Source organism: Pseudoalteromonas sp. SR41-7 (assembly GCF_014163935.1).
Lineage (GTDB): Bacteria > Pseudomonadota > Gammaproteobacteria > Enterobacterales > Alteromonadaceae > Pseudoalteromonas > Pseudoalteromonas distincta.
This window is the reverse complement of sequence record NZ_JACJEF010000005.1, coordinates 288,358-375,253: the sequence shown is the minus strand read 5'-3', so window position 1 is coordinate 375,253 and position 86,896 is coordinate 288,358. Positions and strand designations below refer to the sequence as shown.

At 38.0% G+C, this 86,896-nt stretch carries 77 protein-coding genes and 1 rRNA gene (1 of these 78 cut by a window edge); 59 read left to right on the top strand and 19 right to left on the bottom strand.

The window, feature by feature from the left end; all coding sequences use genetic code 11:
- Positions 1-112, top strand: a 5S ribosomal RNA gene (gene rrf / locus H5092_RS09635); the annotation flags it as partial.
- 707 nt (positions 113-819) lie between these two features.
- Positions 820-1,455 carry an isoprenylcysteine carboxylmethyltransferase family protein gene (locus H5092_RS09630; protein ID WP_182733417.1) on the top strand — a complete coding sequence of 212 codons (636 nt, stop codon included), beginning with the start codon at positions 820-822 and terminating at the stop codon, positions 1,453-1,455.
- A gap of 92 nt (positions 1,456-1,547) precedes the next feature.
- Here the strand turns inward: H5092_RS09630 and H5092_RS09625 are convergent, their stop codons facing one another.
- From H5092_RS09625 to H5092_RS09615, 3 genes are read right to left on the bottom strand one after another with little or no spacing between them, the layout of a single operon-like run.
- Complete coding sequence (locus H5092_RS09625) at positions 1,548-3,566, bottom strand: bifunctional diguanylate cyclase/phosphodiesterase (protein WP_182733416.1); 2,019 nt, start codon at positions 3,564-3,566, stop codon at positions 1,548-1,550.
- 4 nt (positions 3,567-3,570) lie between these two features.
- A complete protein-coding gene (locus H5092_RS09620) occupies positions 3,571-4,098 on the bottom strand; it encodes a YfiR family protein (RefSeq protein WP_182733415.1) in 528 nt (175 codons plus the stop codon).
- A gap of 9 nt (positions 4,099-4,107) precedes the next feature.
- Positions 4,108-6,168 (bottom strand): TonB-dependent receptor domain-containing protein, encoded by a 2,061-nt coding sequence (locus tag H5092_RS09615; RefSeq protein ID WP_182733414.1) that lies wholly within the window; start codon positions 6,166-6,168, stop codon positions 4,108-4,110.
- A gap of 480 nt (positions 6,169-6,648) precedes the next feature.
- On the opposite strand from H5092_RS09615, the gene H5092_RS09610 reads away from it, so the two are divergent.
- The 4 genes from H5092_RS09610 (at position 6,649) to H5092_RS09595 (ending at position 10,616) form a co-directional block, all read left to right on the top strand.
- Entirely contained in the window at positions 6,649-7,524 is an 876-nt protein-coding gene (locus tag H5092_RS09610) for a sensor domain-containing diguanylate cyclase (RefSeq protein ID WP_182733413.1), read from the top strand.
- Positions 7,525-7,967: 443 nt separating this feature from the next.
- Complete coding sequence (locus H5092_RS09605) at positions 7,968-8,984, top strand: kelch repeat-containing protein (RefSeq protein WP_182733412.1); 1,017 nt, start codon at positions 7,968-7,970, stop codon at positions 8,982-8,984.
- On the top strand, positions 8,981-9,697 hold the full coding sequence (locus H5092_RS09600) for a Sir2 family NAD-dependent protein deacetylase (RefSeq protein ID WP_024597449.1): 717 nt from the start codon (positions 8,981-8,983) through the stop codon (positions 9,695-9,697). Before H5092_RS09605 ends, H5092_RS09600 begins: the two co-directional genes overlap by 4 nt.
- Positions 9,698-9,818: 121 nt before the next feature.
- Positions 9,819-10,616, top strand: a complete 798-nt coding sequence (locus tag H5092_RS09595; protein WP_004334468.1) for a response regulator — start codon at positions 9,819-9,821, stop codon at positions 10,614-10,616.
- A 64-nt stretch (positions 10,617-10,680) separates the two neighbouring features.
- Here the strand turns inward: H5092_RS09595 and H5092_RS09590 are convergent, their stop codons facing one another.
- Positions 10,681-11,994, bottom strand: coding sequence for a M20/M25/M40 family metallo-hydrolase (locus H5092_RS09590; RefSeq protein ID WP_182733411.1), 1,314 nt, complete (start codon positions 11,992-11,994; stop codon positions 10,681-10,683).
- 639 nt (positions 11,995-12,633) lie between these two features.
- Here H5092_RS09590 and H5092_RS09585 point away from each other — a divergent pair.
- From H5092_RS09585 to H5092_RS09575, 3 genes are all read left to right on the top strand, one after another.
- On the top strand, positions 12,634-13,077 hold the full coding sequence (locus tag H5092_RS09585) for a hypothetical protein (RefSeq protein WP_182733410.1): 444 nt from the start codon (positions 12,634-12,636) through the stop codon (positions 13,075-13,077).
- A gap of 93 nt (positions 13,078-13,170) precedes the next feature.
- Positions 13,171-13,629, top strand: coding sequence for a hypothetical protein (locus H5092_RS09580; RefSeq protein WP_182733409.1), 459 nt, complete (start codon positions 13,171-13,173; stop codon positions 13,627-13,629).
- Between the two features lie 419 nt (positions 13,630-14,048).
- Positions 14,049-14,429 (top strand): VOC family protein, encoded by a 381-nt coding sequence (locus tag H5092_RS09575; protein ID WP_182733408.1) that lies wholly within the window; start codon positions 14,049-14,051, stop codon positions 14,427-14,429.
- A 129-nt stretch (positions 14,430-14,558) separates the two neighbouring features.
- Here H5092_RS09575 and H5092_RS09570 read toward each other — a convergent pair whose 3' ends face one another.
- Together H5092_RS09570 and H5092_RS09565 are read right to left on the bottom strand one after the other, a co-directional pair.
- Positions 14,559-15,239 (bottom strand): SDR family oxidoreductase, encoded by a 681-nt coding sequence (locus tag H5092_RS09570; protein WP_024597443.1) that lies wholly within the window; start codon positions 15,237-15,239, stop codon positions 14,559-14,561.
- Between the two features lie 48 nt (positions 15,240-15,287).
- Positions 15,288-15,968: an SDR family oxidoreductase gene (locus H5092_RS09565; RefSeq protein ID WP_024597442.1), complete on the bottom strand. Its 681-nt coding sequence runs from the start codon at positions 15,966-15,968 to the stop codon at positions 15,288-15,290.
- 275 nt (positions 15,969-16,243) lie between these two features.
- Between H5092_RS09565 and H5092_RS09560 the strand changes: the two genes are divergently transcribed.
- The gene (locus H5092_RS09560) at positions 16,244-17,098 is read left to right on the top strand and encodes a mechanosensitive ion channel family protein (protein WP_182733407.1); all 855 of its coding nucleotides are present in this window, start codon (positions 16,244-16,246) and stop codon (positions 17,096-17,098) included.
- Positions 17,099-17,185: 87 nt separating this feature from the next.
- Here the strand turns inward: H5092_RS09560 and astB are convergent, their stop codons facing one another.
- The 3 genes from astB to H5092_RS09545 all read right to left on the bottom strand — a co-directional run bounded on the left by astB (position 17,186) and on the right by H5092_RS09545 (position 20,757).
- Complete coding sequence (astB, locus tag H5092_RS09555; protein ID WP_182719995.1) at positions 17,186-18,532, bottom strand: N-succinylarginine dihydrolase; 1,347 nt, start codon at positions 18,530-18,532, stop codon at positions 17,186-17,188.
- A gap of 638 nt (positions 18,533-19,170) precedes the next feature.
- Positions 19,171-20,277, bottom strand: a complete 1,107-nt coding sequence (locus H5092_RS09550) for an L-dopachrome tautomerase-related protein (RefSeq protein WP_182733406.1) — start codon at positions 20,275-20,277, stop codon at positions 19,171-19,173.
- A gap of 45 nt (positions 20,278-20,322) precedes the next feature.
- Positions 20,323-20,757: a MarR family winged helix-turn-helix transcriptional regulator gene (locus H5092_RS09545; protein WP_182733405.1), complete on the bottom strand. Its 435-nt coding sequence runs from the start codon at positions 20,755-20,757 to the stop codon at positions 20,323-20,325.
- A 129-nt stretch (positions 20,758-20,886) separates the two neighbouring features.
- Between H5092_RS09545 and H5092_RS09540 the strand changes: the two genes are divergently transcribed.
- From H5092_RS09540 to H5092_RS09520, 5 genes are all read left to right on the top strand, one after another.
- Positions 20,887-21,315: an organic hydroperoxide resistance protein gene (locus H5092_RS09540; protein ID WP_024595412.1), complete on the top strand. Its 429-nt coding sequence runs from the start codon at positions 20,887-20,889 to the stop codon at positions 21,313-21,315.
- Positions 21,316-21,491: 176 nt separating this feature from the next.
- A complete protein-coding gene (locus tag H5092_RS09535; RefSeq protein WP_182733404.1) occupies positions 21,492-21,848 on the top strand; it encodes a metalloregulator ArsR/SmtB family transcription factor in 357 nt (118 codons plus the stop codon).
- Positions 21,849-21,868: 20 nt separating this feature from the next.
- Positions 21,869-22,879 (top strand): ArsJ-associated glyceraldehyde-3-phosphate dehydrogenase, encoded by a 1,011-nt coding sequence (locus H5092_RS09530; RefSeq protein WP_182733403.1) that lies wholly within the window; start codon positions 21,869-21,871, stop codon positions 22,877-22,879.
- A 24-nt stretch (positions 22,880-22,903) separates the two neighbouring features.
- On the top strand, positions 22,904-24,121 hold the full coding sequence (gene arsJ / locus H5092_RS09525; protein WP_182692577.1) for an organoarsenical effux MFS transporter ArsJ: 1,218 nt from the start codon (positions 22,904-22,906) through the stop codon (positions 24,119-24,121).
- A 107-nt stretch (positions 24,122-24,228) separates the two neighbouring features.
- Positions 24,229-26,349, top strand: coding sequence for a methyl-accepting chemotaxis protein (locus H5092_RS09520; protein WP_182719990.1), 2,121 nt, complete (start codon positions 24,229-24,231; stop codon positions 26,347-26,349).
- Positions 26,350-26,453: 104 nt separating this feature from the next.
- On the opposite strand, the gene H5092_RS09515 is transcribed toward H5092_RS09520, so the two are convergent.
- Positions 26,454-27,041, bottom strand: a complete 588-nt coding sequence (locus H5092_RS09515; protein WP_182716270.1) for a TetR/AcrR family transcriptional regulator — start codon at positions 27,039-27,041, stop codon at positions 26,454-26,456.
- A gap of 112 nt (positions 27,042-27,153) precedes the next feature.
- Here H5092_RS09515 and H5092_RS09510 point away from each other — a divergent pair, with 112 nt between their 5' ends.
- Positions 27,154-27,696 carry a carboxymuconolactone decarboxylase family protein gene (locus tag H5092_RS09510; protein ID WP_182733402.1) on the top strand — a complete coding sequence of 181 codons (543 nt, stop codon included), beginning with the start codon at positions 27,154-27,156 and terminating at the stop codon, positions 27,694-27,696.
- A gap of 61 nt (positions 27,697-27,757) precedes the next feature.
- Here H5092_RS09510 and H5092_RS09505 read toward each other — a convergent pair whose 3' ends face one another.
- Positions 27,758-28,288, bottom strand: coding sequence for a hypothetical protein (locus tag H5092_RS09505; protein WP_182711784.1), 531 nt, complete (start codon positions 28,286-28,288; stop codon positions 27,758-27,760).
- 51 nt (positions 28,289-28,339) lie between these two features.
- Here H5092_RS09505 and H5092_RS09500 point away from each other — a divergent pair, with 51 nt between their 5' ends.
- On the top strand, positions 28,340-28,711 hold the full coding sequence (locus tag H5092_RS09500; protein ID WP_024595404.1) for a DUF1294 domain-containing protein: 372 nt from the start codon (positions 28,340-28,342) through the stop codon (positions 28,709-28,711).
- A gap of 64 nt (positions 28,712-28,775) precedes the next feature.
- Here the strand turns inward: H5092_RS09500 and H5092_RS09495 are convergent, their stop codons facing one another.
- Both H5092_RS09495 and H5092_RS09490 read right to left on the bottom strand, forming a co-directional pair.
- Positions 28,776-29,132: a PEGA domain-containing protein gene (locus tag H5092_RS09495; protein ID WP_024595403.1), complete on the bottom strand. Its 357-nt coding sequence runs from the start codon at positions 29,130-29,132 to the stop codon at positions 28,776-28,778.
- A gap of 169 nt (positions 29,133-29,301) precedes the next feature.
- Entirely contained in the window at positions 29,302-31,275 is a 1,974-nt protein-coding gene (locus tag H5092_RS09490; protein WP_024595402.1) for a serine/threonine-protein kinase, read from the bottom strand.
- Positions 31,276-31,769: 494 nt separating this feature from the next.
- Here H5092_RS09490 and tagH point away from each other — a divergent pair, with 494 nt between their 5' ends.
- The 32 genes from tagH (at position 31,770) to H5092_RS09330 (ending at position 69,843) form a co-directional block, all read left to right on the top strand.
- Complete coding sequence (gene tagH, locus H5092_RS09485; RefSeq protein WP_182733401.1) at positions 31,770-33,080, top strand: type VI secretion system-associated FHA domain protein TagH; 1,311 nt, start codon at positions 31,770-31,772, stop codon at positions 33,078-33,080.
- Positions 33,081-33,095: 15 nt separating this feature from the next.
- Complete coding sequence (gene tssJ, locus H5092_RS09480; protein WP_182671924.1) at positions 33,096-33,560, top strand: type VI secretion system lipoprotein TssJ; 465 nt, start codon at positions 33,096-33,098, stop codon at positions 33,558-33,560.
- A gap of 15 nt (positions 33,561-33,575) precedes the next feature.
- A complete protein-coding gene (tssK, locus tag H5092_RS09475) occupies positions 33,576-34,904 on the top strand; it encodes a type VI secretion system baseplate subunit TssK (protein WP_182733400.1) in 1,329 nt (442 codons plus the stop codon).
- Between the two features lie 21 nt (positions 34,905-34,925).
- On the top strand, positions 34,926-36,206 hold the full coding sequence (tssL, locus tag H5092_RS09470; protein WP_024603626.1) for a type VI secretion system protein TssL, long form: 1,281 nt from the start codon (positions 34,926-34,928) through the stop codon (positions 36,204-36,206).
- 9 nt (positions 36,207-36,215) lie between these two features.
- The gene (gene tssM, locus H5092_RS09465) at positions 36,216-39,728 is read left to right on the top strand and encodes a type VI secretion system membrane subunit TssM (protein WP_182733399.1); all 3,513 of its coding nucleotides are present in this window, start codon (positions 36,216-36,218) and stop codon (positions 39,726-39,728) included.
- Positions 39,710-40,438, top strand: a complete 729-nt coding sequence (gene tagF, locus H5092_RS09460) for a type VI secretion system-associated protein TagF (protein WP_182671928.1) — start codon at positions 39,710-39,712, stop codon at positions 40,436-40,438. Before tssM ends, tagF begins: the two co-directional genes overlap by 19 nt.
- On the top strand, positions 40,431-41,228 hold the full coding sequence (locus H5092_RS09455; RefSeq protein ID WP_024595081.1) for a PP2C family serine/threonine-protein phosphatase: 798 nt from the start codon (positions 40,431-40,433) through the stop codon (positions 41,226-41,228). The genes tagF and H5092_RS09455 overlap by 8 nt, the downstream gene beginning before the upstream one ends.
- Positions 41,229-41,448: 220 nt before the next feature.
- Positions 41,449-42,564: a type VI secretion system protein TssA gene (gene tssA / locus H5092_RS09450; RefSeq protein ID WP_182733398.1), complete on the top strand. Its 1,116-nt coding sequence runs from the start codon at positions 41,449-41,451 to the stop codon at positions 42,562-42,564.
- Between the two features lie 16 nt (positions 42,565-42,580).
- On the top strand, positions 42,581-43,084 hold the full coding sequence (gene tssB, locus H5092_RS09445; RefSeq protein ID WP_024594566.1) for a type VI secretion system contractile sheath small subunit: 504 nt from the start codon (positions 42,581-42,583) through the stop codon (positions 43,082-43,084).
- Positions 43,081-44,571, top strand: a complete 1,491-nt coding sequence (gene tssC, locus H5092_RS09440) for a type VI secretion system contractile sheath large subunit (protein ID WP_182711778.1) — start codon at positions 43,081-43,083, stop codon at positions 44,569-44,571. Before tssB ends, tssC (H5092_RS09440) begins: the two co-directional genes overlap by 4 nt.
- 36 nt (positions 44,572-44,607) lie before the next feature.
- Entirely contained in the window at positions 44,608-46,134 is a 1,527-nt protein-coding gene (gene tssC, locus H5092_RS09435) for a type VI secretion system contractile sheath large subunit (RefSeq protein ID WP_182711777.1), read from the top strand.
- A gap of 2 nt (positions 46,135-46,136) precedes the next feature.
- Complete coding sequence (locus tag H5092_RS09430) at positions 46,137-46,904, top strand: type VI secretion system accessory protein TagJ (protein WP_182716266.1); 768 nt, start codon at positions 46,137-46,139, stop codon at positions 46,902-46,904.
- A gap of 17 nt (positions 46,905-46,921) precedes the next feature.
- Positions 46,922-47,407, top strand: coding sequence for a type VI secretion system baseplate subunit TssE (gene tssE, locus H5092_RS09425; RefSeq protein ID WP_024594570.1), 486 nt, complete (start codon positions 46,922-46,924; stop codon positions 47,405-47,407).
- Positions 47,404-49,230 (top strand): type VI secretion system baseplate subunit TssF, encoded by a 1,827-nt coding sequence (gene tssF / locus H5092_RS09420; RefSeq protein ID WP_182733397.1) that lies wholly within the window; start codon positions 47,404-47,406, stop codon positions 49,228-49,230. Before tssE ends, tssF begins: the two co-directional genes overlap by 4 nt.
- Positions 49,227-50,216 carry a type VI secretion system baseplate subunit TssG gene (tssG, locus tag H5092_RS09415; protein WP_024594572.1) on the top strand — a complete coding sequence of 330 codons (990 nt, stop codon included), beginning with the start codon at positions 49,227-49,229 and terminating at the stop codon, positions 50,214-50,216. Before tssF ends, tssG begins: the two co-directional genes overlap by 4 nt.
- 22 nt (positions 50,217-50,238) lie before the next feature.
- A complete protein-coding gene (tssH, locus tag H5092_RS09410) occupies positions 50,239-52,842 on the top strand; it encodes a type VI secretion system ATPase TssH (RefSeq protein ID WP_182716264.1) in 2,604 nt (867 codons plus the stop codon).
- 250 nt (positions 52,843-53,092) lie between these two features.
- Positions 53,093-53,572, top strand: coding sequence for a type VI secretion system tube protein Hcp (locus H5092_RS09405; RefSeq protein WP_024594574.1), 480 nt, complete (start codon positions 53,093-53,095; stop codon positions 53,570-53,572).
- Between the two features lie 73 nt (positions 53,573-53,645).
- A complete protein-coding gene (locus H5092_RS09400) occupies positions 53,646-55,523 on the top strand; it encodes a type VI secretion system Vgr family protein (RefSeq protein ID WP_182733396.1) in 1,878 nt (625 codons plus the stop codon).
- 7 nt (positions 55,524-55,530) lie between these two features.
- The gene (locus H5092_RS09395; RefSeq protein WP_182671935.1) at positions 55,531-55,887 is read left to right on the top strand and encodes a hypothetical protein; all 357 of its coding nucleotides are present in this window, start codon (positions 55,531-55,533) and stop codon (positions 55,885-55,887) included.
- Between the two features lie 35 nt (positions 55,888-55,922).
- Entirely contained in the window at positions 55,923-56,213 is a 291-nt protein-coding gene (locus tag H5092_RS09390; protein ID WP_024595244.1) for a PAAR domain-containing protein, read from the top strand.
- Between the two features lie 2 nt (positions 56,214-56,215).
- A complete protein-coding gene (locus H5092_RS09385) occupies positions 56,216-57,244 on the top strand; it encodes a hypothetical protein (protein WP_024595243.1) in 1,029 nt (342 codons plus the stop codon).
- Positions 57,241-58,092, top strand: coding sequence for a hypothetical protein (locus H5092_RS09380; protein WP_182733395.1), 852 nt, complete (start codon positions 57,241-57,243; stop codon positions 58,090-58,092). Before H5092_RS09385 ends, H5092_RS09380 begins: the two co-directional genes overlap by 4 nt.
- Positions 58,092-62,609 (top strand): RHS repeat-associated core domain-containing protein, encoded by a 4,518-nt coding sequence (locus tag H5092_RS09375; RefSeq protein ID WP_182716261.1) that lies wholly within the window; start codon positions 58,092-58,094, stop codon positions 62,607-62,609. Before H5092_RS09380 ends, H5092_RS09375 begins: the two co-directional genes overlap by 1 nt.
- Positions 62,606-63,580: an ankyrin repeat domain-containing protein gene (locus H5092_RS09370; protein ID WP_182716260.1), complete on the top strand. Its 975-nt coding sequence runs from the start codon at positions 62,606-62,608 to the stop codon at positions 63,578-63,580. Before H5092_RS09375 ends, H5092_RS09370 begins: the two co-directional genes overlap by 4 nt.
- A gap of 55 nt (positions 63,581-63,635) precedes the next feature.
- Entirely contained in the window at positions 63,636-64,133 is a 498-nt protein-coding gene (locus H5092_RS09365) for a DUF6795 domain-containing protein (protein ID WP_182716259.1), read from the top strand.
- Positions 64,134-64,147: 14 nt separating this feature from the next.
- Positions 64,148-65,320 carry a lipase family protein gene (locus tag H5092_RS09360; RefSeq protein ID WP_182716258.1) on the top strand — a complete coding sequence of 391 codons (1,173 nt, stop codon included), beginning with the start codon at positions 64,148-64,150 and terminating at the stop codon, positions 65,318-65,320.
- 117 nt (positions 65,321-65,437) lie between these two features.
- Positions 65,438-66,211 (top strand): ChaN family lipoprotein, encoded by a 774-nt coding sequence (locus H5092_RS09355; protein WP_182716257.1) that lies wholly within the window; start codon positions 65,438-65,440, stop codon positions 66,209-66,211.
- Positions 66,205-66,783 carry a hypothetical protein gene (locus H5092_RS09350; RefSeq protein ID WP_182716256.1) on the top strand — a complete coding sequence of 193 codons (579 nt, stop codon included), beginning with the start codon at positions 66,205-66,207 and terminating at the stop codon, positions 66,781-66,783. Before H5092_RS09355 ends, H5092_RS09350 begins: the two co-directional genes overlap by 7 nt.
- Positions 66,784-66,854: 71 nt before the next feature.
- Positions 66,855-67,121, top strand: a complete 267-nt coding sequence (locus H5092_RS09345; protein ID WP_058547829.1) for a hypothetical protein — start codon at positions 66,855-66,857, stop codon at positions 67,119-67,121.
- Between the two features lie 82 nt (positions 67,122-67,203).
- On the top strand, positions 67,204-67,983 hold the full coding sequence (locus tag H5092_RS09340; RefSeq protein ID WP_182733394.1) for a hypothetical protein: 780 nt from the start codon (positions 67,204-67,206) through the stop codon (positions 67,981-67,983).
- 238 nt (positions 67,984-68,221) lie between these two features.
- A complete protein-coding gene (locus tag H5092_RS09335; protein ID WP_259398380.1) occupies positions 68,222-68,653 on the top strand; it encodes a DUF6795 domain-containing protein in 432 nt (143 codons plus the stop codon).
- A 23-nt stretch (positions 68,654-68,676) separates the two neighbouring features.
- Positions 68,677-69,843, top strand: coding sequence for a lipase family protein (locus H5092_RS09330; RefSeq protein ID WP_064387120.1), 1,167 nt, complete (start codon positions 68,677-68,679; stop codon positions 69,841-69,843).
- Positions 69,844-69,857: 14 nt separating this feature from the next.
- Here H5092_RS09330 and soxR read toward each other — a convergent pair whose 3' ends face one another.
- The gene (gene soxR, locus H5092_RS09325) at positions 69,858-70,319 is read right to left on the bottom strand and encodes a redox-sensitive transcriptional activator SoxR (RefSeq protein WP_182733393.1); all 462 of its coding nucleotides are present in this window, start codon (positions 70,317-70,319) and stop codon (positions 69,858-69,860) included.
- A gap of 77 nt (positions 70,320-70,396) precedes the next feature.
- Here soxR and H5092_RS09320 point away from each other — a divergent pair, with 77 nt between their 5' ends.
- The 5 genes from H5092_RS09320 to H5092_RS09300 all read left to right on the top strand — a co-directional run bounded on the left by H5092_RS09320 (position 70,397) and on the right by H5092_RS09300 (position 74,287).
- Positions 70,397-70,870 carry a flavodoxin family protein gene (locus H5092_RS09320; RefSeq protein ID WP_182716254.1) on the top strand — a complete coding sequence of 158 codons (474 nt, stop codon included), beginning with the start codon at positions 70,397-70,399 and terminating at the stop codon, positions 70,868-70,870.
- 65 nt (positions 70,871-70,935) lie between these two features.
- On the top strand, positions 70,936-71,448 hold the full coding sequence (locus H5092_RS09315; RefSeq protein ID WP_182716253.1) for a DsrE family protein: 513 nt from the start codon (positions 70,936-70,938) through the stop codon (positions 71,446-71,448).
- A gap of 8 nt (positions 71,449-71,456) precedes the next feature.
- A complete protein-coding gene (locus tag H5092_RS09310) occupies positions 71,457-72,092 on the top strand; it encodes an SGNH/GDSL hydrolase family protein (protein WP_182716287.1) in 636 nt (211 codons plus the stop codon).
- Positions 72,093-72,170: 78 nt separating this feature from the next.
- A complete protein-coding gene (locus tag H5092_RS09305; protein WP_182719969.1) occupies positions 72,171-73,709 on the top strand; it encodes an EAL domain-containing protein in 1,539 nt (512 codons plus the stop codon).
- Between the two features lie 56 nt (positions 73,710-73,765).
- Entirely contained in the window at positions 73,766-74,287 is a 522-nt protein-coding gene (locus H5092_RS09300; RefSeq protein ID WP_182733392.1) for a hypothetical protein, read from the top strand.
- Positions 74,288-74,367: 80 nt separating this feature from the next.
- Here the strand turns inward: H5092_RS09300 and H5092_RS09295 are convergent, their stop codons facing one another.
- Positions 74,368-76,620, bottom strand: a complete 2,253-nt coding sequence (locus H5092_RS09295; RefSeq protein WP_182733391.1) for a TonB-dependent receptor — start codon at positions 76,618-76,620, stop codon at positions 74,368-74,370.
- A gap of 285 nt (positions 76,621-76,905) precedes the next feature.
- Here H5092_RS09295 and H5092_RS09290 point away from each other — a divergent pair, with 285 nt between their 5' ends.
- The 4 genes from H5092_RS09290 to H5092_RS09275 all read left to right on the top strand — a co-directional run bounded on the left by H5092_RS09290 (position 76,906) and on the right by H5092_RS09275 (position 81,718).
- Positions 76,906-77,913, top strand: coding sequence for a LacI family DNA-binding transcriptional regulator (locus tag H5092_RS09290; RefSeq protein ID WP_182693045.1), 1,008 nt, complete (start codon positions 76,906-76,908; stop codon positions 77,911-77,913).
- 175 nt (positions 77,914-78,088) lie between these two features.
- Positions 78,089-79,327 (top strand): sugar MFS transporter, encoded by a 1,239-nt coding sequence (locus H5092_RS09285; RefSeq protein WP_182693046.1) that lies wholly within the window; start codon positions 78,089-78,091, stop codon positions 79,325-79,327.
- Between the two features lie 14 nt (positions 79,328-79,341).
- A complete protein-coding gene (locus H5092_RS09280) occupies positions 79,342-80,844 on the top strand; it encodes a trehalase family glycosidase (protein ID WP_182733390.1) in 1,503 nt (500 codons plus the stop codon).
- 184 nt (positions 80,845-81,028) lie between these two features.
- Positions 81,029-81,718, top strand: a complete 690-nt coding sequence (locus H5092_RS09275; protein ID WP_182733389.1) for a LuxR C-terminal-related transcriptional regulator — start codon at positions 81,029-81,031, stop codon at positions 81,716-81,718.
- A gap of 81 nt (positions 81,719-81,799) precedes the next feature.
- On the opposite strand, the gene H5092_RS09270 is transcribed toward H5092_RS09275, so the two are convergent.
- From H5092_RS09270 to H5092_RS09255, 4 genes are read right to left on the bottom strand one after another with little or no spacing between them, the layout of a single operon-like run.
- Positions 81,800-82,573 carry a CsgG/HfaB family protein gene (locus H5092_RS09270; protein ID WP_182197166.1) on the bottom strand — a complete coding sequence of 258 codons (774 nt, stop codon included), beginning with the start codon at positions 82,571-82,573 and terminating at the stop codon, positions 81,800-81,802.
- Entirely contained in the window at positions 82,573-82,998 is a 426-nt protein-coding gene (locus H5092_RS09265) for a curli assembly protein CsgF (RefSeq protein WP_024595597.1), read from the bottom strand. Before H5092_RS09265 ends, H5092_RS09270 begins: the two co-directional genes overlap by 1 nt.
- Positions 82,988-83,386: a curli production assembly/transport protein CsgE gene (locus tag H5092_RS09260; protein WP_024595596.1), complete on the bottom strand. Its 399-nt coding sequence runs from the start codon at positions 83,384-83,386 to the stop codon at positions 82,988-82,990. The genes H5092_RS09265 and H5092_RS09260 overlap by 11 nt, the downstream gene beginning before the upstream one ends.
- 41 nt (positions 83,387-83,427) lie before the next feature.
- Entirely contained in the window at positions 83,428-84,930 is a 1,503-nt protein-coding gene (locus tag H5092_RS09255) for a curlin (protein ID WP_024595595.1), read from the bottom strand.
- 585 nt (positions 84,931-85,515) lie between these two features.
- On the opposite strand from H5092_RS09255, the gene H5092_RS09250 reads away from it, so the two are divergent.
- On the top strand, positions 85,516-86,896 hold the 5' portion of the coding sequence (locus H5092_RS09250; RefSeq protein ID WP_154902977.1) for a S8 family serine peptidase. 1,121 nt of this gene lie beyond the right edge of the window; 1,381 of the gene's 2,502 nt are visible here — the first part of the coding sequence; it begins with the start codon at positions 85,516-85,518; its stop codon lies off the right edge, out of view.

Genomic DNA, 86,896 nt, shown 5'->3' with positions numbered 1-86,896 from the left:
GGTGACAATAGCGTTTTGGACCCACCTGACTCCATGCCGAACTCAGTAGTGAAACGAAACAGCGCCGATGATAGTGTAGCATTTGCTATGTGAAAGTAGGACATTACCAGGCTTCAAATTGTAGAAAGCCCGAATCTAACGATTCGGGCTTTTTTACGTCTGCAGAAAAGTAAAGTGCGCGCAATTAACACACACATCAACACCCATCACGTAGTAGGGCGTAGCGACTCTCTACGTGACTCTCCACCGCTGTGGGCACCGCGATGTTCTATTTCGTAGCCGCTGACTTAGCATTGTAGAAAGCCCGAATCTAACGAACCGGGCCTTTTTATGTCCTTAGAAAAGTGATTTAGGTATTCCTCTATAGCGAAGCATCTCTATAGCACAGCGCCTCTTAGTAAATAATTCACTTAATTTAACGTATTAAAGTGCTCGCTGATGCGAGAGTAGCATTTCACTGTTGTCTTTTACGGTTGTGTATAATAGCTTCTATTGCGTAGCGCACCGACTTCACATTGTAGAAAGTCCGTATCTAACAATTTGGGCTTTTTTGCGCCTATAGAAAGGAAAATATGAGTGAATAATATCGATATAAAATATATAAGCAGATTGGTATTACATAAAAAGTATGAGATCCTCATAAATTAAAGTTATTTTTAAATTAATGGTATGAGTTAATGACTAGCCATTAACAAACTACTGACTTAACTTGTTTATAAAGGCAATGAATACTAATATAATTTCATGACTATATAACTAGAATTTTTTGAGTTAGTTGTTTTAAAATTACCACCAATAATGATTGTGAGCTGTAACTAAATGCACTATGAAACATTTTTAGATGACTCTACTTCGCTAGTTGAATTTACACGTATTTACTTAGCTATTTTTTATACTTTTGTTGCGGGGTTTTATACATTTAGAATTATTTATAAAAATAGAAACACACCATCTGGCGTTGTTTATCCAGGAGATAAATTTTGTTCTAGTTGGTGGAACCATATGGTTTTTAAGTTTTTCAGAGCTGCTATTTGGTTTGTATGTGTAGTGAGAGTGTTTGTACCTGAGTTAGATAGTTATTTGGGTCTGTTTTCGATATTTAATGGCTGGCCAGGAGTATTGTTTGGCGATATTTTATTAAGTGTGGGTTTTATTTTGACGATGTTTGTACATTTCCATATGTCTGAGCTTTGGCGATCAGGAATTGATCCTAAAGGACCGCATGAGCTTAAAACCTCTGGGTTATATGAATATTCTAGAAATCCGATGTATTTAGGTATCGTAGCAGCACAAGTAGGTTTCTTTTTAGCCTTACCTAGTATATTTAGTTTGATCTGCTTAGTGGTTGGTTTAATTGCTATATATAGACAAACCTTAGTTGAGGAAACTCATTTGACCCATCGTTTTTCTACACAATATAAAGAGTATAAATTACTTGTCCCTCGCTGGTTATAGCTTGAGGTAAGGCTATAAGTATATTGAATGTAAATTAAGAGTTATGGGGTTTTCTATGTTGAATTGTAAAAGGTTCACACGATAGACAAAAATTAGATCACTTCTTTTTGTTCTATGTATTTTCCCATAAACTCTTTTTTAGAAATAGCCTTTGAAAAGAAGTAGCCCTGAATATAATCACAAGCAAGATGCTTTAATAGGTTGTATTGTTTTTGTGTCTCAACGCCTTCAGCAACAACCATAACATCTAGGTTGTGCGCCATGGTAATAATAGCTTTAACTAGAGCAATACTATTATCATTTGATTCAATATCTTTAATGAATGAACGATCTATTTTTAATATATCTATGTCTAAGCGCTGTAAATATGCAAGCGAAGAGTATCCAACACCAAAGTCGTCAATGGCTATGTCTATATTAATTGTGCTTAAGCGTTTTAACTGTTGTTGTATTGAGGAGTCTGGGTCCATTAATGTATTTTCTGTAACTTCAATTAAAATAGTATTTGCGGGAAGTTGGTATTTTTTGCTTGCGGTAATCCAATCATCCACCCAGCAACCAGCACGATCAATTTCAAGAGGTGATGTGTTCACACTTATTTGAATCGTTTTCTCACTCAAAATATTAAATTGGACGGTATCTTGAATTGCTTGAGATTTAACCCATTGCCCTATTCCGTTTATTAATTCATTTTTTTCTGCTACAGGTATAAACTCATTTGGTCCTATTAGACCTCGCGTAGGGTGATTCCAACGTATAAGGGCTTCAGCTTTTGGTACTGATTTTCCATCAATTGAAAAAATAGGTTGGTAATATAATTCAAATTGATTTTGAATGATTGCAATACGTATCTCTTCTATTAAACGACGCTTTTCTGTAGCTTTTTCTTCAATAGCATAAGAAAAGAACTCATAGCGATTACGCCCTTTATTCTTAGACAAGTACATTGCTTGATCAGCACGTTTAACGAGCTCTTCTACTGTTAAGCCATCAGCAGGGAAAAACGTTAAACCTATACTTGCTGTAACATACACTGTTTCTTTTTTTATTTTTATACTTTGCATTAAGCTGTTTTTTACAACTTCGGCAATTTTTGATGCCTCATCTGAACTACTTACGCCCTCTAAAATCAACGTAAATTCGTCTCCGCCTAAACGAGCTACTGTATCTTTACTTGTTATACAGCTTTGAAGTCTGGTTCCTACTTGGTGTAATAGTAAATCGCCGTAGTCATGGCCAAGGCTATCGTTTACCTCTTTAAAACCATCTAAATCGATAAATATAAGGGCGAATTTCATTCCTTCAACGCTTACTAAGCCTTGTAGTTTCTCGTAAAAATACCGTCTATTTGGCAAATCGGTTAATCCGTCCTGGTAGGCATATTGTTGCAACTGAATATTTGCACTTTCAAGTTCGTTAGTGCGGAGCCTTACTTGATTTTCTAATGAGTTTTCTCTTTTTTCGATGTTATATAACATATCGTTAAAACAAGATGTTAACTGTCCGACTTCATCTTGTGATAGTTGTTCTGCGCGTAAACTATAGTCATGTGATGTTGTTATTTTACTGGCTGTTTGTGCTAAATATAAAATTGGGTTTAAAAATTTACGTCTTAGTAAAAGCGACAAAATAAGGCTAATCGCAAAGGTAAATGCCATCAGAATCATTATAAACTTGGTATAAAAAGTGATTCTTTCTTTAATGTAGCTGTCGTTAGCACGTATCTTTAATACACCATAATTATACATATCAAGTTGAAGCAAAGTATGAACTTCAATGCTTTGTTCTTTTTGTGTATCTTCGGAGTGTGCAATAGCTAGTTGTTCACCAGTCGTACTCATTACCATTATACTAATGACATCTGCACGCATCAGAATTGGGTTTATAAGTTCTTGTACTGCGTCTATATCGTCAAACATAAGTGCAGTAGTTATATTGGGTGAAAGCATTTTTGACAGAGAACCTAAGCTTTCTATTTGCTCCTCTTTAGCGCTACTGATCTCATAAGCACTAAATACAATCGTCACTATTGCGGTAGATACGAGCGCTACACTCATTAAGATGAATAATAATTTTTTACTTATTGTATTGAGTGAAAATAGTTTTTTCATTACATTACCTTTCTACAACGCGGGCTAGGCGTAGTACTTTTGAACTCATAGTAATGCCTGCATCTTTAAGTTGCTTTGGTGCAATTTCAAAGCGAATTTTTCCACTCGAAAGAAAGAATTTGATATGGCCGCCATTTTCAATAAATAAGTCTGTTTCACCGATGACCATAATGTTTTTTAGCTCTAAGGGCATCATTTTTTGCCACTGGATAAATGTATCCGAGGTAATAAATAGCATGTTACACGCAGAAATTGAGACTTCATCAAGAGTAATTAATTTGTTGTATAGAGGTAAGTTTTTTATCGTACGATTTTTTAAAGCGGTATTAGCCACATTAATAAAGTATTTATCAGAGCTACAAATAGTAAATTCATTAAGGGATTCTAACTGATAATCCCAGTGTCCAAAACGTGCAAAGTTATATAAGAAGCCTGCTTTTAACATGTATTCTTTTTCAACAGCGCTAACGCTGGCACTAAAAAGTGTCAATGTTATTAAGCTACTGTGAATTAGACTTCTTAACTTAGTCATCTAATTAACTTAGAAATTTGCTGAAATAGTGAATGTAATACACTCATCAATATAGTTCGGTAATGTATAGGTTTCGCGCGTATTGTTGTACTCAATATGTGAACCTGCAAATAGGTTTTTACCTGAAATTGCAGTAGACCACACAGGAGTAGCTTGCCAATTCCAACTAATATCTAACGTTGTGTAATTATCGGTGTTATATGCATTTGAGTTTACTGCTCGTAAAGTCGCAAATACACTATGGTCAGCTAAGAATGTATAATCGGTTTTTACAAATAGCTGCCTGTTTTTAGAGTCATAGCCAATAGCAGGTTCTACTCTTGGAGGTAAATCGTAATTATAGTCAGTGTAGCTATAACCAAACTCAGTATTGAGATTATCACCTAGTTGCCATGATACAACTAGGTCGAACCCTTTAGTAGTTGTGTCTGCTACAGATGCAAAGTCTAAATCTAAGCGAGTCATTGTTAGTGCTTGAAAGACTTCTGGAATTCTCCCTGCTAGAAATAAATCGAGTATGGGAGTGAATTGCTCAGCATGAGTATTCATATCAATAACCGCTACATTTTTAGCATCAGTATAATAAGACGATAAATCTAACGACCAGTCTTTAGTTGTAAATCGGTAGCCTAATTCATACGATAGATAGTTTTCTGACTTAACATTGTCATTACCATTTAGGTATGTTGGAATTCTATAGTTGTCTATTTGTTCAAAGCCTGAGCTTATACCGGCTAGGTTTATTACTTTTGTACCATTAACTTTAAAGTTATCGTTAAACTCAATTAGAGTAGGGGTTCGAACACTTCGTGATACAGCGCCCCATACAACGTTGCTGTCGGCTGGCTTATAAATAAGTCTTGCTGATGGTTGATTTTCCCACCCGGTTAGATCGTTATGGTCAAGTTTAGTACCAATAATAAAGTCAAGGGTATCAGGAATCACATTGTACTGAGCTTGGACAAGTGCGCCATATTGTGTGAGGTTATCGAAGTCTTTATCACTATCTAAAAATACGCTTTTAGCGAAAGATATAGAATTGTATCGGTAGTTTAAGCCCCAATCTAGTTGTAGAGATTGATATATAAAGTTCATCTGATAATCAATATCTATCGATTTAAAGTCTTCTTTAATGTAATTTTGAGAGCCATTTTGTTTAAGCCAAGAAACTTGTAGCATCTGGTTTGCATCTGGCGACATTCTATTTTCTAGCCTTGCCATTATGCGTGAGTCTGTTCGTTTTAAATCATCCGAAAATGCAATGTTTGCGTTGGTTTCATCTATAACGCCTCGATAGTTTTGGCCAAGTTTTGAGTGAGTTATATCGCCTTGAAGTAGTGCTGACCACTCATCACTAGGGGTAAAGTCAGCCCTAAAACCTAAAGAGTGTTGTTTGGAAGTATCGTTTGGAGTGAGTGAAATTCCTTTTTTTGACTCATTGGCATCTTTTAAGTGGCCGTAAACTCGGTAACTTCCTTTGTTACTTATATCACCACCATAGCGAAGGTTTGCATCAGCATTTATTTGGTTACCTGTGGTTATATTTGCGTATCCACCGCGAGTATCAATACTATTTTTAGTGATAATATTAATAACGCCATTATTTGCATTACTACCCCAAAGTAGTCCGCCTTGCCCGCGTATTACTTCAATGCGTTCAATATCGTATAAAGGAACATTTAGCGTTTCCCAATAGACTGCGGCAAATTTAGGTGTATATAAACTTTGCCCGTCAATCATTACTAACAGTTTGCTTGAAAAACGAGAAGCAATACCTCTTGAAGAAATAGCCCATTGATTGTTATCAAGCTGACGTACAATTAAACCAGGTACCATTTTAAGGGCTTCGGGAACTGAGGTTGCTCCAGACTTTGTTATTTGCTCTTTGCTAAGCACATAAATTGATGAGGCTGTATCGAAAGCTGACTGTGCTCTTTTCATCGCGGAAGTTACTTGCACATCCATACCCATTAAGGCATCAAGATCGAGATCTTCATCTTCAAACGGCTCAGCCGTTACAAGAGGGCACACAAAAAGTAATGGCCAAAATAAACGTTGTGATATTTTCACCCGAAAGTCTCCTGCGCAATCAAAAAATCAAAAACAATGACTGTTTTTGTAATACATGTGATATCACACAATATTAACATACATTAACAGTGTAAAAGCATAAATGAGATTAAATCAAGGTAGCTAATTTTGTAGTAGTTAAAAGGTCTAATTTCGCCCAATTGAACTGTAAAAATATAGTTAAATGAACTTTATAAGTATATTTATTAAAGAGTCAGTAAAATGTAAATAGCTGATAGTTATATGTTTATATACGACTTAAAATTTAGTCTATTTCAGAATAACTTCAAAGTATTTATGGTTATTAAATATTTAATCTTAACTTTTTCGTGTCATGCTTCTCAAAGCAATATTAATTATATGGGCACAATTTATACCTAGCCCTGTGTTATCTGCGATTGTGGTTTAATTATCTTTGCTTTTGTTAAAGCTATATAGAATACTTAAATTTGCTTGGTTTTGCTTTAAAGGCACCAAAGTATGATAAAAAATGAATTAATTAAAGTAGAAGAAGTACTCGATTTAATGCTTGATGCCGTTTGTGTGGTAGATAAACAAGGCACATTTGTTTTTGTAAGCGCAGCATTTGAGCAAATTTTTGGTTATACGGCCGACGAAGTTGTAGGCAAAAAGATGATTAACTATGTTTACGAAGGTGATCATTACAAAACGCATAACGCCGTAACTTCGCTATTGTCTGGCGAAACGGTAAACCCTCGCTTTGAAAACCGCTGGATGAGAAAAGATGGTCAATTAGTCCATATATTATGGTCTGTTCGTTGGTCAGAGCAACATCAAGTAAGAATTGCAGTAGCGCACGATATAACTGAGCGAAAAGTAATGGAAGAGCAGCTCCATTACATGGCTCGGCACGATGTGTTAACTGGTTTGCCTAATCGCTCTTTATTGATGGAGCGATTAGAAAAAGTAATTATTAGTGCAACTACAAACAACACATTTTTTTCTTTACTGTTTATAGACATAAATGGCTTTAAAGCAGTAAACGACACCCACGGACACGAAACTGGCGATAAGCTTTTATGTGCTATAGCAAAAAGGCTTTCAGCGTCGGTTAGGCATTACGACACAGTAGGGCGTTTAGGTGGAGACGAATTTTTAATTATTTTAGATAATTTAAGTTCTAGCCACGAAACCGTCAGAATAAAAAATAAAGTCCTCACTGAGTTTAAAGCTGTCTTTAAGTTAGATGACGTACTACTAAATATTTCCCCCAGTATTGGCTTTGCAAACTACCCAGAGCACGGCCAAACAGATCACGAACTTATAAAATATGCTGATCAAGCTATGTACAAAAATAAACAACAAGGCTTAGATAACGTAACCTATTTACCTTAAAAAATTATGCTGAACTACCACCTTAGACAGCTCATCTTCACAACGCCCTTAACTACAATACATTACTTAGCGCCACATTTTTAATAGCGGTTTTCCAGCGCTGCGTTAAAAATCTATAAATGCTCTTACAGCAGTTTGTAGGTAGTTCCTTGATAAATAAACTGCACAAGTAATGTCTGGGTGATAATGAAGGCAATTACCGTATAGGCAGTAATACATTTTTTACTAATGATGCAGGCGAAAGCAAAGTTTCGGTCACTGATTACGCAACAGCAATGGTTGATGAAGCGCAAAAAGGAGTGTACGTAAATCAGCATATTAGTATTGCCTACTAATATGATTACTAATCAAAAACGTTTGATTATTTTGATATAACAATACTGGCTCACAAGGCTAAAATAATTTAATCTGAGCGTATTAATTCTTATTAAATTATTTGCCTTATGAGCCTTCTTTTTTCTCTTGCGTTAGCAAGCCTTCCCGCTTTACCTGAGCCTGTTGCAAATAATGCTGTGGCTAAAGTTATTGTAAAAAACCAGCCCTACTTTTTAAGCTTTATGGGGCTGGGGCGCGATAAACAATACTCGTCAGTGCATAACAAAGTGTGGACGCTTAAAGTTGGCGATTCACAGTGGCAATCTAAAACTGGTGTGCCTTCAAGCTTGCCATTAAAAGGGCGCTTAGCAAGCACCGCAGTCGGCTTAGGCGAGTACGCTTATGTGTTTGGCGGTTATACGGTAGCAGAGGATCATACTGAAGTTTCAAGCCCCGACGTATATAGGTACGACGTAATAAAAGATACCTACACTCACCTTGCTAGCATGCCAGTACCCGTAGACGATAGCGTAGCGCTGAGCTACAAAGCGCGTTACATTTATCTAATTAGCGGTTGGCATAACGACGGCAACGTAAACTTAGTACAAGTATACGACACGCAAAATAATACATGGCAACAAGCCTCGCCATTTTTAGGTGAGCCCGTATTTGGCCAAGCCGCTGCTATTAGTGGTAACACCATTGTTATTTGTGATGGCGTTAAAACACAAGCTAATCCTGATTCGCGTCGCTCGTTTGCAGGTGTAGCACAGTGCTTAAAAGGCACAATAGATTCAACTAACCCACAAAAAATAGATTGGCGTACCTTGCCACATCCAACAGGCACTGCTCACTACCGAATGGCAGCCACCAGCTATAATGGCAATATTTATATGTTGGCAGGCTCTAATAACCCATATAACTACAGCGCAATAGGTTACGACGGCAAACCTGCACCAGCAGGTGACCATGTTTGGCGCTTTAGTATCGAAAAAAACGAATGGCAGATTTTATCATCGGCTAAAGTAAAAAGTATGGATCATCGTGGTTTACTTGAGCACAGTGGGGTTTTATATCGAATTGGCGGCATTGATAACAGTCAGCAAGTAAGCGCTAACGTACTCGGTTACGAGGTTGAAAAGTGAACACTCTTTACATTACAGGAGCGGGAGTCAGCGCAGCCAGTGGTATTCCCACCTTTAGAGGGGAGGATGGTTATTGGACCATTGGCAGTAAAAATTATACGCCTATGGAAATGGCAACGCGCGCAATGTACCAAAACGCCCCAAAAGAGTTTTTAGCATGGTATTACCATCGCTTTGCAACGTATCGCAACCATGGCCCAAACGACGTACACCATTGGCTAAGTGACAAAAACCTAATTACTCAAAACATAGATGGGCTTGATGGTAAAGCAGGTAACAAAAATTACATAGCGATACACGGCAGGCTTGATCAAATGACCTTATTTCATGAGCAAGGTGAGCCTGTCACGCCACTTGCCACCCCGTGGGATAGCGTAGACGAAAGCCGCCTGCAAGAGTCTCTTTTTGAGCTATTTAATATTCAAAACCAAACGCCTGAGCTAAACCATTCATTTAAGCCCTTTGTTTTATTATTTGACGAATACTACACCGAGCTTTACAGAATAACACAAGCACAACAGCGTATGCTCAACGCCGATAAAATTGTATTTATGGGCACCTCGTTTAGCGTCAATATTACGCAAATGGCAATTGAAATAGCCCGAAATTACGACATTCCTGTTGAAGTGGTTGACCCTGAACCTGCACATATTTTGCACGCTAACGTCACATATAAAAAAATGAATGCATTAGATTACATTCAATCTAATTAATAAGTGCTATATTTTAAAGGGGTTGGTAATGTTTTCTTAAATATTAAAATCTCTTTATATAATATTAACGAGTCAAAAATGTTATTATTATCCTGATTATAACAATACTAAAGAGATCTGAATGAGCGACTTAACTGCAATAGCAAACTTGTCCATTTTACTTGTAGAGCCTTCAGAGGTTCAGCAAAAAATAATAATAAAATCGCTTTTAGAAAGTGGTGTAAAACAAGTTGAAACTGCATCTACACAAACACAAGCGCTTAGCTTATTAGCAAGTTATCACCCTGATCTAGTTATAAGCTCTATGTATTTATCTGACGGGACAGCCGACTCACTATTGCAAGAAATAAGATCAAACCCTATCACCGAGCATCAACCTTTTATGCTTATATCGAGCGAGCGTAATAAAAAATACCTTGAGCAATTACGCCAATCGGGTGTGCTGGCTATTTTGCCTAAGCCTTTTAGCGCAAAAGCCATTACCCGCGCACTCAAAGCAACCCTTGATATTATAAGCGAAGAAGAAGTAGAACTTGATCATTTTGACGTAACGTTGCTGCGAGTTTTAGTGGTAGACGACAGCCGCTTTGCGCGTAAACACATAATACGTGTACTTGCAGGGATGGGAATACCTGCACCAATAGAAGCTGAAAACGGTAAAGAAGCTATTGAGCACTTGAATAACCAACCGTTTGACTTAATAGTAACCGACTACAACATGCCAGAAATGGACGGGCGAGAACTAACAGAAGCCGTTAGAAGCTCAAATAGCTACTCACATATTCCTATTTTAATGGTGAGCTCAGAGGCAAACGACACTCACCTAGCTAATATTGCTCAAGCGGGAGTTGATGCTATTTGTGATAAACCGTTTGAACCGGCCACAGTGCGAGAATTACTGTATAAAATAATGTCTTAAAAGTAAGTACAAGCGTAGGACGGTTATTATTTGGCCTACGCTCATCTTTAAAATACATTTACTATTACAGTTTTCCTAATCTATAAATGAGTAATGCAGTTTTTTTAATGTTTTTATCAAGGCTGGTTAAATCGGCTGTTTCGTTTTTAGTGTGCGCGCCGCTGCCCATCAAACCTAAACCATCAAGTGCCATATCAACATGATTTGCCGCAAACGAAATATCAGCCGCACCTGCATTGCGTGGATTGGCGGCTACTACTTTGTTGAAGCCTAAGTCGTGGCTTGCGTCGCTGTATAATTCTAATAGCTTTTTATTGCCATCAGTTAATGCCATTGGCGGGTAACCGTCTTCAAAAATAAGCTCTGCTTTACTGCCATCTAAGTTTTTAGCCACAATTTGTAGCATAACCCTTTTAGCGCTTTCTACCTGCTTTGGCGAAAGTGCGCGTAAATCACCTGCAACATGCACGGTTTGTGCTATTACATTACTTTTACCAAATGACGTTGCTGACGAATTAGCACTGTCGTAATCGGCATTTGTACCGCCCACAATAAGCCCTGGGTTAAATGTTAAATTAGGTTGCGTGGCAAGTTGCTCTCTAAAATCATTTAAAATGCGTGATGCTTCGTAAATAGCGCCATATCCAACGCTTTCGCTAAATATTTGTGACGAATGCGCTGCATTTGCCGTTACATTTAGCGTCCAACCGGTATAACCACGGCGCGCCGCCATAGCTGTTTTTATATTGTTATCGCCATTTTCATAACCAAGCGCTACGTCAGCCCAAATTGCTGCATCAACAATAGCTTGTTTAGATAAGCTAAGCGGGCGACCGCTGCTTTCTTCATCGCCAGTCAGCAATACTTTTATGCTTACATTTTCGAGTAAATTAAGGGCTTGTAAGCTTTTAAGTGCGGTAATTATTATCGTGTTACCGCCTTTCATATCGGCAACGCCTGGGCCACTGGCTGTATCGGCATCAAGTTGTTTGTAGGTAGTAAAGTTATCGTTTTTGGCAAATACCGTATCTAGATGGCCGATCATCAGTATTTTTATTGCATCGGGGTTTTTACTCTCATGGGTTGCCAGTACATGTCCTGCGCGGTTAAACGCACTGCCATCCAGCCATTCTACTTTAAAACCAATGGCCTTAAGTTGCTCGCTTGTCAGCGCGCCTACTTTTTTTACACCTTCAATATTAAGCGATCCGCTATTAGTATTTACGGCTTGCTCTATTTCTTTAAGTGCTTGGGGAATGTTTTTATCGACCTGTTTTACTATTTCACGCTCATTTTTATCAAGCGCCGCATGGCTTGTAAGTGGTAGGGTACTAGCAAGTGTAAGGATAAGTGCATGGCTAAATTTTAAAAATGACATAACAGCCTCATAATTGAAGAAAAGAGTTAGGGCGTGTTTATCTTTGATGGTTGAATTTGCAGCAGTGTGTTTGGTTTTTAGGCAAGGCAGAGCCTATGTAGTGTGGTTACTCCCCATAAATAGGCGATAACGTAGCATAAATGCCAAACATGCGCTGCCCGTTGGATTCTTTCTAGGGACGATAAACTCTTTGTTGCTCGGTTTTTACTTAGCCCACTAGGTTACAAACCTCGCGCCGCGATTTAATCGCCCCTAGATTGAACAAATTTCAATCCGCAAAGGTCAACACGCCCCAATATGAAGTAAAAATACAGAGTATTCAATAGGCGTGGTTTATATAAATAATAATGAGCTACAAGGTTAAGGGTTATAGGGGGAGCGCGTTGTTGGTTTAAACACAGATATTTAAAATATAACCTTTTAACTAATAATCAAGCTGTATAAATAAACAACGATTTGTCTGGTATTACTGATCTCCATCATTTTGGGGGTTTTCTACATTTAGGGCAGGCAATGCGAAATTAACTAATTGTTTACACTAATTTATTTTATAGTTATGGTGGAGTCATTGGAATATTTGTCAGTTTGTAAAACGACAAATGCCGTAGACTAAATTGTTATGTTTCAAGGAAGGTTCTGGTGAAAATTGGACTACAAAATAAAACTCAAGTAAAGAAAGGTGTTATCGAATCATATTGGTTTGAAAATGAAACTATGGGTTTATCTAATACTCTTTTTCACCGAGTTACACTTCCTCTTGAAGTATTTGACTCAGATCTCGACTTTAATGAGCAACCGACTAGAACAGAAATCTTATTGGATTGGTATAAACTGGATATATCAGAACCTTCAAAATTAGACGGATTAAATTTAAGCCATTCAAAATACCCAGAAGCTCAAGGTTCCGTTTACATTGGATATGCTCATAACTGGTGTGACGTTAAAGAGTTAACTATCGTAAAGAATAGTGATGGTTATTTCGATGTTTCAGGTAACATTTTAATTGAATTCGAAAATGAAGGTGTAGGTGAAAACGAAGACTTCAAATTTCAGTCGTGCTGTGAATACATAAAAACTGTTTAACCAGGACAAAATACGGTTGGCTTTTGCTCCTTCGTCGTTTAATTTTAGCCAGCGATTATTTGCCTCTTAATGGGACGTATGAGTCAAAATACTATGAATTATCTTCCTCGGGAAAAAGCAAAAGAATTAATTAGAGAACTTAAGTTTCCAAAGTTCTTTGTTGATGTAATAGATGGAAAACTTAATTCACCACTAGACATATATTTTGGGTGTTCAACTCTTTATTACCTAAATAATGAAGAGCAAGAAGCATATAGGCTAGGTAATATTTTACCTCTTTGGGAAGGCGCTGGTGGCTATATGCAGTATGCATACGATGTAAATAGAAAAGACTTTTTTACCTTTGATATAGAGGACGGTGAAGTATCAAACCGGTATACGTGGGACGAGTTGATAAAATCTGTTATCGATACTCTGATAGAGCATGAGCACGATGAGTATGAAAATCTAGAAAAAGCAATTATGACTGTAAAGGTACTGTTAAAAGATTTAAATTTAAAAAATTTTGATAAGCTAGCAGCTAATATACAAAGTGATTGGGATAACCTATAACAAAAACTTGCAAAGGACGTTGCTCTTCACCCGCGTTAGTGAACTCCTCATCACTCTGAGGAGGCTAGAATATTGTGAATATACCTGACCTAAAAAAAGGTTTTACCCAGTTAGTTAAAAATCAAAGTAGTCGAACTAGGCTTACGAATGTTGCATGTAAAAGGATGTTATCTAGGCGCTTAATATTCATCCGTTGGCAAAAGAATATCGAGAAGGTAAGTTCAAAAAGGCATCGCTCCAATGGAGAATACATTGTAGTGAGTGATCCATAATAAAACCCATTAAACTATTACCCACTTATAGTGTTCACTTTGATAGGCTAAGTTTCAGGCTTTTGTTTGTATAAAAAGCAAAATATTACATGGCAGGGCAAAAGCTACTAGCATAATTGCCTACTTCAACTTTTACAGGGAAGTTAAATGAACTTAAATCAAATTACATTACCCGTTACAGATATGGAAATTTCGACTAAATTTTATCGCGACTTAGGTTTTACTCAAATTGTAGATACCCCACATTATGCTCGCTTTGAATGCCCAGATAGGGATTCAACTTTCTCATTGTCTTTAGATCGAGGTGAGTTTGATTGTGGCACGGTAATATATTTTGAACATGAACAATTAGATGAACTGGTTGAGGCTTTAAAAGTTAAAGGTTTTGTATTTGTGCAAGAACCTACAGACCAAAGTTATTTATGGCGAGAGGCCGTACTGCATGATCCGTCAGGTCATAAAATTAAGCTATATTGGGCGGGTGTTAATAGAGTTAACCCACCTTGGCGTGTAGAAGTACGCAGCTAATACAAATCAGATCTTTAATTATGCAGTGTTCAACTTTACGCTATTAAAATCTAACCTCAAAATACAATCAACCATCAGGTTTAACGCCATTGGCATTAAACCTGACAGCTCAAACTCAACCAATCAACGTTAATTAGTTGGCATTAAATAAATTTCGCGTACGCTGTTGCGCTGGTTTGCTTCTATTGCAAACAATACGGCGTCGGCTACATCTTGTGGGTCGAGTTTATCGGGTTTTGCCTCATCAAAAAACGGGGTGTTTACCATACCTGGTGCTATGGTGGTACAGCGGCCATTCCACTCACTCATTTCCTCAGCTAAGTTTTGTCCAAAGCCATAAGCAAACCATTTAGTTGCACCGTAAATAGAGCCGCCAATTGGCTTACGGCCAGCAGCAGAGCTGGTTAATATAAAGTGACCTTTATTTTGGCGTAAATGCGGCAGTGTTAGTTTTGCAGTCCACAGTAGGGCTTTAATGTTTATGTCGATCATGGTTGACCACTCATCCGGATCGCCTTTTTCGGTGCCCGCGGTTGAAACGCCCATGCCTGCGTTAGCAAAGGCTACATCCAAACGGCCAAACTTTTCAATGCCTTTTGTTACTACGTTTTCAAGTGCGGTAAAGTCTGTGGCATCTGCAGCTACGCTAAGTGCGTTATTTGAGCCTAATGATTCAACTAATTTAGTTAATTTGTCTTCGCTTCTGGCGGTTAAAATGACTTTGTGGCCATTGTTAACCAGCGTTTTTGCGGTTGCTTCGCCAATACCGCTTGAAGCACCTGTAATGAGGACTATTTTTTCTTTCGCCATGATTATTTCTCCTATGTTTACATATTCAAAATTATGAGAATAGTTTTACTAATGAGTGGGTCTTAAATGTATTTCTCTGATGTTATTACGCTGATTTGCCTCAATGGCAAATAGCACAGCATCGGCAACATCTTGCGGGTATAACTTGTCAGGTCTTGCTTCATCAGTAAAAGGGGTATTTACAGCGCCAGGGGTGATGGTTGTACAACGCCCATCCCATTCACTAATTTCTTGTGCTAGGTTTTGAGAAAAACCATAAGTAAACCATTTGCTTGCACCGTATATAGAGCCTTTAACAGCTCTGCGACCAGTTGCTGAGCTAGTAATAATAAAGTGTCCTTTGCTTTGGCGTAAATGCGGCATTGTTAGTTTTGCAGTCCACAGTAGGGCTTTAATGTTTATGTCGATCATGGTTGACCACTCATTGGGGTCGCCTTCTTCAACCCCTAAAGTGTCTAGCCCTTTACCTGCATTAGCAAAGGCAACATCTAAACGACCAAATTTTTCAATGCCTTTAGCAACTACGTTTTCAAGCGCGGTAAAGTCGGTTGCATCTGCGGCTACGCTAATGGCGTTATCTGAGCCCAATGACTCGACTAATTCAGTTAATTTATCTTCGCGTCTAGCGGTAAGTATTACTTTATGACCATTGTTAACCAGCATTTTTGCGGTTGCTTCGCCAATACCACTTGAAGCGCCGGTTATGAGTACAATTTTCTCTTTTCCCATAGATAACCTCTTTTGTGAACCTTGAAAGCTTAAAATAACCATACCAATAAACGATTAACCTATATTGAATAGGCGCTATAAATTAGCCGTAAATAGGTGGGCTCTACGTATCAAAAACCATAGTTTTAACGGTATTTTTAAAGTTGAAATAAGTGATTAAAAAAGATAGGTTTAAATTTTTTATTCTATATACTCGCGCCACTTCTTTTGAAGTCGGTTTTTATTAGATTTAACCATTATTTTGCTGAGTTTCAGCCACATTTATCGGAACAAACATGAAAGATAAACTTTTAGCGTTTTGGCAAAGCCATTCAGAAACAATCATCACTTTAGGATACAAAGTGATTTTAGCGTTGGTGATTTTAATTGCGAGTGCCTTAATTGCACGCTCGGTTAAAAAAGCGATTAAAAACTCTAAATCGCCATTAAAAAAAGTGGATAGTACGCTGCTTCCTCTTTTATCGAGTATTGCTGGTTATTTAGTTTATATAATTGGTGGGCTATTTATTTTAGATATTTTTGGCGTTAATACGGCAAGCTTAATTGCGCTAATGGGTGCTGCTGGTTTAGCGATTGGTTTAGCCCTTAAAAATACGCTGAGCAATATTGCTGCGGGTATTATGCTGCTAATACTCAGACCTTTTAAAATAGGCGACTTTGTTGATGCCAGTGGCACGCTTGGTACTGTGAGTGAAATAAACTTGTTTACCACTATTTTTAAAACCACCGACGGTCTTTATATAGCATCGCCTAACGGCAAAGTGTGGGGTGGCAATATTAAAAACTTTACCCGTAATGGCAAAAGACGAATGGATATAGTGGTGGGTATTTCGTATGCCGACTCTATTGACGTTGCCTTAAATGTACTTAAAGAATTAGCCGCATCAGAGAGCCGATTACTCGCAGAGCCTGCACCTAAAGTAATGGTGACATCAATAGGCGAAAGCGCAGTGAACATTCAATTACGTGCGTGGGCTGTTAATGGTGATTATTGGCAAACTGTGTGGGATTTAAATAAACGTGTTAAAGAAGCAATTGAAGGCGCTGGGCTGAGTATTCCGTTTCCGCAGCGTACGCTGCATTTATCGGAGTCGATGGCGTCGGCAATAACTGTTAACAAAGATGCTTAAATATGTATTAACATAAACATAAACACGAATAAAAATAGCGAGCCTTTGCTCGCTATTTTTGTATTAGCCTTTGTGTAGGCTAAGGTATTAACCTTCTAATTGAAAGTCGTACACTGAGCCTAAATTAAGTAGCTGCGTTAGCTCATCAAGTGCTTGGTAGCTTTCGGTGAGTAGGGCTGAATCTGCAAAGTCACTTGCGCCTAATTTGTCGCGGTAGTTACGTTTTGCCCAGTCACACAGTTGTGTGTATTTAGTATCAGTTAAAATAACCTCAGGGTTTACTGCAGCAAGTTCTTGCTCGTTAAGGGCTACACGTAAACGCAAGCAAGCTGGGCCGCCACCATTTTGCATACTTTGGCGTAAATCAAAAAACTGCACTTGGTTTACTGGGTTATCAGCCATAATCATTTCTTCAATGTAGGCGTTAACCGCGCTGTTGCGTTTACACTCTTGTGGTGCCACTAACAGCATTGAACCATCTTCAAGGCTCACTAACTGGCTATTAAATAAGTAACTACTTACAGCATCGGAAATACTTACTTTGTCGGTAGGTACTTCAATAATGTAAAATTCTTTATTGCCTACATACGCTTCGCGAATATCTTGCAGTGCCAGTGCTTGGTTTAAAAATGCTTGCTGGTGGCACAGTAATACGTTGGCGTTACCTACTGCAATTACATCGTTATGAAACACGCCTTGATCTATTACGTCTGGATTTTGCTGTAGTAAAATTTGGCTTGAATCTTTTAAGTTATGTAAACGGCAAATTGCTTCTGAGGCTTCTAGAGTTTGCCTTGCAGGAAATTTAGCTGGTTTTGGTAATTGGCTGTTAAACGCGCTGGCACCAAATACAAACATTTCAAGGCCTTGCTCGCCGTGGCTGTCACAAAAACGAGTATGGTTTGCTGCACCTTCGTCGCCAAAAAAGCCTTGGTCTGGTAAATGGGTATGGTGCGCAAAGTATTTGTCGTTATTAAACATCGCTTTTAATAAGCGCGTAGTGGTTGCAGGCTCTAATGAACGATGAAACTTATTATTTAAATTAGCTGAAGTAAAATGTACTTTGCCGTCGGTTGTATCAGGAGATGGCGATACCGTAGCGGCATTGGCAGTCCACATTGCAGACGCTGAATAACACGCGCGTAATAAAATTGGGTCAGCTTTAAATGCTTTATGAATTACTTGTGCATCATTACCGGTAAAGCCTAAGCGGCGCAGTACGTTTAAGTCGGGGCGCGCATGAGGGGCAAATACACCTTGAGTTAGGCCTTTGTCGTGCATCGCTTTCATTTTTTCAAGGCCTTGAAGCACGGCCTCTTGAGGATTTGAAAAGCTTGCTGCATTATTTAACGAGGCAACATTACCATACGATAAACCAGCGTAGTTGTGAGTAGGGCCAACTAAGCCATCAAAATTAACTTCCAAAGCGTGCATACACGTTCCAACTAAAAATTTTCAATAGGATGCAACAATACAACGCATTAGGGCTGCTTGCAAAGTTATAAACGCAGTGTTTTTACTAATTTTTTCGACGTTTTTAAATGTGGAGTTTATTACAAGGAGGTTGTTTTTATATTGAACGATTAATTTGAAGTTTAATTAAAATGTACACATAAATTTCATAGTGTGCAAAAGCTTAGCCTAAAGTAGGTTTTTACATTTAAGCTTTATGCCAAGCCTTTACACAATACGATGTTACTTAACATAGACGCGCTCTTTATCAGCGGTGGTATGGGTATTTGTTGGATCATTAACTTGCCAAACGCTAATATCTAAACGCCATAAAAGGTAAAGGGTATGGTATAAGTTGAACATGGTTTTTCCTTGGTATTTTCACTGAACACATCAGTTTATTGGAAGAAGTATGCCAACATTAACTTGAATATTTTATGAATAGAAATCAGGTATTTAGTATTTAAGTGTAAATACATACTTAAGGATTAGCACCAAAGCGGTGAAGTATTTTTAAAATATGCACCAGTGTGGTGTGTTTTTAACAAAAAAGCCCTGCAACTATTAGGTCACTTAAATGTGCAAGGCTTTTTAAAAAATGTAGTCACTTAAAAAGAAAATTAGCGGCCTACTTTTCCTTTTACTAAAGGCTCGAACGACATTACTTTAAACTTACCGTGGCTTTGATTTTTGCCATTATTAAGTACAGGCGAATTATGTAAATCGTCAACGGTAAAGTATATTTTATGATCGGCTCCGTAACTAAAGCCATCAGGCCAGCTTAAGCGTTCGTCCTTAAATAATACTTCATAGTCGCCAGTGGATTTAACTACGCCAATTGCGCCATTGGTTATGTCGGTTACATATACGTTACCGCCGCCATCAACAATAATACCATCGGAAATTGGCTTAGTGCCGTAACGCGTAACTTTGTCTTCAAGTGCTTTAGCCGAAAGGCTCTCGTTATTTATATCGCTGGTGGCAATGCGGTAAACCGACGTGCCCGACATTGAGCCAAAGTAGAGCCAGTCTTCGTTAGGGTCAAGCGTAATAGGGTTAACACCTAAGCGGGCTGGTTGTCCGCCAAGGCTCATTATGCGCCCATCAATAACCATATCGATATTTTCGGCGGTGGTGTAATGGCTATTTTGTAACACTCTGCGTGCGACACCTGTTTTAAGGTTTACCGTAATAATAGCGGCTTGGCTGCCTTGGGCTGTGTCGGCAATGTATACAACGCCATGTTTATTATCGATGACTAAATCGTTTAAAAACGAGGTGTCGGTAATGGTCGGTTTAGCCAGATAAATAATTTTATGTAGTTGCTCTTTGTTTGTATCCCAGCCTACTAAGCGCCCAGCATGATCGGGCCCTGAAGTGTCGAGCATCCATAATACACCATCGCTTGATACGTTTATGCCAAGTACGTCGTAAAAACCTTTACCGTTATTGTACGCGTATGCCCACTCTTCATTAGGGTAGGGCTTAGTTGTACCATCGCTTAAAAGCTCCATAATTTTTTGCTTTTGGCCAAAAAAGCCATGCACAGATAAAAACTTTCTGCCCGATGGGGTAATAGCAATGTTGCCCGGAGGGTGCTGCGCATCAAAGGTGGCTACTGTTTTTAAATCAGCATTTTGGCCAGCGGTGTTAGCAGTTACAGCGTTGCTACCTAAAAGTGCCGTGCTACACGCCGCTGCTAATAGTAGTTTTTTAATATGAGTCATTTTTAAAACCTTTTAAAACACGTTTATTGTTTAAAAATTAAGAGCCTAATCGGCTAAGTCGTATACGACTAAATCGAGCAGCTGCATCAACTGTTTCGCTTGTGTTGCATCTACACTATCAAATTTACATAAAATATTTTTAGGAATATCGGCTGCTTTTAACTTAAGTGATTGGCCATGCTTGGTTAGCTGAACTAGGCGTTTGCGTTTGTCGTGCTCATCTTTAATAACAGCCAGTAATGATTTGTCGCTCATTTTTTTGAGTATTTGGGTCATTGCACCGCCATCTATCGCGGTTTTATCTATTAGCTCTGCAATTGTTATTTCGTCTTGCTCCCACAGCGCCATCATTACTACGTATTGCGGATAAGTTAAATTTAGCTCGTTTAAAGGCTCGCGATACGCACGCGCAATGCTGTTAGATGCCATATATAACCGATGACATAACTGATTTTTTAACTTTAATTGCTCAAACGGCATAACGTTATCCTTTATTTCGATACATGGCATTTTAATTTGCATGCAAAGTATTTGCAATCTCTAATTACTTGTTCTATTATTTTGCACACAAACTAAATTGATTGATATTTTTAAACTTTGGAGTTCATTATGAATGTATTACAAAACGTAGCTTATACAGCAAAAGCAACTGCAACTGGCGGCCGCGAAGGCGTAGCTAAATCTGATGATGGTCGTTTAGATGTAAATTTATCAACACCTAAAGGTTTAGGCGGAGACGACGGTCAAGGTACTAACCCTGAGCAATTATTTGCCGCAGGTTATGCCGCGTGTTTTATTGGCGCACTAAAATTTGTAGCAGGTAGCGAAAAAATAGATTTACCAAGCGACACACATATTGACTCACAAGTATCTATTGGCGCGATTGAAGGCGGTTTTGGTATTGCAGTAAAACTTGCTGTATCACTAGGTGATATGGATAAAGCTGCAGCGCAGGAGCTTGTAGATAAAGCGCACCAAGTATGTCCATATTCAAACGCAACACGTGGCAATATTGAAGTAGAGCTTTCAGTTATTTAATTAATTGCTAAGTTAACTAATACTGTAATAGCCCAGTGGTTTTGCCACTGGGCTTTTTTGTGCGTGGAGTTTAATAAAAATGAGTCGTTAAATAAACATACAAAAAATCATATATTCACTATTCCATATATTCTGTTTTTGTTTTATTGTATGTGCAATAAAACTGCGAGGACAATATGGAACAATTCAACCCACTTCAATTTTATAAATGCCTAGCGGACGATACGCGTTTAAAAGCAATGCTGCTCATTAGCCATCAAGAAGAGCTATGTGTATGCGAACTGGTTGCTGCACTTGAGCTAAGCCAGCCTAAAGTGTCTCGCCATTTAGCGCAGTTAAGACAATGCGGATTGTTGAGCGACCGTAAACAAAATCAATGGGTTTATTACAGTATTAATAAAGCCCTGCCAGAGTGGGCTAAAAATGTATTAACGCAAACGCTTACTGCTAACCATTCATTTTATGAAAACGATTTAACGCGCTTAAATGTTATGGGTAATCGCCCTGAACGTATTACTAGCTGCTGTAACTAACTTATTAAAGGTATTTAATTATGACTATTAAAGTAGGTATTAACGGTTTTGGCCGTATGGGACGTTTAACTCTGCGTGCAGCAGTTGATTGGCCAGAAATAGAGTTTATTAAAGTAAATGATGTAGCGGGCGATGCTAAAACCCACGCACATTTAATTGAGTTTGACTCAGTACACGGGCGCTTAGCACAACAGGTTTCTAGTGATGATAGTAGTTTTAGTGTGGGTAAGCATACGATTGCAGTTACTAACAACAAAACCATAAACGAAACTGATTGGTTAGATTGCGATGTAGTAATAGAAGCCAGCGGTAAAATGAAAACCACTGAGCTGTTAAATCAATATTTAGCGCAAGGTGTTAAGCGTGTTGTGGTAACCGCACCTGTAAAAGAAGACGGTATTTTAAATGTAGTAATGGGTGTAAACGATGATCTTTATAACCCAAGTGAGCATAAAATTGTTACTGCTGCGTCTTGTACTACTAACTGTTTAGCGCCAATAGTAAAAGTACTGCAAGAAAAAGTGGGCATTAAGCACGGCTCAATGACAACGATTCACGACATTACCAATACTCAAACGATTATTGATGCCCCTCATAAAGATTTACGCCGTGCGCGCTCGTGCGGTACTAGCTTAATACCTACTACAACCGGTAGTGCAACGGCTATTACGCATATTTTCCCTGAGCTAAAAGGTAAATTAAACGGCCATGCTGTACGCGTACCGTTAACTAATGCATCCATTACTGACTGTGTTTTTGAGCTGGAGCGAGGTGTTACACAAAGTGAAGTAAACACGTGGTTTAAAGATGCTGCAAATAACGAGCTACAAGGTATTTTAGGCTACGAAGAAAAGCCGCTTGTATCTATAGATTACAAAACAGATCCGCGCAGCTGCACCATAGATGCCCTTTCTACTATGGTAATTAACAACACTCAACTTAAACTATACGCTTGGTACGATAACGAGTGGGGTTATGCAAACCGTACTGCTGAGCTAATGCTTAAAGTTGCACAAAGTGATTTGGTTTAATCTCGTTTAAAAAGGTTTAACGCTATGTTTGCGCAGTTGGCTAACTTACCAAGCTCTATAAAACAATATTTAATAATTACTGGTAACTATTGGGCATTTACTTTAACTGATGGTGCGCTACGCATGTTGGTGGTGCTGTATTTTCATCAGTTAGGTTATGGCGCATTTGCAATAGCCATGTTGTTTTTGTTTTATGAAATATTTGGGGTGATCACCAATTTAGTAGGTGGTTGGCTTGGCGCGCATTTAGGGTTGAACAAAACCATGAATGTAGGGCTTGGGCTACAACTTGTCGCTTTAGCCATGCTTTGCGTACCAGGGGATTGGCTAACCGTTGCCTATGTTATGGCAGCGCAAGCACTGAGTGGCATAGCAAAAGACTTAAATAAAATGAGTGCAAAGAGCGCCATTAAGTATTTAGTACCACAAGACGATGCAGGGCAAAGCCAATTATATAAATGGATTGCCATACTTACGGGCTCTAAAAATGCTTTAAAAGGGGTGGGCTTTTTTTTAGGCGGCTTATTACTAACTGTATTTGGTTTTGTAGGTGCACTAATAAGCCTAATTGCATTACTTAGTGTTGCGTGGGTTATTAGTTTAATTTTTTTAAAAGGCGATATTGGTAAAGCTAAAAACAAACCTAAGTTTAAAGAATTATTTTCTAAATCTCGTGCAATCAACTTACTTAGTGCTGCGCGTTTATGTTTGTTTGCGGCGCGCGATGTATGGTTTGTGGTTGCATTGCCGGTTTACTTAGCTGCTCAGTTCAACTGGGATCACTGGTGGGTAAGCGGCTTTATGGCTTTGTGGGTTATTGCTTATGGGCTGGTGCAATCGCAAGCTCCGCGCATAACTGGGCAAAGCGATTCAAATTCACACTCAGTCAAAAAAGCATATTGGTGGGTTGCTTTATTAAGTGGCGTAACCTGTATTTTAGCGTTGTTGATGCAATTTGATATCGCGATACATTTTACGCTTGTAATTGGCTTACTTATTTTTGGTGGTGTATTTGCCGTAAATTCATCACTGCACAGTTACTTAATAGTAAGTTTTGCTAAAAATGACGGGGTGTCGCTCGACGTTGGTTTTTACTATATGGCTAATGCGATGGGGCGTTTGCTTGGTACGGTGCTTTCTGGTTGGGTTTTTCAAGTATATGGGCTTAGTGCGTGTTTATGGGTAAGTGTGTGTTTATTAGTTTTAGCCGCAATTACAACAGCACGGTTAGCTAAACTTTAAAAAACCCAACGTATTGTATTAAATTCAATTTGTTTAACGATATTCATAGCTTCGTTGGTTAGATCTACTAAACTGTATCAGTAGTTTTAATTTAAAGGGTGTAATGAATGCGAGAAATATCGTTAGCAAAAAAGTTACTCTGGCTTAGTGTCGGTAGTATATTTATAACTGTACTAGTGTTATCAGGCGTTTTGTGGTGGCAGTTATCATCAAGTAATAAGCAGTTAGCGACTAAATCTGAAGAGTACATTACTGTAGAAGTAGAAGAAAAGCTTAATGCTCATGCAGCTGGATACGGAGAAAAAATTGCAGGCTTTATTAATGAAGCTTACCGCATTCCTTATTCATTAGCGGCTTTATTAGGTGACGCAGCCAAAAGCGAAACCCTGAGCCGCGATACAGTAGTAAGTATTAACCGCTCGATGTTAGAGCAAAATACTCTGCTTTCTTCTATATATTCGCAATTTGAGCCTAATGCTTTTGATGGGCAAGATTCGAGCTTTAAACAAGGTTACAAACATTCGGTTAATGGTAATGGCACCTTAGAGGTGTATATTACTCGCGACCAAAACGGCGTAATTGAACAGCAAAAAGTAGCTAATGCTGCCGATAAATATATTACCTCTTTAAATGAATTTGGTATTCGTGAAGCGCATTGGTATTTGTGTGCAAAAGACACGCTTAAGCCTTGTATTATGGAACCGTATTTATACGAAATCCCATCGGGCGACTCAGTAATGCTAACTTCGTTAACTGTGCCTATTTTAAAGTCAGGTCAGTTTATTGGTTTAGCTGGCGTTGATTTAACGCTCCCAACTTTTCAGGGCTTAACCGAAAAGCTGTCGAGCGAGCTTTACAACGGCCAAGCAAAAGTAACACTTTTAAGTGATATAGGTTTAATTGTAGGCAGCAGTCACTATAAATCTAAATTAGGCCGCCCATTTAAAGAAGTGGTTAGTAGCAACACTTACAGTGAGCTTGTTAAATTTAAAGGTCAACATGGCCTCTTTAAAACGCCTCGCGAGTATTTAGTTAACTACCCAATTAATATAAAACTAGCTAACACTCAGTGGTCATTAATCATAGAAGTACCTACAGATCTAGCACTTGCAGGGCCTGAAGCGCTAGAAAAAAACATGCAAGAGACAGCAACATCACTCAGATTTATTATTTTAATAACAGGCTTAGTAATTGCTGTGGTTGCTTTTGTTATTATGAAATTAGTAATAGCAGGTGTAATAGCGCCGCTACAACAAATTCAACAGCGGGTTGATAACCTCGCAAGTTCTGAAGGTGATTTAACACATACATTGCATGTTGATAGTCACGCAGAGCTTATTGCATTAGCTGGTGGGTTTAATCGATTTTTAGCAAAGCTACGTGATTTAATTTCTGAGCTTAAAACGGTGTCTGATCAAACCAAGCAGCAAGGCGAAATAGCACAACACATAGCTATTGATACAAAGCACAATGTGCAATCTCAATTTCAAGAAATTGAAAGTGTGGTAACGGCTATGAACGAAATGAGCGCAACAGCACTTGAAGTCGCCAGAGCATCAGAGCAATCAGCCCAACAAGCCGATGAAATAAATAGCTTGGTAGTGAGCAGTGAGTCGAGCTTATCTTCAGCGATGACGCAAGTTAAAACGATGTCTGAAGAAATTAAAGAAGCTAACCAAGCCGTTGAAAAAGTTGCTTCGCGTAGTAAAGATATTACGCAAATATTAGATGTAATTCGTACTATTTCAGAACAAACAAATTTACTTGCACTTAACGCTGCTATTGAAGCTGCGCGCGCTGGTGAACATGGGCGCGGCTTTGCTGTTGTTGCCGATGAAGTACGTGCACTTGCTTCTAAAACGCGTTCATCAACAGATGACATAAGCCAACTAATTGATAGTTTATTATCTGAAGTAGGCAACGCATCTACCGTTATTGAAAAAGGCGTAGTACGTGCACAAAATGCCGTTGATGAAACATCAGTAGCTTTTGATGCTCTGCACAGTGTTGTTGTTAAAGTTGATGAAATAACCAACCAAATTACACATATTGCCACCGCTGCTGAAGAGCAAAGTTTAGTGACTGAAGAAATAAACCGTAATTTAACGCTTATATCTGATGCCGCATCGCAACTTGCTGACTTATCTACACAAGCAGGGGATAGCAGCGAAGCGCTTAATGCACTTGTTGCCCAGCAAGATAATGAACTTAACAAGCTTAAAACGTAACTTACAAATTAAGCTTTAAGCACAAAAAAAATGGCCAGTTAATACTGGCCATTTTTATTTAGTAGAATAAATGTAACTTGTTGAGAATGCTCGATAACTGCTATTTATAACTTTTTAATCAACATAAACATTTGGTTGATCATTGGCTCAGCAAATTGCCCTACATTAGGACGATTAAAATAACCGCGTAAACCTGTAAATTGCACTTGAAAAAAGCGCGCATATTCAACAGCGGTCAACGTGTTACGTAACTCACCTTTGTTTATTGCTTGGGTAAATAATTGCGTTAAATAGGCTTCAAATTGAGCCGTTAAATCTAAGCTTAGCTCATACAGGTTTGAGTCTTTTTCTGCAAACTCGCTGTTTGCTTTAACTAGCATACAAATAGCGCTTGGACTGCAATCTTTTGTTTTAATTACCACGTTTTCAACAAACGCACGTAATCCACCAAGTACTGTATCGGCACTTGATAAAAACCCTTCTATTTGGGTTTTCATTTGTACGGTGTAATCTTTCAGCGATTCGCAATATAGACCTTCTTTAGAGCCAAACGCAGAGTAAATACTACCTGGGCGCATATTAACGGCTTCTTGTAAGTCACGCGTTGAGGTTGCATGAAAACCTTTTTGCCAAAATAGCTGACTAGCAACGCGAACTACATTCTCGCGTTCAAATTTAACCTTATTAGCCATATCATTCTCAATCAATTTGAACATTTGCTCAATTTTAACTTGAACAGTCGCTCAAAATCAAATACTATGTGTCTCGAAGTTACTTAAAACTATTAATTATTAGGAGCTAACCATGGCCGAATTTACTTTATACACTCAAGAAAACGCACCAGAAGAATCAAAATCTCTAATGGCTGATTCAGTAGCAGCATTTGGTATGGTACCTAACTTACACGCAGTGATGGCTGAAGCACCAACATTACTTAAAGGTTACCAAGTACTGCATGAGCTGTTTCAAAAAACATCGTTCAATGCAGAAGAGCTTACAGTGGTATGGCAATCAATTAATGTTGAGCACGCGTGCCATTACTGTGTACCAGCACACAGCGCCATTGCTGCGTCAATGAAAGTTGACCAAGGTGTTGTTGACGCACTTGTTAACAAAACACCACTTGAAAACCCTAAGCTAGAAACTCTTCGTGAAACTACACTTGCAATGACACGTGAACGTGGCGTGATCAGCGATGAGCAAATCGAAAAATTCTTTGCCGCAGGTTACGCTAAGCAACAGCTACTTGAAATTATTGTAGGCTTGTCTCAAAAAGTAATGAGCAACTACACTAATCACCTTGCTGATACACCAGTAGACGCTGCATTTAAAAAATACGTAAAATAAATACGGTTTTATAAATGACAAAAGGCAGCCTAGGCTGCCTTTTTGTACTTTTAAATCACAGCTATTTAAACTTAACCGTTTTTGTACTGCGTGTATAAATACGTTGTTCGGGCTTTGTCCACTCACCCTTTTTAAGGTAAGAGGTCGATACAAGAAATTTATCGTCCTTTAGTTCACTCATCGATTTAACCTTTGTAATACCATCTTGGCTACCAGTTACATCTTCATAAGCTACAAATTGAGTGGGGCTGAGGACTTTCATAGTCCCTTTTGTATAAAACCCTGCTGTTGTGAAATAGTAAAATACCAAAGACTCTTTTTTACTGTCGTAAAAAATCATCGACTCGCCGCCATACTCACCTTCATTAATAGAGTGCTTGGTATGTATCGCTTTACCGTTTAAAGCACGCTCCCAACGGCCAACATCTTGTATTTTTTTAGCACCCTCAGGTACTTTAAAGTCAGCCTGCCAAGTTCCTAAATAGGGCTTAAATACGGCAAGTTCTTTATCAAGGTTGGTGGATGTATCGGATGCATAGCTACTAAATGTTAATAAGCATAAGACTAAGAATATCGCTTTAAAATATGTCATAATTTGGCTCTTGTTTTTGTAATACCAATGCCAAGTATAGGCGATAATTAATTGATAAAGAAAATATTAATCACATTCTCATTACTTTATTTAGCCGCCATTTGGCAGGCTTACCTACTGCAATACTTACCTGTTTATATACCTATATATGTACCTGGTTATATAAGTGTATTAAGTGCTATCACTTTTTTAATGTACGCGTGGGATAAGCGACAAGCTAAGCGCTCTTCACATAAAAAAGTAAACCGCACGCCAGAGCGCACACTGCAACTACTTGCATTATTTGGAGGATGGCCGGGGGCATTACTTGCTCAACAATTACTTCGTCATAAATCACAAAAGCGACGTTTTATAGTGGTGTTGTGGTTATGTATTTTAATAAATGTAGGGGCTGTGGGGAGTTTATTATATTATTTGGGGTAGTTTAAAATTATGCCTTTAATACATGTGAAATGTTTAAAGGCATAATTAAAGTTTAGATACTGGACTAGTTAGCCGCTTCAGTTGCTGCTACTTCATCTAAATTTACTGTTAAAATTGTCTTTTTATCGACTACAACCCACTTGCGGTAAGTTAAGTAACCTGGCTTGCTTACTTCAACGTCGTACTTACCTTCTTTAAGTTCAATGGCATCTTGGTACACAGGCGCAATGTTCATAATGCGTACGCGTGCATCACTAGGATTAGTGATTACAGTTAATGAAATAGGTGCTACAGCTTCGACAATTTCTTCTTGTACTTGAACTGCTTCTTCTTTTGCAAGTTGCTGCGTTTCATCTACAGACGATGTAGTTGAACAACCACTTAGTATTAGTAATGCCGCTAGTGCGCTTATCTTTTTCATAGGTACTCCATAAACTCATTTAAATAGTGATAATTACGAAAAATCTTGGAGGAGTTTATGCAAAATGATCGCTCAACCCGTCGTCCTTGACCTTCGTTTGTTAAAACAAAACGTTTGTTAGTTTAATATATTTTTAGTTATTTGGTGATGCTCTCGCAATAAATAGTTTTTAAAGCATTACATTATCAAGAGACTGAGTAATAGCTTCGCTTCTTTCAACTAGTTGCTCTGCTGTACGGTACATCTTTCTTTTCATTAACGTATTTGCCATAGTGATATAACGTCTAGATAATTCTTGTTTTAAAGAAACGAGTAATGAAAAGTCTTTAGGTAATGTTGCAGACTCGGTATTGATTAATTCTTCAAAATCTAATAAATCTCTGTACTCTTCAATCGTCTCTAGTTTTTGTGTGTATCTATCAAATCTAGGACCGTAAAATACGACGGCATCTTCAGTAGGAAAATCAGCTGGTTCACCTAGGTTTACTTTCTTTTGGTAAAGCGTTAAAGCATCTATCGCCGACTCTCTTTTTAGAAGGTCTGCAAAGCCAAGTTCATTTTTTTGATTATTGGTGAAAATAGCTTTACCAACATTAAGTAAAGATTTTTGCGTGATAACATCATCTTCTTCAATCGCTTTATCTAAGGCAAGTTTATAGTTATCAAAATGCACTTCAGACGGGCGATAAACGTAGGTGCTATCGACTACACTTAAATCATTGATTAATTGTGGAATACTATTATTGTCTAGTTCACTATAGCGAGATTGCTCAAGTAACAAATCAATACGAGAAGTAATATCTGAGATTATTGATTGACGCTCTCTTAAAATGCTTTCGAGTTGTACCGATAGCTTTTCTGAATCTGGGTAATACTCCAAGGCTTTACTATAAACATTAATTGTTTCATCAAAGTCTTTAAACTTGTTAGCGCTTGTATTGATTTGATTCGCTCTGTAATCAAAACTTTGTAGAATATTAGCTTGATTAGATCTTAATAATCCCTGTTTTAATACCTCGTATTGAGGTGGAATTTCTGCAAGCTTGTTTAGAATCTCCGGCCCATCCCAAGACATCCATGTTTCTACTTGTTGGTTAATTGCTTTTGCATTATCTAATTTTGCTTCAAGCTGCTTTATATTATTTGTATTTGATAGATAGTACTGACCAGCCAAAAGGGCTAACACAACAGTACTGGCTGCAAGTGCTATTGCCGGTTTAAAGTTACTTTGAAGCTTATCTAAAACAGGCTTTAACGAATCAGTTCTTTTTGCTGCATCTAAAGAAATTGCTTTATTAAGTGTGCCCCATAACCATAAAGGGCAGTTACTAGGACGTTTTGCCGATGTATCTTTAGGGAGTGTGTCTGCTGCAACACGATTATATGGATGTTTGCTACTTAATAACTCTAGGGCAATACATGCATAAGAAAAAACGTCATCTTTAACGGATGCTGCAGCACCTTTTAATTGTTCAGGACTTGCATAGGTTGGCGTATAACCACCTACAGTGCCTAGGCTTGATTCACTATTAACTGCATAGGCATCTTCAATGGTTTTGTGTTTAGCAATACCAAAGTCAAGTACCTTGAGGCTACCATTTGAATCGAAGATTATATTCGATGGCTTTAAATCGTTATGAATGACGCCACGAGAATGGGCATAAATTAAAGCATCGGCAAGTTGATTAAGAATCACGCTCGCTTTTTTGAAAACCATTCCAGAGGGTTTGTTGCGTTTAATTATTTGCTCTAGCGTTTCGCCTTCTACTAATTCCATGGTTACGTAATGTAAACCGTTATCAGAACCTGCAGAATATACTTTTACAATATTTGGATGGGAGAGCTGTTGTGTTTTAGTTGTTTCATCCTTAAGAAGTGAAATAGCTTCTTCAGAATGAGAAAACTCTTCTAATAATACTTTAATCGCTACGAAAACTTCAGGACGACTCGCACTTTCTAAAAATAAATCTCTGGCTCGGTAAATGTAACACATGCCACCTTGGCCAATAAGTTCTTCAACTAAGTAGCGATCCGAAACTTTTTTACCAATAAGGTTTAATTTATTTATTGCTTTTGACGTGCGAAGATTTGAGTCAAGCGAAGCTATCTGCGTTTTATCATTAGAACTGTTGACACCGCTCATTATAAATCCTTTTATTGTGTATATTAAAATAATCGCAAAGGTGAGTTTTTTATTTTTATCAATTCTCCCTTTGATAAGCGTTGTATTTTTACAAAAATTAGCCAACTTAGCAATGTTTCTAAAGCAGAACTTTCGTACAAAACTTTAAAAAATTAAGGGCTTTTATATTAATTATTGAAATATCGTTTATTTACTGTTTATTTTTATAAACAGTGTAAGCCTACAGGCATTGTTTTATAACACTTCTAGGGGCTTAAAATGAATAAAATGTAATGCTAATTATTAAATAGCAATTTTTTTAAATGGGAACATACAAAATATCTTTTGTAAGCTTTGAAAGGGCTTTTTTATAGAGGTTTTGTTTAATTTAATTTATTTAAATTTGAGCTTTTGTATGGTTGAGTATATTTTTATATATTAATTTCAATGTTGACAATAGTTTCTCTTCTACTTTATCCTAATGAGAATGTAGATTTATGGGACTAACTTATCAAATGGAACTGATACTAAACATCACTAGTTATCATAGACTCTCTCCAGAAATTGAAGCAACTAAAACAGTAAAAGACTCTCTAATATTTGGCCGTTCAGAAGTATGTGATTGGCATTTTCCTGATCCTGAAAAAATCATTTCTAGTAAGCACGGACGCATAGTTAAAGAGGGCGACTCTTTTTATGTTTACGATACATCTACAAATGGTACTTTTGTAAATTTTGGTGTAGCTCCATTAGGTCAAGGCAATAAACAACGCTTGTCAAATAGTGATACGATCACTGTGGGTGATTTTCAGATAGAGGTAAAATTAGCTACTAATGAAAAAACAGCTGACACCGATTATGGTAATTTAAGCGCTGCAGCTAGTATTAGCAAAGAGCCAGAAAGCTCTTATCAGCATCCTACGGAGCATTTTTCTGAGCCAGAACAGTACTTTAATGAATCAATAATGGATGAGTCTATGCCTGCAGTTTCTATGACTCAGGCCAGTGACCTTAATTCAGCTAACCAAATACCGGAAAACTGGGATGAGCTTGCTCACTTAATGAACCCAGAAGCTGTAACTCAACAAGCACCCGTTGTAAGTAAACCACAACAAAAACCAACTGTTGAGCAGCAAACTTCAGTTAATACACCAGTACTAGATACGCCTGTAACTAAACCTCAAGCAGTAAAACCTGTTCATAAACCAGTAGTGCAAAAAAATCCAACATCGCTTAGTGAAGATACCGCTTTAACTGATGCTTTTTTAAACGGACTGGGGGTTAAAGCTGAGTTACAAAACTCATTAAACTCACAAGAACTTTGGTTTGAAATGGGCCAAGGGTTAAATCTATTACTGACCGAGTTGATGGAGTCTCTTCGCCAAAGAGCGCTTGTAAAAAACCAATTGCGTTTAAACCAAACGATGTTTCAAACTCAACAAAATAACCCAATTAAGTTTTCGGCAGATATTGATGACGTTATTCAGAATTTATTCATCAGAAATAGTGCAAGCTTCCTGTCGTCTCAAGAATCAATCAAAGAAAGCTTTGTTGATACGCGAAGACATGAACATGCTTTATTAGCAGGAGCTGACGGCGTATTAAAAGGGATGTTAGAGCAAGTTTCTCCCCAACATATAAATCAACAAATAAATGATAATTCTAACGTATTAAAAATCATCCCTGGTCAAACAGAGGCTAAGTGCTGGAAGCTATACAAAAATTTATATGATGAGTTATCTCATGATGTAAATAGTAAGGGAGCTATGGCGTTGTCAGATGATTTCTTAAAAGCATACAACGATAGAATTAAAGAATCGTTCTAGAAAGGAAAGTAGATAATGAACAAATTTAAGCTCTTTTTAATGAGTTTCAGTTTACTGTTTTTAGCCATGGGTTGTTCAACTGTTAATAAGTTTGTGCCTCCTTCTACGGATCTAAAAATTAATGTGTCTAAAAATGTAAATCCAGACACTTCAGATAGACCTTCACCGGTAGTAATGAAAATTTTTGAGCTTAGCTCGAGAACAATTTTTGATACTCAGGATTTCTTTAGCCTGTATGAAACACCTGAAAAACTATTAGGCCCGGACTTATTAAAAAAAGATGAATTAGAATTACAGCCAAACTCTGTTCAAGAATATAAAATGAGCTTAAACCGCAATACACGATATGTTGGTGTTGTTGTCGCGTACAGAAATATCGATCAAGCACGATGGAGAGCTGTAATCGAAGTTGACCCAACTGGCTATGACGATATAGATGTAAATGTTGAAGCAATTGCTACATACATGAGAGAGCAGTAAAAAAGGATTTGTACAATGAGTGATAACACTCGTGTTGCCTGGACCGAAGGAATGTTCTTAAGGCCGCAACACTTTCAGCAGTCAGATAAGCATTTTTCGCATTTAATTAAGCAAATTTGTAATGGGAATTTAGCAGATCCTTGGGGCATACTTGATATAAGTATCGATAATCAGCTATTAAGCTCAGGCCAATTTGCTATTGAGTCATTGTCAGCTATTACCCCTGATTTGCTACCTATCGATATGCCTCAATCTACCTCTTTGCCTGAGCCTTTAGTGGTGGGCAAAGATGTTTATGATGAAATAATTTATTTAGCGGTTCCTGCACTAAAAGCCAGTGGTATTAATATTTCATCTTTAGATGAGGATATTGTTACGCGTTATAAACTAAACGACTTATCTGTAAGTGATGACTCTTTAGGTGCACAAGCTCAAGAAATTATTCAAGTAGCCAAGGTATTTAGTAAGCTAGTATTGTCATCAGACGACCATGCAGGCTATATATTATTGCCACTTGCACGCATTGTTGAAGTTAGCAGTGAAGGTCAAATTAAGCTCGATCCAAAGTATATACCAGCATCGTTAAAAGTCGGTCAGTGTAAGCCATTACTTGGTTTAGTGAGAGAGATTGGCTCAATGATCAAGCAGCGCTCAGAGAGTATTGCTGTTAGATTGTGCCAAGGTTATGCGGGAAGTACCTCTGTAGCTGATTTTATTATGCTGCAAACATTAAACAAGTATGACGCTGTTTTTGAAAACTTATTATCAGTTAATAATCTTCATCCAAGCGTTCTTTATACTCGTCTAATAGAGCTTGCTGGTGAGTTATCTACTTTTAGTACAGTAAACAAAAGAGTGCCTAAATTACCTAAGTACGATCATAAAAACTTAGGCCCGGTATTTAGTGAAGTAATAAACTTTTTATACCAATCTTTAAGTCATGTAATTGAGCAAACTGCTACGGAAATAAAGTTAGAGCAAAGCAAGTTTGGTATTTCTTTTGGTGCGCTCAAAGACAAATCAGTACTTAGCTCAGGTCAATTTGTATTGGCTATTAAAGCCAGTGTTCCTCACGAGGAGCTTCGTAAGATATTACCTTCTCAAATTAAAATTGGTAGTGTTGAGACAATCCGAGATTTAGTAAATAATCAAATCCCAGGTATTACAATCAGTAACTTACCAACGGCACCGCGTCAAATTCCTTACCATGCAGGTTTTCATTATTTTGAATTAAATAAACATGGCGAGCATTGGGCAAAACTTCATTCAAGTGGTGGTATTGCTATTCACTTGTCAGGAAATTACCCCGAGTTACAACTAAGCCTGTGGGCAATAAGAACTTAACTTTTAAAAGGAAGAGTTTCAATGGACGAAACCATTATAAAACCACGTCCTGGTCGATTAGGGCGTGATGCCTCAAATAATCCTCAAGTAGATAATGATCCAGACAAAACAGTCATGTCTGTTGAGCCTGTTGCAAGTAGTATTCCTAGTAATGCAAAGGTTTCTATATTTAGAAACCCATTAATGGAAGCCGCAACAGACTGTTTCTCTTTGGTTATTTCAATTAGAAAATCAGTTGAGATGACTAACTTAGCTGCGTTAAAGCATCGATGTGTAGAGGCTATCAAACGTTTTGAAGTCGAACTACGTAATCAAAATTTATCAAAAGATGTAATCAAAAACTCTCGTTATTGTTTATGTGCAATTTTAGATGAATCAGTTTTAAACTCTAAATGGAGTTCTATGGAATGGGCTGACGAAAGCTTGCTTTCGACATTTCATAAAGAAACTTTTGGCGGTGAGTACTTTTATACTTTACTCGATAATGCATTGGCCCAGCCTGAGCAACACAAAGCCTTTTTAGAGCTGCAATACCACTGTTTAAATTTAGGTTTTAAAGGTAAGTACAGACTAGATACTGTGGGTGACAATAAAGTAGAAGAATACCGCTCACAAATGTATCACTTATTAAATCAATTAGATGGGCCAATCAATAATAAGCTTTCTCCTAACTGGAAACAAAGAGTAGCCGCTGGCGTAGAATTAAGAAATCAGGTGCCATTGTGGGTTATTTTTTCTGTTTTAGGCTTACTTTTACTTACCGTTTATTTATTTATAAATATGAAGCTAAATGATGATGTTATGGCTGTTAGTGACAAGCTTGCTATCATTCATCCTGTAGCTGAAGACCAAGCAGTAGATAAAAAAGATCAGCAGTTACTTGTACTAGAGCAGCTATTACAAACTGAGATTCAAATGGGGATTGTGACGATAAAGAAAAATATCGATAGGATCAGAATCTCTATTAATAGTGAGAGCCTTTTTAATCAAGGTGACTCTAAATTATTACCTTCATTTCAGCCTATTTTAGAAAAACTAGCGTTAAGCCTTGAAGGAACTAAAGGACGTATTTTAATAACCGGCCATACAGATGACACACCAATTAGAACTGATAAGTACCCTTCTAATTGGCACCTTTCTTTAGCGCGCGCAACTCAAGTTGCAAACTCTATGGCTAAAAGTACAAACCTCAGTGGGCGTTTATGGCCCGAAGGTAAGGGCGCAGCAGAGCCTATTGCCAGTAATTCAGATTCAGCTTCTCGGTCATTAAACCGACGAATTGAAATCGATTTATTATTTTAAGAGGCTGAAATGAGTTTTTCACAAAAAATAAAAAAAGTGACCTACGCACTTACATCTCGTACGGCAATGCTAATTATCGGCTTTTTAGCTTTATCATTATTAATTTGGTTTGGCGGCCCATTAATCGCGATAGCTGACTATGTACCACTACAAAGTATTGCAGCAAGACTGTTTACTATTATATTGGTTTTATTGGTTTTCTCTGTGTCTAAAATTTATCGTCTTGTGCAACAAAGCAAACGAGACGAAAAAATGGCTGATGAGTTAATTGATAGTAATAACGATACAAATAGCTCTGAAGTAAATGAAGAAATTACTACGCTTAAAACGCGAATGAACGAAGCTATCGATCTTTTAAAAGACGTAAAGCTGTTCAAAGGTAAAAATATTTACCAGTTGCCATGGTACATAATGATAGGCCCACCAGGGGCTGGTAAAACTACCGTTATTCATAACTCAGGACTTGATTACCCGCTAAAAGACAAGCTAGGTGTTGACTTGGTTCATGGTGTTGGCGGTACTCGTAATTGTGATTGGTGGTTTACCAATAAAGCAGTTTTAATTGATACAGCTGGGCGCTACACAACGCAAAGCAGCCATGCAAAGCATGATTCACGTGCATGGGAAGGCTTTTTAGGATTACTTCGTAAGTACCGTCCACTTAGGCCTATTAATGGTGTAATGATCAGTATGGGTATTTCTGAGCTTATGAGCCAGACCAAAACTGAGAGAAACCTACATGCTCGCGCTATTAAACAGCGCTTACAAGAGCTGCAAAGCCAATTAGGTATGACCTTTCCTGTTTACGTTATTTTTTCTAAAGTTGATTTAATTGAAGGTTTTAGAGAGTTTTTTGGCGAATTAACAGAAGAAGAGTGTGAGCAGGTTTGGGGCGTAACCTTTGAACTTGATTTAGATAAAGACACACAAGTAGATGCTTTCAACAAAGAATTTCACTCATTAATTTCTAAATTAACTGAAATGTTAAATCGTAGATTAATTAATGAAAGAAACGAAGAAATTCGCGCTAAGATATTTGAATTCCCTAGGCAGCTTCGTGTTTTACAAGGTGTAGGAGATGCTTTTTTAAAAGAAATATTCACTCCTAATGCATACGAAGAACTACCAATGTTTCGTGGTGTTTACCTCACAAGTGCAACGCAAGAAGGTACGCCATCTAGTTTTTTAAACGAAGCAAACGCAGGCGAACCTGGATACATTAACCAATCTAAAAGCTTTTTTATAAAGAATGTATTAGAAGGTGTAATTTTTCCAGAGCAAAACTTAGCAAGTACTAACAAACATCATGACAAGCAAAATAAATGGCTTCGTGTTGGTAGCATAACGCTTGCATGCATAGCTTTACTTGGTTTTTCAACATCGTGGTACTTTAGTTTTGCTTGGAATAGTAACTTAATTTCAGAGACTGAAGATGCGATTGCAACGTACCAAGAGCTTGATACAGCCTCATTTGACCGTAATAACTTACTAGTACTAAACGATAGATTAAAGGCTCTTAGAAACTTACCTGCAAGCAACCCTGAACTTGTTAATACACAAGAGTCTAAATCAATTGGGTTTGATAAACTAAATGAAATAAAAATGGCTTCTACACAAGCCTACGACCGTTCATTACAAACGTATTTAGAACCGTTTATTGCAAGTACCTTAATTAAAGAAATGGAAGCTCATCCTGAGCACTTAAGTTATTTATACGAAACACTTAAGTGTTACCTCATGTTGTTTCAGCCTGAATACTTTGAAAGTGAAGATATAACGGTTTGGTTTAACGCTTATTTAGAGCGTAACTTACCAGGCGATAAAAATATGCAAACCAGAGTAGAGCTGATGGAGCATGTAGCTACATTACTTGAAAACGGTGTTAGCCAAATTGAAATTGATAATCAAGCAGTACGTGTTGCGCGAGCTGAGCTAACTAAGCTACCAATTGCTGAGCGAGCATATCAACGATTACAAGCCGACTTCCTAGATAGCAGTATTCCGCCATTTAGGCTTACAGACATTATTAGTTTTGAAAGTGCGCAAAAATTTACTTTTAGAAATGACGGTGAGCTTACGCGAAGTATCCCTGGCTTATATACATTTAATGGTTTTCACGGCATTTTTAATGTTGAGAAAAGTAAAATGCTTGGCAATTTAATGGCAAGTAGCTGGGTGTATGGTGAAGAGGCAACTGGCACTTACGATATTTCTAAAGATGAGATTGAGAAGAAGCTAGAGCAGCGATACTTTCAAGATTATATTTATTATTGGCAATCATTTATTGATGATCTGAGCCTGAATCAATATAGCTCTCCGGCTGAGGGAGTTAATATTACTGATGCCTTAGCAGGCTCTGAAGCGCCTATTAAAAATATTATCACTGCAGTACAAAAAAATGTGCAGCTAACTAAATTACCAGTATCTGATAACCAAAAGGCTGCAGGTAAAGTTGCAGCAAATGCTGCTGAAATAGCTATGCAAACCAAAGCTAATCGTATCAAGCGATTTTTACCTGACGAAGCCCCTAAATTTGATATTAAATTACCGGGTCACCAAGTTGAAGAAGCCTTTGAAGATGTAATAAAAATTGATGCTCAACAATTAGATAATATTCAGAAAAACCTAAGAGAGTTAAACGTTTACTTAACCAAACTTGATAGAGGCGATCAATTAAAGTCGTCAATTAAAGACCAAATTAGCGGTAAAAGTAAGCCTAGCTTTATTCGTCAGCTTGAGTTTCAAAGTCGAGATTTACCTTACCCGTTTAATAGTTGGCTGTTAGATATAAGTAGAGATACTAGTAACATAACTAAAAATAGTGCCAACAGACATTTAAACGAGATGTGGAAAAGTAAGGTGCTACGCGAATATAACGCTGCAATTGTTGGCCGTTATCCGTTTTCTCCATACGCAGATAAAGAAGTGAATATGAAAGATTTCACTCGATTTTTCGGCCCAGGTGGAACAATTGATAGCTTTTTCACCAATTATATTGCGCCAAGTGTAGATATGAGCTCAACGCCATGGAAATTTGAAAAAGATATAGGTATTAGCCGAGATACATTAGCGATGTTTGAACTGGCGAATCAAATTCAAACAGTCTTTTTTGATGGCGGAAGTGCAACACCAAGAATTGAGTTTGGCTTAAAACCATTAGAATTAGACCGCACCATCTCTAGCTTTATGCTCGAAATTGACGGTCAGTCAATGACTTACAGGCATGGTCCACTTAGGGTAACAAATTTTGTATGGCCTGGAGCAAGTGGCCAGAGTAAAACACGAATTGTATTTACTCCTCCAAATGGTGGTCGTTCTATAAATACAACTTACCAAGGTGAATGGTCGCTATATCGCATGTTAGACGAGTTAAGTGCTAAAAGAGCAAAGACACGTGAAGACTTAGAGTTACATTTTTCACTCATGGGAAACAATGCGAAAGTCGAGTTATTGCCTAAATCAATCAGGCATCCATTTTGGAATAAAAGTGTAGAGAAGTTTTCATGTCCGACCCGATTATAAATATTGGTTATCTTGGCAAGGTACCTAGTTTAGGTGATTTTGTACAAGATAGCGTTTCGAAAGAATTTTCAGAGCATTGGGAGCAGTGGCTGCAAGCAGCCATTGCAGTGAGTAAAGAACAGCTAGGTGAAGTATGGCAAGATAATTACTTAATTGGACCAGTATGGCACTTTGCATTATCGCCAAACATTGTTGGTGACAAAGGCGTTATGGGGACTCTATTACCGAGTATGGACGCGGTAGGTAGGCACTATCCCTTCACAGTTGCTAGCACATTAGAATTTGCACCTATTGATGTTTTAAACTCAGGTGTGTTTTCTTTAGAGTATGAAGACACTGTATTAAAAGTGCTTGATAGTTCGGTTGATTTATTTTCTTGGCGTAAAGAGGTTGCTAAGTCTCTAAGCTCTATAGCAGGAGTTAAAAAGCAGGTTAGTTTTTTAAATTCTGTAGATAAAAATAAAAGTGCAGAAGCATTTGAGTTCTCAGGTGATGAGTTATCAAGTCAAGTCCTCCAAGATGCAATGCATGCTCTTTTGTTAAAAAAACACGGTGATTACAGCGTTTGGTGGACACATGGCTCTTATAATATAAAACCTATGGTACTCATAACGCCTGGCTTGCCTGCGGTAAATCAAGTTGCAGCAATGTTAGATGGAAGGTGGAAACACTGGGAATGGAACTTTACACAGGTAAAAAATAGTGATTAGCAAGTTTAGTACAAGTTATGCAATTACCCACCGAGGCGCTGTGAGGCAGCTTAACGAAGATGCGCATGTAGAGATAAATAACCATAACTTATGGGTTGTCGCAGATGGGATGGGAGGTCACGAAGCAGGTGAAGTTGCCAGTCAGCTTGTTGTAGATGTAATAAGAGCAAAAGTTGAAGAGCTACCACTTGAGAAGCTTGAAGTATCTCACATAGTTGAAGCCATTGAAGATGCGAATAGGCAATTAAACGAATATAGTGCCCAATATTTAGGTAGCAAAACCGCAGGAAGTACAGTTACTGCCTTATTTCTTAAAAATAATAAGTACTATGTTTTGTGGGTTGGTGATAGCCGAGCTTATATGCTTCGAGATGGTCAACTTAAGCAGATATCGAGAGATCACAGTCAAGTAAACGATTTAATTGATGAAGGTATTATTTCAGTAGAAGAAGCCAAGACACATCCATTATCAAATGTAATCACAAGAGCTGTGGGTGTAACTGCGGATGTAAAAGTAGACGTTATTCAAAATGAAGTAAAAACGGGCGATATATTTTTACTTTGTTCAGATGGGCTCACCGGAGAGTTGTCTGATGAGGACATATGTTTATCGCTAGAGCCTAGTAGCATTATTGATTCTGGTATGGCGCTTATGCATTCATCATTAGTTAGAGGTGCAAGAGATAATGTGACCTGTATCTTAATTAAGTACGATGAAGGATACGCTGGTCATAAATCAGAAACATTCAACATTCAAGATGAAGCTACTATCCCGCTTTTTTCTAAATAACGATTTTAAGTTAAAAAATTTGGTTTGTATTTTATATTTGAGTTTTTACTTTAATTACATCTATTAATTAATAAGTATATTAAATTTTAATTGTTTATATAAAGGCAATAATTAAGGTTTAAACTCAATTGTAACTAGGCTTGTAATTTATTATAAAGAATGTAATATGAAATCCGCTCCGCTTTATTGGAGTTTTATGGATAATTATTAGGACGACGGAATGTTTTTATTTGAAGAGTATATTTCCCCTATTTCAGAGACCGAGGTTGCAGGTATTGATCCTCGCTCAGATGTCTCGCCTACGTCGACTTATTACGCCTTAAAAGATTTAAGAAACCAGCTTCGCGCAGCAGAAAGAAATGCATTAGTGGATGAAGAAGGTATTTCCTCACTAGCAAGAGATTGGCTTCCTTTATTAGAGCAATGTAGCAAAGCAATAAAAACACAAAGCAAAGATATCGAATATTTAGCTTGGTTTATTGAAGCACTTTGTCGAATTCATGGCTTCAAAGGCTTAGCTTTTGGTTTTAAAGTTGCTCATAACTTGCTCGACAATTATTTTGATGAATTATACCCGTCACTCGATGACGATGATGAAGTGTCAGACAAAGTATCTGCATTGGTTGGCCTTAATGGTTCAGCAGGCGAAGGTACATTAATAATCCCGATAAAAAGTATCTATCTGACCGATAGCGCCAGTATGGAGTCATATTCTTTTTGGGAATATCAGCAAGGCTATGATATTTCTCGTTTAACAGATGAGAAAAGAGAGAAAAAGCTTAATTTAGGTGCTGTTGACTATGAGCTCATTGAAAGAAGTGCTGCAGAAACAAGTACTGAATTCTTTGTTACTTTAAAACAAGACATTGAAAACGCGATTGAGCAATTTGCTTTATTAAGCGAAGTATTGGATAGAGTAACTGGACAGCCACAGCCAACATCAAATATAAAACAAGCATTAGCAGTTAGTCTTGCTGCTGTTGAGCATGTTGCTGCAGATAAGCTTGAAGCTGCTGATAAGGCAAAAGCTGCATTAAACGAAGTGCAAGAAGTGGTTCAAAGTGAAGACGACGACGGTCAAAGTGTTACAGAGCAAGTTGTAAAAGTTAATCACGAAATTAACTCAAGAGAAAGTGCGATTAATAAACTCAAAGAAATCGCTACTTTTTTTAGAAAAACAGAGCCGCACTCACCTATGTCGTACACCATAGAACAAGTAATTCGATGGAGCGAATTGTCGCTGCCTGAATTATTAAATGAATTAATTACAGATAGTGATGCTAGGACTGGGTACTTTAAGTTGTCTGGCATTAAAATCAGCGAAACTGAAACATAAGTAAAAGGAGTTCTCTATGAGTATCCATGATAAATTAAAACGAGTTCGTAAGCCTCGCGTACACATCACTTATGATGTGGAAACTGAAGGCACTGCAGTAAAAAAAGAATTACCATTTGTTGTTGGTGTTATGGGCGACTTCTCTGGTGATAACACAGAAGCATTAAAACCACTTAAAGATAGACGATTTGTGCAAATAGATCGTGAAAACTTTAATGACGTTTTAAAGCGCATGAGCCCTTCACTAAAATTATTAGTTGATAATACGCTTAATGATGATGGTTCTGAATTTGAAGTAAAACTTAACTTTAAATCGATTGATGACTTTGAACCAGCAGCTGTTGTAAATCAGGTTGAGCCATTACGTAAATTAATGGAAACACGTAACAAGTTACGCGATTTAATGACTAAGATTGACCGCTCTGAAGAATTAGAAAACGTGCTTGAAGAAGTACTAAGCAACACAGCAAGCTTAGATACAATCGCAAAAGAGCTTAAAATAGAGGAGACTGAAAAATGAGTACAGAGCAACTAAGTACTGAATTAGAGTCTACCTCAGAAGCAACGTCTTCACTATTAGAGCAAGCTATTGGCGCAACTAAGCAAACCGATGCAAGCCGTGCAGAAGAGTTACTTAAAACACTGACAGAAGAAGCCTTAAAAGGGACTGTTCAGTGGAACAAAAACATGACAGTGACGTTTAATGAAGCAATTCAATTAATCGATCAAAAGATCTCAAAACAGCTAAGTGTAGTAATGCACAGCGAAGAGTTTCAAAAGTTAGAAGGCTCTTGGCGTGGATTGCACCATTTAGTAATGAATTCTGAGACAAGCTCTACACTTAAAATTCGTATGCTAAATATGAAGAAAAAAGAACTTCATAAAGATTTGAGCAAAGCTGTTGAGTTTGACCAAAGCCAAACATTCAAAAAAATCTATGAGTCTGAGTTTGGTACTCCAGGTGGCGAACCATACGGTACTATCGTTGGTGACTTTGAGTTTACTAACCACCCTGAAGATGTTGAAACATTAAGCCTAATGTCTAATGTTGCAGCCGCTGGTTTCTGTCCATTTATTTCAGCTTCATCGCCATCATTATTTGGTTTTGATAACTGGGAAGAGCTAACCAAACCACGTGATTTAGAAAAAGTATTTGAATCTCTAGAGTACACTAAGTGGCGTTCATTCAGAGACAGCGATGATTCGCGTTTTGTTTCATTAACTATGCCTCGTTTCTTATCTCGCCTACCTTATGGTGCGGCTTCTAAACCAGTTGAAGAATTTAACTATGAAGAGTTTGAAGTTGAACCAAAAGATGGCCGTTCAGTAAGTACTGATAACAGTGATTACTGTTGGAGTAATGCAGCCTACGCTATGGCAACAAATATGACCAAAGCATTTGCTCAATACGGTTTCTGTACTGCAATACGTGGTGCTGAAGGCGGCGGTAAAGTAGAAGGTCTTCCTACGCATATCTTCACAAGTGATGATGGCGATCCAGATCTTAAATGCCCAACTGAAATTGGCATTACAGATCGTCGTGAAGCTGAATTAAGCAAGTTAGGTTTCTTGCCTCTTTGTCATTACAAAAATACAGATTATGCAGTATTTTTTGGTGGACAAAGCTGTCAAAAACCACAAATTTATTCAACTCCAGATGCCACAGCTAATGCGGCAATATCTGCACGTCTACCTTACCTTATGGCAACGTCTCGCTTTGCTCATTACCTAAAAGTAATGGCGCGTGATAAAATTGGTAGCTTTATGGAAGCTGAAGACGTTGAGTCTTGGTTAAACCGCTGGATCCTTTCGTATGTAAATGCGACTGAGGGTGGTGGTCAAGAGATCAGAGCACGTTATCCTCTAGCAGATGCAAAAGTATCAGTTAAGGAAATTCCAGGTCAACCAGGTGCATATAATGCAGTTGCATGGTTACGACCTTGGCTACAAATGGAAGAGCTTACTTCTTCTTTACGCCTTGTAGCTAAAATTCCAGAGATCGGTTAATAAACTGATCTTTAGCGTTAAGGATAATGCAGTAGAATGAATCACGAAGAGTTTTCATTTATAAATCAAGACTTCGCTTTTGTACAAAAAGCGCAGTCTAGAATAAGTGATAATGAGGCTTTACTCGATAGGTTTTTAAACGAAAAAAACCTAGATAAAGCCTTGTTGTTATGGCTTGAAGGCTCTTCAGATTCACCTATATCTTGGACTAAAGAATCACTTGGTCCTTATTTACAGCGCGTAATTGTTGAACTCGATCAACTCATTTCAGAACAATTAAACCTCATAATTCATAATGATAGATTTCAAAAGTTAGAAGCCAGTTGGCGTAATCTTTGGTGGCTGATACTTCAAAGCGAACAATACGACAAAGAAAATAAAGTAAAAATAAAAGTATTGAACTGCGATTGGGCAACACTCTCTAAAGATGTAAACAAAGCTATTGATTTTGACCAAAGCCTATTTTTTCAACTACTTTATCAAAGTGAGTTTGATAGCGCAGGTGGCGAGCCATTTGGTGTAGTAGTGGGTGATTATGAAATTAGTAACATGTGCTCAGCAGGCACAATTTATAATGACATAGACACAATAAAAGAAATATCTAGAACCGCTGCCGCTGCTTTCTCTCCATTTATTTGCTCAGCTTCTCCTAACTTATTTGGTGCAGATAACTTTTCTGATTTAGGCTATTACGCAGACTTATTTGACCAGTTTGAACAACCCGAATACGCTAAATGGCAGAGCTTTCGAGCGATGGAAGAATCTCGTTTTATTGGGCTTACGCTTCCTCATGTATTAGTTAGACCGCCATATAGCAATGATGGAAAACGTCATCAAGATTTTTACTTTAAAGAACAAATTAAAGACCCTGAAAGCGATATGCTTTGGGGCAATGCAGCATATCAATTTGTATCTACCTTAATAAGAGCATATTGCGATAGTGGCTGGTTTGGGCACATTCGCGGTATTGAGCCGGGTAAAATTTCAAAGGGTCTGGTTACAGGGCTTGCGAGAGACAGTTTTGCAAACGACACTTATCAAAAAGAAGCAAAGCCACCACTAAACTTATTAGTAACAAGCAAATTTGAAAAGCAATTTTCTGAACTTGGCTTTATTCCAGCATCATCAGTGACTAATACAGAACACATTGTTTTTTATAGTAATGCATCGGTTCAAAAAACCAAAAATTATGAATCAAGCGCCGCTAATATTAATGCGCGCTTATCTTCAATGCTGCAATATATTTTGTGTGTATCTCGTTTTGCTCACTATTTAAAGCTATTAGCTCGAGACCGTGTCGGCTCTTATAACACGGCACAAGCTTGTGAGCGAGACCTACAAGCGTGGATAAATAATTATACAACGGCTTCAGATTCCTCCTCCGAGCATATAAGAAGTAAGTACCCGTTAAGTAATGCCAGAATAAAAGTCAGTGAAAATAAAGCCAATCCAGGGCATTACTTTTCTGTTTTACAATTACAGCCACATTTTCAATTAGATCAGATGATCTCCAGTATTAAATTAATTACAGAGCTCAGTCCTCATCATAAAATAAAGGAATAGTCATGAAAAAAATACATAGCTTAATTCGCGAGGGGAAACTTACTGATGCATTATCTTGTTGTGCTACAGAGCTTCAAGATGAGCCATTAAACTTTGATATCAGAAGTATTTACGCCGAATTACTTTGCATAAATGGTGAACTTGAAAAAGCCGATAAACAGCTAGATTTCATGGTTCAAAAAAATCCAGAATTTGCAGTAGGTGCAGTAAATTTAAGGCACTTAATTCGTGCTCAGCAATCTCGTGTAGATTTTTATCAAGGTAAAGGCATTCCTAAGTTATTTCATGATGCGAATGAGTTAGACACACTATTTTTGAAAATGCATGTTGCTCTGTTAGAAGGCTCAACCGACGAAGCAGCTCAGTTAGCTCAAGAGATGGAGTCTTTAAGAGTTAGCACAGACGTGGCATCAACAAGAGATCTTGATGATTGCTTAAACCCGTACCTAGAGGTTTTAGGTACTAATGGTGAGTTTTATCTAGCAAACTTTAACGAAATTGAATCGTTAAAAATGGAGCCAGTAGAATCTTTATTAGAAAGTATTTGGTTACGTGTTGAAATTACAATTAAAGATGGTCCATCAGGTACAGCTCATTTACCACTTGTTTATATTAACTCTGAATCGGAGCTTGAAAAGCTAGGTCAAGTGTCTGACTGGGTTGAGTTAAAAGATGAATTTATTATCGGTAAGGGCATGAAAATGCTGTTTGTTGATGATGAGGCTATCACCATCCCAAATTTAAAAATAAGCTCACTTGAAACAGCATAATTTAAGCTTAAGCAACCATGATAGAGCATAAACAACAGCTTCAAGCATCCATCATAGATAGGCTTATTGATGATGAGCCCGACTTCCAGGATGCGCCATCACGTACCGAAGGCATCACTATTAGTGAGCTTAGAAAAAACGTGCGCAGAGATATTGAAGCTTTGCTAAATGCTCGAATTCAATGGCATACATGGCCAACTCAATACACCGAGCTGGCTACTTCATGTTTGTCTTATGGTTTACCTGACTTTTCGAGTATGTCTGTAAGCTCTCACGAAGGGCGCGCATTACTGTGTGAAACCGTCAGAAATACAATTTTAAAGTTTGAGCCACGGTTTCTTGAAGTAGAAGTGTTTACAGATGAAGAAGTGCCTTTAAACAGAGTGTTAAATTTAAGAATAAATGCGCTTTTATACGCCGACCCTGAGCCAGAGTTTATTAGTTTTGATTCAGAAGTAGAGCCCGTGAACTTGGGTATGAAGATTATTGAGGCATCATTATGAACGATGAGTTATTGAAGTATTACAATCGTGAATTAGCATTTGTGCGTCATTTAGGTAAAGACTTTGCTGAAAAATATCCAAAAGTTGCAGGGCGTTTAAAGTTAAGTGAAGATCATATTGAAGACCCTCATGTCTCAAGATTAATAGAATCTTTTGCATTTTTAACTGCCAATATAAGGCAAAAGCTCGACGATAGTTTCCCGGAGTTAACGGATGCTTTGCTAGGGCAAATGCTACCAGATTACCAAGCGCCAATCCCATCAATGTCAGTTGTTAAGCTCGAAGCTGAGAACTTATCTACGGCAGGGGTGATTATACCAAAGGCAAGTGAAGTAGAAACTAACGTTGACTCAATGAAGCAATGTAAATTTCAAACGTGTTATGAAACCTACCTTTGGCCTGTTGAAATAACAAATGTGCAATTTGATAATAGCCCATTTGTAGCGCCTAAGCCTCGCTGGCAAGAAAAAGCAAAATCTATTTTCAAAATAGAATTAACAGGTGAGTATAAAGGGGTTTCGCTTGCAGAAACTGGCCTTGAAAAATTACGGATTTTTATCAATGGCCAATGGCATCATACACTTAAAGTTTACGAACTACTGTTCAAACATAGTATTGGTATTGCTATAGACAATGGCGATGAAGGTATTAGATATCTGTCAAAAAACCAATTAAAAGCAGTGGGCTTTGATTCTAACGAGGCTGTGGTTCCTTATTCGCAGCGCTCATCTGCCGGATATCGTTTGCTCGTCGAAAATTTTACTTTTCCTGAGAAGTTTAGGTTTTTTGAGCTTGAAGGCATTCTTTCATCACTGCCTAAGCAATCTAATAAATGTAGTATTTATATTTACCTTGATACTGAATCTGCTGAGCTTGAAAAGCAAGTAGATAAAGATATGTTCTTATTAGGCTGTACACCAATAATAAACTTATTTGAACAAGAGCTTGAGCCAATACGACCTGAGATCAGTGAATATGAATATCAGTTAACACCGCGTTATATGGACTCGGAAATATCAGAAGTAATTGGTATATCGGAAGTTATTGCATTTGATCATAAAGGCAATAAACAAATTGTTTCGCCTTTTTATGGTCAAACACATCCTAAATATCATGGACATGATGATTTGTTTTGGCATATTCGTCGAGAAACTGCTTCTTGGGCTGGCGGTTATGTAGAGTCAGGAACCGAAACATTTTTATCGTTAGTTGATGCTACTTTTGAAAATAGTGCGATGGAATATGGTGACGGAAACTCTGTACTTACTGTGCGCGCAAATTGTAGTAATCGCAACCTACCAGCAAGCATGCCATTTGGTGATGACGAACTTGGTTTATTAATGCCTGAGCGCGGCGATGTAATTAAAAAAATTAGATGTTTAACGCCATTTACTCATGCAGTGAGACCTATATTAGCTGATGCAACACGGTGGCAGTTAGTTAATCATTTAACGCTTGATACCTTTAGTGGTGAAGACGCATGTAATAAGCTTAAAGAAGTTTTGCGTTTATACGATTTTAGAGCATCACCACAAACTAAAGGCATGATAGATAATATTTATAGAGTGGTAATAGAGCCTTCAACTGCCCGTGTGATTCAAAAAGGTAAAGTAAGCTTTGCAACAGGCAGCGAAATTGAAATTACATTTGCTAACGATGATTTTTCTGGCAGCGGCATGTTCTTCTTTGCATCAATACTTGATCACTTTTTTGCTCAATTTGCAGCAATAAATAGCTACACGCGTTTAAGTTTAAGGCTTAAAGAGCAAGAACAAATTTATTATCAATGGCCTGCAAGAGTGGGTGACTGTCCGTTATTATGATAAAGCAAATAATCTCACAAGCTTCTCAAATTGACTTTTACAAAGCTGTTTTCATAATTGAAAATCAGCTAAAAAAGCGTGGCTTAGATTATCGACATGTCGGTTACGACAGTAATCCAAAGCAAGAGTTGATTAAGTTTACAGCTACCCAAAAGTTTGGTTATCCAGGTAATGCAATTACCAAATTAGAAGAAACTGGTTTTGAAGACGGTATGCATAAAGTAACTATGCAGGTTTCTTTTATGGGGCTGACGGGTTGTTCAGGCGCTTTACCCCAGTTTTATAGTGAACTTGTGATGCAGCGTTTACGCTATAAAGATACAACCATGCGTGACTTTTACGACATGTTTAATCATCGTTTAGTCTCACTGTATTACCGCGCTTGGAAAAAATATAAGCCTTCGCTTAATCACGTTAATAAAGAAAAAAACAAAGACCCATACACACAAATACTCGGTTTATTAAGTGGTGGCTATAACGAGCACCAACTGCATTTTTCAGGTTTATATAGCCGTAAAATTAGAAATGCATTTGATTTAAAAAATGTACTTTCGTCATACCTAGGTTGTGATGTATCAATCAAACAAATGGTTGGCCAATGGCACGAGTTAAAAGAGCAAGAACAAACCCGTTTAGCCAGCCAGGCATTATATGAAGGCCAGCACGCCCGTTTAGGTGTTGATACCATGATTGGAAATAAAGTATGGGACGTATCTTCTAATATCGAAATCCACATAAAATCAGATGATCCAGATAAAGCAAAACAACTTTTGCCCAAAGGTCCGCTTTTCGAAATAGCGAATCAAATAACAAAAGACTATGTAGGAAATGCTATTAACTTTCGCTTGGTCATTGAGTCAAATTTTCAAAATTTAGGTGCCGCTAAACTTTCAAAAAATGAGTGTCAGTTAGGCGCTAATAGCTTCTTATCTGTACAAGATAACAAATTAAAATCTAACCCTACTAAGTTATCGTTTAAGGGATAATTAAAATTAAAAGGAAAAAAGTATGTCTTCGATGACACTGAATAAACTAGTTGAAAAACTGAGTCCTGATTGCAGAAAAAGCCTAGAAGGTGCTGTTGCTATATGTAATAGTCGCAGTCATTTCACGGTTGAACTTGAGCATTGGTTACTTGCAATGATTGAGCAGCAATTAGATGATGTTAGACTAATTTTTGGCTCGTTCGATATAGATATTGATAAAGTTCAACAGGATTTAAATCAATCATTAGAGTCGTTTAAAACGGGTAGTGAGTCATCTCCTAGTTTGTCAGTGCATGTTACGAGTCTTCTTAAGCAATCTTGGTTAAGTACCAGCATTGAGTTTACAGATAATCAAATTCGTAGTGCATACGTTATTTATACCCTTACTAAAGACGATACATTATCTAGCTTAGTAACACGTTGTAGTAAGTTATTTAATAAAATAGAGCCTGGTCAATTGCTTCATGCATGGCCTGAAATAGTTGCGCAATCTCAAGAGCGCAACCATTCAGTACAAAATGCGTCAACTCAAGCAAATGTTGGTTCTAAAACTCCAAGTTTAGATCAATTTACTGTTGATTTAACTGCCCAAGCACTCGCTGGAAAAATAGACCCTATTCTTGGTCGTGATTTCGAAATTCGTCAAATGGTTGATATTTTAACCAGACGCCGCCAAAACAACCCAATTTTAACTGGTGAAGCGGGCGTAGGTAAAACAGCTGTTGTTGAAGGGCTAGCATTAAGAATTGCTCAAAAAGACGTACCTGCTGTATTACAAAATGTAAAAATTCACAGCTTAGATTTAGCACTATTACAAGCTGGTGCAGGTATGAAAGGGGAATTTGAAAATCGCCTTAAATCGCTTATCAATGAAGTAAAAAATGCGGTAAATCCGGTTATTTTATTTATTGATGAAGCACATACCATGATTGGTAGCGGTGGTGCAGCGGGTCAAAATGATGCGGCAAATCTATTAAAGCCTGCTTTAGCGCGTGGTGAATTACGCACAATAGCTGCAACTACTTGGGCTGAATACAAAAAGTTTTTTGAGAAAGACGCCGCATTAACACGCCGATTCCAAGTTGTAAAAGTTGAAGAGCCAACCCCTGAAAAAGCGGTGGCAATGTTACGAGGCTTAGTGCCTGTAATGGAAAAACACCACAAAGTGTTTATATCTGAGCAAGCACTTGAAGGCGCGGTGCATTTATCACATCGTTACATTACTGCAAGGCAGCTCCCAGACAAAGCCGTTGCATTACTAGATACAGCTTGTGCACGTGTTGCAATGAGCCAAGCATCTACTCCAAATACTATAGAGCAGCTTGTAAATCGCTTAAGCGAAATAGAAACACAAGTAAAAATGCTTAACAGAGAGCAAAAAACGGGCTTAGATCATTCACAGCAACTAGACACATTAAAAGCAGAGCTAATTACAATTGAAGAGCGATTAGCGCCGTTAAATGAGCAATTTAGTACTGAAAAAGAAATTGTGGCTGAGCTTAATCTAGCTTTAGAGCTTATTAACTCTCAAGATGAAGAGTCATCACAAGAGATACTCGATAAGCTAAGACTTAGTAAAGAGAAGCTAGCCTCTTTTGAACATAATATGGTTCATTGGCAGGTTAACGAAGAGCTTATAGCGCAAGTTATTTCAGATTGGACAGGGATACCTGTTGGCAAAATGCATGAAGATGAAATACATGGCATTTTAAATTTAGCACAGCAAATGAAGCAACGAGTTGTAGGGCAAGACCACTCTCTTGATTTAATAGCTAAAGTTGTTCAAACATCTCGTGCTCAGCTAGCAGATGAAAGCCGTCCTAACGGTATATTTATGTTAGCAGGGCCAAGCGGTGTGGGTAAAACAGAAACTGCACTTTCGCTAGCCCAAGAAGTGTATGGTAGTGAAGAAAACGTCACGGTAATTAACATGTCAGAGTTTAAAGAAGAACATAAAGTTTCTTTATTACTTGGCTCTCCTCCAGGGTATGTAGGTTACGGTGAGGGAGGAATATTAACCGAGGCAGTAAGAAGAAAGCCATATAGTGTTGTACTTTTGGATGAGATGGAAAAAGCACACCCAGGCGTACAAGATATTTTTTATCAAGTGTTTGATAAAGGTACAATTAAAGACGGTGAAGGCCGCGATATCGACTTTAAAAACACAATCATTATTATGACCTCAAACGTGGGCACAGATACCACAATGAGCTTGTTTGAAGACGAAGAAAGTAAACCAAGCATCAAAGGTTTATTAAAGGCATTACAAGATGATTTACTTGCTTCATTTAAACCGGCATTTTTAGGTCGTATTAATGTAATACCTTACATTCCGTTAAGTGACGATATTCTTACTGAAATTGCCGCTATTCAAATAAATAAAATAATTAAACGTGTTAAAAAACACTACAATGCCGAGTTAATTTATAATGACGATGTAATTGAATATATTATTGCTAATTGCCAAAATGCAGGCTCAGGTGCACGTAATATTCACACTATACTTCAAAATAGAGTGCTGCCATTGTTGTCTGAGGTTTTACTTTCTAGCATGATTGACGACAAAGAAATTAATAGTATATCGCTATTAGTAAAAGATAATGAATTTGAACTAGAGCTGAATTAAAGGTTAATTAAAGTTAATTTGAAATAACTTGTTATTAAGGTTGTTTCTTTAGTTTGAGGGCATTATAATTTTGGTGCCTGATATCACTACATGGAATTTTTGAGACATTGTCTTCATCTAAGGAAAGGAATCAGAAGGCCTTTTCATTGCTGTATTAAAGATAATGGTTTCAAAGGAATTTTGGTATATACCAAAGTAAAGAATCCAGTATTAATGGATAACATTGTTTAATAAAAAGGAGCATTATCAAATGCAAGCAAATACATATTTAAAATACGGTTCAATCAAAGGCGAAACTACTGCTGAGTCTTTCAAAGATTTAATTACAGTTTTATCTCTTGATTGGAATGTAAGTCGCGAAATTAGCTCAGCTACTGGTACAGCGATGGACCGTGAGTCAAGCTCTACTCGCCTTGGTGACGTAACAATCACTAAACTTCAAGATAAAGCATCTCCGGATCTTTTCAAAGAAGCGACAATCGGTAAAGGTTTACCAGCTGTTTTCCATATCACTAAGCAAGGTGATAAGGTTGAAGAAATCATGAAAATCGAACTTACAGATGCAATGATTTCTAGCTACTCAGTTTCAGTACAAAATGATCGTCCAATCGAAACAATCACTATCAGCTACACAGAAATGATGATGACTGTTACTCCAACAGACGACAAAAATAACATTACTGCTCCTCTTGTATACGGTTACAGCGGTGTTAAAGGTCAACAAATGTAATATTTGTTACCTTATAATGGCTCTGGGCATTGCTCAGAGCTTTTTTTGATCTTTAGGACGGGAAAAGCAAGGAATGCAAAAAGCAACACAAGATAAAAACGTAATTCAAATTAGCACCCCTGTTGGTAAAGATGCCCTCTATTTAACTCGTTTTGTTGCCCAAGAGGCAATGTCTGATTTGTTTGTTATGTCGGCCAATATGTACACTATTGGAAAACAAATCGCGCACGAAGACTTAGTGGGTAAACCTGTATCTATTAAAGTAAAAAATGCAGATGGCGGTGGTGAGCGTTACTACCACGGCATTGTTAGTCATTTGGTTTCAAATGGCAGCCGTACGGCTGATGTTGACGAGCAAAAAAATTATATAGATTATCAAGCGACGATAGTTCCATTCGCAGCTTCAATGCGCAATCGTAAAAATAGCCGCATTTTTCAAAAGAAAACAATTAAAGAAATATTTGCTGATTTATTTGGCCAACACAATGTTGCCTTTAGCGATAAAACCAGTAAAACCTACCCTAAATATGAATATTGTGTTCAGTATCAAGAATCTGATTTTGATTTTATTCAGCGCTTATTCCAACAAGAAGGTATATTTTACTTTTTTGAACACTCAAACAGTAACCATACGCTTGTATTAGCTGATGATATTACGGCTTACGAAGTATGTAATGAAGGCAAAGTTGTATTTTCAACTGGCCATTTAAGCGAATCACACGTATCGCGCTGGCAAGGTGGCTTAAGCATTGCCCCTGGTAGTTTTAAACGTGTTGGTTACGATTTTAAACAGCCATCACGATACCCAGATGGCGAGCAAGCAAACCCTGAGCTTCCTACTCAATCGGTCTCTGAAATTTTTGAATACACGGGCGAGCAAGAGTGCCACCCGCGCGCTGCTAATCTAGCGTCTGTGCAGCTAGAGTCACTGCAAAGAGACATGAAGCTTTCTAGTGGGCGCAGTGATTGCCGCTCATTTACTGTAGGTAAGTTATTTAGTTTTAAAAAGCACGAAGACCCTCGTCTTGAAGGTAAAACATTTGTTATTACCTCTATGATGACTTCAATTACAGTACCCAACCAATCAGGTTCGCAGCAGTCATCGGTAGAAGAAGTTTATTCAAATCACTTTGAATGTGTACCAAAAGAAATCCCTTACAGAGCACAAATAAATAAGAAAAAGCCTGTAATAAATGGGGTCCAAACGGCAATCGTAACTGGCGATAGCGCTGATGAAATTATGATTGACCAATATGGTCGTGTAAAAGTGCAATTTGATTGGGACAGAGAAGGCAAAAAAGATTCTAAAAGTTCGTGTTGGATCCGCGTTGCCCAAAACTGGGCTGGTAAAAAGTGGGGGGCTTTTTTCTTCCCTCGCGTTGGCCAAGAAGTACTTGTGGATTTTATAAATGGCGACCCAGATCAACCTATAATAAGTGGGGCCGTGTATAACGCAGACTTAATGCCTCCGTATGCATTACCGGCAGAAAAAACGCAAAGCGGCATAAAAACGCGTTCTACAAAAGAAGGCGGAGCAGATAATTTTAACGAGCTTAGGTTTGAAGATAAAAAAGGCAGTGAGCTGGTTTATCTTCAAGCAGAAAAAGACAAGCAGCTCTATGTTAAAAACGATCAAAACGATAAGACAGATCACGACCACAACATTGAAATTGGCAACGACAGAAAAACAGATATTGCTAACAACGACACCCTTAATGTTGCTAAAAATCGTATTGTCGAAATGGGTGAAAACGATACTTTAAAAGTAGGCAAAACATTAAATATAGAAGCGGGTGATGAAATAGTTATTAAAACAGGCTCTGCACAAATTAAAATGAGCAGTAATGGTAATATAACTATTGAAGGCACTAATATAAATATTAAAGGTAGTAATGTTAAAGTTGACGGCAGTGCTATTACTTTATCAGCTGGAATGATTAAATTAAATTAGTGCAAATATGGAAATAATAAATAGCTTTCATTCAGGACTTAGAAACGGCATTAATAATAACGGATATGTTGTATATTGCCGTTATGGGCTTGCGCATTTAATATGTTTGCCAATTAATAGACCAGACGATCCATTGCTAAATCCAGCATTAAGTCACCTAAAAGCAATGAATGGTTATTACGCTGGTCAGTTTTTAAATAATTTACACCCAGTATTAAATAGTGAAGATGTTGTGTCGGGATTATACCAATATGCTATGCAAAGCCCTGTTGCACTTTCAGATTATTCTCAAAGTGAATTAATAGAGTGTTTATCTCTATTAGTGGCGCACAGCAAGTTATTAATTATCCCTTTATTTGATTAGTTTTATTTAAAAATATAAACAGACAAGGAGTCTTTATGGGCAAGCCCGCAGCTACAATTGGTCACATGCATGTGTGTCCCAAAACAACCGGCACAGTGCCGCATGTAGGCGGCCCTGTAGTTATTGGTTCAACTAATGTCTTAATTGGTGGAATGCCTGCTGCGCGCAAAGGCGACATGATGGTGTGTATTGGCCCACCAGATAGTATTAAATCGGGTTCTGGCTCGGTTAAAATTAACGGTAAGCCTGCAGCTAGAATGGGCGATGACAGCTCCCACGGCGGTAAAATTGTTGTTGGCAACCCTACAGTATTAATAGGTGGCTAACCTTGCTATCTACATACCTAAGTAATCATAAAGCGCAACTGCTAGCAATTAGTGAAGCACAATATTGCCCTTTTACATGCGTAGGTTTTATTAAAACGCTTAAAACAAAGCTATTAGAAGCATGTTGGTTAACGGCTAAGAAAAATAACGTCCCACAAAAATTTAGCCAGCCAGATTTAGTGCAATTAATCACTTTTTTACAAAGTGACCCCAATATTGATTCCACTGCACAAGCATGCGTTGAGGTAATGGCTAATTTGCCTCAAAACATTAACTTAGCGTTTATTAACGCTTTAATGAACGAGCCTACCTTACATAGCCTAACTAAATTAATTATTTATAAAGTGTTATTACAACAACATAGCTTGAATTTAATCGCTTATATTGACTTAAAAACTTTGTGCTTTGCATTAACCACTGACAAAGAGTCACTTGAGCATTTACAGCCAGCGTTGGAGCAAAATTTATTAATAAGTAGCCAAGCCAAAAATACCGAAGTAATAAATACGTTTAAACACTTATGCAATGCTGGGCTTATTAATTCTCCGTTAATGTCGCTTTTTTTATTATCACTCAGTTGGGAACAGGTGAATGTAGTTGGCAACCATGCAAGCAACACTTTAACGGTTGACCAAACTATGCAGGTATTACTGCAAAGTAGCTTTGCAAAATTAATTCCATTAGCTAATACTTTTTTAAATAAAGTTGAAGAACCACATACCATTATTGCTTTAATAAGGCGCTTGCTCGGCGATAAGCTTGATTTATTAGTGAGCTTTGAAACACAACTGCAAGCATGGCAAGGTGATGAGTTATCGTGTAGTGAATTTAAGCGTCAGTTACACACTAACTGGCCAAAGTTTGAGGGCGAGCTTTCATCTTCGCGCTTAATAGCAGGTAAAGCGCTAAATACTAAGTTAAATGCTATAGAAATGTCTGCTATGGATAGCTATAGCCAAGCTGTATTTAACTTATATAACTACTACCAACACGCTACTGCTAAAAAGTTAGCTGCGGAGGCCGTGTTGTGAGTGCTTTTAATATTAATATGGAGTGTTTTTTAGCGCCATTTTCTCAAGACATAGATGAGCTTTTATACGGCGAAGAGTCTGTATTAAATGAGTTTAAAGAATGGCAATCGTGGAATGCATGCATTTACGATTGTATATTAAAAGCAAAAGAATTATTTGCAAAAGTTGAAGACCTACAAGCGCCTTTGGTTTGGTTGCTTCCTGCGCTTGAATACCAAGGCGAACTTAAGCAACTTTTGGCAAATAGTTTAAAACAGTTATTTCCACAGCATGTAAGTCATATTTTGTTTTATGGTGCTACAGGCGCTAATGCAATGATCGAACTTGTGCAAAAAAATCAGTGGAAAAAGGTTAACGTACTTGCAGTAGACGCTACACACAAAGCAAATAGTAACAGTGAATATGCCTATCAAGGTGTTGGTGGTGCACTTGCAACTGTTACAGCAGTTAAAACTGGTTGGATGCAACAAAGCCACGAACTGGCTCCATCTGTAGATTTTATAAAGCATAACCAATTAAGTGGGATTTTTTCTAACATTGCGCTTAATAGTAAAAAACAAATAGATTTTATATGTGCGCCAGGTAATGGCGTAAACCACGAAAGCGATGTGTGGTTAACAAATTTACAATTGCTCAGTAATTTAATTAGTGAGCATACACATTATGAATTACCTAATTACAAATTAGGTAAAATTGGTGCGCTTGAAGGACTCGTCAATTTATATCAATTGACCTCAAGCCCGGCTATTGTAAATCACTTTAAACATGCGTTAGTGATTTCTCAAGAACAATCAAAATACCAGGCCGCAGCATCATACTTATGGATAAGTGAGGAAGTACACAACTAATGCAAAGTAATACAGTTGTTTTACAAGGAACAAGTTACCCCATTTGCCTCGTTGCTGGTAAAGGCCAAACGCCCTCTGGCTATGCACCTGCAGTAGCAAACACGGCACAAAGTGCTAAACAGCAAATAGCTGAAATTGGTGGTGCGCTAACTGGCGATGCTGCCAAACGCCTCGACGTAATTAACTTATTAAATAGCGCAGGCGTTAGCTGCCCACGCAGCGCCTCTGCCCGCGAAACCGCAAGTGCACTTACCCAAGCTTTAATAGCTGGCGCTGTAACGTGTTATCACCAAAAAGCAAAGTCATCTATTCAAGTTAGTGATAACACCAATAGTGGAGCAGCTGGCAAAAAGTCGAGCAAAAAATCAAGCTCAACAGCAAAAGGGAAAAGCGCATCGCAAGCACCCGCTAAAAACACTGGCGGTGCAAGTAATAACACCGCAAGCGAAGAGCCCATTACAAATCAAGAGTGCCGTTCAGATCCTGTATCAATGCTGTCGGGCGAAGAAATTCTCCCGCTCATCGACTTTACCCTAGCAGGGAGTCGGCAATTAGTGTGGCGACGTTTGTATCGCTCATCTCATGCTGATGTGTGTACAACAATGGGTAATGGTTGGCGCCATGACTTTATGGCAAGCCTTACAGAGCATTACTTGCCGCCGCCAAAAGTGGGTCCTAAACAAAAAGGCACCTACTGGTTAGAGTACCAAGACGAGCACGGCGCTAAACATAAATTTGAAAAGGTAAAGCCTGGCCAATCGAGCTATCAGTTAAGTAGTAACCTTGCACTGCATTACCAAACAAATGGCAAGCAAGTCCTTGTAACGCCAGATGACCAACACCTTACGTTTAAACCAGGCGAAAGCGCATGGTTGCTTGAAAAAATAATTAACGAAAAAGGTCAAAGCATCGCGCTTTATTACGATGCAAAAGAGCGCCTACACCGTATAGAAGTAAACAAAGTGCGCGGCTGTATTATTAGCTACAACGCGCAAGGTTTGTTAAGCAAAATAGCAGCGTACTGCACCGATAAAAACAACAAACAGCAATTACTATCGCCATTACTAGCAAGCTATGAGTACGACGAAAACAAAAACCTTGTTCAGTCTACTAATCAGCAAAACGAAACTGAGCGTTACGCCTATAACGCCGCTAACTTATTAACAAAGCGTACCCGAGCCAGTGGCTTTAGCCATCATTTTGAGTGGGATAGCTATTCACCGAGTGCTAAATGTACAAAACAATGGGGCGATAACAATACTTATACTTACCAGTTTGAATATAACTTAGAGGCTGGTGAAACAACCTGTATAGACTCTCGAGGCCACAAAGAGCACTTTGTACATAACGCACAAGGTAAATTGGTAAAACATACCGACCCTAACGGCAACGTTTGGCAATATACATACAATGCGCAAGGCCAAAAGCTCAGTGAAATTAAGCCCGATAGCAGCACAACGCGCTATAGCTATACACCTTATGGCCAATTAGAAACAATAACGCAGCCAGATGGTAGCCAAACCCATTTTGCTTACAACCAACTTGGGCAACGTGTATTAACTACCTTACCTGATGGCCAAACCATTACGCGTAAATACAGTGTGGCTGGATTATTACAAAGCGAAACCTTTGGCGATGGCCGTACCACGTTATACAGCTACGATAAGCTTGGCCAGTTAACTCAGCATATAAATAAAAACGGCCAAATCACCAAGTTTATTTGGAACGAGCAAGGCGAGCTATTAGCAAAACATCATAACGATGAGTTAATACGTTACAGCTACGACAGCTTAGGCCGCGTAAATGCCACACTTAATAACGCAGGGTTACTCACTCAATATAAATACAATGAGCATGGCCAGCTTACGCAAACCATTGCCTTTGATGAAAAAGAGCCTGAAAATAAACAGCATCAAAATTTTAGCTACGACGAAGCAGGGCGATTAATTAGCTCGCAAAACAGCAAAGGCGATACCACAGAGCAACATTTTGAAGGGCTAAGCCAACCGCACTGTGTTATTCAGCCCGATGGCAGCGCCCTGCATTTAACGTACGACAAAGAGCGAAACTTAACAGCCATCGAGCGAAGCGACGGTCACGTATACCGCATAAGTTACGACGCGAACGAAAACCCAACACAAATAACCGGGTTTGATGGTACGCTACAGCAATATAAGTACGATGCCTGTAACCGCTTAGCCTCAGTAACGCAAAGCAACAAACGCCATGTAAAAATAGAGCGCGACAGCCTTGGCCGTGTAACTGCGCAACATGCAAGCCTTGCAAGCGACTCACATATAATTAATAACGCCAATTACTACAGCTACACAAAGCAAGGTAACATTACGCGTGCACATAATGCACAATCAACCTTAAAGCAGCAGTTTGATAAAGGCGGGCGGCTACTGTGCGCCGAGCAAGTTAATAACCAGCAACAAGCGCATACCTTAAAATACAGCTACGACGAATATGGCAGAAGACAAACCCTTACCCTGCCAGATTCAACTACGCTTAAATACAGCTACAACCAGTTTGGCCAGCTAAGCGGTATTAACTTACAGCAAACCAACAGCAAAGAGTTTGAACTTGCAAAGCCGCTTGTAACATTAGGCTACGACAGCCAAGGTAATATTAAAACCCAGCAGTTTGGTAACAGTATTACCCTCAATCAACAGTTTGATGTATTTAACCGTTTAACGCAGCAACAGCTTACACACCCAGCGCAAACATTATTTGATACCTGTACGTACAACTACGACAGTGTAAACCAGCTTATTGCCCGCAAAAATGAAGGCGTAAGCAGCCAGAATATCAATTTTGAATACAACAGCCTCGGCCAGTTAATACAACAAACATTGGCAGGCGAGCAGAACAATAAAATCACACACTATCAGTGGGATAGCTTTGGTAACCCACAAAGCCAAACAGTTAAATCAAACACAAGCGATGCAGACCTTAGAGATACAGGCGAGCAGGGGATAGAACATGATGCAGCCAGCAACGAGTATACAGCCAGCTCTTCTATTGATTTAACGCGCGCCACCCATAGCGAATACAATGAGTTAGCAGCAAATAGTAGTGAAAATAGTAGTGAAAATAGTAGTAAAAATAGTAGCAACGCTGACTCAGTAGCAAACAATGAAGGCACTAACAACACCACAATAAACAGTGCCACCGACGCCGACCGCCTAACACACTTTGGCGACAGCGACTTTTACTACGACGAGTTTGGTAACCAAATACGCGAAACCGGCAAAGGCATTAAAACCCGTCGTGAATACAACGCGTTTAATCAGTTAAGCTGTTTTAACAACAACGGCACGCTTACCCAATACGACTACGACCCACTAGGTCGTCGTATCGCCAAGCACACCGAGCACGGTAAAATTGACTACATTTGGGATAACGACCAGTTAATCGGCGAATGCCAACATGGTGAATATACCTGGTATATTAACCTGCCTAATCAATTTCACCCAGTCGCACTAATTAAACAAGGTGAGGTGTATTACTATCACCTAGACCAGCTTAATACGCCGCGGTTTGTAACCAACAGCAAAGCAGAAGTCGTATGGGAAAACCAAGCCGATGCGTATGGTTATGAAGAGCCAGAAGCCGAGCCTGACACTAATAAAGAAAACACCTTCACTCAGCCAATTCGCTTTCAAGGGCAATATTTAGATGAAGAGAGCGGCTTACATTACAACCGCTACCGCTACTACAGCCCAAAACAACAGCGCTTTATAAACCAAGACCCGATAGGGTTAGTGGGTGGTATAAACCACTATCAATATGCGCCAAATCCGGTTAATTGGGTGGATCCGTTTGGGTTGTTGTGTGCAGAGGGTGAAAAAAGATTAAAAAACAAGCTGAATTCGTTAGTAGGTAATGGTTTCGATCAAGAAACAGTGGATGCGATTTTTAAAATGGCGATAGCATGTACTCCAATTGATAATAAAGATATATCTACAATTGATTATCCACCAGAAGGTGGTGTGTATCGTAAAAAGCATGAGTATAGCTTTGAAAATATTCTCCCTGAAGAAAATAAAATTACAATAACAAGAGAGATGCCATCGGGCAAAAGGATATCTCAAACCGTCAGTATAAAAGATTTTGCTCAGCAGCATATTGATAACAATGAAAAAGTAGCCAACATTCATTGGGGTAAAATTTTAGAAAAAGAGCATGGCGTTGCTAAACCAAGCCCTGAAGAAATGGAAAATGCTCATGCTCACCATATTGTATTTAAAGAAGGTAGTGGTAAGCAAAAAGAGTGGGTGCTTAAGAGTAAAGCTATTTTAGAGAAACATAATATTGATTGGCTTAAAGGTAAAGAAAATCTAGTATGGGCACCTAATATTGAAGGGTTACATACCGAAGAAATGGCCAAGCTAGTATATGAACATTTAGAAGAAGCAGAGGATGAGTACGGTACTCCAGAAGCTGTTATTGAAGCACTTAAAGAAATGGGCGAGCTCGCTTCCCAACATATAAGAGGAAAAGTATACACATGAGCAAAGAATTAATTAGAGAAGCTTCTAAATTTATCGCTGAAAACGATGTTGAATCGTTACAATTTTTTTTAAAAAAGCACCCTGAATTGATAAGCCATAGTTTTTTATCGAATCGGAACTGGCTACATAAAGCAGCTAAATTTGAATCTCCAGATGTAATTTCAATGTTAGCTGGCTTAGTTGATAAAGAATGTGTTGATGACTTTGGGAGGACACCTCTAAGCTCTGCATTAATTAGCGGTAAATTAACTCCAACAGAAAAGCTTGTAGGCTTGGGAGCAAATGTTAATCATAATAGTACAAGCTCTCCCTTATCATGTGCCGTATATAGCAAAAGTAAAGAACTATTAAAGCTACTGATAGAAAACGGCGCAAATAACGAAAGTAAAGAAGAGCTTATTCGTTATGGTCGTGGCGTTGGTTATAAAAATATCGAAGACGATTTAAACGAACTTAATTATGTATCAGCAATAACAGAAACGTTTAAAGATAAGTTAAGTGCTCATTATGGCGCATTGATTGATGTGCAAAGTAAAGAGACACCATGTATTTTGTATTCAAAACAAGCAAAGGGCAAGTTTGCTGTTTTTTCTGAAAACATCAATAAAGATGCTGAAATAATGTTTGAAGTAACAAAGCAAGGTTTTGATACGGCAGAAGAAGTGCTTACTCAGTCATACCCGTGGTTGTTTGATTGGTTAGAAGTTATAAACCAAGTAGAAATAGACCCAACTCAACGGGTCATTATTATTACCCGAGAAGTTGAATGCACGCCATATCAAGGCATTGCTTTATTACTAGAAGATAAAATTAGCTATAACAATAATCCTGTTAACATTTATAGATTATTTCCGCTTTACCAAAAAGAAATAGATGCCGAAAAACAATATGGCATAGCTGCGTTACTTAAACAGTTTGAAGTAAAAGGTGTCAGTCAAGCAATTCTTAAAAATCGAAAGCCAATACTTTAGTATATTTCGGTAAAGTTTATTTCTAAGATATTTTTAGGTAGGGACTAGAACCACTATGTTTGGTTTAATAAAAAAATATGACGTACACATGTGCTCTGAAGTTAAAGGGATTATTACTTTAAACGGCAATCCCGTTGAAGGTGTTTTAATTAATCGCAGCCTCAAATTTGCACATAAAATTGAAAAAGAAGATCAGGTCATTACAGCTTCCGATGGCACCTTTAATATGCCAGAAGTTGTTGTTGAGTCAAAAATACCCGGTGATATGTTCTCCCATGAAGTTACTTATCAACTTATTACTGCAATTCATGGCGGTGAAGAGTATGAGCTTTGGAATAGTGAGCTACGTGGTATTGATGAGCCCGACGAGTACAAACAAAAGCTAAGCAGTCTAAACGCCGATTTAGTATCACCTAATGTGGATTTTATATTTCCTAACCATGCTCATGAAAATTTAGATTTTTATGGCTCGAGTATTTGTAGATGGGAAAGTGACTTTGAAATCTATGAAACTGAAGACGACGATACGGATTATTTTAAAGATTTTAAATAATAAAAGGATTTTACATGAAAATTTTATCTCCTAGCATAGCGGCACAACTGGCTGATTTTGCGTACAAAAGCATTGCGGTTTCGGCGGCTGGTGATCAGTCAAAAAAAATAAAGTCGAATCCAATTATTAGTAAGCATTTTGCATTTGATTCAAAAACATCAACACTAACAGGTGTAAGTGGCACAACAGCAGAGCATGTATTGAACCAATCTACTGGTTTTGGCTTTTTTGGTGTAGGCAAAGGTACCGGTAACCATGCGGGCGAGATTGTTATAGCAATACGGGGTACTGCTGGGCTTGCTGATGCGTTAACAGATTTACACTGTGGTGTTACCGTTGGCCCAAATTTAGCTCCGGTACATTCTGGATTTAATCGTACTTTTGAAACTATTAAACCGCAACTAGCAGCAATATTGAGTAAGGCAGGTGGGCGCCCTGTTCACTGTATTGGCCATAGCCTTGGTGGTGCTTTAGCAACGTTAGCAGCAAATTGGATTAAAGCTCAATATAAGGTGCCTGTAAAACTTTATACTTTTGGATCTCCAAGGGTGGGTCTTAACCCTTTCGCAATTAAAACAGAGACAAGATTAGATGGCATTTATAGGGCTGTTCATCGTAGCGACCCTGTAGCTATGGTTCCTGTTTGGCCGTTTGTACATGCGGGGAGCGAATATAGGCTAAGTACGTGTGTTTCATTAACGGGTGCGGCGCATAAAATGGCAGGTAATGCGCCAGGTTATATTAACACTGCAGCTAGTTACCCTGACTATAAAAGTATGCAGAAAGGCTCGATATCTAACTTAACGATGACACGTCTAAAGTACTATAACCGCCATCATGCTTCTTTTAATGCACATTGGTCTGAAAAAATCACAAGTGCCCTTATCACTTTATTACGTGAGAGCGGTAAGTTAGCAAGTATTATGGGTCAAATAGGCACATCAGGTGTTTTAACTATTTATGATTTATTAGCTCGGTCAATTGTAGAGATTTCTCAAATGTCGATTAAGTTTGCTGAAGATAGTAAAGGGCTAATTGGGCATATACTTAACTTTGTAGGAAAGCCATTTGTTGCCGTTGATATAACTTATGCAGGTGTAAAAAAAGCTTTAACTTGGATGTTAGAAAAACTTAAAACACTAGTAATTGCTGCGGTCAAAGTTTCACCTCATATCGCCTTTGGCTAGTAATTAAATTAAGGCTCAGGTAACTACTGAGTCATTTTTATAAAGCGGGCCACAATTAGTAAATGTAAAATATCTAGTTTAAAAGCCCTTCGAAGTTATTAAACATAAGGAAATACAGTGAATAAAATAAACACGGATGTAAATTATAAAACAATGGCCGGTAATGCACGCTTAGTGATGCTTGGTGAATCAAGCCATAGCACTGCCGGATATAAGTATGAAGCAATAAAGGCAATCAAACAGCTAAAAGCTGCTGGTTTCACGCATTTTGCAATCGAAATGCTACCAAGAGCTATGCAGGAAAAAATAGACTTTTATCAACGCACAGGTAAAGGCTTTAATGTTATACAGCAGTATTTTAATAAATATTGGACCCATGGCTATTTAACACCTCATGCTTATGGTGAACTTGTTAAGGCTGCGCGCGATATTGGAATGAAAATAGTCGCGCTCGACGTGTTAGTCGAAACAATGGATATAATGGATAGTGTATGTTCTTCGGATAAGGGTATAGGAGGCGACTGCTTTGATACTCATACTTATAGAAACGCACTTTGGGCAGTTAATTTAGCTACTATATTAAACCGTTCAAGTCAGAATAGAGTTGTTGCTTTTATGCATCGCTTTCATGCTGTATTAAATGCAGCAGACCAGCCTGGTGTTGATGTATTTCTTAAAGATCACAATATTTTCAATGTACGCTTTATCGACTTTATTGGAGGGTTAAGTTGCATAAGTGATAGACGTTGCTCAGGTGACTCAAATCAGGATAAATCCCTAAAAGAGCTTTATTTTTATCGAGAAGGCTACCCGTACGAATCATCTGTTAAATCCTTTCAAGTGCATATACCTGAAAAACGTGTAAATAGTGATGGTTCACTACAATGGTAAAAATAATATCATTAATTATCTTTACGTGGGGTGTTGTATTTTCTTCTGTTTCGAGAGCATCGCTTTTTCCTAATATAGATATTAACTCCCCTAACCTAACTGTAGAAAAAGCCGCAAAGCAATGCCAAAAAAGCTTAATGCATGCACCTGAACAATTAGAAGCATGGTGTGAAAAAGCTTATAGTCTTGGAGATTGGGAGGCTTTGTATTACATAGGTGTGCACACCGGAGATGGTAATCGTTATTTGGAGGAACTTAATTCTCGTATTGCAAATAACGAGTATAGTGCTTTAAAAAAACTTGCTTGGATATACCGAAGTGGCCACTTCGTAAAAAAGGATTTAAGAGAATCTGCACGATTATATGAATTGTATTTACTGCATGATAATGAAATAAACTTTCAAACTGTTTCGGCACATTTTGAACTATCCACTATTTACCAAAGACTTGGTATGTGGAATAAAGTGATTACCCATACTGATTACGTTATAAATTATGCAAATAGAGCTGATTGGGTGCATCGCGCTAAATATATACAAAAGCAAGCCAAAGCCTCGTTAGCTGAAAATTAAACTTTAAATGTATTTACCTATAAATATAAAGGGAGCTATAAACGCCTAAACTAAAGCGCTATAGAAATGATATGGAACAACAAAACCAACAAACACTAACTAACCTTGTTTACGATATATATGAAGACCCAACTTTAATAGAAGAGCATCAAGTGCTTATAAACCCTTTGTTGAGCGATTTAGTTGCTAGTGCGCCAGCTGGGTTTGAGGGCATGGCGACGATGATTAATACTCATATTTCTAATGGGTTTAAATTCAAAAATCCTAAAATACAAAAATTTGAACTTGAGTCGGGGCTTTTAAAACTTAAAACGTATTTTCAAAAAATAAACCTATAACCCCCATCATAATTACACACTCAATTTTTAATATTAATGCAGCACTAGTGCTGCATTAATTTTTTCTCATCAAGGATGATCTATGAGCCTTATCACCACGAGTATTTTAATACTGTTTTTACAGCCTTTATTTGTATATTTAGCTCTTTTTAAAGAGTCTGAGCAGAGTGCCCGAAACCGTTCACTAGATAACGAAGATGCTATGTATCTATTTATAGCGCCTGGTTTAGCCGTATTTTATCCTGATGACTTTTGGCAGGCGGTACTTTATTTAGGAAGTGTATGCCTGTTAGGTTTAATGCTTGCCATTATTGTAAAAAGCAAAGCTAAAAAGCGATTAACAAGAGATGACGCTATCGGGTTTACTATTGCCAGTTTTTTATTTTTTGGGATTATAAAATTAATTATTGGTGGGTTAGGATATTTTTTTAGCGAAAATGCCGCGAATGCTTCAGCGCCTGTCATAGGTGAACAAACTTATTCATCAACTACAGGTGAGCTTTTAAACTGGGGCTATTTGTATTATCAGTTTTGGCCAACGCTATACTTTTTACTCTTTATGTTAGCAACATTAGTTATAAAAATGATTGAGAGCCGGTTTAATAAACATTCATTTTCAGGCTCGCTCTTAATATTGGGCGCAGTTTTGGCAGGTGTATCACCGTTATTTGGGGATGCTTTTATTTTAGGCGTTATCGCTAACTTTTTTATATTTTTTGTTGTGTGCACGGCATGTATAGAAATTGATAAAAGGAGCGATCCTTCCGCTGGTGCTATTAGTTTTATATATGGTTTTTTGCTTGTGGGCGGTATCGCGTTTAGTAGTATTGGTAAATTAATATATACGCTATTTTATAATTAAATTAGGATTGTTTTTTGATTAAAAAACATGCAGTATAATTGTACCTAATTAGTATGTTCCCCTACTTTTTTTTAATATAAATATGGTTGGTGTAATTAATTGGCCATAAACATTAAGTAGCTTATAGCTAGGTCTTGGGAGAGTGTTTGCTTTGTTTTTATCGCGTTTAAAAATTTTTGTGTTGGTAATAGTCTCTATTGCCGTTGTTTTTTTTACTACATCACAGGCTTGTGCGGATATGTTTGGCTTTTTTAATAAACAAGAATTTTATTTATCGGCTCCAGTAAAGGGGCAGTTATTAGATAATGGGCAGCCAGTTGCAAACACTAAAGTAATGCGCTCACTCACCTATGGCGATGAATACGTTGACGAAACCACAACAGACGAATACGGTTATTTTACTTTTACAGAAAAAACAATAAAGACAGGTAAGCCCTCTAATATGTTTGATAACGACTCGTTGGTTCAGCATATTTATTTAGAAAACGGCACGCCAGAAGGAATTGTTTTATGGTACACGCTTGTTTCAATTCATGAAAAAAGTGACACACTTAAAGAGCTTCTTGCACACTTGAAGTGTGATATTTCTAAAGAGCCGCAAACATACGATATTCCAATTAAAGAAGATACAAGCCACACTTTTGCGATATACACATCATGTAAACTTTAACTATTTATTTAAAGGGAACTTATATGAATACTTTGACACCCACTCAAGCCGTACAATTAGCAAACCTTGCTTATAAAGCAAAAAGTATTAAAACCACTAATTTACTCAATCGCACACTTCATGCCTCTTTGCGCGACAATTTTAATTTTTCAGTTAATCCAGGTGCAGTACAAGGGGTAACGGGCAGCTTTTTTTCTCATTTATTTAATTTAAGCACGGGCTTTGCTTTAGTAGGGCATGGGCTTGGCGCGTATGAGGGCGATTCGGTTATAACTATTCGGGGAACTAACTCGCTAAGAGATGGATTAACCGATGGGCACTTTGGTGTGAGTGGTGGGTCAAATGGCAGTATGGTGCATGCTGGTTTTAATAAGACCTTTTATAGTATGAAGCCTGCGCTGCAAGAGTTTATAGCAGCGAATATTCAAGATAAAGTGACTGGTTGCGTTCATTTAGTTGGCCATAGCTTGGGTGGTGCGTTAGCGACGCTTTCTGCTGATTGGATCAAAGCTGAGTATTCACTTCCTGTAAAATTATATACGTTTGGTTCGCCACGTGTTGGGCTTGAAAACTTCTCTCGCGCAGCAACATCAAGAATCGATAAAATTTATCGCTGTACACATGGGGCTGACCCAGTGGCTAAAGTGCCTTTATGGCCTTTTTCGCATGCTCCGCACAATGGCCAAGAAATACGTTTAGATAGTGGACAAGGTTTAAAAGGTGCTGCTCATACTCTTGCTGGTACGCCTGGCTACTTAAACACTGCCAATAGCAATAATTGGAACAACTTAACTATACAAGCTAATCACTTTTTAAACATGCCTGTGCGTTTAAAATTTGAAGACAGAAATCAAGCATCATTTACCTCACATTGGGCAGATAAACTTGGTGCTGCATTAATTACCCTTTTAAAAGATGCAGGCTATTACAGCGCAGTTGCTGCCCAAGCAGCCATTGGAACCGGTCTCACTTTTTACGATATGTTGGCGCGAACGCTTGATAAAATAGCTAAAGCGTCAGCCTCGTTTGCAACACAAACCTTAGGTTTACTAGGGCATATGTTAGTGTTTGCTGGCAAAGTAATTAGTAAAGCGGTGGAGCTTACATATAGCTTTATAAAATCGGTATTCGATTCAACCCTAGGTGCTTTATACCGAGCGGCGAGAGAGGGGCTAAGCGGCTTAGATTAACTTTAATCTAGCCCTCAATCTCGCTCTAACAAAATAGCACCACTTTGGTTTTCGCCTAAGTGGTCGTTTTTGTTATAAATAGGGCATTTACTCATAGATAAGCACCCACAGCCAATACATCCATCAACGCGATCGCGCAAACGCTGCATATACGCTATTCGCTCGTCCAGCTGTGCTTGCCATTGCTTTGAAAGGGCTGCCCAGTCTTTTTGCGTGGGTGTGCGCTGATCAGGTAATGTTGCCAATGTTTGTTTAATTTCATCAAGGGTTATTCCCATTGCTTGTGCGGCTTTTATTACCGCTATACGGCGCAGTACATCTTTTTTATAGCGGCGTTGATTGCCGCCATTACGCCAGCTACGTATTAGTCCTTTTGTTTCGTAAAAATGTAGGGTTGATACTTTTACGCCGCTACGCTTTGCTACATAACCCACGGTTAAGCTGGCCTCAGTTAGTTTTTTTTGATCTATTGGCATTATTTTTAATTTCCGATTGACCTCAATATAACTTGAGGTTTTAAGCTTCTTGCAACATTAAAAAAGGAGCTAACTAAATGCAACAAAAACTTGAGCGTAGCACTGTTATTATTTATTCAAGCGCACGCAAAAATGGTAATACACAGGCGCACGTTAATGGATTTGCAGAGCAAAATGCTGTGCGTGTAATTTGCCTGGATGATTATAAAATTGCGCCATACTGCTATAACAAAAACTATAAAAATGATGATTTTTACACTGTGTTTGAATCGCTTTTAAAGTATGACCATTGGGTGTTTGCCTCGCCCGTTTATTGGTATAGCACCACGGTACAAATGAAATTATTTATCGATAGAATAACCGACTATATGGACGATGAAGTATTAAAACCTAAGCTTCGTAATTTACGCAGTAAGCATTTTTCAGTGCTTTCTAATGCGTCATCAAGTGAAGCCCCCGCCTGTTTTGTAGAGCAGTTTAAAAATACGTTTAGTTATTTAGGTATGCAGTTTATTAACCACAGCCATAAAAGTACCCAAAAGGTTGCTTAAATTGCAGCCTTTTTTGGTTGTCTCTGGTAGTTTAGTAATAATCTTAAAAAACACAGGATTGTTTTATGAAATATTTACTATTGTTAGTGCTGCTTTTTAGCCCTTTAATATATGCAACAGAGCAACCAATTAAGGGGTATGGTAATTATTACAATGTCCCCGAGCATGATGAAATTAATGACGCTACGGTATTTAAAATAGCATTTGATGTTGCTGATGGCGCTAAAGAAGGCGCGCAAAATAATTCAATAAATTCGCTAGCGCGTTTTATTAACATGCATGTGGCGCATGGCGTAAAGCCTGAAAACATACAACTTGCATTAGTTGTGCACGGTAGCGCAAGTGTTGATGTGTTAGCTAATAGCGAATATAAAAAACGCTTTAACGCTGACAATAAAAACCAAGCGTTAATTGATCAGCTACTAGCAAACAACACTAAAGTGTATGTTTGCGGGCAATCTGCTACTCACTTTAAAGTAACGCCAGCGCTTTTAATTGAGGGTGTAAAAATGTCGCTTTCGGCTATGACCGCTCACGGACAACTTCAACAACAAGGCTATACGCTCAATCCATTTTAATGACTCAAATAATAAAAAATATTCTCTGCTTTGGGGATTCAAATACATGGGGCTTAAACCCTGTAACGGGTAAACGTTTTGATGAAAATACCCGTTGGACATCACTTTTAAATAAAAACTTAGGGTGTGGTTTTAACGTAATAGAGGCAGGGCAACCTAATCGCACGTTAGTGCATAATCCCCCGTTTGACGGTGTGCTTAATGCTGTTAGCTATTTAAAACCTTATTTGGATAAGCATGATCTCGACTTTATTATTATAGCTCTTGGTACAAACGATCTTAAAAAACGTTTTAATTTAACACCTACTTTAATAGCAGATGGCTTGAATGATTTAATTAACTCAATACACATTTATTATCAGCAAGGTAGTACTTTAAAATCTCCTAAAATTATTATTGCTAGCCCACCTAAAATAAGAATTACCGAGCAGTATTCACGTATTTATGAAGAGGCTGATACTAAAGCAACAGAGCTCTCTAGTGCATTTAAAAGCGTTGCAGCTAATAATAAGTGCGCTTTTATTGATTTTAACTCGTTTATTAGCATAACAGATGGTGATGGGATTCATTTTGATGATGTCCAACATTTGGCAATAGGCTTTAAAATAGCGCAATTGGTTCAAAACTCACTCAATAATTGTTAAATCTATCTGTGTGAATTTAATGCGACTTATGCAATCATCTAATAAAGTAGTGATATAAATTAACAACTTCGAGATGCTATGAAAAAGTACCAACAAAAATCTATTATAGCCGTTCTAACCGGAGTGTTAGTTTTTATAACTGGCTGTATTATTTTACTCAATTTTGCAGCGCAGCAATTAACAGCACAAACAAAGTCAGATGCTGAGTATATTCTCACTCATGTAGAAGGTGCAATTGCAGAGCGGCGTCGAATACTTACCCCATTAAATAAGCTTGCGTTTAAACAGTGTGACAACACAACTCTTCTTGAGATGCGCCGCGCTTTATTTGACGCAAAATATGTAATTGATATAGGTTTTTTTAAAGATAATCAGCTAGTTTGTACTACGGGTGCAGGCTTATTAAGTAAACCAATTAACGACAAACAGCCTGACTTTATTCGAGATGATGAACAGGTGAGGGTCCGTTTTGAGCCAGAGCTTTATCTATTATTATTTAGTGAGCGCCCTATGGAGGTAATTATAGTCAGACAAGGGGACTATAATTTAATTATGCAGAGTACTCCCTTTACCAACATTGGCATTACTGTGCCAGATTGGGAAGTTGTTTATAAAACACCAAATACTTTGCATCATTTAGCAGGTAAAGAGGACCTCTACCTTCAAGTAAAAAACAATGTTTTCTTTCCTTACGAAACTAATTTAGTTTGCAGTTCTGCAAGTAGCCAATATTGTGTGGTAGTGCACTTACCTTGGAGTCTGTTTTTTTCTAATAACCACTTATTATTAATAATTTCGTTAATTTTAACCTGTTTAGCGGGAATATCGAGTGCGTTAATAGTTGATGCAAGAATTGCTGCACGTCGCTCTATTAATCAGCGTATTCGTAAAGGACTCAAAAAGGGATCATTTTATTGGACTTACCAGCCTATTATTTGTTTGCAAAGTGGCAAGCTGATTGGTTGCGAGGTACTTGCACGTTTTGAAGATAAGTACGGTGTTTTATTTCCAGATGAGTTTATTCCGGTTATTAGAAAAAACAATTTAACCTGGACTTTTACTGAGGCCATGATTGCCACTACAATCAAAGAGCTAACCTCTATAGAGGTATTGCCTGAAGGCTTCAAAGTGTCGCTTAATATATTTCCGTGTGATGTAGAGCTGGGTAACGTGTCGTTGCTGCCACAAATTACAGAGCTTACCAATTCACGCTTTATTATTTGTTTAGAGATAACTGAAGACGAATACCTTGATACAAGCATCGCGCATGCTCATTTTAGAACCTTGGTTGAATCGGGATTTAACTTATCATTAGATGACTTTGGTACGGGTTATTCGAATTTAAGAAATTTACAAAATTTGAGCTTTCATCAACTTAAAATTGATCGTACGTTTGTTCAAGATATAACAACTGAGGGCTTAAAAGCCTCTATGATCCCGAATATTATGGAACTTGTGCATAAGTTTAATTATACCTGTGTAGCAGAAGGAATTGAAACGACTGAGCAAGAAGCCATTTTAAAAACAGCGGGTGTGCACTACGGACAAGGCTGGAAGTACGGTAAGCCCATGACTGCGTCTAAATTTAAAAATTATATAACTAGTCAGCATTTTTAGATCTCAGCTGCCATACTAAACGTATCGGTATGAAATTTATAAATATTAGGTTTATTATGATCAAATTAACATTAAGTGCTTTTGCACTTTTACTACTTAGCGCATGTACAACACAGTACCCAAACCAGCAATTAACAGGTAAGCAGTTCCCAAGCATTAGTGGTGAAAGCTTAGAGCAAAGTTTGGTGACTATACCTAGTGATTTTAAAGCAGATAAAACACTACTGCTCATTGGGTACAAGCAAGACAGCCAGTTTGATATAGACCGTTGGTTAATTGGTTTAGATATGGCGGGCGTAACGCTCCCTACATACGAACTACCAACCATTGCCGGCATGGCACCACGTATGTTTAGCACATTTATAGACAGCGGTATGCGCAAAGGCATCCCTAAAGAATTATGGGGTGGGGTAATCACTATTTATAAAGATGGCGAGACAGTTCAAAAGTTTACAGGTAATCAAAGCCCAAATAACTCTCGTGTGGTACTTATAAATAGCAGCGGCGAAATTTTATATTTTTATGATCGAGGTTTTTCGGTTGATGCGCTGAATAAATTAAAAGCGAGTATTGAGTAATTCACTTTAGCCTTTAAATTCATTTGTTTAGGTTAATTAAAGTGAAAGGGAGCGAATGCTCCCTTTATATTGTATTTTATTTAAAACGCGTAACTTACACTAAAGCGCGTTGTACGAGGCATAATGTAACGACCATTTGGTGCATCAGCATTACGTGGATCACCTTCTGTAATGCCTTGCTCATCCGTTAAGTTATCTATTGCTACTTGAAGCTTGATGCCTTCCATTGGTTCTAATATTAAACCTAAATCAACTTTTTCGTAGCCATCGAGTGTTACAGTGTTTTCGTTATTGCCAAAGCGATCATCAACCGCTGAAAGTGTACCGTATAAAGTTGCATACATACCTTGTAGCTCAAAATCGTAACTTGGCGTTATACGTACTTGCCATTTTGGTTGGCGCTGCGACTGGTTACCATCGTTTGTTGGGCTCTCTGTAATTTCAGCATCTTGTAATGTCGTATTTAAATTAACAGAAAAACCAGAATCATGATTAAAGTTGTAATCAAGCTCTATACCGTATGCTTCGTTTGTTAAAATTTCTGCTGGTACGCCAGGTCGTCTTACAAATGTGTCGCCTTTAACTTCATTTACAAATACGGTTGCATAAAAGTCGGTTGATTCAGTAATTAACTTATAGCCAAGCTCGCCTTGAGTTATTTCTTTAATAAGCTTTTCGCCGTCTTCGTAAGCATCAAAGTTATCTCTAAAGTCATCAAAGTAAGGCATTTTATAACCACGGTTAACACGGGCAAACACACCCATATCATCATTAATTGAATAGTTTAACCCTGTAGTCCACGATGTTTTACTTTCATCATAGCTAACGGTTTTAGTAATAATACCGTCAAGGCCCTCATCTACACTGTATTCTACTTCGTGGTTTTCTTGACGTACGCCAACATCAAGTGTAAACGCATCAGCAAATTTGTATTCACCAGTAACATAAAACGCGTTAGTGCGCGCATCACCTGTTGAGCTTATGTCGTAGTTAAAATCACAACCATCGGTGTTTTGATTACATTCAATCCCAGCCAATGCTTCGCCACCTGATTCAAGTACATGGTATGCAGTGTTACCTAAGCTCCACCAATCTTTTGCTGAAGTACTTGCAGTGTAATATCCAAAGGTTGTTGATAGGTCGCCAAATTTTTTCGAAAAAGCTAAATCATTAGTAAATGAGCTGATTTCTTTAAGTACTACCCATCGACCAAGTTGTTGGACTGGGGTATCGCTTGCGTATTCAGTGTTTGTAACTGCTCCAAATGCAGTTTGGCCGTTATCAGCAACTGCTCCAACCGTTGTTGCTGAGCCACTAGGTACTAAACCGTAGGTATTTGCATCGCCTTTGGTAATGTTAAAGCGATCTGAAAAATGCCAACCACCTTTTAGCTCTAGCTTAATACTACCGCCCGAAACATGGCCGTCCCACCCTCGGCCATCACCTAGGTCAATATCAAGTGCTTGTGCATCGGGGCCTGTAAATATTGTTGCTTGACGATTTAGCGTACCAAGTTGCGTATATTCTGCGTCAATACCATCAACATTAAGGGGTGTTGGTAAGTACCATGCACCGTGATCGTCTGTTTGGCGGGTATAAAAGTTAAGCTCACCGTTGTCTAAATCTTTAGTAATGTTGATTGTAAATTGGCTACCCTTTTCAGAAGTAAAGCCCGCATCACGAATACCCGGTGAGCTTTTTACGTAACCGCCAACCATAAAGTATAAATCGTCAGTAATTTCACCACTCATCACAGCATCAACTCGCTGTAAGTCGTAATCAGAAGTTGTGTATTTAAATAAGCCTTCTGTTTCTTCGCCACCACGTTTTAATCTAAAATTGGTTGTTAATCCTGGTTGTCCGTTAGATAAAACAGGATTAGGTCCACCACGCAGGGCTTCTACTGTCTCAATGGTTTCATCAATACGAAACATTGATGAGTTCTCTAAAAATGACAATGTTGAAGCAGGATAAATAGGTGAGCCTTCAATACTGAGTGTTAAAAATGGGGCATCACCACCACCAGGAAAACCACGAACAAATACATTAGCGCCCGATTCACCACCTGAGCTTTCTACCCAAACACCAGGTATTGCTTTAAACAAGTCAGCGGTGCTTTTTGGAGACAGTTTAATAATTTGTTCACTATCGATATTAGTTACCGCATAGCTGGCATCAATTTTTCTAACTCCAACACCCGTAGGTGTTCCCGATACCACAATGCGCTCAACTTTCTGTTTTTCTTGTGTTTGCTCTGCTGCAAATGCGCATTGAGTGCTAAGCGCTAAAGTAATTGCACACGCTAATGTACTTTTTGCTTTATTGATTTTCATGTGTGTGATCCCGTTTTTAGTGTATTAAACAGTGTATTTCAGCAGCCTTTTTACTAAAAATCATTGTAAATAGGCTGTGTATATTGAAACCTTAGAGATAAATGCAAACGTTTGCAATATTTATTTGTAAATTATTTATGAATTTATATAGTTTATTTATTGAGCTTATTTATATGTTAAACACTTTTTAGGTCGTTGTTCGCGCCAGCAAAAAATAATAATGCTATATTGTCAGCGAGTTAGATAATTGTATTGATCAGTGGTAAGCGACTATTTAGGAAGATCATGAATAACAAAAAAATTAAATTAACTGATTTAGCGAAACTAGCAGGCGTGTCTACCTCTACAGTTTCGCGTGCGCTTAATGATAACCCGCTAATTAAGCAAGAAACCCGCGATAAACTTCAGCGCTTAGCTAAAGAGCATAATTTTAGCCTTAATACGGCTGCAAGTCGGTTGCGGACACAAAAAACCAATGTAGTTGCGGTTATAATTAACCTTGACGAACAAACAGAGCAGTCGATTAGCGATCCGTTTTTACTTAAAGTAGTGAGCGAAATTAATCTTGCACTTAATCAGCAAGGGTTAGAGCTTTTACTATCTAATTCAATCATGGCGCAAGACGATTGGGCTAATTATTTTATTAATAGCCGCCGTGCAGACGGTATTATTGTTGTAGGTCAAGGTAAAAACCAAATCAATATAGAAAATGCAGCTAACGCAGGTATTCCGCTGGTGGTATGGGGAGACCCTAAAACACCTAGCAACTACCCCATTGTAGGAAGTGACAATTACTTGGGAGGCTTGCAAGCAACAACGCATTTAATAGAGCACGGAGCTAAAAACATTGTATTTTTAGGCGACCCAGAACATGGTGAAATTAGTGAGCGTCATAGAGGGTACTCTGCCGCATTAGCATCCCATAAATTAGAGCAACATGTTGTATCTATTGATATTACAAGTAGCTCAGCATATCAATCAATTAACCAATTACTGCGTGAAAAAGGCCTTTATTTTGATGCTATAGTTGCATGTAGTGATATGGTTGCCTTAGGTGCCATGAAAGCCTTAAAAGAGCGTTATGTAAGCATTCCTAATGATGTCGCTCTAGTAGGTTTTGATGATATTGCTATGGCCGACATTAGCCACCCTTCATTATCAACTATCCGACAAAACACACAGTACGCAGCCACGCTATTAGTTCAAAAATTGATGCAGCAACTAGCTGGTGAAAAAGTTGAATCACAAGTAATTGATATTGAACTGATTACCCGCCAATCAAGTAAAAGATAGTTTATAAATCATGTTGAGTTAATGTTAAATTTAAAATGCAAACGATTGCATTGGGGGCTATTCTAAACTAAACTCAAACCTCACTGATATAAACACACACTGTGTATGCACTCGTTATGTGCATACAATAAAGGTCGTTATAGCGTTTAAATAACGCTGTAAAGCGAGGACAATTATGAGTAAAACAAAAGTCACACTGGCAATTGCAGCAAGTTACTTTATTTTCGCTATTTTGTTAAATAGCGTGGGCACCGTTATTTTGCAGGCAATAAATACCCTTGGGGTAAGTAAAACAGAAGCTTCAGTGCTTGAGGGGTTTAAAGATTTATCCATTGCGATAATGTCATTTGTAGTGGCTTCGTTTATTCCTCGCCTAGGCTATAAACTGGCTATGCTTGGGGCACTTACTGTTGTTGCCCTTGCTTGTGTAAGTACGGCTTTAATTAGTGACTTTTATGCGTTTAAAATTTTATTTGCCGCCATTGGTTGTGGCTTTGCTGTGGTTAAAGTGTCGGTTTACTCTATTATCGGCCAAGTGACAGATGATGCAAATAGCCACTCTTCATTGTTAAACACCATTGAGGGCATTTTCATGGTTGGTGTGTTAAGTGGCTATTGGATTTTTACTGCTTTTATAGATCCAAACGATTCAACCGCGTGGCTCAACGTTTATTACTTACTAGCAGCTCTAGCCCTAATCGTTATAGCGAGCGTAATTGCTGCGCCTATAAAGCCCGCCATTATAAGTAAAACTAAACGCTCTGGTTGGTTCGATTTTATCGCCATGCTTAAGCTAACATATCAACCGTTGGTACTCATATTTATAATTAGTGCTTTTTTATACGTATTAATTGAGCAGGGCGTCGGTACTTGGCTACCCACATTCAATAATGAAGTTTTAAAACTTCCTATAGCTATTAGTATTCAGCTGGCCAGTATTTTTGCTGCGGCACTTGCATTTGGGCGCTTAGTAGCAGGGCAAGTACTTAAACACATTCACTGGTTTGTTGTATTGAGCAGTTGTTTAATTGCGATGGCCGGCCTCATACTTATTACCCTACCGCTTACTGAGAATGTTACTGAAAATACAGTAATTAGCTTATTTGATGCACCACTTGCTGCATTTATTTTACCGTTAATTGGCTTTTTCATGGCGCCTATTTATCCGGTACTTAACTCAGTTATTCTCAGCGCTCTTGAAAAACATCGTCATGCCGCTATGACTGGCTTAATTGTAGTTTTTTCAGCACTTGGTGGAACAACAGGCTCAATAATAACTGGTTATGTATTTGAGCACTTTAGTGGCCAGCATGCGTTTTACCTTTCTTTGGTTCCCATTAGTTTGATTTTTATTAGCGTGATTTTTTTCAAAAAACGAACCGACGCTATCTCACAACACGCAACAACAGCTTAACAGTAAGGAAAGTTATGAGTTTTTTTGACAGCCAATTATTTAAAGATGTTCAAATGCAGCATGTATTTAGCGACTGTAAAACATTCGCAGATGCAATTGCGCGTGTTAATTGGCAAAGTGCATGTAAAAGCTATGAACAATTAGCGCCTTTAACTAATACGCAGCTTAGTGAGTTTGTAAACGCACACTTTATTACTTCCCCAGTGCTAGCAATGGGCACTGAGGCTGATACGTCATCGGTTAAGCATTATATAGACTCGTTATGGAGTGGCCTTAGAAGAGAGGCGGATACCCCGAAGCAAGATTCATTACTAGCACTAAAGCACAGCTATATTGTGCCTGGCGGGCGCTTTCAAGAGATTTACTATTGGGATAGTTATTTTACAGCATTGGGCTTAATCGATGCAGATAAAGGTGATGTAGTTGAAGATATGCTACTTAACTTTGTAGATTTAATTAACGATTATGGTTGTATTCCAAATGGTAACCGTCGCTATTATTTATCACGCTCGCAGCCACCGGTTTTAGCACTCATGGTCGAGTTATTATGGGAACATACGCATAGCAAATCACTCAATACGCAATGGCTTGCTATGTGTGTTGCAGCACTTGAAAAAGAATATATATTTTGGATGCAAGACGCGCAGTTGCTTTCGAGTGATTTATTGGGCTCAAAGCGGGTAGTAAGAATGCCTTGTGGTGGTGTTTTAAATCGTTATTGGGACGATGTAAGTGAGCCAAGAGCAGAGTCATTGCGTGAAGATTTAGCGCTAGCGGAAGGGTTGGCGAAGGAGAAAAAATCTGATTTTTATCGTAATATTCGCGCTGCATGTGAGTCGGGTTGGGACTTTAGTTCTCGTTGGCTTGGTGAGTCTAATTTACTAAGCTCTATTCAAACAACTGATATTGTTCCTATAGATTTAAACTGCCTTATGTATAACTTAGAGAATCAATTAAGCAAATTCTTTCAATTGCTCGGCAATAGTGAACAAGCAGAGCATTACCAATTACTTGCCAGCAATCGCAAGGCACTTATTAATGCTTACCTTTGGAATGAACCAACCGGTTTTTTTGTTGATTATAACTGCCGTACAACGACTCAATCTCCAATACTTAGTGCAGCGGCAACTACTGCTTTATTTGTTAATTTAGCCAGTAATGAGCAAGCAATCAAGGTAGCTACAATATTAGCCAATGAATTTTTAAAAGAGGGTGGCATTGTTACAACTATTACTCAAACGCCTCAGCAGTGGGATAGTCCAAATGGTTGGGCTCCACTCCAATGGCTTGCGGTAAAAGGGCTTAATAACTACGGTATTACTCAATTGAGTACACATATAATGCAAAATTGGGTAAATATGGTTGAGCAAAATTTTGCAGTAAATAAGTGCTTACTCGAAAAATACAATGTGTGCACACCAGCGGTTTTAGCCGGTGGTGGTGAATATCAAGTACAGCAGGGTTTTGGTTGGACTAATGGCGTAACGACTCGATTTTATAAATTACTAAACTACTAATCCGATCTGTTATTTATCTTACAAAAAAATTGTTAAAACAAAAGTAATGTAGGTTATGTATTGATTTAATAGGTTTTTATCTGTTTTAGGATGAGAAACGATAACTTAATTTTAATACCAAAATCTCATTGTAAGTTGTATTTGATTTAGGTAATGTAGTGTAAATGTTTCAAGGACGAAATTTATGCCCCATAAAAACTCAGTATTCGTAAAAACTACATTTCAATCATCTTTTCATTCACACAACTACACTACTATTTTAAGAACACTACAGGCCTTGTTTGGTGATATTAAAATGGACGATGTTATTCCTAAAGCTGAGCAGCGTGCAAATTATGATTTGTTTTTAATAGATGGTGCTAAAAGCAAATGGCAAGATCTCATTCCCGCAGACCTTATTTGTTTAGCTAAACACCATAGTGTTGTTATCTTTAATGTTGATAAAGAAGATGTGTGCGAGCAAAACTTATTGCTTAACCATTTTAATGGTGTTTTTTATAAATCTGATGCGCCAGAAGATATTTTTAAAGGGTTAGTTCGTGTTGATACTGGCGAGCTTTGGTTTACGCGTAAAGTAATTTCAAAAGCTTTTAACGACATTTTAGCCGTGGCATCATCATTTAATAACCTACATGACGACATTGAATTAAAGCAGGACGATTACGATCATTTAACAAAGCGAGAAAAGTCCGTTATTCATTTAATTGCACAAGGTGCGAGTAACAATACAATTGCTGATAAGCTCAACATTAGCGACCACACTGTAAAAACACATTTGTACAGTGCGTTTAAAAAAACTAACTCACGTAACAGGGTAGAGCTTGCGAATTGGGCTCAGCGTTACGTTTCTGTTTTATTACCAATGGCTAAATAAATAGCATATATAATCTCAATTTTTCCTATAAAAAAGGCTACTGTTAGTAGCCTTTTTTATTTGTTATGACGGCCTGTGTAATTAGCTCACTTTTTTAGCCCATAAGCCTTTATCAATGCCTTTTGTTATAAGGTCTGTCAGTGCTTTTTCTATTGCCTGAGTTACACAAATACTCATAGGTTCGTTGTCACTAAAGCCGGCTTCAGCTTCAGCTAGACGTTTGTAGCTTACGTATCTAAAAAAGCCTGCACGCATCTCTTGGCTTAATACTTTTTTGCTGGTGGCCACACTAAGCAACACTTGGCCTGTACGAACATCCACAGCGCGTAGATAAATTGAAATAGCATCTTCACGGTAAAGCTCAGATGCGCCTATACCAAAGTATTCCATACCTAACCCACCCGTTTTTACATTGGTGTCATAGCTTATAATACCGCCCTCTAAAATGATTTTAGCTGTGGTAAGTGGAGGTAACTCAGCCTGGTTAGGGTTATCAGTTTGGCCTGCACGAATAATTTTTCGCTCAGTTAAAATGTTTTGTAAACCTTCACGCTCAACAGGTGTAAACCAATCAGATTCATGCAGTGCTTGTACGAGTATTGAATTAGCACCTTGTGTAACGGCAGTCGAAAACGAACTAACGTTAGTTTGTGGTTTGTATTGACCTGTTTGGTCTCTAAATGAGTAGACCGATACCGGAATGCTGCCAACAGGTTTTGGTAAGTTTTTTAAGTCTGCAAATAATTCAGTTGGCTCTAGGCTAATTGCTTTTTGCTGTGATGGTGGAATAAGCTTACCTAAACTTGTACAGCCGCTCAAACCCAGTAATGTTATTGTTATTAGTAGTTTATACATTATCCAAACCTCGGTACTTCAATGATCACAACAGAGTCATCTAATATGTTTGTTATTTTTACTGTAATAGAATCGGTTGTGCTGGTTATAACTTCAATTTGATAATCACCACTCATAAAAATTGAGTCCTGATTAAAAATACTATCTTCAATATCCTCACCAAAAGCCATATCGGTAATTTCTCTTACCATGCGGTTTAAGTAAGTGCGCTCTAAAGAGTCTTGAAATTGTTCAGCGTAACCTTTTTCGATTACCGGAGCCTTGTGCTTATTTTGAGCCTGTGCTTTGCTCAGCAGCATATTTGCATTGAGTGGATTACCACCAAAGCTTGGATTTATTGGGGTGTAAATTATTTCAGTCGCGGAAGCTGAAAAGCTTAATATTGTTATTATTATAAGGGCTATTTTTTTCATTTTACCATCCATCTTTAGCCATATCTGGTGTTGATGCAGCCATGTTTGAGCGAGCCATTGCATCTATTACTGTATAAACAGCTTGCTCAACACGTTCATCGAGGGGTTCTAATCTGCGACCTAAATAAGTCGCGTAAACAAGTTGGTTATTCATTATTAAAGAAAGTTGTGTACCCGCTTTTGGTATTACTGTTTCTTTTATTTCAATATTAAAACCAGCTGTTGAAGGGAGATCTCGCCAGTAGTTTGAAAATTCATAATAAAATTGATGACCAAAGCGGCTAATACTTCTATCAAGTAATAAGCCATCTATTTCTAGTTCATCCGCAGCATGAGTTGCCCCAGAAAAACATAGGAAAAGTGTGAGTAGGTAACGATTAAAGTTAATATTTTTTTTCATAATTTAAAAAGGGGAGAGGGTCGCTCTCCCCACCTCAACAATTACATTTGAGTAATTGTTGCTGCGTTTCCATCACCAATTTGGGTAACAGATACAGTGCTGTCAAAGCCAATTACTGAGCCTTCAACAATATTGTCGTTACCAATTTGAGTAACACTAAACGATACGTTTTCACCACCAACTAAAAATGCTGATTGTTCAACGCCAGTAACCCAGTTACCTTCACCTGTTTGTGAAATATCAATGCTGTGGTTATTGCCTTCAACCATCATATCAATAAGGTTTAACGTGCCACTTTGTGCAATATCAATTTGGTTATTATTACTATCTAAAATGCCAGCAAGGGTAACAATTGCTTCATTTTGAGAGCCGTCTTGAGCAATATCGATGTCATTATCGTTAGATGTAAGCGTTACATCTGGGTATGAAGATTGAACAAGTACGGCATTTTCATCGCCAGCTTGTACTAAATCAACATCATTGCCAGAGCCGTTAAAGTTAGCTAAGTGAATCGAGTTTAAATCACCTATTTGGGCTGATGTAAATTCATTGTCTGAACCAATTACACCCATGTAGGCTTCGTTTAAATCACCGTTTTGCATTGAAGTTAGTTCGTTGTTGTCACCAATTAAATCGGCTGTCATTAAGTTTTCAGCGCCAACTTGTGTTGCTGAAACCTCATTATTAGAACCTTCAAATAAGTTTGATTCAATTGTGTTAAGTGAACCTTCTTGATCTAAATCTATTTGGTTGTCGTCCCCAATTACAGTTGCAAACGTTACCGCATTAGTTAAGCCATCTTGCTCAATTTCAATTTCATTTGCATCACCAGAAATTGCACTAAATGCTACAGCATTACGATCACCTACTTGTTCAACTTCAAGCTCGTTGTCATTGCCTTGTAAACTACTTACTTTAAAGGTACTCCAATAACCGTCTTGAACTAAATCAAGAGTATTTTCGTCGCCTGTAAGCATCGTAATTTCTGCTTCATGCCATTCACCGGTTTGCAGTGAGGTAATTTCATTTGCGTTACCTTGCATATCCATGTTGTAGAACCAGTGACCACCAGTGCCTTGTTCAACATCAATGATATTATCATCACCAGTTACAATATTAATCGCTTCATTATTTACAAAAAAGCCTTGGCCAAATTGTGAAACAAATAACATATTATTATTACCAGTCACTTCAGAGATAAAACCATTAGCAACGCCATCTTGGCTGTATACTTGTAAGTTGTTGTCACCTGTGGTGATTACTTCAGCATAATTACCAAATTGGCTCTGCACAACTTCAGTTTCGTTATTATTACCGGTTGTTGTTACAAGCATGGTGTTGCTATCACCATCTTGTGTAAGTAGTGCAGTATTTTCATTAAAAGTTTGGATAAGAGTCATTGAGTTTTCAACACTTGCTACAGAAACGTTGGTAGCAAGTTCTGAGCTTGATGCTGATTTGTTGTTAGTATCTGCATAAGAAGCAAAGCTAGTACCCATTGCAATTGCAACTGCGCAGCTTAAAAGTGATTTGTTCAACTTCATTATTTTCTCCTTGAAATATTAAAACCAAACACCTTAAATTTTATAGGTTTTATAAGGTATTTGCTGTGTCAGCATGCCGTGCCGATATAATGTTTTGTGATCCGCTTGAAAAGCTCTTAAAGTAAAATTTTTCGATGTAGTTAATAATTATCACTAAACGCTTTGTCATTATTTTTAACTTACGTTTAATAACTGTTAATTATTAAGTACCCAATTACTGTATTCCTCAAATGTATTTTCTGAAATCATCATTTTTTACCAATTTTTTAATTTTTATTTTTCAGTGGGTTATGGTGCGGTTGTTGAGGTTTTTTATTAATTCAATCTAAAAGCAGTAAAAATCTCCGACCCTTTATTAGGTAAATGGCTTTGCGTGAATTTCATTAAAAGGTCTGTCTTTAGTGTTTTTTTTATACTTTAACTGGTCAAAATTGTTGGTTTTAACAACGTTTTTATTTTTTAACTTGTTAAATGATTAGTTTGGTTGTTTCCTTAGGGTATGCCATGTGATCCCTTGTACTCGAAATAGTGAAAGAACGTGCTTAGAGCATCTAAGCTAACCCAAAAAAAACTATGGATAGAACAATGAAAACAAAATTATCTATTATTACTCTTGCCTTACTTCCGTGCTTAGCAGCTGCAAAAGTTCCTGATGTGGGTGTAAAGCAATCTGTAACTGCTAGCAGTGATTCTATAATTGTTAAATATAAAAGTAATGCAACGAAAGAAATGCGTAAGCAGGCTCGTTCATTAGTTAAAGCTAAAATTACTGATCTAAATAAAGATGAACTTGATGACAGCTATACGTCTTTACTTTCAGGTCGCTTAGCTAAGTTTAAAGTGTCGGGAATGAGCACTAAAGACGCAATTGCGCTTTTAAAGTCTCATCAAGCTATTGAATATGTAGAGCCTGATTACCAAGTAAGCATTGCACGTACGCCAGATGATCCTCGTTTTGATGAGCTTTGGGGCTTAAATAATGATGGCCAAACGGGTGGTACAGCAGACGCTGATATTGATGCAGTAGAAGCATGGGATATTTCGACAGGTAGCCGCGATGTAGTGGTAGGTGTAATTGATACGGGTATTGATTACAGCCACAGTGATTTAGCTAGCAATATGTGGGTAAATAGCAGCGAAATACCAGGAGATGGTATTGATAATGATGGTAACGGTTTTATAGATGACGTGCATGGTATAAATGCCATTACTGACAGTGGCGACCCTATGGATGACGAAGGCCATGGTACACACGTTTCAGGTACTATTGGCGCAAGTGGTGGCAATGGTATTGGTGTTGTAGGTGTTAACCATGAAGTATCACTTGTTGGTTGTAAGTTTTTAGATGCTGCGGGTAATGGCTCAACATCAGACGCTATTAAGTGTATTGATTACATGGTTAGCCTTAAAAACTCAGGCGTTAACTTACGCGTATTAAATAATAGCTGGGGTGGTGGCGGTTACAGCCAAGCACTAGCAGATGCAATTGCATCAAGCGAAGCGGCGGATTTACTCTTTGTAGCCGCAGCTGGTAACGATACTATTGATAACGATGTTAACCCGCATTACCCATCTAACTACGAAAACGCAAGTGTATTATCGGTTGCAAGTACGGATCAAACCGATGGTATTTCATGGTTTTCACATTATGGTTTAACAAGCGTTGATATGGGCGCGCCGGGTAGTGCTATTTTATCAACTACACCAGGTGAGAGCTATGCATCTTACTCTGGCACATCTATGGCAACGCCACATGTAGCAGGTGCTGCAGCGTTAGTGTTGTCAATTAATCCTGAGCTTAGCACTCAAGAGCTGAAAGATTTACTAATGAACTCTGGCGATGCAAATGCTGCGCTACAAGGTGTAACGGTTGCAGGTACTCGTCTTAATGTTAACCAAGCGCTTATTGATGCAGACCCTACACCTGGCTTTAAAATATCAGCCGATCCACTTACGCAACAAATTG

Excerpts from the sequence above, each read along its gene's own strand:
- H5092_RS09630 (WP_182733417.1), top strand. The coding sequence starts at position 820 with ATGCACTATGAAACATTTTTAGATGACTCTACTTCGCTAGTTGAATTT.
- H5092_RS09625 (WP_182733416.1), bottom strand. The coding sequence starts at position 3,566 with ATGAAAAAACTATTTTCACTCAATACAATAAGTAAAAAATTATTATTC.
- H5092_RS09620 (WP_182733415.1), bottom strand. The coding sequence starts at position 4,098 with ATGACTAAGTTAAGAAGTCTAATTCACAGTAGCTTAATAACATTGACA.
- H5092_RS09610 (WP_182733413.1), top strand. The coding sequence starts at position 6,649 with ATGATAAAAAATGAATTAATTAAAGTAGAAGAAGTACTCGATTTAATG.
- H5092_RS09605 (WP_182733412.1), top strand. The coding sequence starts at position 7,968 with ATGAGCCTTCTTTTTTCTCTTGCGTTAGCAAGCCTTCCCGCTTTACCT.
- H5092_RS09595 (WP_004334468.1), top strand. The coding sequence starts at position 9,819 with ATGAGCGACTTAACTGCAATAGCAAACTTGTCCATTTTACTTGTAGAG.
- H5092_RS09590 (WP_182733411.1), bottom strand. The coding sequence starts at position 11,994 with ATGTCATTTTTAAAATTTAGCCATGCACTTATCCTTACACTTGCTAGT.
- H5092_RS09580 (WP_182733409.1), top strand. The coding sequence starts at position 13,171 with ATGAATTATCTTCCTCGGGAAAAAGCAAAAGAATTAATTAGAGAACTT.
- H5092_RS09575 (WP_182733408.1), top strand. The coding sequence starts at position 14,049 with ATGAACTTAAATCAAATTACATTACCCGTTACAGATATGGAAATTTCG.
- H5092_RS09570 (WP_024597443.1), bottom strand. The coding sequence starts at position 15,239 with ATGGCGAAAGAAAAAATAGTCCTCATTACAGGTGCTTCAAGCGGTATT.
- H5092_RS09565 (WP_024597442.1), bottom strand. The coding sequence starts at position 15,968 with ATGGGAAAAGAGAAAATTGTACTCATAACCGGCGCTTCAAGTGGTATT.
- H5092_RS09560 (WP_182733407.1), top strand. The coding sequence starts at position 16,244 with ATGAAAGATAAACTTTTAGCGTTTTGGCAAAGCCATTCAGAAACAATC.
- astB (WP_182719995.1), bottom strand. The coding sequence starts at position 18,532 with ATGCACGCTTTGGAAGTTAATTTTGATGGCTTAGTTGGCCCTACTCAC.
- H5092_RS09550 (WP_182733406.1), bottom strand. The coding sequence starts at position 20,277 with ATGACTCATATTAAAAAACTACTATTAGCAGCGGCGTGTAGCACGGCA.
- H5092_RS09545 (WP_182733405.1), bottom strand. The coding sequence starts at position 20,757 with ATGCCGTTTGAGCAATTAAAGTTAAAAAATCAGTTATGTCATCGGTTA.
- H5092_RS09540 (WP_024595412.1), top strand. The coding sequence starts at position 20,887 with ATGAATGTATTACAAAACGTAGCTTATACAGCAAAAGCAACTGCAACT.
- H5092_RS09535 (WP_182733404.1), top strand. The coding sequence starts at position 21,492 with ATGGAACAATTCAACCCACTTCAATTTTATAAATGCCTAGCGGACGAT.
- H5092_RS09530 (WP_182733403.1), top strand. The coding sequence starts at position 21,869 with ATGACTATTAAAGTAGGTATTAACGGTTTTGGCCGTATGGGACGTTTA.
- arsJ (WP_182692577.1), top strand. The coding sequence starts at position 22,904 with ATGTTTGCGCAGTTGGCTAACTTACCAAGCTCTATAAAACAATATTTA.
- H5092_RS09520 (WP_182719990.1), top strand. The coding sequence starts at position 24,229 with ATGCGAGAAATATCGTTAGCAAAAAAGTTACTCTGGCTTAGTGTCGGT.
- H5092_RS09515 (WP_182716270.1), bottom strand. The coding sequence starts at position 27,041 with ATGGCTAATAAGGTTAAATTTGAACGCGAGAATGTAGTTCGCGTTGCT.
- H5092_RS09510 (WP_182733402.1), top strand. The coding sequence starts at position 27,154 with ATGGCCGAATTTACTTTATACACTCAAGAAAACGCACCAGAAGAATCA.
- H5092_RS09505 (WP_182711784.1), bottom strand. The coding sequence starts at position 28,288 with ATGACATATTTTAAAGCGATATTCTTAGTCTTATGCTTATTAACATTT.
- H5092_RS09495 (WP_024595403.1), bottom strand. The coding sequence starts at position 29,132 with ATGAAAAAGATAAGCGCACTAGCGGCATTACTAATACTAAGTGGTTGT.
- H5092_RS09490 (WP_024595402.1), bottom strand. The coding sequence starts at position 31,275 with ATGAGCGGTGTCAACAGTTCTAATGATAAAACGCAGATAGCTTCGCTT.
- tagH (WP_182733401.1), top strand. The coding sequence starts at position 31,770 with ATGGAACTGATACTAAACATCACTAGTTATCATAGACTCTCTCCAGAA.
- tssJ (WP_182671924.1), top strand. The coding sequence starts at position 33,096 with ATGAACAAATTTAAGCTCTTTTTAATGAGTTTCAGTTTACTGTTTTTA.
- tssK (WP_182733400.1), top strand. The coding sequence starts at position 33,576 with ATGAGTGATAACACTCGTGTTGCCTGGACCGAAGGAATGTTCTTAAGG.
- tssL (WP_024603626.1), top strand. The coding sequence starts at position 34,926 with ATGGACGAAACCATTATAAAACCACGTCCTGGTCGATTAGGGCGTGAT.
- tssM (WP_182733399.1), top strand. The coding sequence starts at position 36,216 with ATGAGTTTTTCACAAAAAATAAAAAAAGTGACCTACGCACTTACATCT.
- tagF (WP_182671928.1), top strand. The coding sequence starts at position 39,710 with ATGTCCGACCCGATTATAAATATTGGTTATCTTGGCAAGGTACCTAGT.
- tssA (WP_182733398.1), top strand. The coding sequence starts at position 41,449 with ATGTTTTTATTTGAAGAGTATATTTCCCCTATTTCAGAGACCGAGGTT.
- tssB (WP_024594566.1), top strand. The coding sequence starts at position 42,581 with ATGAGTATCCATGATAAATTAAAACGAGTTCGTAAGCCTCGCGTACAC.
- tssC (WP_182711778.1), top strand. The coding sequence starts at position 43,081 with ATGAGTACAGAGCAACTAAGTACTGAATTAGAGTCTACCTCAGAAGCA.
- tssC (WP_182711777.1), top strand. The coding sequence starts at position 44,608 with ATGAATCACGAAGAGTTTTCATTTATAAATCAAGACTTCGCTTTTGTA.
- H5092_RS09430 (WP_182716266.1), top strand. The coding sequence starts at position 46,137 with ATGAAAAAAATACATAGCTTAATTCGCGAGGGGAAACTTACTGATGCA.
- tssE (WP_024594570.1), top strand. The coding sequence starts at position 46,922 with ATGATAGAGCATAAACAACAGCTTCAAGCATCCATCATAGATAGGCTT.
- tssF (WP_182733397.1), top strand. The coding sequence starts at position 47,404 with ATGAACGATGAGTTATTGAAGTATTACAATCGTGAATTAGCATTTGTG.
- tssG (WP_024594572.1), top strand. The coding sequence starts at position 49,227 with ATGATAAAGCAAATAATCTCACAAGCTTCTCAAATTGACTTTTACAAA.
- tssH (WP_182716264.1), top strand. The coding sequence starts at position 50,239 with ATGTCTTCGATGACACTGAATAAACTAGTTGAAAAACTGAGTCCTGAT.
- H5092_RS09405 (WP_024594574.1), top strand. The coding sequence starts at position 53,093 with ATGCAAGCAAATACATATTTAAAATACGGTTCAATCAAAGGCGAAACT.
- H5092_RS09400 (WP_182733396.1), top strand. The coding sequence starts at position 53,646 with ATGCAAAAAGCAACACAAGATAAAAACGTAATTCAAATTAGCACCCCT.
- H5092_RS09395 (WP_182671935.1), top strand. The coding sequence starts at position 55,531 with ATGGAAATAATAAATAGCTTTCATTCAGGACTTAGAAACGGCATTAAT.
- H5092_RS09390 (WP_024595244.1), top strand. The coding sequence starts at position 55,923 with ATGGGCAAGCCCGCAGCTACAATTGGTCACATGCATGTGTGTCCCAAA.
- H5092_RS09375 (WP_182716261.1), top strand. The coding sequence starts at position 58,092 with ATGCAAAGTAATACAGTTGTTTTACAAGGAACAAGTTACCCCATTTGC.
- H5092_RS09370 (WP_182716260.1), top strand. The coding sequence starts at position 62,606 with ATGAGCAAAGAATTAATTAGAGAAGCTTCTAAATTTATCGCTGAAAAC.
- H5092_RS09365 (WP_182716259.1), top strand. The coding sequence starts at position 63,636 with ATGTTTGGTTTAATAAAAAAATATGACGTACACATGTGCTCTGAAGTT.
- H5092_RS09360 (WP_182716258.1), top strand. The coding sequence starts at position 64,148 with ATGAAAATTTTATCTCCTAGCATAGCGGCACAACTGGCTGATTTTGCG.
- H5092_RS09350 (WP_182716256.1), top strand. The coding sequence starts at position 66,205 with ATGGTAAAAATAATATCATTAATTATCTTTACGTGGGGTGTTGTATTT.
- H5092_RS09345 (WP_058547829.1), top strand. The coding sequence starts at position 66,855 with ATGGAACAACAAAACCAACAAACACTAACTAACCTTGTTTACGATATA.
- H5092_RS09340 (WP_182733394.1), top strand. The coding sequence starts at position 67,204 with ATGAGCCTTATCACCACGAGTATTTTAATACTGTTTTTACAGCCTTTA.
- H5092_RS09335 (WP_259398380.1), top strand. The coding sequence starts at position 68,222 with ATGTTTGGCTTTTTTAATAAACAAGAATTTTATTTATCGGCTCCAGTA.
- H5092_RS09330 (WP_064387120.1), top strand. The coding sequence starts at position 68,677 with ATGAATACTTTGACACCCACTCAAGCCGTACAATTAGCAAACCTTGCT.
- soxR (WP_182733393.1), bottom strand. The coding sequence starts at position 70,319 with ATGCCAATAGATCAAAAAAAACTAACTGAGGCCAGCTTAACCGTGGGT.
- H5092_RS09320 (WP_182716254.1), top strand. The coding sequence starts at position 70,397 with ATGCAACAAAAACTTGAGCGTAGCACTGTTATTATTTATTCAAGCGCA.
- H5092_RS09315 (WP_182716253.1), top strand. The coding sequence starts at position 70,936 with ATGAAATATTTACTATTGTTAGTGCTGCTTTTTAGCCCTTTAATATAT.
- H5092_RS09305 (WP_182719969.1), top strand. The coding sequence starts at position 72,171 with ATGAAAAAGTACCAACAAAAATCTATTATAGCCGTTCTAACCGGAGTG.
- H5092_RS09300 (WP_182733392.1), top strand. The coding sequence starts at position 73,766 with ATGATCAAATTAACATTAAGTGCTTTTGCACTTTTACTACTTAGCGCA.
- H5092_RS09295 (WP_182733391.1), bottom strand. The coding sequence starts at position 76,620 with ATGAAAATCAATAAAGCAAAAAGTACATTAGCGTGTGCAATTACTTTA.
- H5092_RS09290 (WP_182693045.1), top strand. The coding sequence starts at position 76,906 with ATGAATAACAAAAAAATTAAATTAACTGATTTAGCGAAACTAGCAGGC.
- H5092_RS09285 (WP_182693046.1), top strand. The coding sequence starts at position 78,089 with ATGAGTAAAACAAAAGTCACACTGGCAATTGCAGCAAGTTACTTTATT.
- H5092_RS09280 (WP_182733390.1), top strand. The coding sequence starts at position 79,342 with ATGAGTTTTTTTGACAGCCAATTATTTAAAGATGTTCAAATGCAGCAT.
- H5092_RS09275 (WP_182733389.1), top strand. The coding sequence starts at position 81,029 with ATGCCCCATAAAAACTCAGTATTCGTAAAAACTACATTTCAATCATCT.
- H5092_RS09270 (WP_182197166.1), bottom strand. The coding sequence starts at position 82,573 with ATGTATAAACTACTAATAACAATAACATTACTGGGTTTGAGCGGCTGT.
- H5092_RS09265 (WP_024595597.1), bottom strand. The coding sequence starts at position 82,998 with ATGGATGGTAAAATGAAAAAAATAGCCCTTATAATAATAACAATATTA.
- H5092_RS09260 (WP_024595596.1), bottom strand. The coding sequence starts at position 83,386 with ATGAAAAAAAATATTAACTTTAATCGTTACCTACTCACACTTTTCCTA.
- H5092_RS09255 (WP_024595595.1), bottom strand. The coding sequence starts at position 84,930 with ATGAAGTTGAACAAATCACTTTTAAGCTGCGCAGTTGCAATTGCAATG.